Genomic DNA, 114,770 nt, shown 5'->3' with positions numbered 1-114,770 from the left:
TCACCATGAGAGGGGAGCCTCACCCTGCTCGGGCGAGGCTCCCCTGTCGAGACGTATTCGATCAGGCCGCGACGCGGGGCTTCGCAGCCTTGTCGACCTGGCGCTTCGGCTTGGTCATGACATGCGTGGCGTAGAGCGTCATGCCGGTGAAGGCGAGGCCGCCGACGAGGTTGCCGAGCACGGTCGGGATCTCGTTCCAGATCAGATAGTCCATGATCGAGAACTTCGCATGGAGCATCAGGCCCGACGGGAACAGGAACATGTTCACGACGGAATGCTCGAACACCATGTAGAAGAACACCAGGATCGGCATCCACATCGCGATGACCTTGCCGGGGACCGACGTCGAGATCATGGCGCCGACGACGCCGGTGGAGACCATCCAGTTGCAGAGCATGCCGCGCATGAACAGCGTCGCCATGCCGGCCGCGCCGTGCGCGGCGTAGCCGAGCGTTCGGCCCTCGCCGATGTTGCCGATCGCCGCGCCGACCTTGTCGGGCGCCTGCGTGAATCCGAAGGTGGTGACGAAGGCCATCATGAAGGCCACGGTGAAGGCGCCGGCGAAATTGCCGACGAAGACCAGACCCCAGTTGCGCAGCACGCCGCCAAAGGTGACGCCCGGGCGCTTGTCGATCAGGGCGAGCGGCGAGAGCACGAACACGCCGGTCAAGAGGTCGAAGCCCAGCAGATAAAGCATCACGAAGCCGACCGGAAACAGCAATGCGCCGATGATCGGCTGGCCGGTGTTGACGTTGATCGTGACGGCGAACCAAGCCGCCAAGGCCAGGATGGCGCCGGCCATATAGGCGCGGATGATGGTATCCCGGGTGGACATGAAGATCTTGGACTCGCCCGCATCCACCATCTTGGTGACGAATTCCGAAGGCGCGAGATACGACATCAATGGTTCCTTTGCTTCGTAAGTGAGATCGACACACCCTCTGGGAGAGCGCGGCTGAACGTCGTTGGTCGTGCGGGGCTGGCGTGCCGCACGAGGGCTATGGGTGTCTGGAAGCCTTGGGAATCGCGTCACGAGGACTTAGCCGGCGAGGGCCGCGAAGCAGTTGAGCTTCCGGAAATGCAGCCGCCAGAGGCTGCAACAATGCGGCGAGGCCGCAGTCTTCGTTGACGCCAAGGGAAATGCAAGTTGCGTGCCGCGTGACGGCGTCGAAAAGACGGGGTGATATCAATGCGATATGCCTTGCCCGACTGGATCCTGGGGTAACCCTGGGGCCTCTTGCATGAGCTGCTGCACAAGCTTTGTGCGGCGCACAAGTATTAAGCAGGCAGCGAATTTCGCAAGCGGAACATGCCTGCGGCAGCCTGGCGCAGCTTCGTCAACATTCTGATTTTTCGATAGTTTCCCCGATGCCGGCCTTGGCATGAAGCTTGAATAGTTCCAGGCCGACGCCATTGAAGCCGTCCCGCGAGACTTCTCATCCGACTTGCCGACGCCACCAGACGGGGGTCTCCCCCGTCGCGCGTTCGCATGCGCCAAAGACGGCGCCGCCGGACGGACGGGCTGCTCGTGTGCACTGACGCCAATCAATTCTGCAACGATGCAAAGGACGACACTGCCTATGACCAAGCGCACCCGCCGGCCCTCGGAGACGGGCCTCAGCCGCCGTCGATTGTTGAAAGCCGCCGGCTCCACCGCCGCACTTCTCGCCGCAGCAAAACTGAATTTCCCCGCCGGCGCCTTCGCGCAGGATGCAGGCCCTGAGGTCAAGGGCGCCAAGCTCGGCTTCATCGCGCTCTCCGATGCCGGGCCGCTCTTCGTCGCCAAGGACAAGGGCCTGTTCGCCAAATACGGCATGCCCGACACCGACGTGCAGAAGCAGGCCTCCTGGGGCACCACGCGCGACAATCTCGTGCTCGGCTCGGAAGGCAACGGCATCGACGGTGCGCATATCCTCACGCCGATGCCGTATCTGATCTCGGCCGGCAAGGTGACGCAGAACAACCAGCCGACGCCGATGTACATCCTGGCGCGGCTCAATCTCGACAGCCAGTGTATCTCGGTCGCCAATGAGTATGCCGACCTCAAGCTCGGCGTCGACGCATCACCCTTCAAGGCAGCGCTGGAGAAGAAGAAGGCTTCCGGCAAGGCCGTGAAAGCTGCGATGACCTTCCCCGGCGGCACCCACGATCTCTGGATCCGCTATTGGCTCGCCGCCGGCGGCATCGATCCCGACAAGGACATCGAGACCATCGTGGTGCCGCCGCCGCAGATGGTGGCCAACATGAAGGTCGGCACCATGGACTGCTTCTGCGTCGGCGAGCCTTGGAACCTGCAGCTGATCAACCAGAAGATCGGCTATACCGCTGTCACGACCGGCGAGCTCTGGAACAAACATCCGGAAAAATCCTTCGGCATGCGCGCCGCCTTCGTCGACAAGTACCCGAAGGCCGCCAAGGCGCTGCTGATGGCGGTGATGGAAGCCCAGCAATGGGCCGACAAGGCCGAGAACAAGGCGGAGCTTGCCGCCATCATGGGCAAGCGGCAGTGGATGAACTGCCCGGTCGAGGACGTGCTCGACCGCAGCGCAGGCAAGTTCGACTACGGCATCCCCGGCAAGGTGGTCGAGAACTCGCCGCACATCATGAAGTACTGGCGCGATCACGCCTCCTATCCGTTCCAGAGCCACGACCTCTGGTTCCTCACCGAGGACATCCGCTGGGGCAAGTACGAGCCTGGCTTCGACACCAAGGCGCTGATCGCCAAGGTCAATCGCGAGGACCTCTGGAAGGAGGCCGCCAAGACGCTCGGTGTCGCCGCCGCCGACATCCCAACCTCCACCTCGCGTGGCAAGGAGACCTTCTTCGACGGCAAGGTGTTCGATCCCGAAAATCCGGCTGCCTATCTGAAGTCGCTCGCGATCAAGCGCGTCGAAGTCTGATGGAGCCAGCGGCCGCCCTCGGGCGGCCGCATCGTCTTTTGCAGCCGGAGAAATATTGCGATGAATATGCCTGCCGCCAAAATCGAGATCGAGGCCGCGACGCCCGCGGTCAGTGCCGCGCCGGTCGTTGCGCTGACGCCCAAGCGTCCCCCGCGCACGGAAGCCTATGCACGCATGGCGAGGGAAACCGCCGTGCGCGTGATCCCGCCGCTGGTCGTGATCGCTCTCTTGACCCTGGTGTGGGAGCTGGTCTGCCGCCGCGCCGGCTCTGCGCTGCCGCCACCGTCGAAAGTGTTCAAGGACACCAAGGAGCTGATCCTCGATCCGTTCTTCGATCATGGCGGCATCGACAAGGGCCTGTTCTGGCATCTCTCCGCCAGCCTGCAGCGCGTCGCCTTTGGCTACTCGCTGTCCGCGATCGCCGGCATCGCGCTCGGCGTGCTGGTCGGCCAGTCGGTCTGGGCCATGCGCGGGCTCGATCCGCTGTTCCAGGTGCTGCGCACCATCCCGCCGCTGGCCTGGCTGCCGCTGTCGCTCGCAGCGTTCCGCGACGGCCAGCCCTCGGCGATCTTCGTCATCTTCATTACTTCGATCTGGCCGATCATCATCAACACTGCGGTCGGCATCCGCAATATCCCGCAGGACTATCGCAACGTTGCCGCGGTGGTGCAGCTCAACCCGCTCGAGTTCTTCTCCAAGATCATGATCCCGGCGGCCGCGCCCTACATCTTCACGGGCCTGCGCATCGGCATCGGCCTGTCGTGGCTCGCGATCGTCGCGGCGGAAATGCTGATCGGCGGCGTCGGCATCGGCTTCTTCATCTGGGACGCCTGGAACTCCTCGCATATCAGCGAGATCATCCTGGCGCTGTTCTATGTCGGCGTCGTCGGCTTCGTGCTGGACCGCCTGATCGCGGGTCTCGGCAAGGTCGTCACCCGCGGCACCGCGCTGAACTGAGAGGAGAGGGGCCCATGACCGCCTATCTGAAGCTCGACCACATCGACAAGATCTTCACCCGCGGCGCCACCTCGACGGAGGTGCTGAAGGAAATCAATCTCACGATCGAGAAGGGCGAATACGTCTCGATCATCGGCCATTCCGGCTGCGGCAAGTCGACCCTGCTCAACATCATTGCAGGTCTGACCGGCGCCACCACGGGCGGCGTGCTGCTGGAGAATCGCGAGGTCAACTCGCCGGGGCCCGACCGCGCCGTGGTGTTCCAGAACCACAGCCTGTTGCCGTGGCTCACGGTCTACGAGAATGTCAGGCTCGGCGTCGACAAGGTCTTCGCCAGGACCAAGTCCCGCGCCGAGCGCGACGCCTGGGTCATGCACAATCTCAACCTCGTGCAGATGGCCCATGCCAGGGACAAGCGCCCGTCCGAAATCTCCGGCGGCATGAAGCAGCGCGTCGGCATCGCCCGGGCGCTGGCCATGGAGCCGAAAGTGCTGCTGCTCGATGAGCCCTTCGGCGCGCTCGACGCGCTGACCCGGGCTCATTTGCAGGACTCGGTGATGGCGCTGCATCAGAAGCTCGGCAACACCATCCTGATGATCACCCACGACGTCGACGAGGCCGTGCTGCTGTCCGACCGCATCGTGATGATGACGAACGGGCCGAGCGCGCGCATCGGCGAGGTGCTGGAGGTGCCGCTGGCACGGCCGCGCAAGCGGCTCGAGCTGGCCACCAACACCACCTATTTGAAGTGCCGCCAGCGCGTGCTCGAATTCCTCTACGAACGTCATCGTTTCGTCGAGGCCGCGTAAAACAGAAGTTAACGCGAACGATGCGTGCGCCCAAATAATCAACATCAAGCTCAATCCTTGTGCGTCGCACAAGGATTGAGCGAATCGCAAATTTAGCGTGCGGAAAGGCCCTGCGAAAAATTCGGGCAACGCGAATAACGTTCTGAATTCCCTGTATTTCCAGCGTGCGCGCAACTGGCACGGAAATTGAAACGTCTTTGCGCGACGCCAACGACGACGTCCCTCAACATCATCAATCAGCATCGTAACTCGCCACCGGGGTGAAGCCTCGGAGCGTGCCTCCGTGGCCGGAGGCTGAGCCTGCAACGACGCAGCGGTGAGCCTGGAAGGGATACTCAATGACGAAGAATCCGACTTGGATTTCAGACTGGCGCCCCGAAGATGAGGCGTTCTGGAATGCGACTGGCAAGACTATCGCGCGACGCAACCTGATCTGGTCGATCGTGGCCGAGCATATCGGCTTCTCGGTCTGGCTGATCTGGAGCATCGTCACCACCAAGCTGCCGCAGGCCGGCTTCCACTACACCACCGACCAGCTGTTCCAGCTTGTCGCGGTGCCGGGCCTGATCGGCGCATTGATGCGCTTTCCCTATACATTCGCAGTGACGACGTTCGGCGGCCGCAACTGGACCATCTTCAGTGCGGCGATCCTGTTCATTCCGACCTTGTCGCTGGCCTATTTCGTGAGCCAGCCCGACACGCCGTTCTGGCTGATGCTGCTGGTTGCCTCGACCGCGGGCCTTGGCGGCGGCAACTTCGCCTCCAGCATGACCAATATCTCCTTCTTCTTCCCCGACCGGATGAAGGGCTGGGCGCTCGGCCTGAACGCGGCTGGCGGAAATATCGGCGTCTCCAGCGTGCAGCTGCTGACCCCGATCCTGATGACGCTCGCCGTCTTCAACCTGTTCCAGGCAACGCCCGTCGACGGCATCTTCCTGCAGAATGCCGGCCTGATGTGGGTGCTGCCGATCGCGATCGCGGTGTTCGGCGCGGTGTTCTTCATGAACAACCTCACCACGGCGAAATCGTCGGTGAAGAACCAGCTTGCCATCGTCAAGCGCAAGCACACCTGGATCATGGCGTATCTCTATATCGGCACGTTCGGATCCTTCATCGGCTACTCCGCCGCGTTTCCGCTGCTGATCAAGACTCAGTTTCCGCAAGTCACGATTGCGATCGCGTTCCTGGGGCCGCTGGTCGGCTCGCTGTCGCGTCCGCTCGGCGGCTGGCTTGCCGACAGGATCGGCGGCTCGATCATCACGTTCTGGAATTTCATCGTGATGGCGGGCGCGACGGTCGGCGTGCTCTACTTCGTCGGGCAGAAGGATTTCATCGGCTTCCTGTCGATGTTCCTGATCCTGTTCGTGACGACGGGCATCGGCAACGGCTCGACCTACCGCATGATCCCCTCGATCTTCCGCGAGGAGAACCTGTTCAAGGTGCGCGGCAAGGGCGATGCGGCGCGCGCGATGGCGCTCAAGACGGCGAGCATCGAGAGCGGCGCAGCAGTCGGTTTCATCGGCGCCATCGGCGCGGTCGGTGGCTATCTGATCCCGACCGGCTTCGGCAAGTCGATCGCCATGACCGGTGGGCCGCAACTCGCGCTCGTGATCTATCTCGCCTTCTACGCCACCTGCCTCGCGTTGACCTGGTGGTTCTACCTGCGTCGCAGCCCGCAGGGCGAAGGCGCCTCAGGCCTCGCCCAAGCCAGGGTCTGATACTTGGTACGAATCTCGCTTCTCCCCGTACGCGGGGAGAAGTCCCTCTGATGACGTTTGACCCATGAACTTTTTCCGCAACGGCGCGGACGAAGGCAGACCGAAACAGACAGGAGAACATCATGACGCCAGAACAGATCGCCCTCATCCAGCAGAGCTTCGCCAAGGTCGCGCCGATATCGGAGCAGGCCGCGGTGCTGTTCTACGATCGTCTTTTCAAGGTGGCGCCGTCGGTGCGCGCGATGTTCCCCGAAGACATGACCGAGCAGCGCAAGAAGCTGATGGGTATGCTCGCGGCCGTCGTCGGCGGCCTGTCGAACCTCGAGACGATTCTTCCCGCGGCCTCCGCGCTGGCCAAGCGCCACGTCGCCTACGGCGCGGTGGCCGAGCACTATCCCGTGGTCGGCGAGACCTTGCTGTGGACCCTGGAGAAGGGTCTTGGCGAAGCCTGGACGCCCGAACTGGCAAAGGCCTGGACCGACGCCTACGGCGTGCTGTCCGGCTACATGATGTCCGAAGCCTACGGCGCACAGCCGCAGGCCGCTGAATAGGAGATGCCTCGTGAGTGAACCGCTGGTCATCGTCGGTAACGGTATGGCGGCCGCGCGTCTGGTCGACGAGCTCGCCAAGACCTCACTCGGCCGCTACGCGGTCGCCGTGATCGGCGAGGAGCCGCGGCTCGCTTACAATCGCGTGCTGCTCTCATCCGTGCTGGCCGGCGAGACCGGCTCGCACGAGATCGAGCTCCGGCCGGCGGACTGGTGGCGCCATCGCGGCGTCACCGTGCGCTACGGCTATCGCGTCAGCGAGATCGACGTCGGCCGCCGCGAGTTGAAGATCGACGGCGAAGAGAGCATGGAATATTCCAAGCTGGTGCTCGCCACCGGCTCGACGCCGCTGCGGCTGAACGTGCCGGGCGCCGATCTCGCCGGCGTGCACACGTTTCGCGATACGCGCGACGTCGACCTTTTGCTGACGCTGGCCGCGGCCAAGAAGCGCGTCGTCGTCGTCGGCGGCGGCCTGCTCGGGCTTGAAGCAGCCTATGGCCTTGCCAAGGCCGGCGCGCCGGTGACGCTGCTGCATCTGATGGACCGGCTGATGGAGCGCCAGCTCGACGGGCCGGCTGCCGATCTGCTCAAGACGCTGGTCGAGCGCAAGGGCATCCGCATCCTGCTCAACGCTTCGACCGCCCGGATTCATGGCGATGGACATGTCGAGGCCGTCGAGCTTGCCGATGGCAGCCGTATCGAGGCCGACGCCGTGATCTTCGCTGCCGGCATCAAGCCGAACGTCGCGCTGGCCAAAGAGGCGGGGATCGCCGTCAACCGCGGCGTCGTCGTCAACGACGTGATGCAGACCTCCTCGTCCGACATTTTCGCACTCGGCGAGTGCGCCGAGCATCGCGGCACCTGCTACGGCCTGGTCGAGCCCGCTTATGAGCAGGCGCGGGTGCTGGCGCGGCACCTGGCCGACCGGCCCGCCGCCTATCAGGCCAGCGTGGTCTCGACCAATCTGAAGGTGTCCGGAGTCAGCGTGTTCTCCGCCGGCGACTTCATGGGTGGGGAGGGCAGCGAGAGCCTCGTGCTGACCGACCGCAGGCGTGGCACCTACAAGAAGCTCGTGATCGCGGACGGCCGGCTCACCGGTGCGGTGCTGATCGGCGATACCGTCGATGCGCTCTGGTATCTCGAGCTGATCCGCAATCGCGACAAGGTCGCGGCGATCCGCACCGACATGATGTTCGGCCGCGCGCTCGCGCTTCCTTCGAAAGCGGCTTGATATGACGGCGATCGATCCCACGCTCCGCGCCACCAAGACGACCTGTCCCTATTGCGGCGTCGGTTGCGGCGTGCTGGCGACGCCCGACGGCAGGGGCGGGGCGGCAATCGCCGGCGATCCCGATCATCCTGCCAATTTCGGCCGGCTCTGCTCCAAGGGCTCCGCGCTCGGCGAGACCGTCGGGCTGGAAGGCCGTCTGCTCTATCCGATGATCCGCTGCAAGGGCCTATTGGAACGCGTCGCCTGGAGCGATGCGCTCGATCATGTCGCCCATCGCATGCAGCACATCGTGGCCCGCGACGGCGCCGACGCGGTCGCGTTCTATCTCTCCGGCCAGCTGCTGACCGAGGACTATTACGTCGCCAACAAGCTGATGAAGGGTTTTGTCGGCACGGCGAATGTCGACACCAATTCGCGGCTCTGCATGTCGTCGTCGGTTGCCGGCCATCGCCGCGCCTTCGGCGCTGACACCGTGCCCGGCTGCTACGAGGATCTCGACCAGGCCGATCTGCTCGTCTTCGTCGGCTCGAACGCGGCCTGGTGTCACCCGGTGCTGTTCCAGCGCATGCTGAAGAACCGCGGGGAGCGCGGCGCGCGCATGATCGTGATCGACCCGCGCCGCACCGACACGGCTGATGACGTCGATCTGTTCCTGGGGCTCAAGCCCGGCACCGACACCGCGCTGTTCTCCGGCCTGTTCGTCCATCTCGCCGACAATGGCGCGCTCGATCAAGACTATATCGCGCAGAACACGTGCGGTTTTGACGACGCACTGGCGCGCGCGCGGAGCATTGCCGGCAGCGTCACCGCGACTGCGCTTGCCACGGGCCTCTCCGAGCAGGACGTCGCGACCTTCTTCAAGATGTTCCGCGACACCGAGAAGGTCGTCACGCTCTATTCGCAGGGCGTCAACCAGTCGGCGCAGGGCACCGACAAGGTCAACGCGATTCTGAACTGCCACCTCGCCACCGGACGCATCGGCAAGCCGGGCGCCTCGCCGTTCTCGCTCACCGGCCAGCCCAATGCGATGGGCGGCCGCGAGGTCGGCGGCCTCGCCAATATGCTGGCCGCTCATATGGGCTTCACGCCGCCCGACATCGACCGCGTCAGGCGGTTCTGGAAGGCACCCCGCATCGCCACCCATGAGGGGCTGAAGGCGGTGCAATTGTTCGAGGCCATCAATCGCGGCGAGGTCAAGGCGCTCTGGGTGATGGGCACCAATCCCGCGGTGTCGCTGCCGGATGCGGACTTCGTGCGCGAGGCGTTGAAGAAGCTCGAGCTGTTCGTGGTCTCCGAGAACGTGCTGTCCAACGACACGGTCGAGGCCGGTCCGCATGTGCTGCTGCCGGCGCTGGCCTGGGGCGAGAAGTCGGGCACGGTGACCAACTCCGAACGCCGCATCTCGCGACAGCGCTCGTTCCTGCCGGCGCCGGGCGAGGCGCGCCCCGACTGGTGGATCCTGAGCGAGACCGCAAAGCGTCTCGGCTTCGGCGACAGTTTCAACTACAAATCCGCCGCCGATATTTTCCGCGAGCATGCCGCGCTCTCGGCGTTCGAGAACGAGGGCGGCCGCGATTTCGACATTGGCGCGCTGACCTCACTCTCCGACGAAGCCTTCGACGCGTTGAAGCCGGTGCAGTGGCCGGTGCGCGAAGGCGGGGCGCCCGGCGAACGCTTCTTCGCGAGCGGTGGCTTCTTCACCAATGACGGCAAGGGTCGCTTCGTCGCGCCGGAAGTGCCGGCGCTGCGCAGCGAGACCGGACCATCGCGTCCGCTGCGACTGAACACCGGACGCATCCGCGACCAGTGGCACACCATGACGCGCACGGGCCTCAGCCAGCGGCTCGGTGCGCATCTGCCCGAGCCGTTCGTCGAGATCCATCCCGATGACGCCAGCAAATATGGCATCGTCCATGACGGCTACGCCCGCATCACCACCGACTATGGCCAATGTATCCTGAAAGCGGTTGTGAGCGATCGCCAGCAGCGCGGCGCTCTGTTCGTGCCGATCCACTGGAGCGCGATGAATGCCTCGCACGGCCGCGTCGGGGCGCTGGTGCAGTCGTTCACCGATCCGTTCTCGGGGCAGCCGGAATCGAAGGCGACGCCGGCCGCGATCGCGCCCTATGAATACGTCTTCCGCGGTTTTGCGCTGTCGCGACAGCAGCTCGATCTGCCGCCGAACCTGATGTGGACACGTGTCACGGTTGCCGGCGGTTTCGGCTATCTGTTCGCCGACAATGCGGACCTGTCGCGCTGGCCGGCCTGGCTCGACGGCGTCGCCGGCGAGGATGTCGCCGAATATCGCGATTTCGGCGGCGGTATCTATCGTGCGGCCTCTTTCACCGGCGATCGGATCGAGGCTTGTCTGTTCGTCGGTCCCGGGCATGACGCCGGTGACTGGGAGGTGGTCAGAACCGCCTTTGCGGCCGATCACGTCACCGACGAGCAGCGCCGTATGTTGCTGTCGGGCAAGTCGACGGAGGGGGCAGCCTCGACCGGACCGATCGTCTGCGCCTGCTTCGGCGTCGGCCGCGGCACCATCTGCGACACCATCGCCGCTGGCGCGCGCACGGCGGCCGAGATCGGTGCGAAGCTCAAGGCCGGCACCAATTGCGGCTCCTGCATCCCCGAGTTGAAGCGCCTGATCGCGACGACGGACGTGCCAGCGAAAGAGGCCAAGCTCGCGCGGGCCGTGGGGTCGGTTTCCTAGGGCGGTTTAGCGCAGCGTAACCCACCGCTCTTCCTCTGCCGAAATGACGGTCTCGTGCCCCGGACGCAGCGCAGCGTCCCCTTGACGGTGCGCTGCAGAGCCGGGGCCCATGTTGCCTCGAGTGCTGGGCTTTTCCGGGTCCCGGCTCTGCGCCGCAACGCTGACGCGTTGCAGCGCGTCCGGGACAGGAGAGTGAGCGGCGATTCCGCCGCGCCTTCGCCCCATTCGACGCGCGCTCGATTGTGCCTTATGGTGCCGCGCGCTCCCCTCAACAATCACAACAACAATGATGTACCTGGAAACGCCGCCGCGTCTGATCGAGACGAAACTCTTCTCCGCCATGCCCGAACAATTCCGCCGCAAGGGCGTGCGGACCGATTGGGCTGACGCCAACCGGCCGGGCATTGCCACGGACAGCTTCATCGAAGGGCCATCCTTCGATAAGGACGGCAACCTTTACGTCGTCGACATTCCCTTCGGCCGCATCTTCCGTATCGCGCCTGACGGCGAATGGTCGCAAATCGCTGAATATGAGGGATGGCCGAACGGGCTGAAGATCGCGGCCGACGGCCGCGTCCTGGTGGCCGACTACATGCACGGCATCATGGAGCTCGACGTCAAAGCCGGCCGCATGACGCCGGTCCTGACCGCGCGCAACTCGGAATCCTTTCGCGGCTGCAACGATCTGCATCTCGCCTCCAACGGGGACATCTATTTCACCGATCAGGGCCAGACCGGATTGCATGATCCAAGCGGCCGGGTCTATCGGTTGGCGTCGAACGGCCGGCTCGATTGCCTGATCAACACCGGCATCAGCCCGAACGGCCTGGTTCTCGACGCAACCGAAACCGTGCTGTTCGTCGCGATGACGCGCGACAATGCGGTGTGGCGGTTGCCGTTCATGAAGGATGGCAGCGTGTCCAAGGTCGGCCGCTTCTGCTCGCTGTTCGGCACCAGCGGTCCCGATGGGCTGACCATGGACGCCAAGGGCCGCCTGTTCGTCGGCCATGCCTCGCTCGGCCACGTCTTCGTGTTCGCGCCGAACGGTGAACTGATCGCGCGGATCAAGTCATGCGCGGGGCCGAACTGCACCAACGTCGCGATCGGTGGCGCCGGCAAAGATCGTCTCTATATCACGGAGTCGTCGACCGGCAGCGTGCTGGTGGCGGATATCAGTGGACTGTGAGCTCTGACATGAACACCAAGTCCTTCGGCAAAACCGGCGCCGATGTTTCCGTGATCGGGCAGGGCACCTGGTATCTCGACCACGGCGACCGCAACCGCGCGATTGCAGCGCTTCAGCGCGGGCTCGATCTCGGCATGACGCATATCGACACCGCCGAGATGTATGGCGATGCGGAGCTCGTCATTGCCGATGCCATCGCGGGACGTCGCGATGAGGTGTTCCTGGTCTCCAAGGTGTTGCCGAGCAACGCCTCGCGCCGCGGAACCGTCACGGCTTGCGAGCGCTCGCTGAAGCGGCTGAAGACCGACCGTCTCGATTGCTATCTGCTGCATTGGCGCGGTTCCTATCCGCTCGAGGATACCGTCGCCGCGTTCGAGGAACTGGTGAAGGCTGGCAAGATCGGGTCTTGGGGCGTTTCCAATTTCGACGCCGACGATCTCGACGAGATTCTCGCCGTCGCCGGCAAGGGGCGCATCGCCTGCAATCAGGTGCTCTATCATTTGAAGGAGCGCGCGATCGAGCACGCGGTGATCCCGTGGTGCGAGCAGCATGGCGTCGCGGTGGTCGCCTATTCGCCGCTCGGGCACGACGACTTCCCGGACGCGCGCAGCAAGGGCGGTGCGGTGCTGGCGAAGATTGCGGAAGCGCGTCGCGCGACGCCGCGTCAGGTCGCGCTGAGCTTCCTGACCCGTGCAACTACGGTGTTCGCGATTCCGAAGGCCTCGTCCGCGGAACATGCCGCCGAGAATGCGGCGGCCGGCGACCTCGTGCTGACGAAAGACGAGATTGCGGCGCTCGATGCGGCGTTTCCGCGCGGCCCGAAGCCACGCAGCCTGCCCATGCTGTAACGCACAAACGCCCATTGTTAACGGAGCATTGACGCGCGCGGCGGCTCGCGCATATCGGCATCCTGTTTTCGGAAGTTGTGAACTCGGCGCATTTGTCGTTTTTTACAACCGCTCTCGATTCGCATTTTGCCCGGGTTCCAGCCGTGACACCGCCGCCCGCCGTAGCCGCAAGGCTCGACAGTATTCCCATGCCCGCCCCGGAGAAGAAGCAGGAGGCTCGCCGTGCGCCCGCGCGCGTCGATCATCCCTTCAAGGGCATTGCGCTGGTGCTGCTGTCGACGGTGTTTCTCGGCACCTCCGACGTCACCGCGAAATACCTCTCGACCAGCCTGCCGTCGATCGAGATCACCTGGATCCGCTTCGTCACCTTCGCGCTGATGTTTACGCCGGGGATGCTGCCGGGCTCGCCGCTCCACGCGATGCGCACCGATCGCCTCGGCCTGCAATTGATGCGCGGCGCCGCGCTGCTCGGCTCGTCGCTGTTCTTCATCACGGGCTTGCGCTTCTTGCCCATTGCCGAAGCCTCCGCCACCGGTTTCGTCTCGCCGCTTTTCGTCACTGCGCTGTCGATCATCTTTCTCAGCGAGAAGGTCGGCATGCGGCGCTGGATCGCCACTGCGATCGGCCTGACCGGCGTGCTGATCATCCTGCGCCCGGGCACGAGCGCGTTTCACGCCGCCGCGTTCTTCCCGATCATCTCGGCATTCTGCTGGGCTGCCGCGCTGATCCTGACGCGCATGATGAGCGGCCGCGAAGCCGTGCTCACCACCATGGCCTATTCCGCGCTGACCGGCGTTGCGATCCTGTCCGTGATGGTGCCGTTCGTCTGGGTCACGCCGAGTTGGACCGCGATCGGTCTCGGCATCGTGATCGGCGTTGCCTCCACCGTCGGCCAGTGGATCATCGTGCTGGCCTATCGCTACGGCGATGCCTCGGTGCTGGCGCCGTTCTCCTACACACAACTGCTCTGGGTCAGTATTCTGGGCTTCTTCATCTTCGGTGAGGTGCCTGACGTCTGGACCGTCGTCGGCGCCGCCTTCATCGTCGCCAGCGGCCTCTACATCGCGCATCGCGAGCGGGTCCGACGGGCCCAGCTGCTGGTGCTCGAAGAGCGTTCCCCGAATCCCTGACGCAAGTCGCCCCGCCTGCTTCGTGCTATCAATGCCTCCAACGAAAAGGGGAGGAGCCGGATGCGCGCTGCGATTTTCAGGAACGGTGAGATTGTCGTCGGCGAGATGGCCGAACCCAAGCCCGGGCCCGGCCAGGTGCTGGTCAAGACGCTCGCCTGCGGCATCTGCGGCTCCGACCTGCACGCGCGCCAGCACGCCCATCGCATGGTGGAGATGGCGCGGAAGACCGGGCGCAAGCCGATGGACCTCACCCGCGACGTCGTGTTCGGCCACGAATTCTGCTGCGAGATCGTCGACCATGGTCCCGGCACCGCGCGCAAGCTCAAACCGGGCACCCGCGTCTGCTCGCTGCCGGCGCTGGTGACGCCCGGTGGTATCGAAGGCATCGGCTATTCCAACGACAATATCGGCGGCTATGCCGAGGCGATGCTGCTGAGCGAAGCGCTGCTGCTCGAGGTGCCGAACGGTCTGGCGCCGGAACACGCGGCGCTGACCGAGCCGCTCGCGGTCGGGGTCCATGCCGTGGCGAAAGCCAATATCCGCGGCGGCGAGGTGCCGCTCGTGATCGGCTGCGGCCCGGTCGGGCTTGCGGTGATCGCCGCGCTGAAGCTGAGGGGACTGCATCCAATCGTTGCGGCCGACTATTCACCGGCACGGCGCGCGCTGGCAGCCAAGCTCGGCGCCGACATCGTCGTCGATCCCAGCGTGTCGCAGCCCTATGCGACCTGGGCCGAGCACGCCCAGATGTCGGAAGCCGAGAAGGCGGCGCGGCCGCCGTTCCAGGCCATGCTGCCGGCGCTGAAGCCTGCGATCATCTTCGAATGCGTCGGCGTGCCCGGCCTGCTGCAGCAGGTGTTCGAGGGCGCGCCGCGCGACGCGCGTATCGTCGTTGTCGGGGTCTGCATGGAGAGCGACAGAAACGAGCCGATGCTCGGCATCATGAAGGAGCTCAACGTCCAATACGTGCTCGGCTACACGCCGGAGGAATTCGCCGCATCGCTGCGCCTGATCGCGGAAGGGCAGGTGGACGCGGCTGCGATGGTGACGGCGGAGGTGGGCCTGGACGGCGTCGCCAGGGCCTTCGCGGATCTCGCCAATCCCGAGGCGCACACCAAGATCATCGTGCAGCCGTGGCGGTGAGGGGCTACACCGGCAGCGCGATCGAATACTTCACCTGGCTGAGCGCGAAGCTCGATTCGATCGAGGCGATGCCGTCGAGCCTGGTGAGCTTGGTCTTCAGGAACGTCTCGTAGGAGGCGAGGTCGGCCGCGACGACGCGCAAGAGATAGTCGCGGTTGCCGGTCATCAGATAGCATTCCAGCACCTCGTCCCATTTCGAGATCGCGCGGGCGAAGCGGTTGAGATCCTCTTCCTTCTGCCGCGCCAGCTTGATCGAGATGAAGACGCTGACATGCAGGCCGAGCGCCTTCTGGTCCACCGTCGCGACATAGCGCGAGATGACGCCGCGCTCCTCCAGCAGCTTGACCCGGCGATGGCAGGGCGAGACCGATAGCCCGACCTTGTCGGCGAGCTCCTGCATGGTCAGCCGGCTGTCAGCCTGGAGATGGCTGAGGATCTTGCGGTCGATGGCGTCGAGCTCGGGCATTGGGATGAAACCTGTCATTTGGGCATTCGGTTGGTAAAATATCCCAATATCGTCAGGTATGGCGCGAAAAATTGAGAAGTTTGGCCCCGCTCGCGGGCGTATCATCGCGCCACCTGTTTTCCGGGAGCATTGCCATGCCCGTTGATTCCGCCCGTCTGGACACATTGACAGCGCTGGCCCGCAAGGCGCTCTGGCTGTCGTCCTGGACCATCCACCACGCCAACCACATCCGTCCCAGCGCGGACGGACTCAAGGTCGGCGGACATCAGGCCTCCTCAGCCTCGCTCGCCACCATCATGTCGGCGCTATATTTCCATGTGCTGCGCCCTGAGGACCGCGTCGCGGTGAAGCCGCATGCGAGCCCGGTGTTCCATGCCATCCAATATCTGTTCGGCCGGCAGAGCCGCGAGAAGCTGGAGAACTTTCGCGGCTTCAAGGGCGCGCAGTCCTATCCCTCGCGCACCAAAGATGTCGATGACGTCGATTTCTCCACCGGCTCGGTCGGCCTCGGCGTCGCCCAGACGCTGTTCGCCTCGCTGGTTCAGGACTACGTGAAGGCGCATGGCTGGATGAAGGATCGCCGCGAAGGGCGGATGATTGCCCTCGTCGGCGACGCCGAGATGGACGAAGGCAACATCTTCGAGGCGCTCGCCGAGGGCTGGAAGCACGGCCTGCGCAACACCTGGTGGGTGGTCGACTATAACCGCCAGTCGCTCGACGCCGTCGTGCGCGAGGGGCTCTGGGAAAAGTTCGAGACCATGTTCCGCAATTTCGGCTGGGACGTCGTCATCGTCAAATACGGCCGTCTGATGCGCGAGGCGTTCGCGGAAGCGGGCGGCGAGGCACTGAAGCGCTGGATCGACAATTGCCCGAACGCGCTCTACGCCGCGCTGTGCTTCCAGGGCGGCGCTGCGTTCCGCAAGCATCTGCACGACGAGATCGGCGATCAGGGCCCGATCACTAGGCTGATCGACAAGCGCAGCGACGACGAACTGCTGGCGCTGATGTCGAACCTCGGCGGCCACGACATGGCGAGCATGCTGGAGGCGTTCGAGTCGATCGACCACGACCGCCCCGTCTGCTTCATCGCCTACACCATCAAGGGCGTCGGCCTGCCGTTCCAGGGCCACAAGGACAACCACGCCGGCCTGATGACGGTCGCGCAGATGGAGAAATATCGCGACAGCCAGAACATCCGGCCCGGCCACGAATGGGACAAATACGAGGGCCTCGCACAATCCGCCGCCGAGCTTGACGCGTTCCTTGCAAGCGTGCCGTTCAACCAGGACGGCCGCCGCCTGACCGCGCCCGTCATCGAGGTCCCCCAGCAACTTGCGTTCAAACCGACGCCGCAGATGTCGACCCAGCAGGGCTTTGGCCTCGTGCTGAACGAGATCGCCCGCGGCGACAGCGAGCTGGCGAGGCGCATCGTCACGACCTCGCCCGACGTCACCGTCTCGACCAATCTCGGTCCCTGGGTGAACCGGCGCGGCCTGTTCGCCAGCGCCGAGAAGGCGGACTTATTCCGCAGCGAGAAAATTCCATCCACCTACAATTGGGACGCTTCGCCAAAAGGCCAGCACCTCGAGCTCGGCATCGCCGAGATGAACCTGTTCATCATGCTCTCGGCGCTCGGCCTATCGCACCAGATCAACGGCGAGCGGCTGCTGCCGGTCGGCACGCTCTATGATCCCTTCATCGAGCGCGGCCTCGATGCGCTGAATTACGCCTGCTATCAGGATGCGCGTTTCATGGTGGCGGCGACGCCGTCGGGCATCACGCTCGCGCCCGAAGGCGGCGCGCACCAGTCGATCGCAACGCCACTGATCGGCATGGCACAGGACGGGCTCGCCTCGTTCGAGCCGGCCTTCGTCGACGAGCTCGCCGTGATCATGGGCTGGGGCTTTGAGCACATGCAGCGCGATCCGGGCGAGGGCGGCTCGCTCTATTTGCGGCTCTCGACGCGCAGCATCGAGCAGGCGCAGCGCATCATGACACCGGAATTGCAGCAGGGCATTACCGACGGCGCGTACTGGCTGCGCAGGCCGGGGCCGAATGCCGAACTCGTGATCGCCTATACCGGCGCGGTCGCGCCCGAAGCGATCGAGGCCACCGGATTCATCGGCGAGAGCCGCCGCGACATTGGCCTGCTTGCAATTACCTCCGCGGATCGCCTTCACGCAGGCTGGACCGCCGCGCGAAAATTGCGGCGGGACCGCCGCGGCGTGCAGCATCTCAGCCATATCGAAAAGTTGCTGGCGCCGTTGCCGCGCGACTGCGGCATCGTGACCGTGATCGATGGCCACCCGTCCGCGCTCGGCTGGCTCGGCAGCGTCCGCGGCCACCGCGTCGAGGCGCTCGGCGTCGAGCAGTTCGGCCAGACCGGCAGCATCGCCGACCTTTATCGGCACTACGGCATCGATGCGAATGCCATCATCGACGCGGCCGAAAGCCTCACCACCGGCGCCCCGGTGCTGCATCGGAAGATGGCGGTGTAGTCGAGGTACCCGGCTGCATGGGCCCCGGCTCAGCAGGCGCATCACTGAAGAAGTGCTGCCATAGCGCGTCAAAGACGCGCGTAACCGCGCTAATGGCGTCCGGGGCACGAGAGTATTTGCACGCGTTCTAATTTCGTGTCCCGGGCGCACTGCGGCGCGAAGTGCCGCGGTGCTGAACCGGGACCCATGGCCGCGCTTGCCTCGGTTCAAACCAAGTCCCATATTCCGCCCGTCCGCCGCAACGCTGGCCCCGCATATGGCGGGTTCAATTGCTGGCGCTTTCGTGCAAGGATGCCTGCCGAAACGCCCCCACCATGCCCCCCAAGAAGAGGTTAACGATGGTCAATCGCATGCAATTCTACATCGACGGCGCCTGGGTCGATCCCGCCGTCAAGAAGTCGACCGCCGTGGTCAATCCCGCGACGGAAGAGGCGATGTACGAGGTTGCGCTAGGCTCCAAGGCCGACGTGGACAAGGCGGTTGCCGCCGCCAAGCGCGCCTTCGCGACCTTCTCCCAGACCAGCCGTGACGAGCGCGTCGCGCTGCTTTCGAAAGTCATCGAGGTCTACAAGGGCCGTCTCAAGGAGATCGGCGCCGCCGTCTCCGACGAGATGGGCGCGCCGCTGCCGATGGCGGAGAAGCTGCAGGCCGGCGCCGGCCTCGGCCATCTCATGACCACGCTCGACGTGCTCAAGAACTATCATTTCGAGGAGCCGGTCGGCACCGCCATGGTGCTGCGCGAGCCGATCGGTGTGGTCGGCATGATCACGCCCTGGAACTGGCCGCTGAACCAGATCGCCTGCAAGGTCGCGCCCGCGCTTGCCGCCGGCTGCACCATGATCCTGAAGCCATCCGAGTTCACGCCAACCTCGGCGCTGATCTTCGCGGAAATCCTCCATGAAGCCGGCGTGCCCAAGGGCGTGTTCAACCTCGTCAACGGCCTCGGCCCCGAGGTCGGCGCCGCCATGAGCGAGCACCCCGACATCGACATGATCTCCTTCACCGGCTCGACCCGCGCCGGAATCGATGTGGCGAAGCGCGCTGCTCCCACCGTGAAGCGCGTCAGCCAGGAGCTCGGCGGCAAGTCGCCGAACGTCATCCTCGAAGGTGCCGACCTCACCAAGGCGGTGACCGGCGGCGTGATGCACATGTTCAACAATTCCGGCCAGTCCTGCAACGCGCCCTCGCGCATGATCGTGCCGGCCGCGAAGATGAAGGAAGTCGCTGCGATCGCGAAGGCCGTCGCCGACAAGACCAAGGCCGGTGATCCCCGCGCCGAAGGCACCACCATCGGCCCCGTCGTCAACCGCGGCCAGTGGGACAAGATCCAGGGCCTGATCAAGAAGGGCATCGACGAGGGCGCAACGCTCGTCGCCGGTGGTCCGGGCCTGCCCGAAGGCGTCAACAAGGGCTTCTATGTCCGCCCGACCATCTTCGCGGACGTCACGCCCGACATGACGATCGCCCGCGAAGAGATCTTCGGACCGGTGCTGACCATCATCGGCGCCAAGGACGAAGCCGAGGCGGTGCAGATCGCCAACGACACGCCCTATGGCCTCGCTGGCTACGTCACGGGTGCGACGGTCGAGGACGCCAAGCGCGTCGGCCGGCAGATCCGCGCCGGCAACGTCAACCTGCAGGGCGTGCCCAACGACCGCACCGCGCCGTTCGGCGGCTACAAGCAGTCCGGCAACGGCCGCGAGTGGGGCAAGTACGGCCTCGAGGACTTCCTCGAAGTGAAGGCGGTTGCCGGCTTCAACGCGGCGTAAGCGCACGCGACTGACGGACATGACGCCGGAGCGGGCAACCGCTCCGGCGTTTTTTGTTGACCTCTCTCTCGTCATTCCGGGGCGTCGCGTAGCGACGAGCCCGGAATCCATTTGTCCGCAGCCTCTGCTGCACAACGGATTCTCAGGTGCGCAATTGCGCACCATGGTTCGCGCCGAAGACGGCGCGTCCCACGGTGGAGAGAACGAGACTTATCCCCCCAACGCTCCCTGCGTGTTCACATACAGCGCGTAGATCGACTGGCTCGCCGCCATGAACAGGCGGTTGCGCTTGACGCCGCCGAAGCAGAGATTGGCGCAGCGCTCGGGTAGCGCGATGCGGCCGATCATGACGCCGTCGGGCGCGAATACCACGACGCCGTCGAGCTCGGGATCGCCCATGCCCCAGCCGCACCAGAGATTGCCGTCGATGTCGCAGCGCATGCCGTCGGGCGTGCCCGGGCCCGCGTCGATATGGACGCGCTTGTTGGAGATCGTCGTGCCGTCAGCCGAGACGTCGTAAGCGAGGATCTTGCGGTTGGGCACACCGCGGGATTCCACGACGTACAGGATCTTCTCGTCCGGCGAGAAGCACAGCCCGTTCGGCCCGAGCACGCCCTCGGCGACGATGGTTGCCTTGTTCGTCGCGGGATCGAACCGGTAGACATTCGGCTCGATCTCCGGCTCGGCCTTGTAGCCCTCGTAATTGCCGAGCAGGCCGAAGGTCGGATCGGTGAACCAGATCGAGCCGTCCGATTTAACAACGACATCGTTCGGCGAGTTCAACCGCTTGCCGTTGAATTGATCCATCAGCACGGTGATGCTGCCGTCATATTCGGTGCGCACCACGCGCCGACCGCCATGCTCGCAGGTGACGAGCCGGCCCTGCCGGTCGCGCGTGTTGCCGTTGGCGAAATTGGAGGGTTTGCGGAACACGCTGACCGCGCCGGTCTCCTCCTCCCATTTGATGATGCGCTGGTTCGGAATGTCGCTGCAGAGCAGATAGCGCCCGTCGCCGAACCACACGGGACCCTCGGCCCAGCGCAGGCCGGTCGCGAGCCGCTCCACCGCCGACAGCTTCAGCCAGTATTTTTCGAAGCGGGGATCCAATGCCCTGATCGCGGGGTCGGGGTAATAGGTCGCTGGCCGCCAGCCTTGGCCGAAATCCGGGGAGTGGGACGATGCCTCATTCATGTCGGTTCTCTCGTTTCGTTCCCTCTGGACAATTCTGCTATCATTAGAGACACGTGACCGCAAATTGGTCACTAACGGCGAGGGACGACAATGCCGCGTATCTTGATGACGGGAGCTTCGGGCGGAATCGGCACGAGCCTGCGAAAACTGCTGCCGCCGATCTATCCGGATCTCCTGCTCTCCGACATCAAGCCGCCGGCCGATCTCGGCGCGAATGAAAAATTCAAGGCGGCGGACCTCGCCGACCTCGCGCAATGCGAGGCGATCTGCGAGGGCGTCGACGGCATCATCCATTTCGGCGGCTATTCGGTCGAAGGCACCTGGGATCAGATCCTCCAGGCCAACATCATCGGTGGCTACAACCTGTTCGAGGCCGCCTACCGCAAGGGCGTCAAGCGCGTGGTGTTCGCCTCGTCGAACCACGCCGTCGGTTTCTATCCGCGCCACCACAAGATCGGCACCGACGTGACCCCGCGCCCCGACGGGCGCTACGGCGTCAGCAAGGTGTTCGGCGAGGCCGTCGGTGCGCTCTACGCCGACAAGCATGGGCTGAAGGTGACGTGCCTGCGCATCGGCAATTTCGGCGACATGCCGCTCGACCAGCGCCGGCTCTCGATCTGGCTCAAGCCAGACGACCTCGTGCAGCTCTGCCGCATCGGGCTCGAGCATCCCGACATCCATTTCGAAGTGTTCTACGGCGCCTCCCTCAACGAGCGCGCCTGGTGGGACAACCACCGCGCCTACGAGTTCGGCTACCGCCCCACGGGCCGTGCCGAAGATTTCCGCGAGCACGCCATGGCCGAGCAAGCCAAGCTGAAGCCGGATCCGGTCGGCGATTATTTCCAGGGCGGCACGTTCTGCAGCATGGAGTTCGACGCTGATCCGAGCCGGATCATTGATTGGACCAAGCGGTAGGGAGCGCGCTCGACATGGTGAGAGCGGCCAAAGCTCTGCCTGGCCGCTCTCACCGGACGTTCGCGCGGGATCAGAACAGGCCGGGGATCAACATCGCCACCTTCTGCCTGTAGTGCCGGTACTGATCTCCGAACAGGGTGACCAGGTCGCGCTCCTCCAGCCAGATGCCGACGAAGATGTAGGCCGTCGTCACCGTCGCGAACAGCATGTGCCCAAGGGTCATGGTGGGCGTCGACCAGAACGCGATGATGAAGCCGAGATAGATCGGATGCCGGATCAGGCGGTAGAGGCCCGGGGTCCTGAATTTCATCGGCTCGGCAAGCCGGCCTGCAAAGTGGCTGACGACTTGCGTTAGCCCGAACAATTCGAAATGGCTGATCAGGAATGTGCTGTACAGCACGATCAGCCAGCCGGCGAAGCTGCCAGCGACCGCGGCGTAAGCTGCCATCGGCGTCTCGATCTCCCAGACGATGGCCGTGATCGGCCGCCATTGCCAGAACAGCAGGACCAGGCTCAGGCTTGCCAGCAGCACATAGGTGCTGCGCTCGAGCGCGGGCGAGGCGAAGGCGGCGAACAGCTTCTTGAAGCCCTGGCGCGCCATGCCGCTGTGCTGAACGGCAAACAGGGACATCAGCGCGAGGTTGATCAAGAGGGCCTGTCCGGTCGAGCCTGTCGCGCCGCTGTTGATCGTCTTGGGCACGACGAGCTGCGCAATGAAGCCGACAGCGTAAAGAAAAGTCCCGAAGAAGATGAGATAAGCGAGCACGCCGTAGCCAAGCACGAAGCTTCGTGCCGCCAGCGAGCTTGTGGTCTGAGCTGGTCCGTTATGCAGAGTGATGGACATGATAAGGTTCCGATCTTGTGGTGGACATTGAATGGCCGAGTTGGGGGCGTGCCACTGTTGCTTTCGTCACATTGCAAGGACTGTCGGGACCATGGGCGCCTTGCATTTGCCGGCGCTTTTCCGGGCGTTTGCGGCACTCGCCGCCTCGGGCCGAAGGTCGTCTGACGTCGTTGCGGTCGAAGCCAGAACCAGCGACATCATGATGGCGCCGATTGTCCCGATCGCCAGCGCGGCGGTTCTCAACTTGAAATTTCCGAGCATGGAAATCTTGAAATCGGAGGTCCTGGCTTCGGCCTCGGGGTGGATGAAGGAATTCATGACTATGTCCTCGAAATGAAATCGTTGTGGGGAATGCAAATGCTCTGCAGTGTGTCTCGAGCCGTGCTGTGGTCGTTGGCTGTGGTGCTGCACCCCTTCGCGAACTGCATTGCGGCCTTCTCGCGGTTCGCCAACATGCTGGCGACAGACCGATTGATGAGCCGGCGAAGCCGCAGCAGGATGGCGGCGAGATGTCGCTGCAGAGGGCTTGGCGCGGGCGGCGCCTGAGACTGAACGGACATTTCCTTATCCTTTCGTGGACTCACGAGACGATGACGGCGCCCGCGCTGATTGCTATTCGGCGGCAGCCGTCTGCGGTGTGGGATCGTCGCGGACGACCACGGTCGTGGCGACCTTGTAGAATTCCTCGCCCGGCATGCCGACGCGCCGCGCATGCTCGCGGATCGACTCCCCGTCGCGCGCTTCGTAGATGCAGAAGGTGCCGATGCGCCCGTCGGCCTCATGGACCACGTAGCTGCGGATCCAACGGACGCGGTCGGACATCTGTTCGTTGCCGATCCGCGCGGACTTCGCGCCGGCGGCTTCCAGTTCGTTCAGGTTCGCCCAGGCGCTCGGGCGGCGAATGACATAGAGTTCCATCAAACATCTCCTCAGGGGTTGTCGCCTGCGGGTCGGGAGCGACCCAGGCCGTGAGGAGCTATAGGCGCGGCTAGCGCTGACCGTCCTTACCGTGGGCTGATCATTGCCTGATCCTTGTCTGAACCTTTTCGACCTTGCCTGGACTTAACGATATGACCCTCAGGTTTGGACCCTTCGAGCTCGATGAAGAGAGCCGTGCGCTCATCCATGCGCAGCGGGAAGTCCCGTTGCAGCCGCGTGTGTTCGATCTGCTGGTCTACCTGACCCGCAACCGCGACCGGGTCGTCACCAAGGCAGAGCTGCTTGATACCCTGTGGCCTGATGTCACCGTCACCGACAATTCCTTGCAACGGGCGGTGAGCATGCTGCGTGGCGTGCTGCGCAAGGGTGGCATGGATGGCGCCGTCCGGAATATGCCGGGCAGGGGTTATCGTTTCTGTATCGAAGGCGTATCGGAGCTGCAGGTCGCCGCTCCCGGGGCAGGGGATGAGCAAGTTCCGGACATGCGGGCGCAAGCGCAGCGTGCCGCTGCCGCGCAAGCCTGGGACGAAGCCGCAGCACTGTTCGAGGCGGCCGATGCCGTTCAACCGCTCGAGGGCGCGGACTTGCATCAATGGGCGCTGGCCCTGCAGTGCACCGGCAAGGCCGATGCAGCCCTTCCGCTCCTAGCTCGCGCAGTTGCCGCCCATACCAGAGCCGGCAACGTTCCGCTGGCTGTCGTCGATGCCGTCACACTCTCCGGCTTGCACTTCGAGCGCGGCCAGGCGGCGATTGCCAAGGGCTGGCTGGCACGGGCGGAGGATTGGGCCTGCGAAGTCGAGGATCCCGCCACGACTGCGCTTATTCTCTGGATGAAGTCGAAGGTCGCGGCGTTCGAAGGCGAGCCCGAACAGGCGCTTTCGCTTGCCGATGTCGCGTACAGCACGGTCCGGCACAAGAACGCTCTTGGCATCGAGGCCCTGAGTCTTGCTTATCGCGGGTTCTACCGGCTGTGTCTGGGCGATACACGCGCAGGACTGGCGGATCAGGACCTCGCCGCTGCGATGGCACTCTCCAGCGGCGATATCGATCCAATCATTGGAGGCATCCTCTACTGCAACATCCTGTGGGCGGCGCGGATGTTCGGAGATTGGGCGAGGGCCGACCAGTGGACGCTGGGCTATCAGAAATATTGCACCGAGAGCGGGATGGAATTAACCGGCTCCTGCCAGCTTCATCGGTCAGAAGTCCTTGGCGTCAGGGGCTCGCTCGGCGAAGCCCTGTCGCGCATTCAAGATTCGCTGGCACGGCTGACCAGTGATGCACCATGGGCGACCGGCGATGCCAATCGCGTGCTCGCTGACATTCAGGCTGCGATCGGGAATGACGACGCCGCGCTCGAGGCCTACGAAAAGGCCTATGCCCTCGGTTGGTGTCCCGAGCCCGGCCGCGCCATGCTCTTGCTGGAACGTGGCGAAGCCGAAGCCGCCTACAGCAGTCTCGAGCGTAGCTTGATCGGAAAATCCTGGTGGACCCTGCAGCGGCGAGGAATATTGTTCGCGCATCTGGCGCTCGCCGCCGCGCACACAGGCCGCCATGAGCAGGCCCGGGAGCTGATCGAAGAGCTTTCCGGAAGTCCGGACCGATGGCCGATGCCGTCGATCCGGGCATTGACGAATGAAGCGCAGTCGGTGCTCGCGCACGCGCGCGATGACTATGAGGCAGCGCTGCGACATCTGCATCTCGCCCGGCAATTGTGGTCGAGCATCGACGGGCGAGTGCAGGCCGTCAGGTTGAGATTGCGGATCGCAAAGCTGCAATTGGCTCATGATGACGTGCGAGGCGCATCGGCGGAGATTCACGCAGCCCAGCTCGCGGCTGGCGAACTCGGTTCGCGGAAGTTCGAGGCTGCGTGTGCGGCTTTGCGACGCGAGGCCGATACGCGAGCGACGGGACGAGCTGCCTAGCGACGGTCCGCGGTCCGCGCCCCGCCTGTTCAGCGTTACGTGATGTTTTCTCCTGTTCAACTGGCCGCCGCCTGCTCTGGCGTCCTGCCTGTTGATATGGATCAACGGTGCTCCAGCCTTCCGGCTTTCGATCTGTGTGACCGTCACCAGCACCCGTTGCGTTACTGGCGGCGCGACGGCAGCAGCGAAAGCCCCGACAATGAAAATCAAATTGTCAGCAGTCGCGATCCTCGCGATGATCCTTTCCGAACCTTCGCAAGCCGGAACGCTCTCCGACGCCGAGGCGACGTTCCTCGACCAGATGGTCATCGCATCCGTGGTGCTCGAGCAGCGATGCGACGGTTACGAGGTGGATGGCAGCGGCAGCGTTCAGCTCGGCGCCCGGCTGCTCGGCAGTCCTGATGCGGCGATGGCCATGATCGACGCCTATGCCGCGGCCATCAAGGCCCGCGATGGCGAGAGCTACGATCCCGCTAAATTCCGTCCCGAGGTGTCCGATGCGGCCAGCAGAACGTTCAGGCATGTTCGGACGGACTTGATCAGGAACCCGAAAAGGGCCTGCGCCGAATATGGCGAGGCGGGCGTGGATCGCGGGCTGTTGAGGCGGTATTGAAGGGGTCTTCGGCGTCATTCTAACCACAGCTCGACCGATCTACGCGCGAACTCCTCCAATCCTCCCCAGATAATCCCTCTTGCTGAACTGCATGTGGTCCACGCACAGCTGCGCCAGCGCCCAGCTGTCGCGGCCCCGCAGGAGCTCGATCATCATCTCGTGCTGACGACGTGATTGTGCGAGGCCGTCGCGATCGGCGAGGTTCTTCGCCCGCATCGGTAGTGTCAGGTTCATGTAGTCCTGCAGCGAGCGCACCAGATAGGGATTGCCGCAGGCGGTGAACAGCGCGAGGTGAAAGGCATCGTTGGCTTCATGGATGCCGCGCAGGTCCTGCGCATCCGCCTTGGCGCAATATTGCCGTTGCAGCGCGGTCAGCTCGTCGATCAGGCCCTGCGGCGCGGGCAGGGGGATCATCAGCGCGGCCTGCCGGGTCAGCATCTCCCGGACCTCGTAGATCTGCCGGACCTCCTCGGCCGAGTAGAACCGCACGGTGGCGCCGACGTTCTTCTCGCGACGGACGATGCCGCGTCGTTCCGCGTCCACCAGCGCCTGGCGCACGAAATGGCGTGAGGTGCCGTAACGCGACATCAGCGCGTCCTCGGTCAGGCGCGCGCCCGGTGCGAGACGGCCGAAGATGATGTCTTCCTCCAGCCGCGCGACGACGTTGTCCGGATCGTCGCGCCGGACGGGCTTGCTGTCTGCGGTATGAATGTCGGACATGCCCTCGGCCTCCGGCTGCGGCCGGTCTGCCCTGTGGAGCAGGGACAAGGCAGATTGTCAATAATCCAAGTCCGTGGCGGTGTCCCAGGCGCGAAAATGCGACAATATGGACCAATCTTATTGACAATCAGGACGCAGGCTGTACCACAATGGCAAATTGAGGAGTGGCATGATGACGAGTGGGTTGCGCAAGGGTCTGACGAGCTATGGCGACGCCGGCTTCTCGCTGTTCCTGCGCAAGGCGTTCATCAAGGCCATGGGCTATTCCGACGACGCGCTGGAGCGCCCCATCGTCGGCATCACCAACACCTATAGCGACTACAATCCCTGCCATGGCAACGTTCCGCAGATCATCGAAGCCGCCAAGCGCGGCGTGATGCTGTCGGGCGCGATGCCGTTCGTGTTCCCGACCATCTCGATCGCCGAGAGCTTTGCGCATCCGACCTCGATGTACCTGCGCAATCTGATGGCGATGGACACCGAGGAGATGATCCGCGCCCAGCCGATGGATTCGGTCATCGTGATCGGCGGCTGTGACAAGACGCTGCCGGCGCAGGTCATGGCCGCCATCAGCGCCGACCTGCCGACCGTAGTCATTCCGGTCGGCCCCATGGTGGTCGGCCATCACAAGGGCGAAGTGCTGGGGGCCTGCACCGACTGCCGCCGTCTCTGGGCCAAATACCGCGCCGGCGAAATGGACGATTCCGAGATCGAGGCGGTGAACGGGCGTCTGGCGCCGTCGGTCGGCACCTGCATGGTGATGGGCACCGCCTCGACCATGGCCTGCATGATCGAAGCCATGGGCCTGTCGCTGCCGATGAGCGCGACGATTCCCGCGCCGCATGCCGAGCGTTTCCGTCTTGCCGAGGCCAGCGGCAAGGTCGCCGCCGAGATGGCCAAGACCAAGGGGCCGAAGCCGAGCGAGCTGCTGACACCGGCGTCTTTCAAGAACGCGCAGGTGGTGCTTCAGGCCATCGGCGGCTCGACCAACGGCCTGATCCATCTCACCGCGATGGCGCATCGCTCGCCGCACCGGCTCGATCTCGGAGTGTTCGACCAGATCGGCCGCGAGGTGCCGGTGCTGGTCGATCTCAAGCCGTCGGGCGAGCACTACATGGAGCATTTCCATCACGCCGGCGGCGTACCAAAACTGCTGGCGCAGCTCGGCGACCTCGTCGATCTCGATGCCAGGACGATCTCGGGCCAGACGCTGCGCGATGTCGTCGCCAATGCCGAGGACGTGCCGGGACAGGACGCCATCCGCTCGCGCGACAATCCGATCAAAAAGGAAGGCGGCCTCGCCGTGTTGCACGGCAACCTTGCGCCGCGCGGCGCCGTCATCAAGCAATCGGCTGCAAGCCCCAAGCTGCTCAAGCATACCGGCCGCGCGGTGGTGTTCGAATCCGTCGAGGACATGACCTTGCGCGTCGACGATCCCGATCTCGATGTCACCGCCGACGACGTGCTGGTGCTGCGCAATGCCGGCCCGAAGGGCGCGCCTGGCATGCCGGAGGCGGGCTATCTGCCGATCCCGAAGAAGCTCGCGCGCGGCGGCACCAAGGACATGGTGCGCATTTCGGACGCGCGCATGAGCGGCACGGCGTTCGGCACCATCGTGCTGCACATCACCCCGGAATCCGCCGTAGGCGGGCCGCTGGCACTGGTGCAGAACGGCGACATGATCAGCCTGGACGTGGCCAAGCGCAGCATCGAGCTGCTGGTCGACGCGGCCGAGCTGGAGCGGCGCCGTGCTGCGCTAAAGCCGGCTGCGGCGCCGGAGGAAGCACGCCGCGGCTACGCCTGGCTGTTCAACGAGACCATCATGCAGGCCGACGAGGGCTGCGATTTCGATTTCATGCAGAGGACTGGGAAGACCGAGACGAGCTGACCGAACGACGAACGCTCAGACCGCTTAAAGCGGCGGGCGATACAACAGGGGGAAACGATGATTGCACGATCCATGCCGAGATTCTTCCATGGGTTGACGGCCGCGGCCGCCATGCTTGTCGTCACCGGAGCGGGGGCACAGGAGGTGAAGCATTATCGCTTCGCCTATGACCAGCCGCGCAATACCGGCTATTCCATCGCGGGTGACCTGTTTGCCGAGAAGCTCAAGGAATTGAGCAAGGGCACCATGATCATCGATCAATATCCCGGTGCACAGCTCGGGCAGGAGCCACAAGTGCTCCAGCTCGTGAAAGCCGGCGACGTCGAATTCTCGATCATCTCCTCCGCCAACACGGCAACGATCTCGCCGCAGGCGGGCGTGATGTCGCTGCATTATCTGTTCCGTGACGAGAACCACGTCGTCAAGGGGCTGGCCGATCCCCGCGTGTTCGAAGCGCTCAAGACCATGATCGACGAGACCACGCAGGGCCTGCATGTGATCGCGACCGGCTCGCAGGGCGTGCGCCACATGTACGCCAGGAAAGAGATCCGCAACGTGGGCGACATCAAGGGCGCGAAGATCCGCGTGCAGGCGACCGCAACCGAGGACACCATGTTCCCGGCCTATGGCGCCCAGACCGTGCACATGCCGTTCGGCAGCGTCTACACCAGCTTGCAGACCGGTGTCGTCGACGTCGCCGAGAACAGCATCAACGTCTATCTCGTCAACAAGCACTACGAAGTTGCGCCGGTCCTCAACATCACCGAGCACGAGGCCAACAACGCGCTGGTGTTCATCTCCGACAAGCTCTGGCAGAGCCTGTCTGCCGAGCAGAAGGGTTGGGTGCAGGCCGCGGCCAACGAGGTCAGCACCAAGGAGCCGCAGAAGGCGTTCGACCTCGAGCGCAGCGCGGCCGAGAAGCTGAAGAAGATGGGCGTGAAGATCGTCGACAACGTCGACAAGAAGAGCTTCACGGCGATCGCCGATCCCTATCTCGACCAGCTCGCCAAGGAGCTCGGCCCGCACGCCGAGAAGATCAAGGATTTGATCCGGTCGATCAACTGACCGCCCAGAAGGTCGTCATGCCCGGGCAGAAGCGCGAAGCGCGTCTTCGCGCCAGGTGTCCCGGGCATCCACGTTCTTCCTTCGAGTCCGCGCCGAGTGCGTGGATGGCCGGGACAAGCCCGGCCATGACGGAAAGCCGCAGCCGGGAACAATCATGGCCATCGCCGACAAACTGCTCGTGCAACGCCAACGCCATCTCAAATGGCGCGCGCTCGACTGGCTCGAGCTTGCGCTGATGATCCTCTGCGGCGTGCTGTGCTTCGGCTTCTCGCTGTCGGTCACCGCCGACATCGTCACCCGCACCATCGGTCATCCCTGGCTTTGGCTGCAGGAGGTGACCTCGACGCTGTTCATCTATGCGATCTTCGTCGGCGCGGCCGCGGCGACGCGCCGCAACGACCATCTCTATCTCACCGCGATCTCCGAGGCGATGCACGGTACCTCGCGGCTGATCGTCGAGGTGATCATCCGCATCGTGGTGCTCGGCGTCGCCTTCTGCCTCGTCTGGTACGGCTATCAGAATTATCTGCGCGGCTTCGGCAGCTTTCGGCTGCCGTCGGGCACGCCGATCGCCTCGCTCTATGCGATCATTCCGTTGTCGGGCGTGCTGATCGGCTTGTTCACCATCGAGCAGCTCGTCAACGGCCTGCGCAACGGCTTTGACCATCCCGAGCCGCCCGAGGAGGACGGAACGCCTATCGTCACCGACGCGCAGGCGAGGGCTCAGCTATGAGCGCACCTGTTGTCCTGACCTTGATGACGTTCTGCTTCCTGTTCTTCGGCTATCTGGGCGTGCCCGTGCCGTTCTCGCTGATGGCGGGCGTCTTCGTCGGCGCGCTGCTGTCGGATGTTTCGCTCGCCGCGATCATCCAGAAGATCTTCGACGGCGTGGACTCCGAAGCGCTGCTGGCAATCCCGTTCTTCCTGTTGGTCGGCGAGCTCATGAGCTCCGCCAACGTCGTTGTGCGAATAGCCAATCTCTCGGTATCGCTGGTCGGCCATATCAGGGGCGGGCTGTCGCAAGTCGTGGTCGTCTTCAGCATGTTCTTCTCGGAGATGTCGGGCTCGACCACCGCCGACGTCGCCGTGATGAGCCGCGCGCTGGGCGGCCCGATGAAGCGCGAGGGCTATGAGCCCGCCTTCATCGCCGCCATCATTGCCTCGGCCTCGACGATTGCCGCTTTGGTGCCGCCGAGCATCACCGCCGTCGTCTATGGCGCCGTCGGCAATGTCTCGATCGCCGGCCTGTTCATGGCCGGCGTCGTGCCCGGCCTGATGATCGGCTTCGGTCTGATGATCTATTGCTATTTCTTCGGCCCCTCGGGCCTGCGCAAGCCCCGCGCGCCGCTGCGACAGGTGGTGTTCGCGGCTGGCGATGCGGCGCTGCCGCTGATGATCCCGGTGATCCTGCTCGGCGGCATCCTGACGGGCTGGTTCACCCCGACGGAGGCCGGCGTCGTTGCCGTCGTCTGGATCATTCTGGTGGTCATCCCCGCGCTCAACCGCGGACACATCAAGAAGATCCCTTACGATTTCTGCCTGGCCGGCCTGATCTTCTCGCTGCCGCTGATCACCATCGGCGCCGCCAATGCCTTCGGCTGGATGCTCGCGTATCTGCGCGGGGCGACCTATATCGCCGAGTGGATCACCTCGATCGCCGGCACCGACCCGCACCTGATCATGCTTTTGATGGTGCTGCTGTTCACCATCGTCGGCGACTTCATCGAGCCGGTGCCCACCATCATCATCTTCATGCCGCTGGTCAACGCGCTGACGGAAGCGGGCGACATCAACGCCGTGCACATGGGCGTAGTGCTGATCGCGACGCTCGCCTTCGGCCTGATCACGCCGCCTTACGGGCTGGTGCTGCTGATGGGCTCGAAATTCGTCGGCGTCAGCTTCGCCAAGGCGCTGCGCGCGGCATTGCCGATCTATGTCGTGTTCCTGGCGACGATCGCGTTCGCGATCTATTTCCCGAGCGTGGTGTTGTGGCTGCCGCGGCACGTGCTGCCGGAGTCGGTCGGCTGCTTCAAGTCGCCGGCGGGGACGGGCTATATCTGTCCGCAATAGGCGCTACTTGCCCTTGCTGGTGAACTTCTTCACGGCGGTGCGGAAGTCTTCCGTGTTCATCGCCATGATGATCTTGTGCTCCTCGGCATCGAGCTGCTGTTTCACCGGTGTGGTGGCGGCCTGATACACCAGGGACTTGGTGCCTGATATCGCGGCCGGCGGGTTCTGCGCGAGCCGCTCGGCGAGCTGCCGCGTCGCCGCCTTCAATTCCCCGGCGGGAACGACCTTGGCCACCAGGCCCCATTCATGGGCCTGCCGTGCGGTAAAATTGTCCTCGGCAAGGAAGATCTGCAGCGCCCGGCGCGAGCCGACCGTGCCGACGATTCCGACCGTCGAGCCGCCGTCCGGCGATACCCCGATCTTGGCATAGGCCGGCGTGAACTTGGCATCGTCGGCGGCGATGCAGAGATCGGTGACGAAGGCGAGGCCCATGCCGGCACCGGCGGCCGAGCCGTGCACGCTCGACACCGAGATTTTCGGCATGCGCCTGATGATCTCGATGAAGGCATGATAGTGCTTCAACAGCTCGCCGACGACCGGTGTCACGGTGCCGGCCTCGGCGGCCGCACCGATCGTCTGCAGATCGCCGCCGGCCGAGAAGGCGCGGCCTTCGCCCTCGATCACCAGGACCTTGATGGCGTCGTCGCCTTCGATATAGGCGGCGAGCTGCTCGAGCTTCTGCGCAATCGCAAGGTTGATCGAGTTGAACGCGGCGGGGCGGTTGAGCGTGATGGTCGCGATCGGGCCGTCGACCTTGAGCAAGGCGGGATCGTCGGGCTGGGAGATGGGAGCTGGCATCTGGATATCCCCGGCATGAGGTGGCTGGCAGCGACTAAATCGCAGATGGGCGGGGGAGACAATCCCCGCGCTGCGCCCTTGCACTGGGCGGAACGATAGGCTCAAATGGACCCGCCTTTTCCAAGGGACGGACACGAGCGCCGGCTCCTCGTAAGGTCAGCAACCAAAATCAGCGAGAGAGGAGACGGCATGGGTCACGCTCGTGTCTTCCGGAAATGGGCTGTCCGATGAGCGACGGTCCGGTGATCATCGTCGGTGCCGGCCATGGCGGCTACCAGGTCGCGGCATCCCTGCGGCAGGCGGGCTTTGCAGGCCGCATCTGCCTGATCAACGACGAGGCGCATCTGCCCTATCAGCGGCCGCCTTTGTCCAAGGCCTACATCAAGGGCTCGGCCGGTCCCGAGAGCCTGATGTTCCGGCCCGAAAAATTCTACCAGGACCAGAAGATCGAGCTGATCGCCGGCCGGGCGGCGTCGATCGACCGCGCGGCGCGGAAAGTTCATCTCGCTTCGGGCGAGACGCTTGGCTACGGCCACCTCGTGCTGGCGACGGGCGCGCGCAACCGGCTGCTCGATCTGCCCAATGCCAATCTGCCCGACGTGAAATATCTGCGCATCCTCGACGAGAGCGAGGCGTTGCGGGCGATCATGCCGTCGAAGACGCGCGCCGTGATCATCGGTGCCGGCTTCATCGGCCTCGAATTCGCGGCGACCGCGCGGATCAAGGGCCTCGAGGTCGACGTGCTCGAGCTCGCGCCGCGCGTGATGGCGCGCGCGGTGACGCCGGAGGTGTCGGAGTATTTCCAGGAGCGGCATCGCGCGGCAGGCATCCGCATCCATCTCGGCGTGCAGGCGACCTCGATTGAGGCCGAGAACGGCAAGGTCACCGGCGTGTCCTTGAGCGACGGACGGCATCTGCCGGCCGACCTCGTCGTGGTCGGCGTCGGCGTGCTGCCGAACATCGAGCTCGCGGCGGAGGCGGGCTTGCCGGTCGCAGCCGGCATCATCGTCGACGAATATCTTGCAACGGCCGATCCTGACATCTCCGCGATCGGCGATTGCGCGCTGTTCGCGAGTCCCAGATTCGGCGGATCGCTGCGGCTGGAATCGGTGCAGAACGCTACCGATCACGCCCGCTGTCTCGCCGCGCGGCTGACCGGCGACAAGAAACCGTATGACGGCCATCCCTGGTTCTGGAGCGACCAGGGCGACGACAAGCTGCAGATCGCAGGCCTCACCACCGGCTACGACCACGTCGTGCTGCGCGGCAGCCCTGCCAACAAGGCGTTCTCGGCGTTCTGCTACAAGGGCGACAGGCTGCTCGGCATCGAATCGATCAACCGCGCCGGCGATCACATGTTCGGCCGCCGCTTGCAGGCCATGGACCGCTCGATCACGCCGGAGCAGGCAGCGAACGAAAGTTTTGATCTGAAGAGCGCGCTGGCGTGATCAACCAGCGGCGAGAACAGCTTCAACCTCCGCGGCCGTCGGCATCGACGGCCCCGCGCCCATGCGCTGCACGCTGATCGACGCCGCTGCGTTGGCGAAGGCGAGGGCGGCGCGCAGAGGCACGCTGTCAGCCAGTTGCGCCGCCAGCGCGCCGACAAAGCAGTCGCCGGCGCCGGTGGTGTCGACCGCCTTCACGACGCGCCCGGGCACCGAAAACTCTTCGCGCCCGGCCAGCGCGAGCACGCCGCGCTTGCCGAGCGTGATGCAGATGGTCTGGTCCTCGCGCGCCTGAAGTTGTCGTGCGACGTCGATGATCCGTTTGGCAGTATCGTCTTCGGACAGCTCCATGCCGGCGAGGAAGCCGAGCTCGGTCTCGTTCAGCACGAGGATGTCGACCAGCGCGAGCAGCTCATCGGACATTTTTTGCGCCGGCGCCGGGTTGAGCACGGTGACGACGCCGGCCTCGCGCGCCCGGTGGAAGAACGCGGCGATCGTCGGCAGCGGAATCTCGAACTGGCTGACCGCGACATCGCCCTTCAGGAGCGGCACGACGCTGACGTCTTCAGCGCTCACCAGCGCGTTGGCGCCGGGAATGACGACGATCGTGTTGTCGGCCTCGGCGACCGTGATGATCGCGGTGCCGCTGTGGGCCTCCGCATTCTCCTTGAGATAGCCGAGGTCGATGCCCTGGTCGCCGAGGAAGGCTTTCAGCTCGGCCCCGAAGGCATCCTTGCCCAGCCGGCCGATCAGCGTGGTCCCGGCGCCGAGCCGAGACGCCGCCACCGCCTGGTTCGCGCCCTTGCCGCCCGGAAAATATAGCACCTGCCGGCCGGCGACGGTCTCGCCGACGCGGGGATGGCGATCGGCCGTCGCCACCACATCCATGTTGATGCTGCCGGCGACAAAGACGCGCCCCATGGGAAACCTCGGCGAACGCTAGACTCTGACCTCGAACTCGTGCCTGACCTTGGCGATGTCGACCAGTGTCGGCAGACCGGCCTCGTTGCCGAGGCGCTGGATCTTGTAGGTCGAGGCGGCACGCGCGAAATCGAAATGCTCGCGCCAGCTTTTGCCGGGGTGGGCGAGGTAGGAATAGACATAGGCGCCGTGGAAGACGTCGCCAGCACCGTTGGTGTCGATCACCCGCTCGCGCGGGATCGGCATCGCCGGCATCACCTGCACCGTTCCGGTTTCGTCGAACCAGAGCAGGCCCTTCTCGCCCATGGTGACGCCACCGATCTTGCAACCGCGGCTCTTGAGATAGTCGAGCATTTTCTCCGGCGTCAGGTCCATCTGTTCGCACAGGCGCTCGGCGACGATCGCGACGTCGATGAATTCCAGCAGCTCATGGGTGTTGGTGCGCAGGCCGCCGCCGTCGAGCGAGGTCAGGATGCCGGCCTCGCGGCACACCTTGGCATAATGGATCGCGGCGTCCGGCTGGTGGCCGTCGACATGCAGCGCGCGGCAGCCGCCGAGATTGAGCATCGGGAAGGGATGGATGTGCTCGTCGTCGCGGCAGCGCACGATGGCGCGCTTGCCGTCCTTGGGCATGATGAAGGACAGCGAGGACTGGTTGACCTTCCGCCCGTGCAGCGAGATCGCGTATTTCGCACACATGTCCTGGAACATGCGTCCCAGCCAGTCATTGGCCGCGGTGGCGATGAGATCGGGGACGATGCCGAGCTTGGCGCAGCAGAACGCCGCCGTCACCGCATTGCCGCCGAAGGAGACGGCGTAGTCCGAGGCTACGTGCTTCTCGTCGCCGGTCGGCATGTGGTCGGTGATGAAGACGACGTCGATATAGGTCTGTCCGATGAAGAGAGCCTGCATTGCTTGTCCGTCATGCGCTTGTGGTCCCGGCCGGTACGCCTACTGTAGCACCGGTTCCGCTCCGGCGGGACGCTGAAATTATTCGCAAATCTGCCGCCCGAAGCGCTTGAGGTCAGCATGGTCAGGGAATACGACCATCACCGGGCAATGCCAAGCCCGGACAAACGCCGTGTTTCTGCCCGGGGGTTCCAGAGCCCTGAACGGGGCGATCAAGAGGGGGAAAGATGATCACCGGCCTCGATCATGTCGTCGTTCTAGTGAGGGACATCGGGGCGGCAAAGGCGGCCTACCAGACGCTGCTGGCCCGTGCGCCGTCTTGGCAGAATTCGGGTGAGGGCGCCGACCGCGTGCTGTTCACCCTCGCAAACATGACGATCGAGTTGATGGCGCCCAGCGGCTTCAGCGTGACGGCGGATCGCATGCGCGCGCTGCTGGACGACCAGGAGGGCGTGCTCGCCAGCCTGTGCTTTCGTGTCGCGGACATGAGCCGGATGCACCGGCGGCTGGAGCGGGTGGCCTTGAATCCGGATCCGGTCGCCGAGGTCGAAAGCAGCGATACGGAAACAGGCAATGTCCTGCATTGGAAGCGTACACGCGCCGCCACGGAACTCACGCGCGGTGTGCGCATGTTCTTCCTCGAGCTCGCCGACGAGCGGCCGCTCTCCCTCGCGACCGACATCGCGCCGATCGACGCGCTCGACCACGTCGTGGTCACCACCGAGGATTCCGAACGTGCCGCCGCGCTCTACGGCGCGCGGCTCGGCCTCGATCTGGCGCTCGACCGCTCGCACCAGGATTGGGGCCAGCTGATGTTCTTCCGCTGCGGCGACCTCATCGTCGAGGTGGTTCGCCGGCCCGTCGCCGGCAGCGACCTCGCGCATGACCGTCTCTGGGGCCTGAGCTGGCGCGTCTCCGACATCGACGCCACCCGCGCCCGCCTGATCGCCGCCGGCCTCGACGTCACCGAAGTCCGCAAAGGCCGCAAGCCGGGGACGCGGATCATGACGGTGCGGAACGGCACTTGCGGGATACAGACGGTGCTGCTCGAGCGCTCGCCAAAGCCGGTCGAGTGAGGGACCTCACTCTCGTGTCCCGGACGCGCTGCAACGCTCTTGGCGTTGCTGCGCAGAGCCGGGACCCATCTCTCCACGAATCCGCTGCAACATGGGCCCCGGCTCTGCAGCGCACCGCTGAAGAAGCGCTGCGCTGCGTCCGGGGCACGAGATCGTTCTCAAACGCTCGCCCGCGTGTTACAGCTGACGAGAGACCACCCAGCGAGCACACGGTTTGGCGAAGGCAAAGCGAACTCTGAAATGGCAGCGTGACCCCGAGGGGATGCGGCTGCGCATTCTCGAAGCCGCCAAGCAGGAGTTCTCCGCCCATGGTCTCGCCGGTGCGCGGGTCGACCGCATTGCGGCCAAGGCCGGCGCCAACAAGCGCATGCTGTACTATCACGTCGGCAACAAGGACGAGCTCTATCTCGCGGTGCTCGAAGGCGCCTACGACAAGATCCGCAGCGAGGAGCGCGGGCTCGATCTCGAACATCTCGATCCGCCCGAAGCGATCAGGCGCCTGATCGAGTTCACCTGGAATTACTTCCTGCGCAATCCCGAATTCCTGTCGCTGCTCCAGACCGAAAACCTCGCGCGCGCCAAGCATCTGAAGAAGTCGACCAAGGTCAAGTCGATGCACTCGCCCTTCGTCGAGATGATCCGCACCGTGGTGCGGCGCGGCGTCGACAGCGGCGACTTCCAGGTCGCGGTCGACCCGGTGCAGCTCTACATCTCGATCGCCGGGCTCTGTTTCTTCTATCTCTCCAACTCGGCGACGCTCAGCGTGATCTTCGGCCGGGATCTCCTGGACAAGAAGGCCAAGGACGAGCGGCTGGCGCACATGGTGGGCCTGGTGCTGGCCGCGCTGACCGGGCAGTCCGTCGCCCTGTTCGAGATCGCGAAGGCGCCGAAGTCGCGCACCGCGGTGGCGCAGACGGTCTAGCGACGTTCCGTTGCCACTCTCTCCGCGCTCATCGCCCGACTTGATCGGGCGATCCAGTATTCCAGAGGCGGTTGTGATTGAGCCGAGAAGCCGGGCGTACTGGATTCCCCGCCTTCGCGGGGAATGACGCCGAGGGTGGGGCGCTCTCATGCCCCGGACGCAGCGCAGCACGCTAGTGATGCGCTGCAGAGCCGTGGCCCATTCATCCACGGAGCGTGACCGCTGGGTCCCGGCTCTGCCCAGCAGCGTGTCACGCTGCTGCGCGTCCGGGACATAGGCGCGACCGTCCCGCCACCCCAACGGAACCCGCCGCAAAACGTCACGGGGAAAGCGCTGGACAGTATTTATCCAACGGGTTAATTTCTCCCCACAACGAAGAAGACTGCCGGGAGTGAAAATTGGCCGAGCCGAAGCCGCAAAACGCTGTTTCCAAGATGCTGAATGCAGCCTGGGTTCGGCCGTTCTTGTTCCTGGTCTTCATCGTCGTTGCCTGGGATCTCGCGATCCGTCTGTTCAGGATCCCTGCCTACCAGATCCCGTCGCCGCTCGATGTCGTCGCCGTGCTGCGGACCGAATGGCCGGAGCTGCTGCGCCAGTCCTGGCCGACCACCTACGCGACCGTCTGCGGCTTCCTGCTGTCGGCGCTGTTCGGCATTCCCGTCGCGATGCTGATCGCGGGTTCGAAGACGGTGGAGAGCTACGTCTATCCGCTGCTGGTGTTCTCGCAATCCGTGCCGAAGATTGCGATCGCGCCGCTGTTCGTGGTCTGGTTCGGCTTCGGCATCATTCCCAAGGTGATTTCGGCGTTCCTGCTCGGCTTCTTCCCGGTGGTCGTCTCCGCCGTGCAAGGCTTCAAATCGGTCGACCCTGACATGGTCGATCTCGCCCGCGCCATGCAGGGCAGCCGCTTCCAGGTGTTTTGCGCGGTGAACCTGCCGCACGCGCTGCCGGCGATCTTCTCAGGGCTGAAAGTGTCGGTGACGCTCGCCGTGGTCGGTGCCGTCGTCGGCGAGTTCGTCGGCTCCAATTCCGGCATCGGCTACGTCATGCAGCGCTCGATCGGCACGTTCGACCTGCCGACGATGTTCGCAGCGCTCGTGATCCTCGCTCTGCTCGGCGTGGTCCTGTTCTGGATCGTCGACCGCATCGAGAAGCTGGTGATTCCTTGGCATGTCAGCCAGCGCGAGGACGTGATTTTCGCCTCTTAACTTAAGCAACGGCTGTCAACGGCTGAAACATAACGACAAGGGAGAGTGACGATGAAGCGTTTGATTGGGGCTGCGTCAGCGGCGCTGATGCTGTTCGCGGCCATGCCCGCGCAGGCAGCCGACAAGGTCGTGCTGATGCTGAACTGGTACGTCTATGGCGAGCACGCGCCGTTCTATTACGGCAAGGCCAAGGGCATCTATGCCGCCGAGGGCATCGACCTCGAGATCCAGGAAGGCCGCGGCTCGGCTGCGACCACGCAGGCCGTCGCGGCGAAGACCGCCGATTTCGGCTATGTCGACGTGCCCACCATGATGCGCGCGGCGATCAAGGGCGCGCCCGTGGTCGCGACCGGTGTGCTGCTGCAGACCTCACCGATGTCCGCCATGGGCTTCGTCGACAAGAACATCAGGACGCCCGAGGACATCAAGGGTAAGACGGTGGCGATCACGCCCGCGGATTCCATGACCCAGATCTGGCCGCTGTTCCTGAAGAAGACCGGCCTGAAGGAGAGCGACTTCCAGACGGTTGCCGGCGACGGCCAGACCAAGCTCAATGCCGTCATCAACGGCCAGGCTGATCTGCTGCTCGGCTATGTCATGGATCAGTCCATGAAGATCAAGGACGCCACCGGCAAGGACGTTTATCCGATCAAGTTCGCCGACTACGGCATCAACATGGTTTCCTCCGGAATCATCGCCAACACCGATTACGTGAAGGCCAATGCCGACCTCGTCCGCCGCTTCATGTCGGCGACGACCAAGGCTGTCGAGGCCGCCGAGAAGGAGCCGAAGGCGGCAGCGCAATCGATCCTCGATGCCAACCCCAAGGGCGGCAAGATCGACACGCTGACGCAAGGTTTCGAACTGACCATCCCGCTCTACCGGACTGCGGAGACCAAGACCAAGCGGCCTTTCCAGGTCACCGATCAGAACATGACGGAAACGGTCAATCTGCTGGTTGAATATGGCGGGCTGGATGCCAAGGCCAAGGACAACCCGAAGGCCTTCTACACCAATGATTACCTGCCGAAGAGCGGCTCGTGAGCGATGATTTTCCGCTGTCGTCCCTGCGTTCGCAGGGACGACAATTGGAGAGAGGTGAGATGAACCCAGCGACCAAGCCAATCGATATGCAACCGTCCGCCCATCTGCGCCTGGTGTCAGACCGTGCGGGCGATGCCTCGGGCATCAAACTATCAGGCGTGTCCAAGACCTACCGGACGCGCGACGGCGACGTGCCGTCGCTGCGGCCGCTCGACTTCCACATCAATGACGGTGAGTTCTTCGTCGTGGTCGGCCCCTCCGGCTGCGGCAAGTCCACGCTGCTCAAGCTGATCTCGGGATTGCTGCCGCCGACGTCGGGCGAGATCCTGGTCGAAGGCGAGAAGGTGACGACGCCGCACGGCAACGTCGGCATCGTCTTCCAGAACGCGTTGCTGCTGCCCTGGCGCAACATCCTGAGCAACGTGATGTTGCCGATCGACATGAAGCGACTGCCGCGGCAGGAATACCTCGATCGCGCCAAGTCACTGTTGAAGCTGGTCGGGCTCGAAGGCTTCGAGAAGAAGCTGCCCTGGCAGCTCTCCGGCGGCATGCAGCAGCGCGCTTCGATCTGCCGAGCGCTGGTGCACGATCCCAGGATCATGCTGATGGACGAGCCATTCGGCGCGCTCGATGCGCTGACGCGCGAGCGCATGAACGTCGAGCTAATGCGAATCCAGCGCGAGACGAAGAAGACCGTGCTGCTGATCACGCATTCGATTCCGGAAGCCGTGTTCCTCGCCGACCGCGTGCTGGTCATGACCGAGCGCCCCGGCGCAATCGCCGCGATCTACGACGTGCCGCTGCCGCGCCCGCGCTCGCTCGACGTGATGGCCGACCCTGTGTTCACCGAACTCGTGCAGCGCATTCGCAAGCATTTCTTCTCGCAAGGGGCGTTGGATTAGAGTGGTCATCGGATTCTCATTGATCGCCTCAAGCGCGGTGCGCTCCCTCCCCCGCCTGCGGGGGAGAGTTGGGGAGAGGGTGTCTCCACTCGCGAGAACCCCCCGGAAGAGAAAGCCCTCACCCGGCGCTTTGCGCCGACCTCTCCCGCAAGCGGGAGAGGTGCACTGCCGCCTGAGCTGCATCTCGGGAAAGAACTAACACCATGGCGCCGCGCCTGAAGCTGCGAGACATCGCCTTCTTCGAACGTCCCGTGCATCTCGCGCGGCCGTTCCGCTTCGGCGCCATCACGCTTCACGCGACGCCGCAGCTGTTCGTGCGGGTCGAGATCGAGGTCGAGGGCAGGGGCGTTGAGGTCGGCGCCAGCGCCGAGTTGCTGGTGCCGAAATGGTTCGACAAGCGGCCGGAGTTGTCTCCGGCGGAGACGGTCGATGGCTTGCGGCGGTCGCTGGACATCGCGCGCGGTCTCTATCTGGCGCGGACCGGGTTCCATACCGCGTTCGATCTGCATGCCTCATGCATCGGTGCCCAAGTCGCGACCTGCGCGAAGAAGAACATTCCAGCGCTCGCTGCGGCTTATGGTCCCGCGGAAATCGACAAGGCGATCCTCGATGCGCTCTTGCGCGCCGTCGGGACGAGCTTCTTCGACGGGATGGCTGGCAACATCGCAGCCATCGACGCGCGGCTTTCGCCTGATCTGAACGATGCGGATCTCACGGCTTTTCTCACCGGCCGCAAGCCGCTGCCGCGCGTTGCCATCAGGCATACCGTCGGCCTCGACGATACCGTCGAAGGCGAGGGTGGTGTTGCCGACGCCCGCGAGAACGGCGGTGCGAATTATTTCAAGCTGAAGCTGTCGGGCGATCCCACAGCGGATGCGGTGCGGCTGGCGCGGATCGGCAAGGAGCTCGATACGCTCGGGCGCGACTGCAAGGTGACGCTCGACGCGAACGAGCAGTACGCCGATCTCGCCGCGCTGGGCGCGCTGATGGGCCGGCTCGATCACGACGTCGACCTTCGATCGATTGCATCGCGGCTGCTCTATGTCGAGCAGCCGATGCCGCGCGATATCACGCGGCAATCCCCGCTCGGCGCTCTAGCCGCCCGCGGTTTCATCGTCGACGAAGCGGACGATTCCTACGATGCCTTCCCGGCGGCGCGGGCGCTCGGCTATCGCGGCATCTCCTCGAAGTCCTGCAAGGGCCTCTACAAATCCATCGTCAATGCAACGCGCGCAGCGAAGTGGAGCGGGAAAGGCGAGCAGTTCTTCGTCTCCGGCGAGGATCTCACATGCCAGGCCGGCCTTGCCGTGCAGCAGGACCTCGCGCTCGGCGCGTTTATCGGCGTCACCCACGCCGAGCGCAACGGCCATCATTATGTCGATGGCTTCGGTGAAACGCCTCTCGCCGAAGCCCAGGCCTTTGTCACCTCGCATCCCGATCTCTACGCCGATGCCGGGCAGGGCATCCGCCTCTCCATTCACGACGGCGATCTCCTGACGGGATCGCTCCATGCTGCGGGCTTTGCGACGTCGGTCCATCCGGACTGGTCGGCGCTCAGCCCGCTCGAACAGCCAAAATCACCTAGGGAGCAATTGGCATGACCACCCAACGCCTCGGTCTCATCATGAACGGCGTCACCGGCCGCATGGGGCTCAACCAGCATTTGATCCGCTCGATCGTCGCGATCCGCGAGCAGGGCGGGGTGCGCCTGAAGAACGGCGACCGCGTCATGCCGGATCCGATCCTGGTTGGCCGCAGCGCCGAGAAGGTCGAGGCGCTTGCCAAGCGTTACAACATCACGCGCTGGACCACCGACCTCGATGCCGCGCTCGCCGACAAGAACGACACCATGTTCTTTGACGCCGCGACCACGCAGGCGCGGCCGGGACTGCTGACCCAGGCCATCAATGCCGGCAAGCACGTCTATTGCGAGAAGCCGATCGCGACGAATTTCGACGAGGCGCTCGAGGTCGTGAAGCTTGCGAACGCCAAGGGCGTCAAGCACGGCACGGTGCAGGACAAGCTGTTCCTGCCCGGCCTGAAGAAGATCGCTTTCCTGCGCGACTCCGGCTTCTTCGGCCGCATCCTCTCGGTGCGCGGCGAGTTCGGCTATTGGGTGTTCGAAGGCGGCTGGCAGGAGGCGCAGCGGCCGTCCTGGAACTACCGCGACGAGGACGGCGGCGGCATCATTCTCGACATGGTCTGCCACTGGCGCTATGTGCTCGACAATCTGTTCGGCAATGTCCAGAGCGTAAGCTGCATCGGCAATACCGACATTCCCGAGCGCTATGACGAACAGGGCAAGAAGTACAAGGCGACCGCGGACGATTCCGCCTACGCGACGTTCCAGCTCGAAGGCGGCATCATCGCCCACATCAACATGTCCTGGGTGACGCGCGTCTATCGCGACGACCTCGTCACCTTCCAGGTTGACGGCACGCTCGGCTCGGCGGTCGCGGGCCTCTCCGACTGCATGATCCAGGCGCGGCAGGCGACCCCGAGGCCGGTGTGGAATCCCGACGAGAAGCGGCTGCATGATTTCTACGGCGACTGGCAGAAGCTGCCCGACAATGTCGCCTACGACAACGGCTTCAAGGAGCAGTGGGAGATGTTCATCCGCCACGTCTACGAGGATGCCCCCTACAAGTTCACGCTGCTCGAAGGCGTCAAGGGCGTGCAACTCGCCGAATGCGCGCTGAAGAGCTGGAAGGAGCGGCGCTGGATCGACGTCGCGCCAATCAAGGCCTGAGGAGGGACACATGAACAAGCCCGTCCAACCCATGTCGTCGTTGTCTCTGAAGCTGCCGAAGGCCGATCGCTCGATCGAGACCTACCGGTTAGCTGCCTCGCGCACGTTTCCCGCAAAGCTCGAGGGGCCGCTGAACCGTATCGCGTTCTCCGCGGTGCATACCGTGGCCGATCCCTTCGCGGACAATGATCCCTGGCTGTCGGTTGCCGTCGACTGGGACAAGACCATCGCCTTTCGCGAACACGTCTGGGACCTCGGCCTCGGCGTCGCCGAAGCGATGGACACCGCGCAGCGCGGCATGGGGCTGGATTGGCCGACCTCGCTGGAGCTGATCACGCGCTCGGTCGGCGCCGCCAAGCGGCGCAACGCGCTGGTGTTCTCGGGCGCCGGCACCGATCATCTCGCGGTCGAGGACGCCAGGAGCCTCGATGATGTGATCCGCGCCTATGAGGAGCAGATTTCGGCCGTCGAGAAGGTCGGTGGCCGCATCATCCTGATGGCGTCGCGCGCGCTGGCGAAGCTCGGCCGCAACGCCGACGACTACGCCAAGGTCTATGACCGCGTGCTGTCGCAAGTCCGCGAGCCCGTGATCATCCATTGGCTCGGCGACATGTTCGATCCCGCGCTGTCAGGATATTGGGGTACCAAAGACCTCGACAAGGCGATGGACACGGCCGTCGCCATCATCAACGGCAACGCCGCCAAGGTTGACGGCGTCAAGGTCTCGCTGCTCGACAAGCAGCGCGAGATCGACATGCGCCGTCGTCTCGACAAGCGCATCAAGATGTATACCGGCGATGACTTCAACTATGCTGAGCTGATCGCCGGCGACAGCGAAGGCTTTTCGCACGCGCTGCTCGGCATCTTCGATGCCATCGCGCCGGCGGCGTCCTATGCGCTGTCGCGGTTAGCTGCTGGCGACGAGGCCGGCTTCCACGACGTGCTGGGGCCGACCGTGCCCCTGTCGCGCCACATCTTCAAGGCGCCGACGCGCTTCTACAAGACCGGCGTCGTGTTCATGGCGTATCTCAACGGCCACCAGGATCACTTCACCATGGTCGGGGGACAGGAGAGCACGCGCTCCACGCTGCATCTCGCCGAGCTGTTCCGTCTGGCCGACAAGGCCGGCCTGCTCGCCAATCCTGAACTCGCGACGCAGCGGATGAAGACCGTGCTCGCTACCCACGGTATCGAATCCTGATGCGCGATTTCTCGTCCGACCATCGCTGGCTGTCGCTGAACACGGCGACCGTCCGCAAGCAGGGTGACCTCGTCGAGATCATCGAGGCCTGTGCCAGGCACGGCATCCGCGCCATCGATCCCTGGCGCGACCAGGTTGCATCCGTCGGTCTGGAGCGGGCCGCGCGCGCGGTGCGGGATGCCGGTCTCGAATTGTCAGGCTATTGCCGCGGCGGCATGTTCACCTCGGATGCATCGCGCCGGAGCGAAGTGCGCGACGACAACAGGCGCTGCGTCGACGAAGCCAAGGCGCTGGGTGCGCCCTGCATCGTTCTCGTCGTCGGCGGCCTGCCGCAATATTCGCGGCCGGGCAGCGAGGCGTCGAAGGATATCGCGGCAGCGCGCGGGCAGGTCGAGGAGGCGCTGGCCGACATGCTCGACTATGCCAAACAGGCAAAGCTGCCGCTGGCGATCGAGCCGCTGCATCCGGCCTACGCGGCCGACCGTGCTTGCGTGAACACGACAAAGCAGGCGCTCGATATCTGCGACCGGCTCGACCCCGGCCGCACCGGCATGCTCGGCGTCGCGCTCGACGTCTATCACATCTGGTGGGACCCCGAGCTGATGAGCCAGATCGCGCGCGCCGGCCAGGATCGCCTGCTCGCCTTCCACGTCTGCGACTGGCTGGTGCCGACCAGGGACATCCTCAACGACCGCGGCATGATGGGTGACGGCGTCATCGACATCAAATCAGTGCGTGCTGCGGTCGAGGCGCAGGGCTTTGCCGGCTATTCCGAGATCGAGATCTTCTCCAACGACTGGTGGGGCAAGCCGATGGACGAGGTGCTCAGCACCTGCATCACCAGGCACAAGACGGTGGTGTAGGTAATTCGACACCGTGCGCCTGCTCGTCTGATTGACGAGATGAATCAGAGGGTTGGCTACTTTGCATGGGGTTGTTTTCGCAATTTTTGTTTTGGCGCCTCAGCCGATCGAGCAGGGCACGCTCAAAAAGCCGCGAAACCGCACCCGGCCGCCGCGCACTGGCTGTCCGCTCACGGCATAGTTCGGGAAGCGCGCCAGGAAGCGTGAGATCGCGATCGCGCCTTCCAGCCGCGCCAGCGCCATGCCCGCGCATTGATGCGCGCCGGTGGCAAAGGCGAGGTGCCGGTTTGGCGTGCGCGCGATGTCGAAGCGCTCAGGATCGGGGAACTGCGCGGGATCGCGGTTGGCCGCGCCGATGCACAGCGTCACCGAGGTGCCGGCTTCGAGCATGACGCCGCCGAGCTCGACGCGCTCGGTTGTCATGCGGTTGCCGAGCTGGTTCGAGCTCTCGTAGCGCAGCATCTCCTCGACGGCCGTCTTGATCAGGTCCGGCTGGTTGATCAGGCGCTGCTTCTGGTCGGGATTGCGGTCCAGCGCGACGAGGCCGTTGCCGATCAGGTTGGTCGTGGTCTCGTGGCCGGCATTGAGCAGGAAGATGCAATTGTGCAGCAACTCCTTCTCGGTCAGCCGCTCGCCATTCTCCTCGCCCTGGATGAGCCGCGTCAGCACGTCACGCTCGGCATTGCCCGGCTTCGCACGCCGGCGCGCCACCAGCGTTTCGAGATAGGCCAGGAAATCCGTCACCGCCTTGTTGCCGCGCGCGGCGGCTTCAGGCGAGACCACAGGTTCGAGCGCCCCGAGGATCGCCAGCGACCAGTCGCGCAGCGGCCCGCGTTCCTCATGAGGCACGTCGAGCAGATTGCCGATCACCTCGATCGGAATCGAGGCTGCGAAGTCCTCGATCAGCTCGCACGCGCCCTTGGTTGCGATGGCGTCGAGCAGGCCGTCGACCAGCTTGATGAGATCGCCCTCCATCCCAGCAATCGCACGCGGTGACAGCGCCCCCATGATGAGGCGCCGCACGCGCGTGTGCGCCGGCGGATCGTTGAAGACGAGGCTGGTGGTGTGGTGCTCGTAGAGCGGGGTGTCGCCGTATTTCGGGGCGAACTCGCGCTTCTTGTCCGAGCTGAACGACTTCGTGTTCTTGTAGGTCGTGACGAGATCGTCGTAGCGGGTCAGAAACACGGTGCCATTCGGCAGGCGCTTGACCGGCTCGTTCTCCCGCAGTGCACGATAGGTCGGATAGGGGTTGTCGTAGAACTCGGGCGTCAGCTTCTCGAGGTCGAAGCTTGCCGCCAGCTCCTTCGCATCTGCGTTCATCCCGTTATACTCGCCGGTTAAAGCCGATATGCCATTTTTGTTGTTCGGTCGACGCGAGCATGCGTCTACAGTCTTCGAACACTGCTAGCCGACCGGACAGGAAAATGCACGCGCGCGCTGACGCTCCCGACACGGCCCCAGAATCAAGCGTTCTTTGGCCCGATGATATCTTTGCAACCCTGCAACGCTTCGACGTCCGCCAGGTGCCTTATGTGCCTGACGCAGGCCATTCGAAGCTGATCAACCGCGTGCTGGCCTCACCGACGATGCGCGGCATTCCCCTGACGACGGAGGAGGAGGGTGTTGCGCTCCTCGCCGGCGCCTGGACCGGCGGGCAGCGCGGCGTGCTGCTGATGCAGTCGAGCGGCGTCGGCAATTGCATCAACATGCTGTCGCTGATCCCGATCTTGCGCTTTCCGCTCCTCACCCTCGTGACCATGCGCGGCGAGTGGGGCGAGTTCAATCCGTGGCAGGTGCCGATGGGATCGACCACCCAGGGCGTGTTCGAGCTCTCGGGCGTCCAGGTGCTGCGCGCCTCGCACGCGGCCGAGGTGCCGGCCGTGTTGGAGGCTGCTGCATCGCAGGCCTACAACGCGCTGACGCCCACCGCTGTCCTCCTGTCGCAGCGCCTGATCGGCGCCAAGGTTTTCACCAAATGAGCAAGGCCAATCTCCTCGACCGCCGGCAGGTGGTCTCCACGCTGCTTGCGAACCGCAAGGACGTCGTCGCGATCGGCGGCCTCGGGGCCTCCACCAACGACATGTGCGCGGCCGGCGACCACGCCCGTAACTTCTACCTCTGGGGCGGCATGGGCGGCGCTGCGATGATCGGGCTCGGCCTCGCACTGGCGCAGCCGAAGCTGCCGGTCTTGGTCATCACCGGCGACGGCGAGATGCTGATGGGCCTGGGCAGCTTTGCCACCATCGGCCTGCAGAAGCCGTCCAACCTGTCGATCGCGGTGCTCGATAACGAGGCCTATGGCGAGACGGGCGGGCAGACCAGCCACACTTCGGCGGCCGCCGATCTCGTCGGCGTCGCCCGCGCCTGCGGCATCAATGACAGCCGTTCTGTCACGACCATGGCCGAGGTCGAGGCCTTCGCCGAAGCCGTCCATGACGTCTCGGCCGGGCCGCGCTTTGCCAATATCAAGATCGGCAGCGCCGAGCTGGAGCGGATTTTGCCAAGCCGGGACGGGACTTACATCCTCAACCGGATCCGCGGCGACCTCGGCTTCCAGCCGATCTAGGGCGGGCCTGTCCCTTCCGGTGGCGCCTAGGGCCTGCATGCGACCCGAGCGGGCGGGATCAATTTCCACTGAATTTACAACGCACTTAGGTTGCGATGCAACATAATGCTTGACTTCTGCGTGGGTGAGTGCTTACTCACCCAGCATGAGCTCATTGCGTATGACGAGCGACCTGAGGCGTCAATTGATCCTCGGTGCCGCGAAGCGCTGCTTTGCCCGACATGGCTATACCGGCACCACGACGAAGAGCGTGGCGGCCGCCGCTGCCATTTCCGAGGCGCTGCTGTTCAAGCATTTCCCGTCCAAGGCGGCGCTCTACGCCGAAATCCTCAGCGACGAATGCGAGGCCGATCCGGCGCTCACCGAACTTCTCGAACGGGAGCCTTCGACCGCCACACTGGTCGAGGTGATCCGCGGCATGGTCCAGCATTTCCTCCACATCGCCGATGGTCCCGATCAAGAAGAGGCGCAGCGGTTGCGACTGATGGCCACGAGCCATTTGGATGATGGCGAATTCGCCCGGTTGCTGTATGCCAAGATCGAGACGCTGATCGGGGCGATCTTCGTCGCCTCGCTCGAACGTGCCGTTGTCGCCGGGGACGCGCGGCCATGCAGCGGCGATCCGCTCAACCTGTTCTGGTTTGCGCATCACACGGTGATGACCACGGCGCTGACCAGACTTTCGGCCACGCCTTGCCTGGTCTACGGCAAGGCTGACGACCTCGAGCGGCAGCTGTGTGAGTTTCTCCTGAGGGGTATCGGACTTAACGACGCCGCAATTGCTTCGCATCTGGGCCACGATCAGGCCGCGGATGCCGGCAGGACGGCGATTGCAGAAAGTGCATGACATGAACATCGTAACCGAACACAAGATTTCGGGCGAACCGATCGACAACAAGGCTCCCAAGCGTCCGGTCCGGCCGGTGCTCTGGTTCATCATCGTCGGCACGCTGCTGGCCGCGCTCGTCGGCGGCCTCGTCTGGTTCAATTATTTCCGCGGCCAGATGATCAAGCAGTTCTTCGCCAACAACAAGCCGCCGCCGACCGCGGTCAGCGCGGCGGAGGCGAAGTCCGAGGTGGTGCCGAACCTGCTCACCGCGGTCGGCGGCCTCGTCGCCGTGCACCAGGTCGACGTCAGCGCCGACGTCAACGGCCGCGTCACCGAGATCAAGTTCGAGCCGGGCACGCGTGTCGAGGCCGGCACGCCGCTTGTGCAACTGTTCGACGCCCCGGAGCAGGGTGACCTCGCCAACTACAAGGCCCAGGCAACCGTCGCGCAGCTGTCGCTCGATCGCGCCAAGCAGCTCGCCTCGCGCCAGTTCGGGCCGCAGGCCACCGTCGATTCCGCGCAGGCTGCCTATGACCAGGCGCAGGCCGGCATCGCCAAGACTGAAGCGCTGATCTCGCAGAAGCTGGTGCGCGCACCCTTCGCCGGTGATCTCGGCGTCCGCAAGGTCGAGGTCGGTCAATATCTGACGGCAGGCACGGCGATCGTGTCGCTGACCGACCTTTCCGAACTGTGGGCCAACTTCACGGTGACCGAAAAGGATTCCGGCAGCCTCAAGGTCGGCCAGACCGTCCGCCTCAAGGTCGATGCCTATCCGGGCCGGATCTTTGAGGGCAAGATCACCACGATCGAGCCGCAGATCTCGGCCGACACCCGCAACATCCGCGTGCAGGCGACCGTTGCCAATCCGGAGAAGATCCTGAAGCCCGGCATGTTCGTGAACACCACGGTGGTGCTGCCGGACAAGCCGGCCGTGATCACCGTGCCGGAGACGGCGGTCGACTACACGCTGTACGGCGACTCCGTGTTCGTGATCACCGAGAAGAAAGGAGAGGATGGCAAGACCAGTCTCTCCGCGGTGCGCACCTTCGTGCAGACCGGCAGCCGGGTCGAAGGTCGCGTCGAGATCATCAAGGGTCTGAAGGCGGGCGACAAGGTCGTCGCCGTCGGCCAGCTCAAGCTGCAATCGGGCGCTGCGGTGTCGATTTCGACCGACCCGGTTCCGCAGATCCCGGCGCAGCCGCCGCGCTACTGATCCATGACATTCGAGTGATCCGGCCTCGCCGGATCACTTCTCTTGAGACAAAGAAATCGAGATCGCCGCGATGGCCATTACCGATATTTTCATCAAGCGCCCGGTTCTGTCGGTCGTCGTCAGCCTGCTGATTCTGTTGATCGGCCTGCGTGCGGCGATGGTGCTGCCGATCCGGCAATATCCCAAGCTGTCGAACACGGTCATCAACATCACGACCGTCTATCCGGGCGCATCTGCGGACCTGATCCAGGGCTTCATCACGACGCCGATCGAGCAGGCGGTCGCGTCCGCCGAGGGCGTCGACTACATCACGTCGTCCTCGGTGCTCGGCACCTCGACGATCCAGGTCTACATCAAGCTGAACTTCGATCCGAACCAGGCGCTCACCGAGGTGTTGGCGAAGACGAATTCGGTCAAATATCTGATCCCGAAGGAATCCAACGACCCGATCGTCACCAAGACCACGGGCCAGACCACGGCCGTGATGTATCTCGGCTTCTCGTCCGAGGAGCTCTCGGGCTCGGCGATCTCGGATTATCTGACGCGCGTGGTTCAGCCGGTGCTGTCGACCGTCGATGGCGTGGCTTCCGCCGACATCCTCGGCGGCCAGACCTTCGCGATGCGGCTGTGGCTCGACCCCGAGAAGATGGCCGGCCGCAACGTGTCGCCGGCGGACGTGGCGTCGGCGATCCAGGCCAACAACTTCCAGTCCGCGGCCGGACAGGCCAAGGGCTATCTGATCGTCTCGAACGTCTCGACGAATACGGGCCTGACCAACGTCGACCAGTTCAAGAAGATGATCGTCAAGGCGAAGGACGGCGGCTTCGTGCGGATGGAGGACATCGCCACCGTCGAGCTCGCCGCCCAAAGCACCGATGCGAGCGTCGCCTTCAACGGCGAGCACGCGATCTTCATCGGTGTGCAGGCCACCCCACAGGGTAACCCCTTGACGCTGGTCAAGGGCGTGCGCGCGCTGTTCCCCGAGCTCGAACGCAATCTGCCGCCGTCGATGAAGATGAAGGTCGCCTACGACTCGACCAAGTTCATCCAGTCCTCGATCGACGAGGTGGAGAAGACGCTGGGCGAAGCCGTGATCATCGTGATCGTGGTCATCTTCCTGTTTCTGGCCTCGCTGCGGTCGGTCATCATCCCGGTCGTCACGATTCCCTTGTCGATGATCGGCGTCTGCACCCTGATGCTGGCGCTGGGATTCAGCTTCAACCTTCTGACGCTGCTCGCGATGGTGCTGGCGATCGGTCTCGTGGTCGATGACGCCATCGTCGTGGTGGAGAACATCCATCGCCATCTGGAGGAGGGCAAGACGCCGGTCCAGGCGTCGTTGCAAGGCGCGCGCGAGATCGTCGGTCCCGTCATCTCGATGACCATCACGCTGGCCGCCGTGTACGCGCCGATCGGCTTCCTCGGCGGCCTCACCGGTTCACTGTTCCGCGAGTTTGCGTTTACGCTGGCGGGTTCGGTGATCGTGTCGGGCGTGATCGCGCTGACCTTGTCGCCGATGATGTGCTCGGTGCTGCTGAAGAACACCGAAGAGGGCCGCTTCGCCAAGCTCGTCAACCGGGTGTTCGGCGCGCTGACGCGCTGGTATGGCCGCAAGCTCGACCGCTCGCTCGACTACAAGGCGATCACGGGCCTGTTCGCGATCACCATCCTCGGGCTCGTCGGCTTCCTCTACATGCACACCTCGAAGGAGCTGGCGCCGGAGGAAGACCAGGGCATCGTGTTCGCGGTCACCAAGGCACCGAAATACGCCAATATCGACTATGTCGATTTCTACGGCGAGAAACTCGACGAGAAATTCCAGCAATTCCCCGAGACCGATCTGCGCTTCGTGCTGAACGGCATCAACGGTCCGCAGGGCGGCATCGCCGGCATGCTGCTCAAGCCCTGGGACGAGCGCAAGCGCTCGTCGATCGCGCTGAAGCCGCTGGTGCAGGCCGAACTCTCCAAGATCGAGGGCGTGCAAGCGTTCGCCTTCAACCTGCCGCCCCTGCCTGGCGGGCCCGGCGGCCTGCCGGTTCAGATGGTGATCAACTCCACCGCGGGGTTCCAGACGGTCTATGAGCAGATGGAGAAGCTGAAGGACGCAGCCCGCAAGAGCGGCATGTTCATCGTCTCCGATAGCGATCTCAACTTCAACCAGCCCAACGTGAAGGTGACGATCGATCGCAGCAAGGCGCAGGATCTCGGCGTCAACATGCAGAACCTCGGTGCGACGCTCGCCGTGCTGCTCGGCGGTAACTACGTCAACCGTTTCAATCTCGAGGGGCGGTCCTATCAGGTGATCCCGCAGGTGCCGCGCGCCAAGCGGCTGTCGCCGGAATCGCTCGGCGGTTACTACGTGACGACCAATACCGGCCAGCAGCTTCCGCTGTCGACGGTGGTGTCGATCCAGACCAAGACCGATCCAAATTCGCTGACGCACTACAATCAGCTCAATTCGGCGACGTTCTCTGCGGTGCCGATGCCCGGCGTGACGGTCGGCGCGGCGGTCGACTTCCTCGAAAGCGAGGCCAAGAAGCTGCCGCAGGGCTTCAGCCATGACTATCTGGCGGACTCCCGGCAATATGTTCAGGAAGGCAACCAGCTCGCGATCACCTTCGGCTTCGCGCTGATCATCATCTTCCTGGTGCTCGCGGCGCAGTTCGAGAGCCTGCGCGACCCGCTGGTGATCATGATCTCGGTGCCGATGGCGATCGTCGGCGCGCTGATCCCGCTGTTCTTCGGCGTCGCGACCATGAACATCTACACCCAGGTCGGGCTGCTGACCCTGGTCGGCCTGATCACCAAGCACGGCATCCTGATGGTGGAGTTCGCCAACGAGCTCCAGGTCAACGAGCGGCTCGACCGCCGCTCGGCCATCGAGATGTCGGCTCGCATCCGCCTGCGGCCGATCCTGATGACGACGGCCGCGATGGTCACCGGCCTGATCCCGCTCCTGACCGCGACCGGCGCGGGCGCGGCCAGCCGCTTCTCGATCGGTCTGGTCGTCGTCGCCGGCATGTCGATCGGCACCCTGTTCACGCTGTTCGTGCTGCCGGCGGTGTATGTGGTGCTGGCGACCGACCACCGCGCCGCGGCCGATTCCGAGCGGAACAAGCAGGTTGCCGAGCTCGATCTCGACGCCAAGGCCCTGCGGCCGACCTGAAGCTGTCAGCAAGCGAACCAGGGGGCGGCAGCGGTCCATCCGCTGCCGCCCTTTTTCGTTGCGCCACCGCATCCGCAGTCGACGCCGCAGCCCTGGGGGCGCGGCCTCCTGCGCTCGCAAGAGACAAGGTCCGCGCTTCTTGCTAGTTTCGCGGGATGAGCCTTTCCCTCCATCCTGACACCCCGCAAGCGAGGACGCTGCCGAGCGCGGCTCCGGCTGGGGCCGCCTCCGGCGCGGTCGCGGGACGGGGGATCCGGACGCGGCTGTTCACCAAATACGTTGCGCTGTTCGTGGCCGTCGTCGCCATCGCGCTGCTGGCCAACGGCCTGTTTGAGGTCTTCTTCTATTATCGTGAGCACAAGGCCTCGCTGATCCAGGTCCAGCATGAGCAGGCCGAAGCAGCTGCGGCCAAGATCGGCCAGTTCGTCAAGGAGATCGAGAGCCAGCTCGGCTGGACCACGCAACTGCCGTGGTCGGCGAGCTCGATCGAGCAGCGCCGGTTCGACGCGCTGCGGCTGCTGCGTCAGGTACCTGCCATCACTGAGCTTGCCCAGGTGGATTCGACCGGCAAGGAACGGTTGCGGGTCTCGCGGCTGGCGATGGACGCGATCGAGAGCGGGACCGACCTGTCCGGTGACCCCAAGTTCATCGAGGCGGTCGCCCACAAGGTCTATTACGGGCCGGTCTATTTCCGCCGGGAGTCCGAGCCCTACATGACGCTGGCGCTGGCCGGCGCGCGCAAGGATGCCGGTGTCAGCATCGCCGAGGTCAATCTCAAGCTGATCTGGGACGTGGTTTCGCAGATCAAGGTCGGCCAGCGCGGGCACGCCTATGTGGTTGGCCCGGAAGGCCGCCTGATCGCCCACCCCGACATCAGTCTCGTGCTGCGCAACACCGACATGTCCGGCCTCGCACAGGTGCGCGCCGCGCAGGCTGCCGGCGGCACGATGCCGAATGCGCTCGAGGAAGCGCGCAATATCCAGGGGCAGAAGGTCTTGACGGCATCGGCCCCCATCGAGCCGCTGCACTGGACCATGTTCGTCGAGCTGCCGGTCGAGGAGGCCTATGCCTCGCTCTACGCCTCGCTGCAGCGGCTCGCGATCGTGCTGCTGGCGGCGTCGATCTTCGCAGTGCTTGCCGGGATATTCCTCGCGCGCCGCATGGTCGGGCCGATCCAGGCGCTGCGCAGCGGCGCCGAAAGGATCGGCGGCGGCGATTTCTCGCAGCGCATCTCGATCCGGACGGGTGACGAGCTCGAAGGGCTCGCCGACCAGTTCAACGACATGGGCGCGCGCTTGCAGGAATCCTATGCCGACCTCGAAAAGAAGGTCGAGCAGCGGACCTCCGAACTACGGCAATCCCTCAACGAGCTTCGGACCGCGCAGGACCGCCTTGTGCAGACCGAAAAGCTCGCGTCCCTCGGCCAGCTCACAGCCGGCATCGCGCACGAGATCAAGAACCCGCTCAACTTCGTCAACAATTTCTCAGCTCTCTCGACCGAGCTAATCGACGAGCTCAACGAAGTGCTCGAAGCGGCAGGCCTCGACGGCAAGACCAAACAAGAGGTCGACGAGCTCACCCGCATGCTCAAGGGCAACCTCGAGAAGGTGGTGCAGCACGGCAAGCGAGCCGATTCCATCGTCAGGAACATGCTGTTGCATTCGCGCGAGGGCTCCGGCGAGCATCGCGCCGTCGATATCAATGCGGTCGTGGAGGAGAGCCTCAACCTCGCCTATCACGGCGCGCGCGCCGAACGACCGTCCTTCAACGTCGCACTTCAGCGCGCCCTCGATCCCGCCGCCGGCATGGTCGACATCTATCCGCAGGAGATCACGCGCGTCCTCCTCAATTTGATCTCCAACGGATTCTATGCCGCCGCCAAGCGCAAGGAGAGCGCGGGCGAAGCGTTCGAGCCCACCTTGAGCGCCGCGACCAAGGACCTCGGCGCCAGGGTCGAAATCCGGATCCGTGACAACGGCACCGGCATTCCGTCCGACGTGATGGAGAAGATGTTCAATCCCTTCTTCACCACCAAGCCGGCCGGCGAGGGCACCGGCCTCGGCCTGTCCATGAGCCATGATATCGTCGTGAAACAGCACGGCGGCACCATCGACGTGAACTCCACACCCGGTGTATTCACCGAATTCGTCATCACCCTGCCGCGCACGATGACGGCAGGCGACACTTCCGGAGGCAAGTCTTGAACGTTTACATCCTGGTCGTCGACGATGAGCCCGACGTCGAGGCGCTGTTCCGGCAGCAATTCCGCCGCGAGCTGCGCGCCGGCCGCTTCCAGATGGAGTTCGCCTCTTCAGCGCCCGATGCGCTCAAGCGCGCTGCGGAGGTTCGCGACCCCTCGTTGATCCTGATCCTGTCCGACATCAATATGCCCGGCATGAGCGGGCTGGACATGCTGCCAAAAGTTCGCGCCGCACACCCGGACGTTCCCGTGATCATGATCACGGCCTATGGCGACGCCGAGACCCGGCGGAAGGCGATCGAGCGCGGCGCCGTCGGGCTTCTCACCAAGCCGATCGATTTCGCGCTGCTGCGGCAGGAGATCGACACGAGGCTCGAGCAAGCCGCATGAGCGCGACCATCCTCTTCGTCGATGACGAGCCGGATCTCGAGGCGCTGGTCCTGCAAAAGTTCCGCAGGCAGATTCGCGGCGGAGAGGTCACGATCATGTTCGCTCGCGACGGTATCGAGGCGCTGGCCTCACTCGAGCAGAATCCGCAAGTCGACATGGTGGTCTCCGACATCAACATGCCCCGGATGGACGGGCTGTCGCTGCTGGCAAAGCTCCAGGAGGCCGAGGACAAGAAGTCGACCATCATCGTCTCCGCCTATGGCGACATGAGCAACATCCGAACCGCGATGAACCGGGGCGCGTTCGACTTCCTGACCAAGCCGATCGACTTTGCCGATCTGGAAGCCACGATCGGGAAGACCATCCGTCATATCGAGATGCTGCGCGAGGTGAGGCGCCGCCAGATGGAAGCCGAGCGCGCCCACGCCGCGCTGTCGCGTCATTTCTCGCCTGAGCTCGCCAGGCGTCTGGCCGCCAGCGGTGAGGGCGAGGGCATCGAAGTGCAGTGGCGCGACGTCGCCACCATCTTCACCGACATCACCGGCTTCACCTCGTTGGTCGAGACCGCGCCGCCCGAGACGTTAGGCAAGCTGCTCAACGAGTATGTCGGCGGCATGACCGAGGTCATCTTTGCGCATGAGGGCACGGTCGCCAAAATCATCGGCGACGCGATCCAGGTGCTCTTCAACGCGCCTGGGGATCAACCGGATTATGCCACGCGCGCGGTCGCCTGCGCCCACGAGCTCGATGCCTGGGCGCAGGATTTTCGCGCGCGCCAGAGTGCCATGGGTGTTGCCTTTGGCGCCACCCGCATCGGCATTCACGCCGGCCCGGCGCTGGTCGGTAATTTCGGCGGCAACCGCTTCTTCGACTACACCGCCTATGGCGATACCATCAACATCGCCGCGCGGCTGGAGGCCGCCAACAAGCATCTGGGCACCCGCCTTTGCGTCAGCGCTGGCGTCGCCGAGGCGACTGGGAATTTTCAAGGCCGCCCCGTGGGCGAGCTGATGCTGCGTGGGCGCAGCGAGCCGCTACGCGCGTTCGAGCCGCTGCCCCCGGGCAAATTCGAAGCGCCGGAAACGGCGCTGTACTCTGAGGCTTTCGCCAAGATGGAAGCCGGCGATGCCGCGGCCATGCCGGCCTTTGCCGCGCTGGTCGGCATGCATGCCGACGATTCCCTGGCCGGCTTTCACCTGAAGCGCCTGCTCAACGGCGCCAAGGGCATTCGCATGCAGCTTGAATAGGAGTGCGTCATGGTTCCTGATTTCTCTGCCGGCAATTACCGCTTCATTCCGTCCGTGTTTCAATATTCTGCGGGCGCAGCCGCGGATGAGGGCTATGAGATCGAGCGCGTCCGCTTCGATCGCCTGGTGCCGCTCGCGGAAGGCTTTGCGATGGCGGCAAAGTTCATCCAGGAGGCGGGTCGTCCCCTGACGGCGTTCTGCGCCTGCGAACTGCGTTCGCCGGCGGCCTTCAGCGAGGAAGGCTTTCGCGCGTTCAACCTGCATTATGTGAAGACGCTGTCGGAATGGGGCATCTTCGACGGCACCACCAACCCGGTGGCACGCAGCAATGTCTGCCCTGAGATCGATCCGCCGGCCGAGCCGTCGTTCTATGCGTTCTCCTTCACCCGCCCCACGCGCTCCAAGGCACCGTCTTTCGTGATCGCCGGCGGCGCCGAGGCGCGCGAGGGCAGCGGGACCTATGTCGAGCGCACCGTGCGCTACCGTGATCTCAGCCCGGAGGGGCTGCGGGAAAAGGTGCGCTTCACCACGACGTCGCAGATGGAGAACCGGATGGCGGCGTTCGGTTTCGGCTGGAAGGACACGACCGGCGTGCAGGCCTATTCCGTCCACGACTTCCACCACGCGCTCGTCGATGAACTGGTCCGCCGCGGCGCGCTGCGCTCCGGCCTGACCTGGCATTTCGCACGGCCGCCTGTGGTCGATCTCGAATACGAGATGGATTGCCGCCGCGTGATGCGGGAGGTGGTGATTTGAGGTCCTTGTGCTGAGGAGGGAAGGCCCTTTCGTCGGAGCGCCAAGCGAGGCTCGTTCCTTCAGCGTCAGCGCTGCCTGGGATCCAGCGCATCGCGCAGGCCGTCGCCGAGCAGGTTCAGCGACAGCACCACGAGGAAAATCGCAAGCCCCGGCCAGATCGCCATCCACGGCGCCTGCGTCAGGAAGCGCTGCGCCGCGTTGAGCATGCTGCCCCAGGACGGTGCCGGCGGCTGCTGGCCGAGGCCGAGGAACGAGAGCGCGGCCTCGGCGATGATGGCGGCGGCGATCGAGAGCGTCGCCTGCACCAGCAGCGCGGGCAGGATGTTCGGCAGGATATGCGAGAGCGCGATCCGCCACGGCGGATTGCCGAGCGCGCGCGCAGCCTCGACATAATCCTCAGCCTTGACGACGAGCACCTGGCCGCGGGTCAGGCGGACGAAGATCGGCGTTGCCGAGATGCCGATCGCGATCATGGCATTGCCGAGGCTCGGCCCGAGGAACGCGGCGAGCGCGATCGCCAGGATCAGGAACGGGCAGGCCAGCATCGCGTCCGTGATCCGGCTGATCAGCGCATCGAGGAAGCCGCCGCGATAACCGGCGAGAAGGCCGAGCGGCACGCCGATCCCGAGCGCGATCGCGACCGAGATGAGGCCCGCGAGCAGCGAGGCGCGTGCGCCGTAGACGACGCGGCTGAGGATGTCGCGGCCGAGCTCGTCGGTGCCGAACCAGTGCGCTGTGGTCGGCGGCTTGCGCACCAGGCTCCAGCTCGTCGCGATGGGATCATAGGGCACGATGAGCGGGGCCAGCACGGCGAGCGCGATGACCAGCACGAGCACGACGAGCCCGAACACCGCCGCCTTGCGCTTGAACAGCCGCCGGCGCGCGCGGCGGGCCGGGCTATCCAGCTCGTCGGCGTGGGTGAGAGGGCTCGGCAGCGCGGCGTCGGTCATTGATCTAGCCTCGAAGCCGCGGATTGACGAGGATGTAGGCGATATCGGCAACGAGGTTCAGCGTGATGTAGACGGTCGCCGTCACCAGCACGACGCCCTGCACCACGGCGTAGTCGCGGTTGAAGACGGCATCCACGATCAGCTTGCCGAAGCCGGGAATGGAGAAGATCTGCTCGGTCAGGACGGCGCCGGACAACAGCGTGCCGAGCTCCAGCGCGCCGAGCGTGATAACGGGCGTCAGCGCATTGCGCATGGCGTGCTTGAGGATCACCGAGCGCTCCAACAATCCCTTGGCGCGCGCGGTGCGGACGTAGTCGCTTTCCAGCACTTGAAGCATGGCGCTGCGCGTATGCCGCATCAGCACCGCGGCAATCGCATTGCCGAGCACGAAAGCCGGCATGATGGTGGCAGCCAGGCTGGCGCGCCAGTTCTCGGTGAGCGGCACGTAGCCGGACGCCGGCAGCCAACCGAGCTCGATCGAGAACAGGAAGATCAGCATGATCCCGAGCCAGAAGTTCGGCGTCGAGATGCCCCATAGCGCAAACAGGTTTGCGCCATAGTCCCAGGCCGAGCCTTTCTTCACGGCCGCGACGATGCCTGCGGGAATGCCGATCAGGAACGCGATCACGATCGCCATCGAGCCGAGCTGCAGCGTCACCGGCAGCTTCTGTGCGATCAGCTCGCGCACCGGCATCTTGTTGCGCAGCGACTCGCCGAAATCGCCCGACAGCACGCCCTTGATCCAGTAGGCATACTGCACCGGGACGGGCTGATCGAGCTTGTACTGGCGGCGTATCTGCTCGATCACCGCGGGGTCGCGCTCTTCGCCCGCCATCACCAGGGCGGGATCGCCCGGCAGCAATTGCTGCAGCGAGAAGATCAGCACCGACACGAAGAACAGCGTCGGCACGATCTGCGCAAGGCGGCGGGCGAGGAAGTTCAGCATCCTCTCGTCGTCACTTCAGCTTGAGGCCGACCACGCGCACGAGGCCGTCGGGCATCTGCTTGTAGCCTTCGAGTTTGGTCGTGTGCGCGATGATGATGCGGCGGTGGTAGAGGTAGAGGAGCGGCTCTTCGTCCTGTACGAGCTTGGCGAGCATCTCATAGCTGGCCTTGCGCTTGGCGGGGTCGGTCACCAGCCGGGCATCTTCCAACGCCTTGTCGGCCTGCGGATTGTTCCACGCGCCGTAGTTCTGCGGCGCGCCGCTATGCAGGAACACGAAGGTGTTGCCGTCGGGGTCGACGCGGCCGCTCCAGGCGAGCATGTAGGCCTGGTAGTCGCCGGCCTCGGCCTGCTTCAGTCCGGTTGCGAACTCGGTGAGGCGGATCTTCATGTCGAACCCGGCTTCCGCCGCCATCGACTGGATCACCTGCGCCGGCGTCTCGGTCTCCGCGCCCTTCGGCACCAGGAAGTCGACGCTCACCGGCGGCGTCACACCGGCTTCCTTCAGCAGCGCCTTGGCCTTCTCGACGTTGCGCGGACGGACCGGGAGCGATTTCTGATAGTAGGGATGGTCTGGATTGACCCATTGATTGCCGACCTGGAACTCTCCGTTGAACACGACCTGGTTGAGCGCCTCGCGGTCGATGGCCAGGTCGAGTGCCTGCCGCACCTTGGCGGACTGGCTGAGCGGTCCCTTGGCCTTGTCCTTGCCGATGTTGAGCGTGATGCCCTGATAGCCGAGCTCGATGGCGGTCGCGACCTTCAGCCGCGAATCCGCGCGCACGTCCTTCAGATCGGTGGCGAGTACACGCTCGATCAGGTCGAGCCCGCCGGACTTCAGGTTCGCGAGCCGCACGGTGGCATCGACGATCGGCTGAAACACGATCTTGTCGATGAAGATATTGTCCTTGTTCCAGTAGTCCGCGAACTTCTCGAACACGATGCGGTCCTGCTGCACCCGCTCGATGAATTTGTAGGGGCCGGCGCAGACCGGGCGCAGGCCGAACTTGTCGCCGGCTTCCTTCGCCGCCTTCGGCGACACCATCATCCCGGCGCGGTCGGTGAGCTGGGCTAAGAGCGGCGAGAACGGCGACTTCAGCACCAGCTTGATTGTGAGGGGATCGACGACCTCGATATGATCGACCGAGGCCAGCTCCGGTTTGCGGAACGAGCCGGGGAAGGTCAGATGCCGCTCCAGCGAGAACTTTGCGGCTTCCGCGTCGAACGGCTCGCCGTCGTGGAATTTCACGCCGGGCCGGAGCTTGATGACCAGCGCCTTGCCGTCGTTGGCGGTCTCGCTCGATAGCGCGAGCTGCGGCACGATGTTGAGCTTCTCGTCGATGTCGAACAGCTTGTCGCAGAAGGCGGAGAACACGATGCGGCCGACATAGGTTCGCGCCATCGTGGGATCGAGGATATCCGGGTCCTCCGCGAGGCCGATGCGCAACGTACTCTGGGCCTGCGCGGCTCCGATCGACAACAGGATGGCGGCGGCCGTTGCGGCCAGGCGAAACATCTTCATCGGTCAATCCCCATTGCTTCGGCTATGTCGTTGTGGACGCGGCGCCTTGTATACCAACCCCGGCGAGGCTTCCGCCTTCCGTCTTTTGGCTGAAGGCCGCGACCAATTTTGCAAGAGTTGGCGAAAACCCGCCGGCGGCCGGCAGGATGGCGTCGGCGGGCGGCAGCTCCGCGATGCGATGGCAGGCGGTGGCATGGCCGGTGCCGTCGGCCAAGAGCTTCGGCGCTTCGCTGCGGCAGCGCTCGATCACGAAGGGGCAGCGGGTGTGAAAGCGGCAGCCCGCGGGCGGATTGAGCGCGCTCGGGATCTCGCCCTGCAGCAGGACCGTCGCTCGTTTCGCCTTCGGTTGCGGCAGCGGGATCGCGGACAGCAGCGCCCGGCTATAGGGATGGCGCGGCGATGCGAACAGCGCGTCGGCTTCCGCGGTCTCGACGATCTGGCCGAGATTCATCACCGCCACGTGGTCGGCGATGTGCTTGACCACGGCGAGGTCGTGCGAGACGAAGATGTAGGCGAGACCGAGCCGGTCCTGCAGCTCGCGCAACAGGTTGAGGATCTGCGAGCGGATCGAGACGTCGAGCGCCGAGACCGGCTCGTCGCAGATGATCAGCTTCGGCTCGACCGCGAGCGCGCGGGCGATGGCGATGCGCTGGCGCTGGCCGCCGGAGAATTCGTGCGGATAACGCCGCGCCAGTCTTGGTTCCAACCCGACCAGCCGCAGGATCTCCGCGACGCGCTCGCGCCGCTGTGCCGGCGGCACGAGATCGTGCAGCGCCAGCGGCTCGGTCAGGATCTGGCCGACGGTCATGCGCGGATTGAGCGAGGCGTAGGGATCCTGAAAGATGATCTGCGCCTCGCGACGGAATCTTCGCAAGCCGTCGGCATCCAGCGCGAGCAGGTCGCGGCCATTGAAGCGCACAGTGCCTGCATCCGGCTCGATCAGCCGCAGCACGAGGCGGCTGACGGTGGATTTGCCGCAACCGGATTCGCCGACCAGGGCCAGCGTCTTTCCGGCATCGAGCGAGAAGGACACGCCATCGACCGCCTTGACGTGCGCCAGCGGCCGGCCGAACAGCGAGCGCTGGGCGACGAAATGCTTGACCAGGCCGGTCACCTCGAGCAGCGCCATCACGACACCAGGCGTTCGAGCGGCGCGCGGATGCAGCGCGAGAGGTGGCCGGGACTGACTTCGATCAAGGGCGGCGGCGCCTTGGTGCAGGCCTCCAGCACGAACGGGCAGCGCGCGGCGAAGCGGCAGCCGGCCGGCGGCTGCGCCATGTTCGGCACCATGCCTTGGATCGTGGCGAGCTGCTCGGCGCGATGGTCGAGCCGTGGGATCGAGCCGAGCAGGCCGACGGTGTAGGGGTGCTGCGGCGCGGAGAACAGCTCATCGACGGCGGCGCGCTCGACGATCTCGCCGGCATACATCACCGCGACCTCGTCGCAGACTTCGGCGACGACGCCGAGATCGTGGGTGATCAGGATGATGGCGGCGCCGCTCGCGGCCTTCAGCTCGCGCATCAGTTCCAGGATCTGGGCCTGCAGGGTGACGTCGAGCGCGGTGGTCGGCTCGTCGGCGATCAGGAGGCGCGGATCGCAGGCCAGCGCCATCGCGATCATCACGCGCTGGCGCATGCCGCCGGAGAGCTTGTGCGGATATTCGTCGATCCGCCGCTCCGGCGAGGGGATGTGGACGCGGCGCAACAGTTCGACGGCCCGCTCGCGCGCGCTCTTCCGCGAACCGCCGCGGTGACGCAAAATGGTCTCGATGATCTGGTCGCCGATGGTGAAGCTCGGATTGAGCGAGGTCATCGGCTCCTGGAAGATCATCGCGAGCCGGTTGCCGCGCAGGTCGCGCAGGGTCTGGTCCGGCGTCCGCAGGAGGTCGATGCCGTCGAAGCGGATCGCGCCTGATATTTCCGCGCTTTGTTTCGGCAACAGCCCCATGATCGCCAGCGACGTCACGCTCTTGCCGCAGCCGGATTCACCGACGAGGCCCAGCGTCGCCCCGTTGGCGACGCTGAGATCGACGCTGTCGACGGCATGGGTGACGCGGCCGTCGTCGCCATGGAAGCGGATGCGCAGCTCGGTGATCTCGATGAGGGGGCTCGCGCTCATGATCGCCTTGCGCGCGCTGCTTGGATGCTGGCGTCGATGACGCTGCGATCGGTGTTGCCGGCCGGGTTCTGCCGCGTCGGCATCGAGGGCCGAAAGTGCACCCACAGCTCATGGCTGACCGCTTCGAGCCGTTCGAGCTCGCCGAGTGGATCGGGATGATCGTCGGCGCGTATGTCCAGCGCCGGCCATTCCTCCTCGCCGTGGATCAGCAGCGCCGCGGACTGCTTGCCGCGTTTGTCGCCGCCGGCAGCTTCTCCTGCGCGCATCGCCGCGAGCAGGCGGCGCGGGAAGGGCAGGCTGTCGTTGGCGAGGTAGGTCTTTGCCGTCTCGGCAAGTACGTCGGCGCCCGCGAGCATGTTGCCGGCGATCGAGAAGCCGCTGCCCGCGGTGTGACCGCACCAGTCGACGCAGTCGCGCCCGGTATGTGCAGCGACCTCGCCGCTCGCATCCATGATGTGGACCTGCCGGCTCTCGCGGCCGTCGTCCGCCGCGAGCAGGGCGGCGAGCACGTCGTGAGCGTTGAGGCCCTCGCGCAGGAGCTTGACGCCGTCGATGCCGTAATAGGGATTGACGAAGGCCTGCGTCGCGATGGCGCCGAGGCCGGCCTCAATATACGGCACGCGCGCGCCGACGGCGAAGAACCGGGTCGCGACGGCGATGCCGAACTGGCCGGTGGCAGGATCTTTCGCGATGATCGACCAGGTCATGTGCTGCCTATCAGCGTCCCGCGGCGTAACCCTGCATGCCGCGCGGATTGGCGGCGGCGCGCCGGCGGACGCCGACACGCGAGGCCGCGGTGAGGCGGCCTTCGGACCAGTCGGGGCCGACCTCGACGATATGCCCGCGCTCGCGAAGGTTTTCGATCGTCGCCTTCGGCACACGGTTCTCGACCACGAGCACGCCGGGACGCGCGGTGCGCGGCCAGAACGAGATCGGGAAATGCTCGGAATGCCAGGCCGGCGCGTCGATGGCTTCCTGCAGATTGAGATTGCAATGGACGTGGCGCAGGAAGAATTGGGTGATCCACTGATCCTGCTGGTCGCCGCCGGGCGAGCCCCAGGCGAGATAGGGCTCGCCATCCCGCAGCGCCATGCTCGGCGACAGCGTGGTGCGCGGGCGCTTGCCCGGCGCGAGCGAACTAGGTTGGTTCTCCTCCAGATCGAACATTTGTGCGCGGCTGCCGAGGCAGAAACCGAGTTCGGGAATGACGGGCGAGGATTGCAGCCAGCCCCCTGAAGGCGTCGAGGACACCATGTTGCCGGCCTTGTCGATGATGTCGAAATGCACGGTGTCGCCGCGCACCTCGCCGAAGCGCCCCACGGTCGGTTCACCGGCGCCTAAAGCACCAACGGCTTCGCGTTGGCCTTCAGCGCGGCGCAGCTTGACCACGCCGCCAAGGCCCTCGACCGCCCCGGGCCGCAGATCGAGCGAAGCCTTCTCGGTGACGAGCTTGCGGCGTTCGTCATTATAGGCATCCGATAGCAGCGTCGCGATCGGGATCTCGCTGAATTTCGGATCGCCGTAGAATTTTTCGCGATCGGCAAAGGCGAGTTTTGCGCATTCGATCTGGAGATGGATGAACTCGGGCCCGGTCGGATCCAGGCCGTCGAGGGCAAAGCCCTTCAGCAGTGCGAGCTGCTGCAGGGTGACCGGACCCTGGCTCCAGACGCCGGCCTTGCAAACGGTGTAGCGGCCATAATCGTAGGTGAGCGGCGCTTCGATCGTCGGCTGCCAGCGCGCCATGTCGTCGGCGGACAACACGCCGCGATGTGGCGAGCCGCTGACGTCCATCACTTCTTGCGTGCGGCAGAACTTGTCGATGGCCTCGGCGACGAAACCCTGCGACCAGGCCTTGCGCGCCCGTTCGATCTCGGCATCGCGGCCACCGCCGCCGCTTTCGGCTTCGCTCAGGATCCGCGCGTAGGTTGCGGCCAGCGTCTTGTTGGTGAAGAGCGTGCCGGGCTTCGGCACCTCGCCGTTCGGCAAGTATACCGCGGCGGAGGTTGGCCAGTGCTTGCGGAACAATTGCTCGACGGTCTGGATGGTGGCGCATGCGCGCTCCACGAGCGGATAGCCATCGCGGGCGTAGGAGATCGCGGGCTCCAGCACGTCGCGCACGCGCATCGTGCCGTAGTCGCGCAGCAGCATCATCCAGGATTCGAAGGTGCCGGGGACGCAGGCGGCGAGCAGGCCGGTGCCCGGCACCATGTCGAGGCCCTCGCTCTTGTAATGCGCGATCGTGGCACGCGCCGGGGCCGGGCCCTGGCCGCAGATCACTTCGGTGCGGCCGCGTTTCACGTCGTGCACGATGACGGGCACGTCGCCGCCGGGGCCGTTCAGATGCGGCTCAACCACCTGCAGCGTGAAGGCGGTGGCGACGCCGGCGTCGAAGGCGTTGCCGCCCTTTTCCAGGATGGCCATGCCGACGGCTGTCGCGATCCAGTGCGTGGTGGCGACGACCCCGAAGGTGCCCTCGATTTCGGGGCGTGTCGTGAACGGATCGGGATTGACGTTGCTGGCCATGGGCTACCTCATTTGCGGCGCGCGCAATTGATCACAGCCGATGCTGGGATGCCAAATGCGCAGGCCGCATGGCACGCGCGCGTCACGCTGGGACCGGCGCGGTGTTAACAGCGTGGCAGGCGACGCCGTTGATCAGTTCCGGCGTTTCCTTGCGGCAGAGATCGAACGCCAGCGGGCAGCGCGGATTGAAGGCGCAGCCGGGGGGCGGATTGATCGGGTTCGGGATTTCGCCCTTCACCGGAATGCGCTGGCGGCCGCTCATGGCAAGGTCAGGCACGGCGCCCAGCAGCATTTTGGTGTAGGGCATGCGAGGATTGGCGAACAGCTCGCGTCCCTCCGCGATCTCGACGATGCGGCCGAGATACATCACGCCGACGCGGCTCGCCATGTGGCGGACCACGGCGAGGTTGTGGCTGATGAACATGTAGGTCAGGCCGAACTTGTCCTGGAGGTCGCGCATCAGGTTGAGGATCTGCGCCTGCACCGAGACGTCGAGCGCCGAGGTCGGCTCGTCGCAGACGATGAACTCGGCATCCGAGGCGAGCGCCCTGGCAATCGCGATGCGCTGGCGCTGGCCGCCGGAGAATTCGTGTGGAAATTTCAGCCGGTCGTCGGGATGCAGGCCGACCAGGGTGAGCAATTCGCCGACGCGGGCCTGGATGTCGCGCTCGCCCTGGATCAGGTCGAACGCGCGGATCGGCTCGGAGATGATGGCGTCGACGCGGAAGCGCGGGTTCAGGCTGGCATAGGGATCCTGGAAGATCATCTGGATGCGGCGGCGCAGCTTGCGGCGCGCAGGCGCCTGCCGCGGATCGGTCATCGAGACGCCGTCGATCAGCACGTCGCCCGCGCTCGGCGGCAAGAGGCCGACGACCATCCGAGCGACCGTTGTCTTGCCCGAGCCGGACTCGCCGACCAGCGCAAACGTCTCGCCCTTCCTGATGTCGAAGGTGACGTGATCGACCGCCTTCAGAAATTCGAGGTGGCCGCCTTCGAGCACGCGGTTGAGCCAGGGTTTTGAGACGTCGAACACCCGGCGCAAATTTGTCGCCTGGACGAAGGGAGTGCTCATGCCGCGCTCTCCGCCGGCACGCTGTCATAGAGATGGCAGGCGACCGATTGCGCGCCCCGCGGCAACGGCTCCGGCCGCTCGACCCGGCAGCGGTCGAACGCGAAGGCGCAGCGCGGATTGAAGGAGCAGCCGCGCGGGATCGCCGAGAGGCGCGGCATAGATCCGGGAATCTGCTGCAGGCGCTTGTCGTCGCCGGCCAGCGTCGGGATCGCGCCCATCAGGCCCTTGGCGTAAGGGTGCAGCGGATTTCGCACGACATCCTGGACCGGACCGATCTCGGCGACACGGCCGGCATACATCACCGCGACGCGGTCCGAGGTCTCCGCGATCACGCCCATGTCGTGCGTCACCAGCATCACAGCGGTGCCGTGGTCGCGGCCGAGCCGCTTGATCAGCGAGATGATCTGCGCCTGCACGGAGACGTCGAGCGCGGTGGTCGGCTCGTCGGCGATGATCAGTTCGGGCTCGGCGCAGATCGCGAGCGCGATCACGACGCGCTGGCGCATGCCGCCGGAGAATTCGTGCGGATAGCCGTCGATGCGCTTGTCCGGCGCGGGAATACCGACCTCGGCGAGCAGGTCGATGGCGCGGCGGCGCGCGGCGGATTCGGACAGGTTGAGGTGAGTCCTGATCGTCTCGACGATCTGGTCGCCGACCCGGTAGAGCGGATTGAGTGAGGTGAGGGGATCCTGGAAGATCATGCCGATCCGCTTGCCACGGATGCGCCGCATCTCCTCCGGCGGCAGATTGTCGATGCGCTGGCCGGCAAGGCGAATCTCGCCGCCGGCGATGCGGCCGGGCGGATCGATCAGGCCGATCACGGCAAGGCCCGTGACGGACTTGCCGGCGCCGGATTCGCCGACCACGCCCAGCACCTCGCCCTTGGCGATGTCGAAGGAGACGCCGTCGATGGCGCGCAGCGTGCCGCGGCGGGAGGCGAACTCCACCTGAAGGTTACGCACGGAGAGAATGGGTTCGGTCATGAGCGAGGCGTACTCATCGAAGGATTGCTCATCGAAGGATTGCTCATCAAAGTGTTGCTCATCGGAGTTTCGGATTGAGCGCGTCGCGCAACCAGTCGCCGAGCAGATTGATCGACAGAATCAGCCCGGCCAGCGCGAGGCCCGGGAAGGCGACGATCCACCATTCGCCGGCGAACAGGTAGTTATTGCCGATGCGGATCAGCGTGCCGAGCGAGGGCATCGTGTCGGGCAGGCCGACGCCGAGGAAGGACAATGTCGCCTCGGTGATGATGGCGAGCGCCAGGTTGATGGTGGCGATGACCAGGATCGGACCCATCGTGTTGGGCAGCACGTGCCGCAGCATGATCTTCGGCGCCGGCAGGCCGATCAGCTGCGCGGCCGCCACGTAGTCCTTGTTCTTCTCGACCATCACGGAGCCGCGCACCGTCCGGGCATACCCCACCCAGAAACTCAGGCCGATCGAGATCACCAGCACCACCAGCATGCTGGTGGCATCCAGCCGGTTGCCGAAGATCGATTTGGCGATGCCGTTGACGAGCAGCGCGATCAGAATGGCGGGGAAGGTGAGCTGCACGTCCGCGATCCGCATGATCACGCCATCGACCGCACCGCCGAAATAGCCGGCGATCAGGCCGAGTGCGATGCCGAGCGCACCCGCGAAGATCACGCCGGCGACGCCGACGGCAAGCGAGATGCGCATCCCGTAGAGGATGGCCGAGAACACGTCGCGGCCCTGCTCGTCGGTGCCGAGCAGGAACGGGCTCTGGCCGTCGGCGGTCCAGAGCGGCGAGATGCGCGAGTTCATCAACTGGAGCTGCGCCGGATCGAACGGATTCTGAACCGCGAGCGCGGATGCAAAGATCGCGAGCAGGAAGAACAGCACGGTGATGGCCGCCGCCACCATGGTCAGCTTGGAGCGGCGGAACGAATAGAAGATGTCGCTGTCGAGCGCGCGGCTCAGCCAGCTGCGGCCGGCATGCGCAGGCGGTGCGCTCGGCTTGTCGGGACTGGAGGCGACTGCGTCGGACATGCAGGATTGCCTTATGTGGCGCGGCCGACCGTCGCGCGCAGGCGCGGGTCGACCACGGTGTAGAGGATGTCGACCACCAGATTGATGGTGACGAATATCAGCGAAACCATCAGCAGATAGGCGGCCATGATCGGGATGTCGACGTTTTGCACGGCTTGCACGAAGAGCAGCCCCATGCCCGGCCATTGGAACACGGTCTCGGTGATGATGGAAAATGCAATAACCGAGCCAAACTGGAGCCCGGCCACCGTGATCACGGGAATCAGCGTGTTCTTCAGCGCGTGGCCGAAATGGATGGCGCGGGTGGTGAGGCCCCGGGCGCGGGCAAAGCGGATGTAGTCGGTCCGCAGCACTTCCAGCATCTCCGCGCGCACCAGCCGCATGATCAAGGTCATCTGGAACAGGCCGAGGGTGATCGAGGGCATGATCAAGGCCTTCAGTCCCGACAGCGTGAGCAGGCCCGTGCTCCACCAACCGAGCTTGACCACCTCGCCGCGGCCGAACGAGGGCAACCAGCCCAACGTCACCGCAAACAGATAGATCAGCAGAATGCCGATGAGGAAAGTCGGCAACGAGATGCCTATCAACGAAACCGCCTGCAATAGTTTGGCCAACATGGTATCGCGCCTGAGCGCCGAATAGACGCCCATCAGAATGCCGAACACCATGGCAAAGACGGTGGCGCAGATCGCAAGTTCCAGCGTGGCGGGCATACGCTCCATCAACAGCGTTGAGACCGGCTGGCGGAACTGATAGGAGACGCCGAACTTGAACTGCGCGGCATCGGCGAAATAGCGTACGAACTGCACCGGCACGGGGTCGTCGAGGCCGAGCGATTTGCGCACGATTTCGCGTTCGGCCGCCGACGTGTCGATCGAGACGATCTGGTTGACGGGATCGCCGGCGAAACGGAACATCGAGAAGGCGATGATGCCGACGGCGAACATGACGCCGATGGCCTGAAGGGCGCGGCGAAGAGTGAAAGCGAGCATGCCTTCCACTGTCCTTGTGAGCCTGCGGCCGACGACTTTGTCAGCCGGAAAAAGGAAAGGTCCCGGAAGCCTCGCGCTGCCGGGACCTTGTGATCAATCGACTTCTATTCCTTCTTGGTCGCCCAGTGGAACATCACCAGATTGTCGGCGCGCTGCGGCAGGTTGACCTTTTTCGATACGCCCCAGGCCAGCGCCTGCTGGTGCAGCGGAATGTAGGCCCAGTCCTTGATGCTGATTTCGTAGGCCTGCTTGATCAGCTGGTTGCGCTTGGCGGTGTCGGTTTCGACCAGCACCTTGTCGGTGATGGCGTCGAACTCCTTGTTGCAATAGCCGCCGAGGTTGGCCTCGCCGCGCGAGGATTTCGCATCGTCGCGGCAGCCCATGATGTCGTAGAGCACGTTGTGCGAGTCCATCGTGCTCGGCGTCCAGCCCAGCAGGTAGAACGAGGTCTGATAGCCGCCCTGCTTGAGCACCTTGGCGAAGTACTGCGCCTTCGGCTGCGCCAAAAGGTTGATCTTGACGCCAATGCGGGCGAGCATGCCGACGACGGCCTGGCAGATTGCGGCGTCGTTGACGTAGCGATCGTTCGGGCAATCCATCGTGACCTCGAAGCCATCGGGGTAACCGGCCTCGGTCAGGAGCTTCTTGGCGCCGTCAGGATCGAATTTCGGCCGCGTGAACTCCTTGGACAGCACGAACAGCTCGGGCGCGATCATCAGGGCTGACGGCGTTGACAACCCGCGCATCACGCGCGTCTTGATCAGCTCGATGTCGATCGCCTTGTAGAAGGCTTCGCGGACACGAGCGTCCTTGAACGGGTTCTTGCCCTTGATGTTGGAGTAGAGCAGCTCATCGCGCGTCTGGTCGAAGCCGATGAAGATCGTGCGCAGCTCCGGCCCCTTCAGTACTTGGGCGTTCGGGCTGGAATCGACGCGGGAGATGTCCTGGATCGGCACCGGCTCGATGACGTCGACCTCGCCGGAGAGCAGCGCGGCGACACGGGTGGCGTCGGAGGAGATCGGGGTGAAGATGATCTCCTTCAGATTACCTTCCATCTTGCCCCAGTAATTGGGGTTGGCCTTGAAGACCGTCTTCACGCCGGGCTGATGGCTTTCGATGATGAAGGGGCCAGTGCCGTTCTCGTGCAGCGAGGCGTAGCTCGGCGTGGTCGCCGCCACCGGCGTCGGATCGACGACGTTGTTCTCCTCGGCCCATTTCTTGTCCATGATGTACCAGACATCCCACGAATTATGCAGGATGGGATTGGGCGAAGGCAGGACGAAATCGACGGTGTAGTCGTCGACCTTGACGACCTTGACGTCGGGCGCAAGGCGGGTCTGCATATTGGACCCCTTCTTGCGGACGCGATCGGCGGAGAACACGACGTCGTCGGCGGTGAAGGGGTCGCCGTTGTGGAATTTCACGCCCTTGCGCAAATGAAAGCGCCAGCGGGTCGGCTCGGGGGTTTCCCAGCTCTCCGCCAGCGCCGGAATGATCTTGAGCTCCTTGTCGCGCGCGGTGAGGCCTTGATAGACGTGACCGAGATGGGCGTGTGTCGTGCTCTCGTTGAGCGTGTAGGGATCAAGGGACTTCAGGTCGCCCTGGTTGGCATAGCGTAGCGTCTGGCTGGTTGCCGGCGAGACCGTCAACGCAAATGCACCGGCGAGCGTCGCCGCAAACAGACTTCGACATACAGACATTCTTGACCCTCTCCACGCCGCCGTGCCGGTGGTTTTTGATTGTTCGGCCGGCCGATTAATCCATGTTGCCCAGAGTTCTCGACCGGTGCAAGCGCCATTCCAGCAAGGAACGCGCCAAGTTGCACCGCTGTGCAGCAATGCTGGCCAGCGATTTGGGGTGGAGGCCCGTGGGAGATATTCGACTTTCGACCTGTGCATTCCCCGGGGCAGTGCGGTGACGCCTCTGCCGCGGGACGGCGCTAAGGGGGTTGATTGACCATACCCCTGGATTGCGGAAGCCGGCGCCTTGCCGTCCGCCTCAGGTCGCTTGCGTTGCACACCGTGTCGCGGCGATACTCCCGCCAAGCCGCTCGAATCTCATCTGGAGGGGACATGAAAGTTAACATCGAAATCGACTGCACCCCCCTCGAGGCCCGCCAGTTCTTCGGTCTGCCCGACGTCGGGCCGATGCAAACGGCGGTGATGGACAAGTTGCAGCAGCAGGTGCTCAGCAACATCGAGAAGGTCTCGCCGGAATCGCTGATCCAGAGCTGGTTCACGTTCGATCCGAAGATCGCCGAGCGGTTTCAGGACATGTTCGTCACGATGGCGGGCCTCGGCGGCACGCGCAGCAGCGACAAGAAGAAATAGTGTCGCCCGGGCAGGAGGAGGGGCAGGAGAGAGGCCGGCTTCGTCCGCCGGGTCTCGGTCTGTTGCTCGCCGAAGCCCGCGGCCTGTTCGAGCTCAATGCGAGCCTGCTGCTGTCGCCGATCCTGATGCGGGCGCCGAGGGGCGACGGCCATCCGGTGCTTGCACTGCCGGGCTTTCTGGCCAGCGACCTCTCAATGGTGCCGATGCGGCGCTATCTCAGCGAGCTCGGCTATGAGGCACAGGCCTGGCGGATGGGCCGCAATCTCGGCGGTCTCGGCCGGATGCGGGACGCTTTGCGTGCCCGTCTCACCGAGATTCATGCTGCGAGCGGACGCAAGGTCAGCCTGGTCGGATGGAGTCTCGGCGGCGTCTATGCCCGCGATCTCGCGCTGTGGGCACCCGACATGGTCCGCTACGTCGTCACGCTCGGCAGCCCCTTTGCCAATGACGTGCGGGCGACCAACGCCACGCGGCTCTACGAAGCGCTATCCGGTGAGCGGGTCGAGGATCTTGCGGAAGCGCGCGAGGCGATCGCCGGCGATCTGCCCGTGCCGACAACCTCGATCTATTCGCGTGCCGACGGTGTGGTGAACTGGCGGACCTGCTTGCTGCGTCCCTCCGACCGTGCCGAGAACATCGAGGTGCACCTGGCGAGCCATATCGGCCTCGGGGTCAATCCCGCGGCGCTGTGGGCCGTGGCCGATCGTCTGGCCCAGCCGGAGGGGGAATTCTCGCCATTTGACCGGGCAGGGCCGTTTGCCATTGCATATGCCCCGCCGGAACAGGCAATATCGGCCTGACGAGAAGCGCCGGCCAAAGGCGCCCGTCAAATCTTGCGGGAGGGAACTATGGCTGACGGTAAGAAGCTGTCGTCGCTGGACGCGTCGTTTCTCTATCTGGAAACGCCTGAGATGCCGATGCATGTCGGGAGCATGGCGATCTTTCGCCTGCCCGACGACTACAAGGGCGACTTCTTCGAAGACTTCAAGGCGATGATCGTCTCGCGCCTGCACATCGCGCCGATCCTGAAGGCGCGACTGGAGAAGGCGCCGCTCGACATCGACCATCCCTCCTGGGTCGAGGACGATCAGTTCGACATCGATCGTCACATCTTCCGCGCCAGCCTGCCGCAACCACGCGACCGCGCCACGCTCGAGCGCATCGTCGGCTGGATGCATGCCAAGCTCTTGAACCGTGCCCGCCCGCTCTGGGAGTTCTACGTATTCGAGGGCATGAAGGACAACGAGGTCGGGCTCTATTCCAAGATGCACCATGCCGCGATCGACGGCGGCGCCGGCGCGGCGCTGACCAACATGATCTACGATATCTCGCCGATCCCGCGGCAGGTCGAGCCGCCGACGGCCGGAAGCAAGCCTGGGCAGGAGCCGCGCGACATCGCGGCGAACCTGCTGGATTCCTACCAGCAGCTGTTCAACCAGCCCCTCGATGCCGGCAAGGCCGCCCAGAACCTGCAACTGCCGCGCACCGGCAAGAGCGACATCGGCTCGATCCTGTTCGACAACGCGATGTACCAGATCGAGAGCGCAGTGCGCTTCGCGGGCAATATCCCGACCATGGTCAAGAGCGTCTCCGAGGTGCTGGGCAAGGTCTCCGATCCGAAATCGCGCGAGAGCCTTGCCAGCATGGTGTCGCCGCCGACCATGCTGAACAAGACCATCTCCTCGGAGCGCAGCTTTGCCGGCGTGTCGATCTCGCTGTCGCGCTCCAAGGCGCTGGCCAAGCGGGCGGGCGGCAAGCTCAACGACGTCGTGCTGGCGCTCGCCTCCGGCGTGGTCCGCCGCTATCTTCTGCAATACGGCACGCTGCCTGCGAAATCGCTGACGGCGGCCGTGCCGATCTCGCTACGTGAGGAGGGAAACACCGAGGCCAACAACCAGGTGTTCGGCATGATCTGCGCGATTGCGACCAATATCGACGATCCCAAGGCGAGGCTCGAGGCCATCATCGCGCAGTCGACCAAATCCAAGGAGATGTCGCATCCGCTGCGTGCCTTGATGCCGCAGGTCTCCAACATCTCGATGCTGGGCGCACCGATCATGGTGCAGATCCTGGCGCTGCTCTACAGCCGTTCGAACCTCTCGGACGTTCTGCCGCCGGCCGCAAACATCACGGTGTCCAACGTGCCGGGGCCGCGGCAGACGCTCTATGCCGCGGGCGCCGAGCTGCTGCACATCTTCCCGGTGTCGATCTCGACGCACGGGCAGGCACTCAACATCACCGTGCAGAGCTACCGCGACCAGCTCGATTTCGGCTTCATCGTCGGCGCCAACATCATTCCGCATGTGCAGGTGATGTGCGACATGCTGCCGGAGGAGTTCGCCGCGCTGGAGGCGGCCTACGCGCCACCGGCGGCCGAGATCAAGGGCGCCGCGGAATAGGAAGTTTGTGATGATTGAAATGCCGCCGCTCCAGTTCGCGCAGACGAACGGAATCCGCATGGGCTATTACGAGGCGGGCCCGGCCGACGACAAGCCGCCGATCGTGCTGTGTCACGGCTGGCCCGAGCTCGCCTTCTCCTGGCGTCACCAGATCAAGGCGCTGAGCGAGGCCGGCATCCGGGTGATCGCCCCGGACCAGCGCGGTTATGGCGCGACCGACCGGCCCGAGCCGGTCGAGGACTATGACATGGAGCATCTGACCGGCGATCTCGTCGGTCTGCTCGATCATCTCAATATCGACGAGGCGATCTTCGTCGGTCACGATTGGGGCGGCTTCGTCGTCTGGCAGATGCCGTTGCGTCACCCTTCGCGCGTCGCCGGTGTGGTTGGCGTCAACACCCCGCATTGGGACCGCACGCCGATCGACCCCATCGCCCTGTTTCGCCAGCGCTTCGGCGATCAGATGTATATCGTCCAGTTCCAGGATCCCGCGCGCGGGCCGGACAGGATCTTCGGCAGCCGCGTCGAGCAGACGTTCGACGCCTTCATGCGCAAACCGCTGGCGCGCCCGCCGGCAAAGCCTGATGAGCCGCCCATCGCGGGTGTCGGCGCCTCGTCGAAGACCAATCTGGCGTTTCCGCAAATGATCGCAGCCTACGATGCCAAAGTCGATCCGCGCGCACCGATCCTGTCGGCCGACGAGAAGAAGGTGTTCGTCGACACCTTCACGAAAACTGGTTTCACCGGCGGTATCAACTGGTATCGCAACTTCTCCCGTAACTGGGAGCGGTCGAAGGGCCTGGATCACAACGTCCATGTGCCCTCGCTGATGATCATGGCGGAGAACGATGCCGTGCTGCCGCCGTCCGCGGCCGACGGCATGGAGAAGCTGATCGGCGATCTCGAGAAATATCTGGTGAAGGATAGCGGCCATTGGACGCAGCAGGAGAAGCCGGAAGAGGTCAGTGCCAAGCTGATCGAATGGCGTAGAAGGCGGTTTGGTTGACGACGCGGTCGTCCAGGTAAGTGGCACCGTCGTTCCGGGATGGTCCGAAGGGATCGCGAGGCGACCCAGAGGACCAGACCCGGAACCTCGACAGTCCGGGTTCGATGCTGCGCATCGCCCGGAATGACGGCAAGAGGGGGAAGCGAAGTTAAATGTCATCCAAGAACCGTCTGGACCCGATCCCGCATCCGCCGACCAAGCCCGTGGTCGGCAACATGCTGTCGCTGGATTCGGCCGCTCCCGTGCAGCACCTGACGCGGCTCGCCAAGGAGCTCGGCCCGATCTTCTGGCTCGACATGATGGGCTCGCCGATCGTCGTCGTGTCAGGCCACGACCTCGTCGACGAGCTCTCCGACGAGAAGCGGTTCGACAAGACAGTGCGCGGCGCGCTGCGGCGCGTGCGCGCGGTCGGCGGCGACGGGCTGTTCACGGCCGACACCAAGGAGCCGAACTGGAGCAAGGCGCACAACATCCTGCTCCAGCCCTTCGGCAACCGCGCCATGCAGTCTTACCATTCGAGCATGGTCGACATCGCCGAGCAGCTCGTCCAGAAATGGGAACGGCTCAACGCCGACGACGAGATCGATGTCGTCCACGACATGACCGCGCTGACGCTTGATACGATCGGCCTGTGCGGCTTCGACTATCGCTTCAATTCGTTCTACCGGCGGGACTACCATCCCTTCGTCGAGTCGCTGGTGCGCTCGCTCGAAACCATCATGATGACGCGCGGTCTGCCGTTCGAGCAGATCTGGATGCAGAAGCGGCGCAAGACGCTGGCCGAAGACGTCGCCTTCATGAACAAGATGGTCGACGAGATCATCGCCGAGCGGCGCAAGAGCGCGGAGGGGATCGACGACAAGAAGGACATGCTGGCCGCGATGATGACCGGCGTCGATCGCTCGACCGGCGAGCAGCTCGACGACGTCAACATCCGCTATCAGATCAACACGTTCCTAATCGCGGGCCACGAGACCACCAGCGGGCTGTTGTCCTACACGCTCTATGCGCTGCTCAAGCATCCGGACATTCTCAAGAAGGCCTATGACGAGGTCGACCGCGTCTTCGGTCCCGACGTCAACGCGAAGCCGACCTATCAGCAGGTGACGCAGCTCACCTACATCACGCAGATCCTGAAAGAAGCGCTGCGACTGTGGCCGCCGGCGCCGGCCTACGGCATCTCCCCGCTGAACGACGAGACCATCGGAGACGGCAAGTACAAGCTTCGGAAAGGCACCTTCACCACGATCCTGGTGACCGCGCTGCATCGCGATCCCTCCGTCTGGGGGCCGAATCCCGATGCCTTCGATCCCGAGAATTTCAGCCGCGAGGCGGAGGCGAAGCGGCCGATCAATGCCTGGAAGCCGTTCGGAAACGGCCAGCGCGCCTGCATCGGCCGCGGCTTTGCGATGCACGAGGCCGCGCTGGCGCTCGGCATGATCCTGCAGCGCTTCAAGCTGATCGACCACCAGCGCTACCAGATGCATCTGAAGGAAACGCTGACGATGAAGCCGGAAGGCTTCAAGATCAAGGTACGTCCGCGCGCCGATCGCGAGCGGGGGGCCTATGGAGGGCCCGTTGCGGCTACCGGTTCAGCGCCGAAGGCGCCGCGTCAGCCGACGGCCCGACCCGGCCATAACACGCCGATGCTGGTGCTGTACGGATCCAACCTCGGCACCGCCGAGGAGCTCGCGACGCGCATGGCCGACCTTGCCGAGATCAACGGCTTTGCCGTGCATCTCGGCCCGCTCGACGATTATGTCGGCAAGCTGCCGCGGGAGGGTGGCGTGCTCATCATCTGCGCCTCCTATAATGGTGCGCCACCCGACAACGCGACGCAGTTCGTCAAATGGCTCGGCGACGATCTGCCGAAGGATGCCTTTGCAGGTGTGCGCTATGCCGTGTTCGGCTGCGGCAACAGCGACTGGGCTGCGACCTATCAATCGGTGCCGCGCCTGATCGACGAGCAATTGTCGAAGCACGGCGCACGTGCGGTCTATCCGCGTGGCGAGGGCGATGCGCGCAGCGATCTCGACGGCCAGTTCCAGAAGTGGTTCCCGGCCGCCGCCCAGGTCGCGACCAAGGAATTCGGCATCGACTGGAATTTCACCCGCACCGCCGAGGACGATCCGCTCTACGCGATCGAGCCTGTGGCGGTGACCGCCGTCAACACCATCGTCGCCCAGGGCGGCGCTGTGGCGATGAAGGTGCTCGCCAACGACGAGCTTCAGAACAAGAGCGGGGCCAATCCGTCGGAGCGCTCGACGCGCCATATCGAGGTGCAGCTGCCGTCCAACGTCAGCTACCGCGTCGGCGATCACCTCAGCGTCGTCCCGCGCAACGATCCGACCCTGGTGGATTCGGTCGCCCGTCGCTTCGGCTTCCTGCCGGCGGACCAGATCAGGCTCCAGGTCGCCGAAGGCCGCCGCGCGCAATTGCCGGTGGGAGATGCCGTGTCGGTCGGGCGCCTGCTGAGCGAGTTCGTCGAGCTGCAGCAGGTCGCGACGCGCAAGCAGATCCAGATCATGGCGGAGCACACCCGCTGTCCCGTCACCAAGCCGAAGTTGCTGGCCTTCGTCGGCGAGGAGACGGAGCCGCTCGAGCGCTATCGCGCCGAGATCCTGGCCAGGCGCAAATCGGTGTTCGATCTGTTGCTCGAATATCCCGCCTGCGAATTGCCGTTCCACGTCTATCTGGAAATGCTCTCGCTGCTGGCGCCGCGCTATTACTCGATCTCGTCCTCGCCGTCGGTGGACCCGGCGCGCTGCAGCGTCACGGTCGGCGTGGTCGAAGGTCCCGCCGCCTCCGGCCGCGGGGTCTACAAGGGAATCTGCTCGAACTATCTGGCCAACCGCCGCGTGGGCGACACGGTCTATGCCACCGTGCGTGAGACCAAGGCTGGCTTCCGCCTGCCGGACGATCCATCCGTGCCGATCATCATGATCGGCCCGGGCACCGGCCTTGCGCCGTTCCGCGGCTTCCTGCAGGAGCGCGCCGCGCGCAAGGCGAAGGGGGCCAGCCTCGGGCCATCCATGCTGTTTTTCGGCTGCCGCCATCCGGATCAGGATTTTCTCTACGCGGAGGAGCTGAAGGCGCTGGCGGCCAGCGGCATCACGGAGCTGTTCACGGCGTTCTCGCGTGCCGACGGACCGAAGACCTATGTGCAGCACGTACTGGCCGCGCAAAAGGACAAGGTCTGGCCGCTGATCGAGCAGGGCGCGATCATCTATGTCTGCGGCGACGGCAGCAAGATGGAGCCGGACGTGAAGGCGGCGCTGGTTGCGATCCATCGCGAGAAGAGCGGCAGCGATGCCGCCGCCAGTGCGCGCTGGATCGAGGAGATGGGGACGCAGAACCGCTATGTGCTCGACGTCTGGGCGGGCGGGTGATTATGCGTCCGATCGTGCTAAACGTCGCCCATGATTCCCTGGGAAAAAATCGACACCGCCAAGATCCCCGGCTCCGACGAAGAGCTTCGCCTGATGCGACGGGGCAAGGAGTTCTCCATCAAGCTCGGCACCAACGAGCTGATGAACAATCGCCTGTCCGGGTCGGAAGCCGCCCTCGCGACGCTTGCCGCAAAGCAGATCGAGAAAGTCGCAAAACCCGTCGTTCTGATCGGCGGCCTCGGCATGGGTTTTACCTTGCGCGCGGCGCTCGCCGTGCTTGGCCCCAAGGCGAAGATCGTGGTCTCCGAGCTCGTGCCGGCGGTGGTGAGCTGGGCGAAAGGCCCGATGGCGGAGGTCTTCGGCGACAGCCTCGATGATCCCAGGGTGGACATAAGGGAAATCGACGTCGGCGAGATCATCCGTGCGAAGAGCGCAGCCTACGACGCCATTCTCCTGGACGTCGACAACGGGCCCGAGGGGTTGACCCGAAGGGGCAACGACGCGCTCTACAATGCGAGCGGGCTAACGGCGGCGAAGACGGCCCTGCGGCCGGGCGGCGTGCTGGCGGTGTGGTCGTCCGGACCCAACCCCGCATTCACCAAGCGTCTCAAGCGCGTCGGCTTGTACGTCAACGAAGTCGCTGTCCGCGCAACCGGCAGAGGCGGCGGCGCGCGCCACGTGATCTGGATCGCGAGGAAGAGTTAAGCGGCCTGTGCCGCCGCGCCATGCGCGTGCTTGTCGATGGCGCCGATGATCTCCGGCCAGAACCGCATCGGCAGCGCGTGGCCCATGCCCTCGATCATCAGCAGCTTTGCATTCGGGATCGACGCCGCCGTGTCCTTGCCGCCTTCGGGGCGCACCAGCGGATCGACGGTGCCGTGAATGACGAGTGTCGGCGTCTGCACGGCGTGCAACCTTTCCTTGCGACTGCCGGATGCCAGCACGGCGCGGAGCTGACGGCCGACGCCGGCCGGATTGAGCCCGCGGGCGAACACGCGCTCGGCGCGACCCGGGTCCAGCGCTTCCTCCTCCGGAAAATGTCCAGCTCGCAGCACTTTCCAGGTCTGGCCGTAGCGGACCATGAATTCTTCCTTGCTGCGCGGCGGTGGCGCCATCAGCATCGCGGCAGCCTCGCGCGACGGCGGCGGGATGCGCGGATTGCCTGTCGTCGACATGATCGATGTCAGCGAACGGACGCGGTGCGGAAACGACAAAGTCACCTCCTGCGCGATCATGCCGCCCATGGATGCCCCGACCAGATGCGCCGACTTGATGCCGAGCGCATCCATCAGCCCGACCGTGTCCTTCGCCATGTCGATCAGTCTGTAGGTCGCGGCGACGGGAATCCTGAGGAACCGCAGCTTCAATAGCTCGAGCGGCGTCAGGCGCTTGCCGCCGGTGAGATGGCTGGACTTGCCGATATCGCGGTTGTCGAAGCGGATCACGCGGAAACCGCGCGCGGCAAGCTGCTCGCAGAACGCATCGTCCCAGTGGATCATCTGCGCTCCGAGCCCCATGATCAGCAGCAGCGGCTCGGAATTGTCGTTGCCAAAGATCTCGTAGCAGATGTCGATGCCGTTGGCGCGGACGGTGTCGGGCGGCTGATGGCTGGTCACGGGTCCCTCCTGCTGATCGATGCTGTATCGCACGGTTTCCCGTCTCAAAGAAGCGGCGTGCCAAGTGGCGGGCGTGCTTGCCGGTTGACCGGCATCGCGCAACGGTGTGGTATGGCGAGAAAAGAAGGGCATCGCAGCTCTCGATTTCAGGAGGACGCCGATGACCGACAAGACCAACGACCCCGTTGCCATGTGGCAGAAGATGGTTGGTGAGATGGAGAAAGGGTTCAACTCTTTCGCCAATCAGGCCATGTCGTCGCCGGAATTTTCGCAAGCGATGAACCGTGCGGGCGGAGTTGCTGCAGGTGCTCAGAAGCAGCTCGGCGAGCTCATGGAGAAATACCTCGTCACGATGAACCTGCCGAGCCGGGAGCAGGTCACGGGTCTTGCGGAGCGGTTGCAGTCGATCGAGGCCCAGATCGGCGAGATGAAGTCGATGCTGAACCAGATGGCGGCGAGTTCCGGCATCGCGCAAGGCTTGGATGGCACGCCGCGGCCGCCGCGCACCAAGCGTCCGCCCTCCGAGAACGGAGAGCCGACATGAACGCGCCGACGGGACTCGATTTCGCATCCATCCCGGAGCGCATCCAGTCCGAGGTGCAGCGCGCCATCCAGCGCAGCATCAAGGGCGTTGAATATTTCTCGACCTCGGGCCCTTCGCTCGGCTCGACACCGAAGGACGTGCTGCATTCGCGCGGCACGATGAGCCTCTATCACTACCGGCCGATGTCGGACGAGATCTACCGCGTACCGGTGCTGATCGTGATGGCCACCACCAACCGCGGCTACATTCTCGATCTCGTCCCCGGCCAGAGCTTCATCGAGTTCCTGCTCAAGCGCGGCTACGACGTCTATATGCTCGACTGGAGCGCGCCGCGGCCGGAGGAGAAGAGCCTGCGGATGGAGGACTATGTCCTCGACTTCATCCCGGATTGCGTTCGCCGCGTGCAGGCGGACTCCGGCGAGCAGGACGTCTCCGTCATCGGCTATTGCTTCGGCGGCGTGTTGTCGCTGCTCTATGGCTCGATCCACGCGGACGGGCCGATGAAGAACCTGATCTGCTTCACCACGCCGATCGACTTCCGCGAGATGAAGCTGTTCTCGAACTTCTCCGACCGTCGCTATTTCGACGTCGACCATCTCGTCGACAGTGTCGGCAACGTGCCGCCGGAGATGATCCTGTCCTCGTTCGAGATGCTGCGCCCGGCCTCGCGTACCGTGAGCCAGATCCAGCTCTGGGAGAACATCTGGAACGACGAGTTCGTCAAATCCTACCGGATGTTCGACCGCTGGGCGACCGATACGCTGCCATTGGCCGGCGAGTATTTCCGCACCATCACCAAGGACCTGATGTGGGACAACAAGCTGTTCAACGACACCATGTCGGTCGGTGGCCGCGCGGCGAAGCTCGAGAATATCAAGGTGCCGATCCTGCATGCGGTGGCGGAGCACGACCACATCGTGCCGTATGAGGCCGCCAAGCACCTGATTACGAAGATTGGATCTGCGGACAAGGAAGAGGTGATGCTGAAAGGCGGTCACGTCTCGCTGGTCGCGGGCGCCAACGCCGTGAAGCGGCTGTGGCCGAAACTGGATTCCTGGCTGGGAAAGAGATCGATATGAGCGAGCAGCGTTCCTATCCGCGTCACGTCAAGACCGACGCCGGCGATATCGAGATTCGCCTGATGGCACCTTCAGACGAAGCCGCGGTGCTCGCCTTCGGCAAGGGCCTGCCGACGCACGATTTGCTGTTCCTGCCGCGCAACATCAGCGAGCCGAAGGTGCTGTCGGCCTGGGTCAAGGAGATCGAGCGCGGCGCGATCACAAGCCTGCTCGCGGTCAGGGACGGCAAGGTCGTCGGCTGCGGCACGCTGGTGCGCGATCCTCATTCATGGTCGCCCCATGTCGGCGAGATCCGGATGGTGGTCTCGCTCGATGTGCGGGGCAAGGGAGTGGGGCGGGCGCTGTCGCAGGAGACCTTTGCACTCGCACTTGGCGCGGGCCTGGAAAAGCTCTCGGTCCAGATGACGGTCGACCAGCAGGCCGCCATCGCCCTGTTCGAGAGCCTCGGCTTCAAGGCCGAAGCGTTGCTGCGCGACCACGTCCGGGACGTCGAGGGCAAGACCCATGATATCGTGGTGCTCGGCCACAACATCGCGCAGGTTCAGGCCCAAATGGAGGCCTATGGGCTGCCGGGGGCGGTGCAGCACTAAGGGCCGGGCAGCCGGCGCCGGAAGCTCCGCTGAGAACCCGTTGGCCAGGGAGGCATCGAAGTGCCTCCCATTAAGGCTGTTCACGAATTCGTGATATCGCACTGCAATATGGATATTGCATTGCACAATTAACTATGCCATATAGGACGTGCCCCGGGCCGATACGGACGGGGTGAGCCCATAGCTCAACCCAATGAGGATGGAGAGAACCCCATGACCACTGAAACCAACACCGCTTTCGAGGGCTTCAAGGACGCTTTCAAGAACATCCAGAACCTGGAAGTTCCCGAGGCCGCCCGCGAGTTCGTCAAGAAGACCGCCAACACCGCCAAGGACCGTGCTGCCGAGGCTTTCGCCGGTTCCGAGCGCGTGACCGCCGCCGTCGAGAACGCGGTGACCGAATCCGTCACTGAAGCCGGCAAGATCAGCCGCAATATCCAGCAGGCGATCTACGAGGACGCCGAGGCGTTCTTCTCCAGCATCGACAAGCTCGCTTCCGCCAAGTCGTTCAGCGAGGCCGTCGAGATCCAGTCGGGCCTGCTCCGTTCGCGCGGCGAAGTGTTCGTCTCGCGTGCCAAGGCGACCGCCGACTATTTCGGCAAGCTCGCCGCCAACGGTGCGAAGTCCGCTCAGGACAATTTCGCCAAGGTCTACAACAAGACCGCCTGATCCGGCGCCCTGAGTGCAAACTGAAATTTGAGGCCCGCTTCGGCGGGCCTTTTGTTTTTGTCTGCTGCGTTCCCCGGATGCAGTGCAGCGCGCCCCTGGCGATGCGATGCATCGTCCAGGTGGCGTGGTGCACTGCTGATCCCGGGGGCCATGCTGGGTCCCGGCTCTGCCTCGCAGCGCTGCGCGTTGCGCCTTGTCCGGGACACGAAGAGACCGACGCGCTAAGTATCCCTCATGACTCCGCCTATCACCTTCTCCTTCAACACTCCCGGCGATGCCGAACGTGCGGCCGAGTTGCGCCGCGTCAAGGCGCTGGCGACGCTGGTGCTGGCGTCCACGCTTGGGCTCTTCATAGTCGCCAAGATCTTCTTGAACGTGCATCCCGTCTTCGGCTTCATCGCCGCCTTCGCGGAAGCCGCGACCATCGGCGGGCTCGCCGACTGGTATGCCGTGGTTGCCCTGTTCAAGCGGCCGCTCGGCCTGCCGATCCCGCACACCGCGATCATCCAGAGCAATCAGGCCCGCATCGCCGACAAGCTCGGCGAGTTCATCCAGGTGCATTTCCTCGAGGCCGGCCCGGTCGAGGCCAAGCTGAAGGAGATCGATTTCGGCTCCTTCGTCGCCGACTGGCTGCGTGATCGCAAGCGCAGTGACGATCTGGCGCGCTTTGCGCTACGCCTGTTGCCCGAGGCCGTCTCTGCGACGGAGAGCTCGGGCCTGATGACCTTCATCATCCGCCGCATGTCGTCGCAGCTCCAGGCGATCGACCTTGCGCCGCTCGCGGCCGGCACGCTGCGCGGCTTCGTGGCGGAAGGGCGCCACCAGATCCTGTTCGACGATCTCCTGCGCGTGATGCATGAGACGCTGAACCAGAAAGAGACGATGGGGATGATCCGCGAGAAGGTGCGCGCGGAGTTGCCGACCCTGCTCCGGCTCTATCGCGCCGACAAGTTTCTGGTGAACAAGATCGTGGCGTCCGCCACCGCGTTCTTCAACGAGGTGCGCAATGATCCCAAGCATCCGTTCCGCGGCGAGTTCGACCGCATGGTGCTGAGCTTCGTCGACCGGCTCGGCACCGATCAGGCCTATATCGACCGCATCGACGGCTTGAAGCGCGATCTCTTGGCGCGGCCCGAGCTCGCGGATCTTGCCCGCACCGTCTGGTCCAATACGCGCTCCTTCATCGAGCGCAGCGCGAGCGGCGAGACGCAGGTGCTGCAGCATCATCTCGCCGGCATGTTCGTCGCGGCCGGCGAAGCGCTCGCGGGCGATGCCGAACTGCGCGGCGAGATCAACAAGGGCTTGGTGACGGTGTTGCGCAGCTTCGTCGCCGACCAGAAGAGCGGCGTTTCGATCTTCATCTCCGACCAGGTCAAGGCGTGGGATATGGCGCAGCTGATTTCGCTGATCGAAATCAACATCGGGCGCGACCTGCAATACATCCGCTTCAACGGCTCGCTGATCGGCGGCCTCGCCGGGCTCGCGCTCTACTCCGTAGAATCCCTGCTCAGATGGCTGTGACTTTTGCGTCACGGCCGGTGGCATTCACACGCGGGCCTATTGTCGCCCCGCATCTCTCCCGCTTGAATGTCGGGAACCGGCCGCCTAGCTGATTCATGTTGCGCTGCGGAACGATCAAGAAGCCGGCGAGTTGGAATCTCCATGCATTTGCCGGCCTCGTCCGGCCACCTTTTCAGCAATTCTTCCAGGGGACCATTGATGACCGCTACTGCCCAGACGCTGCGTCCGCCGTCCCGTACTCTGATGTTTCTGGAAGGGCGCGCGATCCACGAGTTCGGCGCATTCCTCGGCGCGCTGCCGCTGCTGAGCCTCGCGCCGCGCGGCGATGGGCATCCGGTGCTGGTGCTGCCGGGCCTCGTCGCCTCCGACGCGTCCACGCGCGCGCTGCGCACCTTCCTGACCGGCAAGGGCTATGCGGTGAGCGGCTGGCGCCAGGGCCGCAATTACGGCCTGCGCGATGGCGTGCAGCACGCGATGGTCGATCTGGTCCAGGAGCTCAGCGACAATCACAGCCGCAAGATCAGTCTTGTGGGCTGGAGCCTCGGTGGTCTCTATGCACGCCAGCTCGCCAAGATGATGCCGGAGCGTGTGCGCCAGGTGATTACGCTCGGCAGCCCCTTCGCCGGCAATCCCCGCTCCACCAACGCCTGGCGCGTCTATGAATGGGCGAGCGGACGGAAGTCCGACGAGGTCGATCCGCAGTTCGGAGGCGAGCTTGCCGTCCCGCCGCCGGTGCCGACCACCGCCATCTTCAGCCGCACCGACGGCGTCTGCGCCTGGCAAGGCTGCATGGAGAAATCGGGCGCGCAGACCGAGAGCATCGAGATCGAGAGCAGCCATTGCGGCATGGGCCATCATCCGGCCGCGGTCTATGCGGTGGCCGACCGCCTCGCACAGAGGGAAGGCCAGTGGCGTCCGTTCGACCGCAGCGGCTGGCGCAGCGTGGTGTATCCCGATCCGCACAGGTGATTTCTCGCCTCTCCCCGCTCGCGGGGAGAGGCCGCAATTTGCGAAAAGCAGATTCCGGGTGAGGGAGACTCTCCACGAGTCCAATTCTCGCCGACTCCGCGGAGACTCCCCCTCATCCCGACCTTCTCAGCGCGAGCGAAGCTCGTCGCGGCCCCCCAAACGGGGAGAAGGAGTGGAGGCATTGTCGCTTCCATCCATTGTCGCGCCCGCACCAAACGCGCTATGCCATGCCGCATGGCGCATCCGCTTTCCCGCATCATCGACCAGCTCAAGCGTGAACCGTCGCGCACCGGCTCCATCGTCATCACCGTGTTCGGCGATGCCATCGTGCCGCGCGGCGGATCCGTGTGGCTGGGCACGCTGCTGGAATTCTTCCAACGCCTGGATATCGACAGCGGCGTCGTCCGCACCGCAATGTCGCGCCTTGCCGCCGATGGCTGGCTGACGCGCGAAAAGGTCGGCCGCAACAGTTTCTACCGGCTTGCCGGCAAGGGACGCCAGACGTTTGAAGCTGCCACGCGCCACATCTACGATCCGCCGCCGTCGGACTGGACCGGACGCTTCGAGCTGCTCCTGATCGGCAACGGCGAGGACCGTGACGTCTCCCGCGAGGCGCTTCGCAACGCCGGCTTCGGCAGTCCGCTGCCGGGCGTCTGGGTCGCGCCGTCGGGTGTGCCGGTGCCGGACGAAGCCGCGGGCGCCATCCGTCTGGAAGTCTCCGCCGAAGACGATAGCGGCCGCCGTCTGCTCAGCGCGAGCTGGCCGCTGCAGCGCACCGCGGACGCTTATCTGAAATTCATGAAAACGTTCGAGCCGCTCCGCGCCGCGATCGCGCGCGGCACGGATCTGTCCGAGGCCGACGCCTTCGCCGCGCGCATCCTCTTGATCCACCATTATCGCCGTGTCGTGCTGCGTGATCCCTTGCTGCCGGGCGAATTGCTGCCGGCGGACTGGCCGGGCAGGGCGGCCCGTGACCTTTGCGGCGACATCTATCGCGCCCTGCTCGCTCCCTCCGAGCAATGGCTCGATGATCATGGAACCAACGAAAAGGGGCCATTGCCGCCGGCGCGAAAGCTGCTGGAACGGAGGTTTGGCGCTTGAGATTTATGTTACAGAAATATCTTGCATGAAGTAATTCTTGTTATATATTCTCTCCCAATCAATCGGGAGGATGCGCATGTATACCCAGGCGCTGAACACGGCCGAGACCGACGACCGCGGTCTGGAGGACGCCGGCAGGGCCGCGCAGTTTCAGGCCCGTATCGATGCCGAGGAGCGCATCGAGCCGAACGACTGGATGCCGGCGGCCTATCGCAAGACGCTCACTCGCCAGATCTCCCAGCACGCCCATTCCGAGATCGTCGGCATGCTGCCCGAAGGCAATTGGATCACGCGCGCGCCGACGCTGCGCCGCAAGGCCGCGCTGCTCGCCAAGGTGCAGGACGAGTGCGGCCACGGCCTCTATCTCTACGCCGCTGCCGAGACGCTCGGCACCTCGCGCGAAGAGCTGGTCGACGCGATGCTCGCAGGCAAAGCCAAATATTCCTCGATCTTCAACTATCCGACGCTGACATGGGCCGACATCGGCACCATCGGCTGGCTGGTCGATGGCGCCGCGATCATGAATCAGATCCCGCTGTGCCGCTGCTCCTACGGCCCCTATGCGCGCGCGATGATCCGGGTCTGTAAGGAGGAATCGTTCCACCAGCGCCAGGGTTACGAGATCATGCTGACGCTGTGCCGCGGCTCGGACGAGCAGAAGGCGATGGCGCAGGACGCGCTGAACAGATGGTGGTGGCCGGTGCTGATGATGTTCGGTCCGCCCGATGCGACGAGCCAGCACAGCGACACTTCGACGAAATGGAAGATCAAGCGCTTCTCCAATGACGAGCTGCGCCAGAAGTTCGTCGATGCCACCGTGCCGCAGGCGCAATATCTCGGCCTCACCATTCCCGATCCCGGCATGATTCAGGATGCCGACGGGCACTGGCGCTACAGCGAGATCGACTGGACCGAGTTCAAGCAGGTGCTCGCCGGCAACGGCCCTTGCAATCGCGACCGCATGGCCGCGCGCCGCAAGGCCCACGAAGAGGGCGCCTGGGTGCGCGAGGCGGCCGCAGCCTATGCCGCCAAGCGCGCACAGCGCCAGACCGCGCAAGCCGCCGAATAGGGAGATCGATATGGCCACGCCGAACACGCCGCTGTGGGAAGTCTTCATTCGCAGCCGCAACGGGCTCGCCCACAAGCATGTGGGATCGCTGCACGCGAGCGATGCCACCATGGCTCTGCAGGCCGCTCGCGACATCTACACAAGGCGTGGCGAGGGCCTGTCGATCTGGGTGGTGCCGTCGACCGCGATCACCGCGAGCGATCCCGCCGAGAAGGGCATGATGTTCGAGCCGGCGGAATCCAAGATCTACCGGCATCCGACGTTCTACGAGGTGCCCGAGGAAGTGGGGCACATGTGATGGCGACCGCCAACATCGAGGTCTCCGAAACGCCTTCGGTGCTCTACGCGCTGCGCCGCGCCGACGATGCGCTGATCCTTGGCCATCGGTTGTCGGAATGGTGCGGGCATGCGCCGATGCTGGAAGAGGACATGGCGCTCTCCAACATCGCGCTCGATCTGATCGGCCAGGCGCGAGAGCTCTACAGCTACGCCGCCAAGGTCGAAGGCAGGGATAACGACGAGGACAAGCTCGCCTACTTGCGCGACGTCAGGCAGTACCGCAATTTGCTGCTGGTCGAGCAGCCCAACGGCGATTTCGCGCACACCCTGGTGCGGCAGTTCTTCTATTCGGCGTTCGCCGACCTCTACTGGCGCGCGATGATGAGCTCGCGTGATGCGACGCTGGCTGCGATTGCCGCCAAGTCGGAGAAGGAGAGTGCCTATCATCTGCGCCACGCCTCGGAGTGGATCATCCGGCTCGGCGACGGCACCGACGAGAGCCACGCACGCGCGCAGGCCGCGGTCGATCACCTCTGGGCCTTCACCGGCGAGATGTTTGCCGTCGACGAGGCCGAACGCGCTTTGATCCATGCCGGTCTCGCCGCCGATCCCGGCACCTTGCGCGGTCGCTGGCTGCAGACGCTTTCCGATGTCGTCAGCGAGGCCACCTTGGTGCTGCCGCAGAACGACTGGATGCAGCAGGGCGGCCGCACGGGCCGGCACAGCGAACATCTCGGCCATCTCCTGTCCGAGCTGCAATCGATGCAGCGCACCTTCCCGGGGCAGACATGGTGAGCGTGCTGGAGCGCGATAGCGAGCTGCGCCAGCGCGCCTGGGACGCTGCGGCGAGCGTGGTCGATCCGGAGATCCCGGTCTTGACCATCGCCGATCTCGGTGTGCTCCGCGAGGTTGCGTTGGCCGGCGATCATGTCGAGGTCGCGATCACGCCGACCTATTCTGGCTGTCCGGCGATGAACATGATCGCGCTGGAGATCGAGCTGGCGCTGGAGCGCGCCGGCTTTAGCCGTCCGAAGGTGCACACGGTGCTGTCGCCCGCCTGGACCACCGACTGGATGAGCGAGGAGGGACGCGAGAAGCTGCGCGCCTATGGTATTGCGCCGCCGCAAGCCTCGAACTCGCGCCGCGCGCTGTTCGGCGAGCAGACCATCACGTGCCCGCAATGCGGCTCGGACAAGACCGAGCTTTTATCCGAATTCGGCTCGACCTCCTGCAAGGCGCTGTGGCGCTGCAAGTCCTGCCGCGAACCGTTCGATTACTTCAAGTGTCATTGAGCATGTCAGCAGCAGCCGCACCGCGCTTTCATCGCCTGGCCGTCAACGATCTCCGCCGCGAGGCTTCCGACGCCATCTCCATGACCTTCGCCATCCCGGGCGAACTCGCCGGCGACTACGCCTTCACGCCCGGACAGTACCTGACGCTCCGCACCACGCTGAATGGAGAAGAGGTGCGCCGCTCCTATTCGATCTGTTCCGGCCCTGACGACGGTGAGATCCGCATCGCCGTAAAGAAGGTCGACGGCGGTGCGTTTTCGAATTGGGCAGCCGAAGATCTCAAATGCGGCGACGAGCTCGACGTGATGACACCGACGGGCCGCTTCGGCGTGGTCCCGCCGGCAGAAAGCGCGCGTGTTCATGTCGGCTTCGCCGCGGGCTCCGGCATCACGCCGATCCTGTCGATCGTGAAGGGCGTGCTCGCGCGCGAGCCGGGCAGCCGCTTCTTCCTGTTCTACGGCAACCGCAGCACCGACAACATCATGTTCCTCGAAGCGCTCGAGGAGCTGAAGGACCGCTTCATCGACCGCCTCTCGATCTTCCACGTCATCTCCGGCGAGGAGCAGGATATCCCGATCCTGCATGGCCGGCTCGACGGCGACAAGGTGAGGGTGCTGCTGCGCTCGCTGGTGCCGGCGGGAAGCGTCGATCACGCCTATGTCTGCGGTCCCCTTGGCATGAGCGAGGATATCGAGGCAACGTGCCGCGAGCTCGGCATCGTGCAGGACCGTATCCACGTCGAGCGCTTCGTCTCCGAATTCGGCGGCAAGCCCGGGCCAAAGAAGCTGGTTGCGCCCGACGCGCCGCCGAAGGCGATCGCATCGCTGATCATCGACGGCAAGCGGCGCGACGTGCCGGTGGCCGAGGACGAGGCGATCCTCGATGCCGCGCTGCGCGCCGGCGTCGATCTGCCCTTCGCCTGCAAGGGCGGCATGTGCTCGACCTGCCGCGCCAAGCTGGTCGAAGGCGAAGCGCCGATGGACATCAACTATTCGCTGGAGCCGTGGGAGCTGAAGGCGGGCTTCATCCTGACCTGCCAGGCCAAGCCATCGTCGGAGCGCGTCGTGGTCGATTATGACCATGTCTGAGCGGGCGTATCAGTGCCTGACGTTGCAAATGCGTCGCATTATTTGACAGTCCTGGCCAACCAGCAGAACATTATATGCAAGCATTTGACCGGGAGAGGCGCGTGAACCTCAAAGCCGCTGTGTCGCCTGACGATGTTGCCCGCGCCTGCGCCGACGCAATGTGGGCGGAGGACGATGCCTCCAAGGGACTCGGCATGGAGATCGTGGAGATCGGTCCGGGCTTCGCGACGCTGGCGATGACGGTGCGGCCGGACATGGTCAACGGCCAGCGCATCGCCCATGGCGGCTTCATCTTCACGCTCGCCGATTCCGCCTTCGCCTTTGCGTGCAACTCGCACAACGACCGCGTCGTTGCCGCGCAGGGCCAGATCACCTTCATCAAGCCGGGCAAGCTCGGCGATCGCCTCGTTGCCAGGGCGCGCGAGATCACGCGCGGCGGACGCTCCGGCATCTATGACGTGCGCGTCACTGCAGGCGACACCGTGATCGCGGAATTCCGCGGACACTCGCGCGTCATTCCCGGCACGTGGCTGCCGACACAAGAGCAATAACCAACCAAGAAAAGAACAAATCAATGTTGTGGGGAAGCGAGGATGGCTTTGACGAGGTTGAAAGACGGCGGCGGCTATAGCGCCGAGATGGACGCGCATGAGCGCGCCTCGCGCGACGAGATCATGGCGCTGCAGAAGCAGCGGCTCGCCTGGTCGCTCAAGCACGCCTATGACAATGTTGCACATTATCGCAAGGCGTTCGATGAAGCCGGCGTGCATCCGTCCGACTTTCGCGAGCTGTCCGACCTTGCGAAATATCCGTTCACGGTGAAGACGGATCTGCGCGACAATTATCCGTTCAACATGTTCGCCGTGCCGCGCGAAAAGCTGGTGCGCGTGCATGCCTCCTCCGGCACGACCGGCAAGCCGATCGTGGTCGGCTATACGCAGGCCGATATCGACACATGGTCGGACGTGATGGCGCGATCGATCCGCGCCGCCGGCGGCCGGACCGGCATGATCATTCACAATGCCTATGGCTACGGTCTCTTCACCGGTGGGCTCGGTGTCCACTACGGTGCGGAAAAGCTCGGCTGCACCGTGGTGCCGATCTCCGGCGGCATGACCGAGCGGCAGGTGCAGCTCATCAATGATTTCCGCCCTGATATCATCACGGTGACGCCGAGCTACATGCTGGCGATCCTCGACGAGTTCAAGCGCCAGAGGCTCGATCCGCGCCAATGCTCGCTCAAGGTCGGCATCTTCGGTGCCGAGCCCTGGACCAATGCGATGCGCGGCGAGATCGAGGACGCCTTCGACATGGACGCGACCGACATCTATGGCCTCTCCGAAGTGATCGGCCCAGGCGTCGCGCAGGAATGCATCGAGACCAAGGATGGCCTGCACATCTGGGAGGATCATTTCTACCCCGAGGTGATCGACCCCGAGACCGGCGCGGTGCTGCCCGACGGTGAGAAGGGCGAGCTGGTCTTCACCTCGCTCACCAAGGAAGCGTTCCCGGTGATCCGCTATCGCACCCGCGATTTGACGCGGCTTCTCCCCGGCACCGCTCGACCCGGCATGCGGCGCATGGAGAAGGTCACGGGACGCTCGGACGACATGATCATCCTGCGCGGCGTCAATCTGTTCCCGACCCAGATCGAGGAGGTGCTGCTCGCGACCGATTGGTGCGGCGGCCATTTCATCCTGGAGCTGACCCGCGAAGGCCGCATGGACGAGCTCACCATCATCGCCGAGGCGCGGTCCGAAAGCTGGGACGGACGAGGCCTCGTCGACCACGCCGACCGGATCTCGACCCACATCAAGAACACGATCGGGATCAGCTCCAGGGTGAGGGTGGTCGCGCCGGATACGCTGGAACGCTCGCTCGGCAAGGCCAAGCGGCTCTACGACAAGCGGCCCAAGGACTGATTGGAAGGACCGACTTGGCGGATTGACTTGACGGATCGACTTGGCGGATTGACTTGACCGGTCCCAGAGGCGACAAGGCCCGCGAGAAATCGCGGGTCTTTTCATGTCGCCAGCCGATGCCAAAACCGTCGAAGCGCGCTGCGTGCGCCTCAATGCCAAAGCCGAGAACGCCGCCGCGCTTGCGCCGGTGGTCGAGCATCAAATGCTGACGCGCGGTCCGAACGATCTCCTGATCGAGGTGAAGGCCGCCGCCGTCAATCCGTCCGACGTCAAGGCCGCGACCGGGCTGATGCCCTATGCCGTGTTCCCACGCACGCCGGGCCGCGATTATGCCGGCATCGTCATCGACGGGCCGGCAGGCACCGCCGGCCGCGAGGTGTTCGGCTCTTCCGGCGATCTCGGGATCCGCCGCGACGGCACCCATGCCAGCCATCTCGTGGTCGAGGCCGAGGCGGTCGTCGAGAAGCCGAAGACGTTGTCGTGGGAGGAGGCCGCCGGCATCGGCGTGCCCTTCGTCACCGCGATGGAAGGTTTTCGCCGCGCCGGCGTGCCGAAGAGCGGCGAGACCGTGCTGGTGTTCGGCGTCAATGGCAAGGTCGGTCAGGCTGCGGTGCAGATCGCGACCTGGCAGGGCGCGCGCGTCATCGGCGTGGTGCGCAAGGCGGAAGCCTATGAAGGCCACAGCAACGCCCCGATCGAGGTGGTCGATGCCTCCACGACCGACGTTGCCGCGCGCGTGCGCGAATTGACCGACGGCAAAGGCGCCGACATCGTCTTCAATACGGTGGGCGATCCCTATTTCCAGGCGGCACACAAGTCGCTCGCCTTGCGCGGTCGCCAGATCCTGATTGCCGCGATCGACCGCATCGTGCAGTTCAACATCCTCGAATTCTATCGGGGCCAGCACACCTATGTTGGCATCGACACGCTCGGCCTGTCTTCGGCCGCGACCGGTGCGGTGCTGCGCGATCTCGGCCCGGGCTTTGCCGGCGGCCAACTGGAGCCGTTCCCGATCAAAGCGAGCGCCGTCTATCCGCTCGATCGCGCCAAGGAGGCCTATGTGGCGGTCGCCGGCTCCTCGCGCGACCGGGTGATTTTGAAGCCGTAATCATGGAATCGTCCTCCCTGCTCGTCATCCTCGCCGGCCTCGGCATCGGTCTCGTCTACGGCGCCGTCGGCCTGCTCAGCGGCTTCTGCCTGATGAGCAGCATGCGCGGCTGGCTGGCCGACGGCGACGGGCGGCTGGTGCGGACCTATGCGCTGGCGATCGCGGTCGCAATCGCCGCGAGCCAATTCCTCGCCGGCAACGGCATGGTCGATCTCGGCAAGACGATCTACCTGCAACCGTCGTTCTCGGTGCCGGTGCTGTTCATCGGCGGCCTGCTGTTCGGTTACGGCATGGTGCTGTCGAACGGCTGCGGCTCGCGCGCGCTGGTGCTGCTCGGCCGCGGCAATCTCCGCTCCTTCGTCGTCGTGGTCGTGCTGGCCATCGCCGCGCAGATGACGCTCAAGGGCCTGATCGCGCCGGCGCGCATCGCGCTGGTCCAGGCTTCGCAAACCACGGTCAACGCGAATTCGCTGCCGTCCTTGCTGGCGACGCTCGGTCTCACGGAGGCGCTTTCGCGCGCGCTCGCAACCGTCACGATCGTCGTCGCGTTGATGCTGTTTGCTTTCGCGCATCCGGCGTTCCGCCGTTCGCCCGGCCAGATCGTCGCGGGCATCATCGTGGGCCTCCTCGTTGCCGGCGGCTGGTACGTGACCGGCTGGCTCGGTGCCGACGACTTCAATCCCATCCCGGTGACCTCGCTCACCTTCATCGCGCCGATCGCCGACAGCCTGCAATACGCCATGCTCTCGACCGGCCTGACGCTCAACTTCGGCATCGCGACGGTTGCCGGCGTCTTCGTCGGCAGCCTGGCGACGGCGCTCGCCACCGGCCGCTTCAAGCTCGAAGGCTATTCATCGCCACGCCACATGCTGCGCTCGGGCACCGGCGCTGCGCTGATGGGGATCGGCGGCGTGATGGCGTTCGGCTGCTCGATCGGGCAGGGCCTCACGGGCGTCTCGACCCTCGCGCTGGGCTCGTTCGTCGCGATCGCCGGCATCCTGCTCGGGACTGCGGCAGGCCTGCGCGGCGGGCTGCGGGTTCAGCCTCTCGCTACAGCCTGACTTCGCAGGAACCGGTCGCCTAGCGTCGCAAGACCGATGCCGCTGACGATCAGCCCGGCCGCGACGGCGAGACTCACATCGACGGGCTCACCGAGCAGGATGGCGGCGCTGGCAATGCCGACGAGCGGCGTTCCCGTGGTGCCGAGCGCCGTCGTCAGGGCCGAGATGCTCTTGTTGACCATCGACATCGCCCAATAGGCCAGCGCCGTCCCGATCAGGCCGGCGTACAGAAACAGCAGGACGAGCCGCCACGACCATTCGGCGTGCGGCAGGCCGTCCGTGACCACCGCCGATCCCGTCAACACGATCGTCGCCACGAGCACTTGCCAGATCAGGAGCTGGAGCGGTGAGGCGATCCAGCGGTGCGCACGGATGTAGATGATGTTCGCGGCCCAGGAAATCGCGGCCAGGATGACCATGCCGGCGCCGAGCACGACGCTGCTATTGGTCCAGTCGATCGAGGTGGGATTCAGGATCACGGCAAGGCCGGCCAGTCCGAGCAAGGCGCCGGCGACTTTTGGCGCAGTCAGCGTGTCCTTTCCGAGCAAGGGCGCGGCGATCGCGACCCAGAGCGGCGTGGTGTAGCCGAGCACGATGGCCTTGCTCGCGGGCAGGAAGCGCACGCCGGCCGCGACCAGGACTGAGAAGATCGTCATGTGCAGCAGTGCGACGCTGAGGACCACCGGAATGTCGCGCCGCTCCGGAATCACCAGATTGTTGCTGAGCCCCAGGATCACGAACAAGCCAGCCAGCGCAATCCAGCTCCGGATCGCCGATGTCCACAGCGGCGGAAGGAACTGGACGAGCTGTTTCGTCACCGACCAATTTACGCCCCATGCCAGCACGACGATGAGGAACAGGCCGACGGCGGTGCGCGGGGACAGGGCGTTCATTTCGATGGTCCTTGAAACAGTCCAGTGCGGCGGATAGCATTCTGCTTGGCACCTGAAAAAGTGCCAGATTGGAGAAGAATGAGGTGCCAGTGTCCGAGGCCATGATCGCGGGCCTGATCGACCTCGATCGCGCCGACGACGAGGGGTTGACGGCGCGGCTGACGGGGCAGCTCCGAAGCCTGATTGCGAGTGGTCGACTTGGTAAGGGCCATGAGCTGCCGTCGAGCCGCCGGCTCGCGAGCGATCTCGGCGTGTCCCGCAACACCGTCACCTACGCGTTCGAGCAGCTCGCCGCGGAGGGTTATCTGGCTGCGTCGCAAGGGCGGCGCGCGGTCGTGACCGTGGACGGTGCTGGGCGGTTGGATGCGGCAGGGGCAGCGGCATCGCGCCCGCGCTCCGGTAAGCCGCGGCTCTCCCCTTGGGCCTCAAAGCTCGAGCAGACGGACTGGCCGATGTCTTATCTGGCGCCGCTAAAGCCCTTGCGTCCGGGGCATGGCGACGCCAGAGAGTTTCCGAACGAAATCTGGGGGCGCTGCCTGCGCCGGAGTGCCGTGGGGGCAACCAGGCGTGAGCCCGGTCCGGTCAACCGGCCGCGCTTGCGCGCGGCGCTGGCGCATTACCTCGCGACCGGTAGAGGTGTTCGCGCCGACGCGGAGCAGATCCTGATCCTGCCGAGCGCGCAGGCTGCGCTCACCCTGATTGCGGCTGCCGTCATCACGCCCGGCGACGAGGTCTGGGTCGAGGATCCCGGCTATCCCGGTGCCGCGGCCGCCTTTCGTGCGTCCGGCGCGCGCGTGACCGGCATCGGTCTGGACGAACAGGGGATGCAGCGGATGGCGGGCCTGGCGCCTCCAACACTGATCTTCATGACGCCGTCGCACCAGCATCCGACCGGGCGGCTGATGTCACTGGCCCGCCGCACCGAGTTTCTGAAGCTGAGTAGGCCCGGCAAGACCTGGATCGTGGAGGACGACTATGACGGCGAATTCCACTATGACAGCCGGCCGGTACCGGCGTTGCAGGGGTTGGACGCCCACGGCCGCGTGTTCTATGTCGGCACCTTCTCCAAGGCGATGACGTCGGACATCCGGCTCGGCTATCTCGTCGCGCCGCCGGCGCTGGTCTCTACGCTGGAGATCGTGCAGCGGCATATCGGGCTGATCGCCGCCAGCGCCGTCCAGGACGCGCTGGCCGAGTTCATTGCGGACGGGCATTTCCTCGCACATCTGCGGCGGATGCGCCGGCTCTATCACGCGCGGCGCGATCATCTCGTCGAGGGGCTGCAGCGCTATCTCGGCGAGGTGCTCACGGTCGAGGTGCCCTCGGGCGGCATCCAGCTCGTGGCGCGCCTCAAGCGCGGCCGCGCCGATCAGGCAGCAGTCAAACGACTGGTCGAGGCAGGGGTCGAAACGCGCGCCTTGTCGAGCCTGACGCTCGGACGGCCGCGAGATCACGGCCTGCTGCTGGGCTTTGCGGCGTGGCGCGAGAGCGAGATCAGCGCCGCCGTGCGGACGATGGCCTCGTGCTTCTAGAGCATGATCCGGAAAAGTGCGCAGCGGTTTTCCGACAAGATCATACTCAAACAATGGCCTGGCGCGTTAACCCACCGCCTTCGTCACGATACGAATCTCCGACGTCAGCGTGCGGTGCACCGGACACTTGTCTGCAATCTCCATCAGCTTCTTGCGCTGCTCGGCATTGAGCGCGCCGTCGATGGTGATGTCGCGCTCGATCTGGTCCAGCATGCCCTCGCGCGTGTCGCACTCCGCGCAATCCTTGGCGTAGATCTTGGAGTGCTTCAAAGTGACTGTGACGCGGTCGAGCGGCAGCGACTTGCGGTCGGCATAGAGGCGCATGGTCATGGACGTGCAGGCCCCGAGGCCAGCGAGCAGGAAGTCATACGGGCCGGGCCCGGCATCTGCGCCGCCGGCCGCAACGGGCTCGTCCGCCACCAGATGATGCGGACCGACGGTGATGGCCTGGTTGAACTTGCTTTTGCGGGTCTCCTGCACCACGACCTTCCGTGGTTCCTCCGGGAGATCCATCGCTCTCGCGGGTTTTGTCGTGTCGACGTAGCGGCTGGCCCAGGCGGCGATCACGTCGGCCGCGTAAAGCGCGTCAGCCGGCCTGCTCAGCAGGTGATCGGCGTGGTCGAGCGAGACGAAACTCTTGGGGTGCTTCGCTGCCACAAAGATCTTGGTCGCATTGTCAATCCCGACGGTGTCGTCGACCGGCGAGTGCATCACCAGCAGCGCCTTGTGCAGGCCGGTGATATCCCTCATCAGTTCGTGCTCGGCGATGTCCTCGAGGAATTCGCGCTTGATCCGGAACGGGCGTCCCGCAAGCGAGACCTCGACCTCGCCTTGCGCGCGGATGTCGTCGAGATGCTCTTTGAACAGGCCGGTCACATGCGCGGGATCGGAGGGGGCCGCGATGGTCACGACCGCCCTGGCTTCCGAAATCTTCCCAGCGGCCGCAAGGATCGCGGCGCCGCCGAGGCTGTGCCCGATCAGGATCGACGGCGCCTTGCTGACGCTGCGCAGATGATCGGCAGCGCGGACGAGATCGGCGACGTTGGACGAAAATGTCGAATTGGCAAAATCGCCCTCACTGGAGCCGAGCCCGGTGAAGTCGAAGCGCAGCACCGCGATACCCTTGGCCGCGAGCGCGACGGCGATGCGCTTGGCGGCAAGCGTATCCTTGCCGCAGGTGAAGCAATGCGCGAACAGCGCGTAGGCCGCGGGCTCGCCGTCCGGCAATTCCAGCGCGGCCGCAAGCTGATGGCCGCCTTCGCCGGTGAATTGAAAACGTTCCGTCGGCATGGGCTTTCCCCGATTCTTGCTTGAATGCTAATCGTTCGAATAGCGCTGCTCGGCCCAGGGATCGCCGCGGTTATGATAGCCGCGGACCTCCCAGAAGCCCGGCGCGTCCTCGGTCAGGAATTCGATGGCCTGGAGCCACTTCGCGCTCTTCCAGAAATAGAGATGCGGCACGACCAGCCGCACCGGCCCGCCATGCTCCTTCGTCAGCGGCTGGCCGGACCAGCTATGGGCGAGCAGCGCGTCCTCCGCGGCGAAGTCTTCCAGCGCGAGGTTGGTGGTATAGCCGTCGTAGGAATGCAGCGTCACGAAGCGCGCGTCCTCGCGCGGCTGGCAGGCGGCCAGCAGCTCGCGCGTGGCAAGCCCTTCCCACTCGTTGTCATAGCGCGACCAGGTGGTGACGCAATGGATGTCGGAGGTGAAGCGGGCCTGCTTCTGCGCCGCGAACTCCGCAAAGGTCCAGAACACCGGCGTTTCGACCGCGCCGTAGACGTCGAGGCGCCAGCGCTCGCGCGACACCGGCGGCACGACGCCGAGGTCGAGCACCGGCCAATCCTTGGTGAGGTGCTGGCCCGGCGGCAGGCGTTGCTCCTCCGGACGCGTGATCTTGCCGGTGAGGAAGCGGCCCTCGCGCGCCCATTTCTCCTTGGTGCGGGTCAGCTTGGTGTCGGGCGGCTCGTTGTCGTCGGACATGGGCTACTCGTGGCGGTGCATTGCGGAAGCATGCTTGGTGTCGCGCATGGTGGAATAGATGATCAGCGACACGCAAATGATGGCGCTGAGATAGAAGTAGAACCAGTCTTCGTGCCCGATGCTCTTGAAGTAGAGCGCGATCGCCGGCGCCGTGCCACCGAAGATCGAGACCGTGATCGCATAGGGCAGGCCGACGCCGAGCGCGCGGACATTGGTCGGGAACAGCTCGGCCTTCACCACCGCATTGATCGAGGTGTAGCCGGCGACGAACAGCCAGGCGCAGCAGATCAGGATGAAGGCGACGAAGGGTGACTTGGTCTCCTTCAGCGTCATCAACAGCGGAACGGTCGCAAGCGTGCCGGCGACGCCGAAGAAGATCAGAAGCGGCTTGCGTCCGATCCTGTCGGAGATCGCGCCATAGATCGGCTGCAGGATGGTCGCGAAGATCAGGGTGCCGAAGATCACCAGCGTGGTCTGGTCCTCGGTCAAGCCGACCGACAGCTTGACGAAAGTCTGCATGTAGGTGGTGAAGGTGTAGAACGCCGCGGTGCCGCCCGCGGTGAGGCCGACGACCAGCAGGAGCTCGCGCGGATAGCGCAGGAGATTGGTGATCGAGCCGGTGGGCTTCACCACCTTCTTGGCTTCCTCGAACGCCTCGGTTTCATGTAGGCCGCGCCGCATCACCGCGGCAAAGATCGCGAGCGCCGCACCGATCGCGAACGGGATGCGCCAGCCCCAGGCTTTCAGCTCCTCCGGCGTGAGGAAGACCTTTTGCAGGAGCAGCAGCACGATGATCGCGGTGAGCTGGCCGCCGATCAGCGTCACGTACTGAAAGCTGGAATAGAAGCCGCGATGCCTGGGATCGGCGACCTCGCTGAGATAGGTGGCGCTGGCGCCATATTCGCCGCCGAGGCTGAGGCCCTCGATCACGCGGGCGAGCGCCAGGATCACCGGCGCGGCGAAGCCGATCGTGGCATAGGTCGGTGTCAGCGCGATGATCAGCGAGCCGAAGCACATGAAGACGACCGAGAGGGTCAGCGAGATGCGCCGGCCGAAATGGTCGGCAAGATAGCCGAAGAACCAGCCGCCGAGCGGGCGCATCAGGAAGGTCGCCGCGAACACGACGGCGACGTTCAACTGCTGCACGACAGGGTCGTTGCCGGGAAAGAAGGCCGGCGCGAAATAGAGCGCGAACGCCGTGTAGGCGTAGAAATCATACCACTCGACGAGATTGCCGATCGAGCCGATGAAGATCGCCTTGATCCGCCGCCTGGCATCGGCGAGGTCGATGTGGTCAGAGGCCGGTTGGGTTGCTTGCTCCGTCACGTCCGGCCTCTCCGCTGTCTAGAAAGGCTTTACATCGCCTTTCCGAGCAAAAATGGCAACTGGCGAGGCCCACGCACCGTGCCTTGCGACCAGGTCACCGTGCCTGCCGGATCAAGGGCGAAGTCCGGAATGCGGTTCAGCCATTCCTCCAGCGCAACCTGCATCTCCATGCGGGCGAGATTGGAACCGACGCAGCGGTGGATGCCGAGGCCGAAGGCGGCGTGGCGATTTTCGCGGCGATCGATCACGACTTTGTCAGCATCCGGAAACATCTTGGGATCGCGATTGGCGGCGGGGAAGGACAACAGCACCATGTTGCCCGCCTTGACCGGGCAGCCCGAAATGGTGGTGTCCTTGACGACCTCGCGGGCCATCGTCACCGGGGAATAAGCGCGCAGCAGTTCCTCCACCGCGGTCGGGATCAATGCGGGCTCGGCGATCAGCCGCTCGCGATCGGCCGGCACCCTCGCCAAATGCCACAGCGAAGATCCGATCGCACTCCAGGTGGTGTCGATGCCGGCGATCAGAAGCAGGCGCAGCGAGCCCAGCACGTGGGACTCTTCCAGCGGCTGGCCTTCCTTGTCCTTGGCGTTCATCAGGTAGGAGATGAGGTCGTCGGTCGGCCTCGATTTGCGGTCTTCGATATGCGTCCTGAAATAGGCGCTCATCTCCTGCACAGCCTGGAGCAGCTTGGTCTCGTCCCTGATGCCGAGCTCGAGGATCATGTGGATCCAGTTGATGAAGAGGTCGCTGTCGCTCTCGGGGATGCCCAGCATGTGCGCGATCGCCCGAACCGGGATGTATTTGCTGTAGCGAGCGGCGGCGTCGACCTTGCCGTCGGCGATGAACCCGTCGATCAGCTCGTTGCAGATCGCGCGCATCCGCGGTTCCAGCTTCTTCATCGCATCCGGCGTGAAGGGCGGCAGCAGCAATTGCTTGGCCGGCTTGTGCACGGGCGGATCCGAGGTGATCGGAGGGGCTGCGTTCCTGGCGATCTCCGGCCGCACGTCGCGGACGATGATACGGCGTGAGGAAAAATGCTCGGTGTCGTTGGCGATCTCGCGCACGGCCTCATAGGTCGTCGGCATGTAGCAGCCGAGGAAGCGGTCGGTGTGCACGACCGGACTTGCGGCACGCAGCTCATCCCAGATCGGAAACGGGTCTTCCGTCCACTGCGGATCGGTGTGGTCGAAATCGTTGACCCAGTCGATGACGGGCGGATGGGCGACAGGCTGGCTGACGTCGGACATGGCAGGAAATCCTTGGCTCGTGGTCGCTGACAGGACGCAAGCGGCGAGGCCGCGCTACTCCTCGATCACATCGATTGCGATTTCCGGGCAATTGGATTTGGCGAGCCAGGCCTTGTCTTCGAGCCCGGGCGGGACCGTGCCGTCGCCGGCTTCATGCGCGTTGCCGAATTCGTCGAGCTCGAAAAGTTCCGGCGCGAGTGCCTTGCAGCGTGCGTGGCCCTGGCATTTGTCGGGGTCGACGTGAACCCTCAATCGCTCTGTCATGGCGGCATCCTTGGTCGTATGCGCGTGGCCCGGGAGGGCGGCGCGTTCCTCGTGTCGATTTTATCCGCGGCATCTGCCGCAGGGTTTAAGTTATATGCTATTACATTCGCGACCGGCTTTCCCTGTCAAGCGCAAACTTGTAGGCTTGGCCACAACATGCGCTCTCAACTCGCCCGCAAGCCCGAAAACACCTATCATCATGGGGATCTCCGCGACGCCCTGATCAAGGCCGCGCTACGCGAGGCGGAGCAGGGCGGCGCCGAGGCGATCAGCATCAAGGCGCTGGCAAAGCAGCTCGGGGTCTCGCAGCCGGCGCCGTACCGGCATTTTGCCGATCGCGAGGCGCTGCTTGCGGCGGTGACGGCGGAGGCGTTCCGGCAGCTCAGCGCAACCTTTCGGACGGCGATGGCGAAACCGTCGAAGCAGTCGAAGCTGTCGCGGCTGGCGCAGGCCATGCTGGATTTCGGATTGCGCCGCAACGGCATCTATCGCCTGATGTTCGCGTCTCGTACCGTGTCGTGTGCGGCCAAGGGCAGCGAGCTGCACGAGGCCACGCGCGAAACGTTTGCGCTCGTGATCGAGGCCCTGGAGGTACCTGCCGTCGGCTATTTGCGCGAACGGCAGGCTCTCAAGATCTGGGCGGCGCTGCACGGCGTGGTGATGCTGGCCGAGCAGGGCCTGTTCACCGGCGAGGCTGCACAGACCACGCGCGAGGAACTGGTCGAGGATTTCGTCAACGAGACGAAGGCGGCCCTCGCCGTGGCGATCAAGGACGCGCGGCGTCGGAAGAAGACCGGCGCTTAGGCTTTCGCCTTCAGCATGTTCATCAATTTGTCGACCGCGCTGTCGGGCGTGGTCACGACGGGACGGCCGGTGGCTTCCGCGACCCCTGGAGCAGTGGCGGCGATGCTGAATTGCGCCAGCGCGATGACGTCGCAATCGCGCAGGTCCCTTGACGCTTCGACGATCAGCCGATCGTGCGTGGCGCGATCGCCGCGGTCGAGCGCCGCCAGCGCGCCCTCGGCGAGTTTCGGAACGACCTGGACCGAGGCCGGAAACTCCGGCGGCATCGAGACCAGGGTCGGCGGGAAGGTCGAGAGCAGGCCGATGCGCCTGCCCATCGTCACCGCACGCTCGATCATCGCTTCGTTCGGCTTGAGCACCGGCATCGGCGCCTGCGCGCGCGCGACCGCCTCGATACAGGGGCCGAAGGCAGAGCAGGTGAACAGGATCCCATTCGCCCCGGTCGCCGCGGCATAGTCGCCGAGCGCGAGGAAGCGCTCGGTCATGGCATCGTCGAGCTTGCCGTCGCGGGCGAGATCCGCCGACAGGCTGTCGTCCAGCAGGTTCATCAGCCGCGCCGCCGGCCACGCCTTTGCGAACGCCGCCTCGACCGGAGCGATGGAGTGCTTGAGGGCATGGATCAGGGCGATGCGTGGGGGCGTCGTCATTGAAGGTGGCTACCTGGGTGGTCTTGTGCCCCGGACGCAGCGCAATGCGATGTATTGCGCTGCAGAGCCGGGGCCCATCCTTTTTGGCGTTAAAAGTCGTGGCTTCCTGGGTCCGGCTCTGCGCAGCAGCGTTGCACGCTGCGGCGCGTCCGGGACACGGGAGACATTTACTTGAACGGCACCGCGTACATCAAGCCGCCCTTGCTCCAGAGGCCGTTGAGGCCGCGATCGAGCTTGAGCGGGCTCGCCTTGCCGACATTGCGCTCGTAGATCTCGCCGTAATTGCCGGTGGCCTTGATCGCGGTGACCAGCCATTTGTTGTCGAGCCCGAGCCGGGAGCCGAGATCCCCGGAGGCACCTAACAGACGCTGGATCGCGGGCGTCTGCGACTTCGTCATCTCCTCGACATTGCCTTGGGTGACGCCGAGCTCTTCGGCCTCGATCAGGCCGTAATGCAGCCAGGTGATGATGTCGCTCCAGACCTCGTCGCCGTTGCGGGTGAAGGGGCCGAGCGGCTCCTTGCTGATGGTCTGCGGCAGCACGACGTAATCGGCCGGGTTCGGCGCGGCGGTGGTCACGGCGCCGGCGAGCGCGGAGGCGTCCTGGGTCATCGCATCGCAGCGGCCGCCGAAGAAGGTCTGATACATGGTGTCGACGCGGTCGAACACCAGCGGCTTCCAGTCGATGCCGTTGGCACGGCCGTAATCGCCGAGCGTGACTTCGTGCGTGGTGCCCTGAGCGACGCAAACGGTGGCGCCCTTGAGGTCCTTGATCTCCTTGACGCCGAGGTCCTTCTTCACGACAAAACCCTGGCCATCGTAGAAGTTGATCGGTCCCTGGCGCAGGCCGAGCGTGACGCCGCGCAAGTACGTCTGCGTCGAGTTGCGGTAGAGCACGTCGATCTCGCCCGATTGCAGGGCGGTGAAGCGGTTCTGTGCGGTCAGCGAAACGTAGCGCACCTTGCTGGCATCGCCGAGCACGCCGGCTGCGAGCGCGCGGCAATAGTCGACGTCGAGACCCCGGTAATTACCTTGCGAGTCCGGCGCGGAGAAGCCGGCAAAGCCGGCGCTGACGCCGCAAACCAGCGTGCCGCGGCTCTTCACCGTGTCCAACGTTGCGGCGGATGCGACAATTGTCGATGCAGCGAGCACGCCCGCCGCGATAACCACTTTCCTCATCATGCTACTCCCCTCAGTGATTGACACTACGCAACACTTTGTCGACAGCCGTGCCGAGCTTGTCGACGATCAGGTCGATCTCGTCGGCGGAAGCGATATAGGGCGGCGCCAGCAACACGTGGTCGCCGCGCACGCCGTCCACGGTGCCGCCGCCCGGATAGCAGCCGAGCCCACCAGCGAAAGCTTCCGCCTTGATCTTCTGATTGAGCTTGAGCGCGGGGTCGAACGGGGTGCGGCTGGCGCGATCAGCGACCAGCTCGATCGCCCAGAACAGGCCGCGGCCCCTGATATCGCCGACATGGCGGTGATTGCCAAAGCGCTCGGTCAGCCGCTGCTCGAGCTGCTTGCCGCGCTCCTTGACGCGGTCGAGCAGGCGATCCTCGCGGATCACATCCTGCACCGCGAGTGCGGCCGCGCAGGCGAGGGGATGTGCGAGATAAGTATGACCGTGCTGAAAAGAGCCTGAGCCTGCGCGGATGGTGTCGATGATCTTGCCACTGGCGAGCATGGCCCCGATCGGCTGGTAGCCGCCGCCGAGCCCCTTTGCGATCGCCTGGATGTCGGGGGTCACGCCTTCCTGCTCCCAGGCGTGCGTGGTGCCGGTACGGCCCATGCCGCACATGACCTCGTCGAGGATGAGCAGCGCGCCGTGGCGGTCGCAGATCTCGCGCACCGCCCTGAAATAGCCGTCTGGTGCCGCCACGGCGCCGGCGGTGGCGCCGACCACCGGCTCCGCCAGGAACGCCGCCACGGTCTCAGGGCCAAGCCGCTGGAACTCGGCTTCCAGCTCGGCCGCCAGCCGCGCCACGAACTGCGCATCCGACTCGCCGTCGTGCTTCTCGTGATAGGCGAAGGCCGGTGTCACGTGGCTGAAGGCTCCGGAGAGCAGGGGTGCGTAGGGCGCGCGGCGCCAGGCATTGCCGCCGGCGGCGAGCGCGCCGAGCGTGTTGCCGTGGTAGCTCTGTCGCCGTGCGATGAAATGCTGCCGCTGTGGCTCGCCGCGCTCGATGAAATATTGTCGCGCCAGCTTGATGCTGGCTTCGATCGCCTCGGATCCGCCGCTGACGAAATACGCATAAGCGAGACCGCCGGGCTCGTATCCGACCAGCGCCTCGGCGAGGGCTTCGGCGGGCTCGGACGAGAAGAAGGCGGTGTGCGCATAGGCCAGCGTCGAGGCCTGCTTGGCCATCGCCGCGATCACGCGGGGATGCTGGTGGCCGAGGCATGAGACCGCTGCGCCGCCGGAGGCGTCGATCACGCGTCGTCCGTCCTCGGCAAAGAGATAGACGCCTTCGCCGCCGACCGCCTTGGGCGGCGTTTCGCGGAGCGAACGGTGCAGCACGCGGCTGGTGCGAGTGCTCATGGATCAACCTTTCTCCGAGACGTAGGTGGCGGCAGCAGTGAGACGCGCCTCGGTATTTTCCAGACGCTTCTTCGCGGCGACACCGCCGAGCGAGAATGTGACCGCCGCAAGCGACTGCGCGATCGCGATCGCGCCGGTGAGGCTGGGGAAGAAGCCGGGAGAGGAGGCCGCCTCGAACAGCAGCACGTGGTCGGCGCCCTCGGCCATCGGCGCCGAGAGGCTGTCCGCAATCGCGATCAGCGTTGCGCCGCTGCGATAGGCGGCCTGTGCGACACCGACGCTCGCATGGGTATAGGGCAGGAAGCCGATGACGATGACGGCCTCGCCGGGCCTGAACGCACCGAGGTCGAGATCGTCGGGGCCCGAGACGCCAACGAGCTGCACCTGCTCCGGGCGGAACAGCCGCAGCTCGTAGTTCAAGAGCTCTGCAACGCTGCGGCAGCTGCGATAGCCAGCGATCCAGATGCGCTTGGCCTCGTGCAACGCGCGGGCCGCCTCCGCAATGGGCTGGGCCGGGATCCGTGGCAGGCCGGCGGCCTCCGCCTCGAGCTTGTCGGTGACGAGCGCGACATCGGCGTTCGGGCCAGGCCTGCGGCCTCTGGCGCGGCCGGAGAACGGCGAGGTCTGCGACGGTCGCCGCGCCTCGGTCAGCGCCGCGCGCAATTCATCCCAGCCCGAATAGCCGATCGCCTTGGCGAGGCGCGTGAACGCGGCGGGATCGGCGCCGGCTTCCGCCGCGAGGTCGCGCATCGAACGGGTGGTGGCGTCGTAATCGTTGGCGGCGACGAAGCGACCGACCTCCTGTAGCCGCATCGGGAGCGATGGCAATGCAATGCGCAGTTCGCTCAACGGCGAGGATTTCGCGGGCTCGGCCATGAAACATTTGTTGCATGAATTTTATATCAGTGCAACAGTTGACGTGCGCTGCCGGAAATCGTCCCTGTCGAGAAGGATTTTTGCGCTGTGACCACCGATGCTCGAAGACCGCCGCCGCGCCGCCTGTTCGGCGCATGGGGACGCCGCGAGCTGCAAGGCCTGTTCTGGCAGGTGCTGGTGGTCGGGATCGCGCTCGCGGTGATCGGCTTCCTCTGGTCCAACACCGTCACCAACCTCTCGGCTCGCCGCATCACGACCGGCTTTGCCTTCCTCGGCCGCGAGGCCGGCATGCCCATTGCCGATAGTTTGCTGGCCTATAATCCGAGAGACACCTATCTCTGGGCCTTCGTCGTCGGTGTCGGCAACACGCTGCGCGTTGCCGTCATCGGGATCGTGCTCGCGACCGTCCTCGGCACGGTGATCGGTATCTCGCGGCTATCGGCCAACTGGCTGCTGTCGCGGCTTGCCGCCGTCTATGTCGAGACGCTCCGCGATATCCCGCTGCTGCTCCAGCTGCTGTTCTGGTACGTGCTGATGCAGGCGCTGCCGGCCGCACGTGCGGCATGGCGGCCGATCGAGGGCGTGTTCCTGTCCAATCGCGGCCTGATCCTGCCGGCCATTCCGATTGGCCCGCTGCAGCTTTGGGTCCTCGGCGCCGCCGTGCTCGGAGCTGCCGTATTCTATCTCGTCAGGCGGCGGCTGATCGCGCAGCAGATGCGCGACGGCAAGCCGCGACCGGCCTGGCCGGTTGCGCTCGGCCTCATCATCGGGCCGCCGGCGGCCGTCTCGTTGGTGCTTGGCGTGCCCTGGACGATCGAGTGGCCCCAATTGCGCGGCTTCAATTTCGTCGGCGGGTTGACGCTCGCTCCGGAATATTTCGCGCTGCTGATCGCGCTCGTGACCTACACCTCGGCCTTCATTGCCGAGATCGTCCGCAGCGGCATCCAGTCCGTGCCGCGCGGGCAATGGGACGCCGCCAACGCGCTCGGCCTGCGCCGCAGCTTCATGCTGCGGCAGATCATCTTGCCGCAGGCGCTCCGCGTCATCGTGCCACCGATGACGAGCCAGTATCTCAACCTGACCAAGAATTCCTCGCTCGCGGTCGCGATCGGCTATCAGGACGTGGTCTCGATCGCCAACACCACGCTGAATCAGACCGGCCAGGCGATCGAGGCGATCGCGCTGATCATGGCGGTGTTCCTGACCATCAGCCTTTCCATCAGCTTCTTCATGAATTGGTACAATGCGCGCATTGCGCTGGTGGAGCGCTGATCATGACGGTGATCGCCGATATCCCCGATGCGCCGCGCCGCGCCCGCCGTCCGCAGATTGGAAATCCCGTGCTGCGCTGGCTGCGCGCCAATCTGTTCTCGTCGATCCCGAACGGCATCTTATCTGTCGTGCTGCTGGCGATTCTTGCCAAGGGCGTTTTCAGCTTCGTGCAGTGGGGTGTCGCGAACGCCGTGTGGCTGACGCCCGCGAACGATTCCAGCGCCTGCCGCGCGGTGCGAGGCGTCGGTGCCTGCTGGGCCATCATTCCCGAAAAGTACCGCTTCATCCTGTTCGGCACCTATCCGTTCGACGAGCAATGGCGGCCGGCACTGTCGGTGCTGCTGTTCGTCGCCCTGTTCTATCTCTCGAGCCGCCGCGCCCTGTGGCGGCGCGAATTGGTCTATCTCTGGATCGGCGTATTGGCGCTGATCAGCGTGCTGATGTGGGGCGGGGTGCTCGGGCTCTCCTTTGTCTCGCAGGACCGCTGGGGCGGATTGCCGGTCACGCTGATCCTCGCGACCTTTGGGCTCGCATTCGGCTTTCCGCTCGGCATCCTCGTCGCGCTCGGCCGGCGCTCGAAGCTGCCGGCGATCCGCTCGCTCAGCGTGCTCTATGTCGAGCTGATCCGCGGCGTGCCGCTGGTCAGCCTATTGTTCATGGCGAGCGTGATGTTCCCGCTGTTCATGCCAAGCGGGTTCAACATCGACAAGCTGCTGCGCGCGCAGATCGCCATCATCCTGTTCGCGGGCGCCTATCTCGCCGAGGTGATCCGCGGCGGCCTCCAGGCCGTGCCGCGCGGACAATACGAGGCGGCCGATGCGCTCGGGCTGTCCTACTGGCGCAAGAACCGGCTGATCATCCTGCCGCAGGCGATCCGCCACGTCATCCCGCCGCTGGTCAACACCTTCATCGCCTTCTTCAAGGACACCAGCCTCGTCCTCATCATCGGCATCTTCGACCTGCTGACGACGGCGAAGACCGCGATCATCGATCCGGCCTGGCAGCAGTTCTCGGTCGAGGTCTACATCTTCGTCGCCGCGATCTATTTTGTCTTTTGCTTTGCGATGTCGCGGTACAGCCGCGGCTTGGAGGCGACGAGCAGGAGATGATCTTCCTTCTCCCCTTGTGGGAGAAGGTGGCGCGAAGCGCCGGATGAGGGGTTCTGTCGCCGTATTCAGACGGTGAGAGAGTTCCTCGTGGAGAGAACCCCTCACCCGGCTCGCCGCTTTGCGGCGAGCCACCCTCTCCCGCAAGGGGAGAGGGTACTGCGGAGTTCGTCGTGCGAAGAAGTGTTACGTCTTAACCCTTCGGATCGATCGGCGTCGTTCCGCGCAGGCCCAAAATATCCTCAAGCACCTTGGCGCCCGCGAGCACCTCCGCGTCGCCCCTGGACGCCCCGACCACCTGCACGCCGACCGGCAGGCCCGAGGCCGTGAAGCCGCAGGGCAGCGAGAGCGAGGGGCAGCAGGCCAGCGTGATGGCGTAGACGATGCCGAGCCACTCGACGTAGTTCTCGAATCTCTTGCCGGCACATTCGGCGACGTAGCGGTGCTCGATCGGGAAGGGCGGCACGATCGTGGTGGGTGTCAGCAGCAGATCATAGGTCTTGAAGAACTCGACCGCCCGCGCGGTCATGCCGACGCGCTGGGCCTCGGCACGCGCGAGCTGCTCCACGGTGAGCTTGAGGCCTTCCTCGATGTTCCAGATCACCTCGGGCTTGAGCAGGTCGCGCTTGGTGCGCAGCAGCTCCGCCTTGCTGATCGCGAAATCGAAGGCGCGCAGCACGTGGAAGCACTCATGCGCCTCGCGCCAGTCCGGATGCGCTTCCTCGACGATGACACCGGCCTCGGCAAAGCGTTCCGCCGCCTTCCGCGTGATCGCCTTCACCTCGGGATCGACAGGGGTGATGCCGAGGTCAGCTGAATAGGCGATGCGCTTCGGCTTCTTGCCGGACCGCGCGGATGTTAGGAACGAGGTCGCCGGCGCCGGCAGCGACAGCGGATCGTCGGCATAATCGCCGCTCATGGCATCGAGCAGCAGCGCGAGATCCTCGACATTGCGTGCCATCGGGCCCTGCACGCCGAGATTGCGATCGATCGCCACTTTCGGCGTATGCGCGACGCGGCCGATGCTCGGCCGCATGCCGACGATGCCGCAGAAGGCTGCCGGGCTGCGCAAGGATCCGCCCATGTCCGAGCCCTGCGCCAGCCAGGCCATGCCGGTGGCCAGCGCCACCGCGGCGCCGCCGGAGGAGCCGGCTGCGGACTTCGTCATATCCCAGGGATTGAGCGTCGCGCCGAACACCTCGTTGAAGGTGTTGGCGCCGGCGCCGAACTCCGGCGTGTTGGACTTGGCGTAGACGAGCGCGCCGTTGGCCTCGAGGTTCTCGACCATGAGGTCGGACTTGGCGGGAATGTTGTCCTTGAAGATCGGCGAGCCCTGCGTGTTCAGGACGCCCGCAACGTCGGTCAGATCCTTGATCGGCACCGGCAGGCCCGCGAGCAGCCCCCGCGCGCTGGCGGGTTTGCGCATCAAGGCCTTGGCGCTGTCCCGCGCGCGATCGAAGCAGAGCGTCGGCAGCGCATTGACCTTGCCGTCGACCTCCTTGACGCGCTTCTCGACCACATCCAGCAGTTCGAGCGGTGAGACGTCGCCGGAGCGCAGCTTCTCGACGACGGCGCAGGCGGTTTGTTGGATCAGGTCTTGAGACAATTATTTTACTCCTACCTAGATTGTCATTCCGGGACGCCCGGAGGCGAACCCGAAATCTCGAAGTTCTCAGGTGCACAATTGTTCACTGTAGTTCGATGCTTTGCATCGCCCCGGAGCGACGGTGTCAAAAAGGACGAGGCAGCTAACCCCAGCCTGCGCTGATGCCGCCGTCCACGGTGTAAATCACACCCGACGTATAGCCCGCGCGGTCCGAGGCCAGGAACGCCATGAGGTCGCCGATCTCGCGCGCATGCGCAGGGCGGCCGAGCGGCAGACTCTTCTGGAATTCCTTGTAGCGGCTCTCGTCGCCGAACTGGTGCTTGGCCCGCGTCTTCAGCAGCGTGACGTGACGATCGGTGCCGACGGGGCCCGGATTGATGCCGACCACGCGGATGTTGTCGGCGAGGCTTTTGCCGCCGAGCGCGCGGGTGAAGGCCATCAGCGCGGCATTGCCGGCGCTGCCGCAGATGTAATTGGCGTCGAACTTCTCGCCGGCGGCCCCGATGTCGTTGACGATGACGCCGCCGCCTTTGGCCTTCATCTGCGCGTAGATCTGCCGCGTGAGGTTGATGTAGCCGAACACCTTCAATTCCCAGGCGTGGCGCCAGGTCGCTTCGTCGATCTTGTCGATCGAGCCGCCGGGAATGTCGCCGGCATTGTTGACGAGCACGTCGATGTCGGCGGCTTCTTTCGCCAGCCGTGCCACGTCCTCCGCCCTGCGCAGGTCGACGATGCTTGTCGCGGCATCGATTTGATGCGCCGAGCGTAGGCGCTCGGCCAGCGCCTTGAGCTGATCGCCGCTGCGGGCGGCGAGCAGGAGATGCGCGCCTTCCTCGGCAAATGCCTCGGCCGCGGCAGCGCCGATGCCCTTCGACGCGCCCGTGATCAGGACGCGCTTGCCACGCAGATGCAGATCCATTGGGGGTACTCTCGGAATTGGAACAGGATCAAACCAGTAGGCGCTCGGCCGCGCCACGGTCAACATTGCAGTGCAGCGTTGCACTGCCGCCGCGTTTGGTCCATTGCAGTGCGGTCAAAAAGGCGGCGGCTGCCGGACCAAAAAGGGACGTTCTCGATGAGCAAGAAACAATACCGGATCGCGGTCATTCCCGGCGACGGCATCGGCAAGGAAGTCATGCCCGAGGGCCTGCGCGTCATGGAGGCGGCGGCGAAGAAGCACGGCGTCACCCTGCATTTCGACCATTTCGATTTCTCGTCCTGGGACTATTACGAGAAGCACGGCCAGATGATGCCGGATGACTGGAAGGAGAAGATCGGCAAGCACGACGCGATCTATTTCGGCGCGGTCGGCTGGCCGGCCAAGATTCCGGACCACGTCTCCCTCTGGGGCTCACTGATCAAATTCCGCAGGGAGTTCGACCAATACGTGAATTTGCGCCCGGTGCGGCTGATGCCCGGCGTGCCGTCGCCGCTGGCGGGCCGCAAGCCCGGTGACATTGATTTCTGGGTGGTGCGCGAGAACACCGAAGGCGAATATTCCTCCGTCGGCGGCCGCATGTTCCCCGACACCGACCGCGAGTTCGTGACGCAGCAGACGGTGATGACCCGCACCGGCGTTGACCGCATCCTGAAGTTCGCCTTCGAGCTCGCGCAGTCGCGGCCGAAGAAGCACCTGACCTCCGCGACGAAGTCGAACGGCATCTCCATCACCATGCCCTATTGGGATGAGCGCGTGGAGGCGATGGCGAAGAAGTTTCCCGGCGTGAAGTGGGACAAGTACCACATCGACATCCTGACTGCGAACTTCGTGCTGCATCCTGATTGGTTCGACGTCGTGGTCGGCTCCAACCTGTTCGGCGACATCCTGTCCGACCTCGGCCCGGCCTGCACCGGCACGATCGGCATCGCGCCGTCGGGCAACATCAATCCCGAAGGCGACTTCCCCTCGGTGTTCGAGCCGGTGCACGGCTCGGCGCCCGACATTGCGGGACAGGGCATTGCCAACCCGATCGGCATGATCTGGTCGGGGGCGATGATGCTGGAGCATCTCGGCCAAAAGGAAGCCGGCCGTTCGATCGTCGAGGCGATCGAGCGCACACTGGCCGAACGCACGCTGCGCACCAAGGACCTTGGCGGCAACGCCGACACCACGGCCTGCGGCAAGGCGGTTGCAGATATGGTGGATTGAGGCGGGGCTTCCCCTCTCCCCTTGTGGGGAGAGGGTGGCTCGCCGCGCAGCGACGACGTGCTACACATACGACGTCCGCGCCGGATCGAAGATCGGCGGATATTCGTTGTCGTCGAGCAGGTCGAGAAACTCATTGAGCCCGCCGGCCTTGATCAACGCGAGCTCCCGATCCGAGATCAGGTTCACGGTCAAAATCTCGACCGGATCGCCCGCGATTTCCAGCGCCTCGGCGATCTGCTTGTCGGGGCCGATGATCGGCGTGAGGAACAGAAATGTCTGAAAGTCCGTTCCTGCAACCGGTGGCCACGGCAACGCGACGCGGTGACCGAACCCGAACCAGGTCGTGTCGACAAACGGCAGATTGGCCAGCCAGCGCAGATTGTCGCGGACATCCGGTGTCGGCTCGCGAACATACCACATCAGCTCGGCGCGCGGCTTCGCGTCGCCCTGCACGCCGTGCATCCGCTGCTGGCTCATGCCGTTGGTCAAGAGGACATAGCCTTCGTCGGAGCCTTCCCGGCATTCAGGAACGAAATCGCGGCCAAACGCATGGATGTCGATGCGACGTTCGGCGTCGTCCGTGAAGCTGTGCTCGGGCTCGCCTAGCTCGCTTTCATAGACGTCGAGCCGATGCCGGTAGAGGTCGATTGCGGGAGACGGCTCGCTGGAGCCGGACATGAGCTTTGCGAGACGGGAGAGCATGTGAACCTCGAGCGGATGTGGGCCGGGATATCCCCGTTGTCGCAGCACGATGGGGGCCGGTTCATCTCCGCTCCGCAAGCTTCGCCCTAGTCCAGATTTCCTTGCGCAATTGTCCAGAAGCCCGGGCTCGTGCCGAGCGATTTCGCGCGACTAGCTCACGATCTTCTCG

104 protein-coding genes (1 of these 104 only partly in view) are annotated in these 114,770 nt (G+C 64.8%); 66 read left to right on the top strand and 38 right to left on the bottom strand.

Features of this window, described 5'->3' with window-relative positions:
• Positions 1-61 precede the first annotated feature (61 nt).
• Positions 62-901 carry a formate/nitrite transporter family protein gene (locus RPS27_RS36095; RefSeq protein WP_211417845.1) on the bottom strand — a complete coding sequence of 280 codons (840 nt, stop codon included), beginning with the start codon at positions 899-901 and terminating at the stop codon, positions 62-64.
• Between the two features lie 679 nt (positions 902-1,580).
• On the opposite strand from RPS27_RS36095, the gene RPS27_RS36090 reads away from it, so the two are divergent.
• From RPS27_RS36090 to RPS27_RS36040, 11 genes are all read left to right on the top strand, one after another.
• Positions 1,581-2,900, top strand: coding sequence for a CmpA/NrtA family ABC transporter substrate-binding protein (locus tag RPS27_RS36090; protein ID WP_211417844.1), 1,320 nt, complete (start codon positions 1,581-1,583; stop codon positions 2,898-2,900).
• A gap of 60 nt (positions 2,901-2,960) precedes the next feature.
• On the top strand, positions 2,961-3,857 hold the full coding sequence (ntrB, locus tag RPS27_RS36085) for a nitrate ABC transporter permease (RefSeq protein ID WP_212065359.1): 897 nt from the start codon (positions 2,961-2,963) through the stop codon (positions 3,855-3,857).
• A 14-nt stretch (positions 3,858-3,871) separates the two neighbouring features.
• Positions 3,872-4,666 (top strand): ABC transporter ATP-binding protein, encoded by a 795-nt coding sequence (locus tag RPS27_RS36080; protein WP_211417842.1) that lies wholly within the window; start codon positions 3,872-3,874, stop codon positions 4,664-4,666.
• Between the two features lie 338 nt (positions 4,667-5,004).
• Positions 5,005-6,384: an MFS transporter gene (locus tag RPS27_RS36075; protein ID WP_212065358.1), complete on the top strand. Its 1,380-nt coding sequence runs from the start codon at positions 5,005-5,007 to the stop codon at positions 6,382-6,384.
• Between the two features lie 122 nt (positions 6,385-6,506).
• Positions 6,507-6,935, top strand: coding sequence for a globin family protein (locus RPS27_RS36070; protein WP_212065357.1), 429 nt, complete (start codon positions 6,507-6,509; stop codon positions 6,933-6,935).
• Positions 6,936-6,945: 10 nt separating this feature from the next.
• Positions 6,946-8,163, top strand: coding sequence for an FAD-dependent oxidoreductase (locus RPS27_RS36065; protein WP_212065356.1), 1,218 nt, complete (start codon positions 6,946-6,948; stop codon positions 8,161-8,163).
• 1 nt (position 8,164) lies between these two features.
• A complete protein-coding gene (locus RPS27_RS36060) occupies positions 8,165-10,876 on the top strand; it encodes a nitrate reductase (RefSeq protein WP_212065355.1) in 2,712 nt (903 codons plus the stop codon).
• A 289-nt stretch (positions 10,877-11,165) separates the two neighbouring features.
• Positions 11,166-12,062, top strand: coding sequence for an SMP-30/gluconolactonase/LRE family protein (locus RPS27_RS36055; RefSeq protein WP_211418304.1), 897 nt, complete (start codon positions 11,166-11,168; stop codon positions 12,060-12,062).
• A gap of 8 nt (positions 12,063-12,070) precedes the next feature.
• A complete protein-coding gene (locus tag RPS27_RS36050; RefSeq protein WP_212065354.1) occupies positions 12,071-12,910 on the top strand; it encodes an aldo/keto reductase in 840 nt (279 codons plus the stop codon).
• A 188-nt stretch (positions 12,911-13,098) separates the two neighbouring features.
• The gene (locus RPS27_RS36045; RefSeq protein WP_212065696.1) at positions 13,099-14,040 is read left to right on the top strand and encodes a DMT family transporter; all 942 of its coding nucleotides are present in this window, start codon (positions 13,099-13,101) and stop codon (positions 14,038-14,040) included.
• Between the two features lie 60 nt (positions 14,041-14,100).
• On the top strand, positions 14,101-15,180 hold the full coding sequence (locus RPS27_RS36040; protein WP_194406925.1) for a zinc-binding dehydrogenase: 1,080 nt from the start codon (positions 14,101-14,103) through the stop codon (positions 15,178-15,180).
• Positions 15,181-15,184: 4 nt separating this feature from the next.
• On the opposite strand, the gene RPS27_RS36035 is transcribed toward RPS27_RS36040, so the two are convergent.
• The gene (locus RPS27_RS36035; RefSeq protein ID WP_097659511.1) at positions 15,185-15,646 is read right to left on the bottom strand and encodes an Lrp/AsnC family transcriptional regulator; all 462 of its coding nucleotides are present in this window, start codon (positions 15,644-15,646) and stop codon (positions 15,185-15,187) included.
• 134 nt (positions 15,647-15,780) lie between these two features.
• Between RPS27_RS36035 and RPS27_RS36030 the strand changes: the two genes are divergently transcribed.
• Both RPS27_RS36030 and RPS27_RS36025 read left to right on the top strand, forming a co-directional pair.
• Positions 15,781-18,144, top strand: a complete 2,364-nt coding sequence (locus RPS27_RS36030; RefSeq protein ID WP_212065353.1) for a transketolase — start codon at positions 15,781-15,783, stop codon at positions 18,142-18,144.
• 338 nt (positions 18,145-18,482) lie between these two features.
• Entirely contained in the window at positions 18,483-19,913 is a 1,431-nt protein-coding gene (locus tag RPS27_RS36025) for an aldehyde dehydrogenase family protein (RefSeq protein ID WP_194406927.1), read from the top strand.
• A 210-nt stretch (positions 19,914-20,123) separates the two neighbouring features.
• Here the strand turns inward: RPS27_RS36025 and RPS27_RS36020 are convergent, their stop codons facing one another.
• Complete coding sequence (locus RPS27_RS36020) at positions 20,124-21,104, bottom strand: SMP-30/gluconolactonase/LRE family protein (RefSeq protein WP_212065352.1); 981 nt, start codon at positions 21,102-21,104, stop codon at positions 20,124-20,126.
• 90 nt (positions 21,105-21,194) lie between these two features.
• On the opposite strand from RPS27_RS36020, the gene RPS27_RS36015 reads away from it, so the two are divergent.
• Positions 21,195-22,019, top strand: a complete 825-nt coding sequence (locus tag RPS27_RS36015) for an NAD(P)-dependent oxidoreductase (protein ID WP_212065351.1) — start codon at positions 21,195-21,197, stop codon at positions 22,017-22,019.
• A gap of 70 nt (positions 22,020-22,089) precedes the next feature.
• On the opposite strand, the gene mddA is transcribed toward RPS27_RS36015, so the two are convergent.
• The 3 genes from mddA to RPS27_RS36000 form a co-directional block, all read right to left on the bottom strand.
• The gene (mddA, locus tag RPS27_RS36010; RefSeq protein WP_211417834.1) at positions 22,090-22,863 is read right to left on the bottom strand and encodes a methanethiol S-methyltransferase; all 774 of its coding nucleotides are present in this window, start codon (positions 22,861-22,863) and stop codon (positions 22,090-22,092) included.
• 66 nt (positions 22,864-22,929) lie between these two features.
• On the bottom strand, positions 22,930-23,181 hold the full coding sequence (locus RPS27_RS36005; protein WP_313755006.1) for a hypothetical protein: 252 nt from the start codon (positions 23,179-23,181) through the stop codon (positions 22,930-22,932).
• 294 nt (positions 23,182-23,475) lie between these two features.
• Entirely contained in the window at positions 23,476-23,781 is a 306-nt protein-coding gene (locus tag RPS27_RS36000; protein ID WP_194406933.1) for a nickel-binding protein, read from the bottom strand.
• A 152-nt stretch (positions 23,782-23,933) separates the two neighbouring features.
• Here RPS27_RS36000 and RPS27_RS35995 point away from each other — a divergent pair, with 152 nt between their 5' ends.
• Both RPS27_RS35995 and RPS27_RS35990 read left to right on the top strand, forming a co-directional pair.
• On the top strand, positions 23,934-25,727 hold the full coding sequence (locus tag RPS27_RS35995; RefSeq protein WP_212065348.1) for a winged helix-turn-helix domain-containing protein: 1,794 nt from the start codon (positions 23,934-23,936) through the stop codon (positions 25,725-25,727).
• A gap of 91 nt (positions 25,728-25,818) precedes the next feature.
• On the top strand, positions 25,819-26,340 hold the full coding sequence (locus RPS27_RS35990) for a hypothetical protein (RefSeq protein WP_249131469.1): 522 nt from the start codon (positions 25,819-25,821) through the stop codon (positions 26,338-26,340).
• Positions 26,341-26,379: 39 nt separating this feature from the next.
• Here the strand turns inward: RPS27_RS35990 and RPS27_RS35985 are convergent, their stop codons facing one another.
• Positions 26,380-27,060 carry a GntR family transcriptional regulator gene (locus RPS27_RS35985; RefSeq protein ID WP_212065347.1) on the bottom strand — a complete coding sequence of 227 codons (681 nt, stop codon included), beginning with the start codon at positions 27,058-27,060 and terminating at the stop codon, positions 26,380-26,382.
• 172 nt (positions 27,061-27,232) lie between these two features.
• On the opposite strand from RPS27_RS35985, the gene RPS27_RS35980 reads away from it, so the two are divergent.
• The 4 genes from RPS27_RS35980 (at position 27,233) to RPS27_RS35965 (ending at position 32,083) form a co-directional block, all read left to right on the top strand.
• Positions 27,233-28,948: an IlvD/Edd family dehydratase gene (locus RPS27_RS35980; RefSeq protein ID WP_194406937.1), complete on the top strand. Its 1,716-nt coding sequence runs from the start codon at positions 27,233-27,235 to the stop codon at positions 28,946-28,948.
• Positions 28,949-29,005: 57 nt separating this feature from the next.
• Positions 29,006-30,013 carry a TRAP transporter substrate-binding protein gene (locus RPS27_RS35975; protein WP_212065346.1) on the top strand — a complete coding sequence of 336 codons (1,008 nt, stop codon included), beginning with the start codon at positions 29,006-29,008 and terminating at the stop codon, positions 30,011-30,013.
• A 154-nt stretch (positions 30,014-30,167) separates the two neighbouring features.
• On the top strand, positions 30,168-30,746 hold the full coding sequence (locus tag RPS27_RS35970; protein WP_212065345.1) for a TRAP transporter small permease: 579 nt from the start codon (positions 30,168-30,170) through the stop codon (positions 30,744-30,746).
• The gene (locus RPS27_RS35965) at positions 30,743-32,083 is read left to right on the top strand and encodes a TRAP transporter large permease (protein ID WP_194406940.1); all 1,341 of its coding nucleotides are present in this window, start codon (positions 30,743-30,745) and stop codon (positions 32,081-32,083) included. The genes RPS27_RS35970 and RPS27_RS35965 overlap by 4 nt, the downstream gene beginning before the upstream one ends.
• Positions 32,084-32,086: 3 nt before the next feature.
• On the opposite strand, the gene RPS27_RS35960 is transcribed toward RPS27_RS35965, so the two are convergent.
• Entirely contained in the window at positions 32,087-32,881 is a 795-nt protein-coding gene (locus tag RPS27_RS35960) for an enoyl-CoA hydratase/isomerase family protein (protein WP_212065344.1), read from the bottom strand.
• 227 nt (positions 32,882-33,108) lie between these two features.
• On the opposite strand from RPS27_RS35960, the gene RPS27_RS35955 reads away from it, so the two are divergent.
• Entirely contained in the window at positions 33,109-34,329 is a 1,221-nt protein-coding gene (locus tag RPS27_RS35955) for an NAD(P)/FAD-dependent oxidoreductase (protein ID WP_313755005.1), read from the top strand.
• On the opposite strand, the gene rbsK is transcribed toward RPS27_RS35955, so the two are convergent.
• Together rbsK and RPS27_RS35945 are read right to left on the bottom strand one after the other, a co-directional pair.
• Positions 34,330-35,247, bottom strand: coding sequence for a ribokinase (gene rbsK / locus RPS27_RS35950; RefSeq protein ID WP_212065342.1), 918 nt, complete (start codon positions 35,245-35,247; stop codon positions 34,330-34,332).
• Between the two features lie 18 nt (positions 35,248-35,265).
• Positions 35,266-36,159, bottom strand: coding sequence for a sugar kinase (locus RPS27_RS35945; RefSeq protein ID WP_211417825.1), 894 nt, complete (start codon positions 36,157-36,159; stop codon positions 35,266-35,268).
• A gap of 224 nt (positions 36,160-36,383) precedes the next feature.
• On the opposite strand from RPS27_RS35945, the gene RPS27_RS35940 reads away from it, so the two are divergent.
• From RPS27_RS35940 to RPS27_RS35900, 9 genes are all read left to right on the top strand, one after another.
• Positions 36,384-37,232 (top strand): VOC family protein, encoded by an 849-nt coding sequence (locus RPS27_RS35940; protein ID WP_313755004.1) that lies wholly within the window; start codon positions 36,384-36,386, stop codon positions 37,230-37,232.
• 214 nt (positions 37,233-37,446) lie between these two features.
• On the top strand, positions 37,447-38,154 hold the full coding sequence (locus tag RPS27_RS35935; RefSeq protein WP_211417823.1) for a TetR/AcrR family transcriptional regulator: 708 nt from the start codon (positions 37,447-37,449) through the stop codon (positions 38,152-38,154).
• Between the two features lie 398 nt (positions 38,155-38,552).
• Positions 38,553-39,362: an ABC transporter permease gene (locus RPS27_RS35930; protein WP_194406947.1), complete on the top strand. Its 810-nt coding sequence runs from the start codon at positions 38,553-38,555 to the stop codon at positions 39,360-39,362.
• Between the two features lie 51 nt (positions 39,363-39,413).
• Positions 39,414-40,406 (top strand): ABC transporter substrate-binding protein, encoded by a 993-nt coding sequence (locus RPS27_RS35925; RefSeq protein WP_212065340.1) that lies wholly within the window; start codon positions 39,414-39,416, stop codon positions 40,404-40,406.
• A 59-nt stretch (positions 40,407-40,465) separates the two neighbouring features.
• Positions 40,466-41,308 carry an ABC transporter ATP-binding protein gene (locus RPS27_RS35920; RefSeq protein ID WP_211417821.1) on the top strand — a complete coding sequence of 281 codons (843 nt, stop codon included), beginning with the start codon at positions 40,466-40,468 and terminating at the stop codon, positions 41,306-41,308.
• 203 nt (positions 41,309-41,511) lie between these two features.
• Positions 41,512-42,909, top strand: a complete 1,398-nt coding sequence (locus RPS27_RS35915) for a hypothetical protein (RefSeq protein ID WP_212065339.1) — start codon at positions 41,512-41,514, stop codon at positions 42,907-42,909.
• The gene (locus RPS27_RS35910; RefSeq protein ID WP_313755003.1) at positions 42,906-44,057 is read left to right on the top strand and encodes a Gfo/Idh/MocA family oxidoreductase; all 1,152 of its coding nucleotides are present in this window, start codon (positions 42,906-42,908) and stop codon (positions 44,055-44,057) included. Before RPS27_RS35915 ends, RPS27_RS35910 begins: the two co-directional genes overlap by 4 nt.
• A gap of 10 nt (positions 44,058-44,067) precedes the next feature.
• Complete coding sequence (locus RPS27_RS35905; RefSeq protein ID WP_212065337.1) at positions 44,068-45,258, top strand: dihydrodipicolinate synthase family protein; 1,191 nt, start codon at positions 44,068-44,070, stop codon at positions 45,256-45,258.
• Positions 45,258-46,121: a sugar phosphate isomerase/epimerase gene (locus RPS27_RS35900; RefSeq protein ID WP_212065336.1), complete on the top strand. Its 864-nt coding sequence runs from the start codon at positions 45,258-45,260 to the stop codon at positions 46,119-46,121. Before RPS27_RS35905 ends, RPS27_RS35900 begins: the two co-directional genes overlap by 1 nt.
• Positions 46,122-46,220: 99 nt before the next feature.
• Here RPS27_RS35900 and RPS27_RS35895 read toward each other — a convergent pair whose 3' ends face one another.
• Positions 46,221-47,441 carry a cytochrome P450 gene (locus RPS27_RS35895; RefSeq protein WP_212065335.1) on the bottom strand — a complete coding sequence of 407 codons (1,221 nt, stop codon included), beginning with the start codon at positions 47,439-47,441 and terminating at the stop codon, positions 46,221-46,223.
• Positions 47,442-47,545: 104 nt separating this feature from the next.
• Between RPS27_RS35895 and RPS27_RS35890 the strand changes: the two genes are divergently transcribed.
• From RPS27_RS35890 to RPS27_RS35850, 9 genes are all read left to right on the top strand, one after another.
• Positions 47,546-48,100: a thiamine pyrophosphate-binding protein gene (locus RPS27_RS35890; RefSeq protein ID WP_212065334.1), complete on the top strand. Its 555-nt coding sequence runs from the start codon at positions 47,546-47,548 to the stop codon at positions 48,098-48,100.
• Positions 48,097-48,687, top strand: a complete 591-nt coding sequence (locus tag RPS27_RS35885) for a thiamine pyrophosphate-dependent enzyme (protein WP_212065333.1) — start codon at positions 48,097-48,099, stop codon at positions 48,685-48,687. The genes RPS27_RS35890 and RPS27_RS35885 overlap by 4 nt, the downstream gene beginning before the upstream one ends.
• A 145-nt stretch (positions 48,688-48,832) precedes the next feature.
• Positions 48,833-49,534 (top strand): TetR/AcrR family transcriptional regulator, encoded by a 702-nt coding sequence (locus RPS27_RS35880; RefSeq protein ID WP_194408225.1) that lies wholly within the window; start codon positions 48,833-48,835, stop codon positions 49,532-49,534.
• Position 49,535: 1 nt separating this feature from the next.
• Positions 49,536-50,729, top strand: coding sequence for an efflux RND transporter periplasmic adaptor subunit (locus tag RPS27_RS35875; protein WP_194406957.1), 1,194 nt, complete (start codon positions 49,536-49,538; stop codon positions 50,727-50,729).
• 70 nt (positions 50,730-50,799) lie between these two features.
• Complete coding sequence (locus RPS27_RS35870; RefSeq protein ID WP_212065332.1) at positions 50,800-53,895, top strand: MexW/MexI family multidrug efflux RND transporter permease subunit; 3,096 nt, start codon at positions 50,800-50,802, stop codon at positions 53,893-53,895.
• Between the two features lie 155 nt (positions 53,896-54,050).
• A complete protein-coding gene (locus RPS27_RS35865; protein ID WP_212065331.1) occupies positions 54,051-56,099 on the top strand; it encodes an ATP-binding protein in 2,049 nt (682 codons plus the stop codon).
• A complete protein-coding gene (locus RPS27_RS35860) occupies positions 56,096-56,485 on the top strand; it encodes a response regulator (RefSeq protein WP_018315558.1) in 390 nt (129 codons plus the stop codon). Before RPS27_RS35865 ends, RPS27_RS35860 begins: the two co-directional genes overlap by 4 nt.
• Positions 56,482-57,732: an adenylate/guanylate cyclase domain-containing protein gene (locus RPS27_RS35855; RefSeq protein ID WP_212065330.1), complete on the top strand. Its 1,251-nt coding sequence runs from the start codon at positions 56,482-56,484 to the stop codon at positions 57,730-57,732. Before RPS27_RS35860 ends, RPS27_RS35855 begins: the two co-directional genes overlap by 4 nt.
• A 9-nt stretch (positions 57,733-57,741) precedes the next feature.
• The gene (locus RPS27_RS35850; protein ID WP_313755002.1) at positions 57,742-58,488 is read left to right on the top strand and encodes a hypothetical protein; all 747 of its coding nucleotides are present in this window, start codon (positions 57,742-57,744) and stop codon (positions 58,486-58,488) included.
• Between the two features lie 65 nt (positions 58,489-58,553).
• Here the strand turns inward: RPS27_RS35850 and RPS27_RS35845 are convergent, their stop codons facing one another.
• The 12 genes from RPS27_RS35845 to RPS27_RS35790 form a co-directional block, all read right to left on the bottom strand.
• Entirely contained in the window at positions 58,554-59,438 is an 885-nt protein-coding gene (locus RPS27_RS35845; protein WP_211417809.1) for an ABC transporter permease, read from the bottom strand.
• Positions 59,439-59,442: 4 nt separating this feature from the next.
• Positions 59,443-60,384, bottom strand: a complete 942-nt coding sequence (locus tag RPS27_RS35840; RefSeq protein ID WP_194406963.1) for an ABC transporter permease — start codon at positions 60,382-60,384, stop codon at positions 59,443-59,445.
• A 10-nt stretch (positions 60,385-60,394) separates the two neighbouring features.
• Positions 60,395-61,903, bottom strand: a complete 1,509-nt coding sequence (locus tag RPS27_RS35835; RefSeq protein ID WP_212065328.1) for an ABC transporter substrate-binding protein — start codon at positions 61,901-61,903, stop codon at positions 60,395-60,397.
• 22 nt (positions 61,904-61,925) lie between these two features.
• Entirely contained in the window at positions 61,926-63,032 is a 1,107-nt protein-coding gene (locus tag RPS27_RS35830) for an ABC transporter ATP-binding protein (RefSeq protein WP_212065327.1), read from the bottom strand.
• Positions 63,032-64,021, bottom strand: a complete 990-nt coding sequence (locus tag RPS27_RS35825) for an ABC transporter ATP-binding protein (protein WP_212065326.1) — start codon at positions 64,019-64,021, stop codon at positions 63,032-63,034. Before RPS27_RS35825 ends, RPS27_RS35830 begins: the two co-directional genes overlap by 1 nt.
• A complete protein-coding gene (locus RPS27_RS35820; RefSeq protein WP_211417805.1) occupies positions 64,018-64,728 on the bottom strand; it encodes a DUF1028 domain-containing protein in 711 nt (236 codons plus the stop codon). Before RPS27_RS35820 ends, RPS27_RS35825 begins: the two co-directional genes overlap by 4 nt.
• 10 nt (positions 64,729-64,738) lie before the next feature.
• Entirely contained in the window at positions 64,739-66,544 is a 1,806-nt protein-coding gene (locus tag RPS27_RS35815; protein WP_212065325.1) for a gamma-glutamyltransferase family protein, read from the bottom strand.
• Between the two features lie 82 nt (positions 66,545-66,626).
• Positions 66,627-67,616 (bottom strand): ABC transporter ATP-binding protein, encoded by a 990-nt coding sequence (locus tag RPS27_RS35810; protein ID WP_194406969.1) that lies wholly within the window; start codon positions 67,614-67,616, stop codon positions 66,627-66,629.
• A complete protein-coding gene (locus tag RPS27_RS35805; protein WP_194406970.1) occupies positions 67,613-68,599 on the bottom strand; it encodes an ABC transporter ATP-binding protein in 987 nt (328 codons plus the stop codon). The genes RPS27_RS35810 and RPS27_RS35805 overlap by 4 nt, the downstream gene beginning before the upstream one ends.
• A 58-nt stretch (positions 68,600-68,657) precedes the next feature.
• Positions 68,658-69,629 carry an ABC transporter permease gene (locus RPS27_RS35800; protein ID WP_212065324.1) on the bottom strand — a complete coding sequence of 324 codons (972 nt, stop codon included), beginning with the start codon at positions 69,627-69,629 and terminating at the stop codon, positions 68,658-68,660.
• 11 nt (positions 69,630-69,640) lie between these two features.
• Positions 69,641-70,621, bottom strand: a complete 981-nt coding sequence (locus RPS27_RS35795; protein WP_211417801.1) for an ABC transporter permease — start codon at positions 70,619-70,621, stop codon at positions 69,641-69,643.
• 104 nt (positions 70,622-70,725) lie between these two features.
• Positions 70,726-72,321, bottom strand: a complete 1,596-nt coding sequence (locus RPS27_RS35790) for an ABC transporter substrate-binding protein (RefSeq protein ID WP_194406973.1) — start codon at positions 72,319-72,321, stop codon at positions 70,726-70,728.
• Positions 72,322-72,693: 372 nt separating this feature from the next.
• Here RPS27_RS35790 and RPS27_RS35785 point away from each other — a divergent pair, with 372 nt between their 5' ends.
• The 6 genes from RPS27_RS35785 to RPS27_RS35760 all read left to right on the top strand — a co-directional run bounded on the left by RPS27_RS35785 (position 72,694) and on the right by RPS27_RS35760 (position 80,450).
• Positions 72,694-72,951 (top strand): DUF6489 family protein, encoded by a 258-nt coding sequence (locus RPS27_RS35785; RefSeq protein WP_028135213.1) that lies wholly within the window; start codon positions 72,694-72,696, stop codon positions 72,949-72,951.
• Entirely contained in the window at positions 72,951-73,751 is an 801-nt protein-coding gene (locus RPS27_RS35780) for an esterase/lipase family protein (protein ID WP_194406974.1), read from the top strand. The genes RPS27_RS35785 and RPS27_RS35780 overlap by 1 nt, the downstream gene beginning before the upstream one ends.
• Before the next feature lie 48 nt (positions 73,752-73,799).
• Positions 73,800-75,350: a wax ester/triacylglycerol synthase family O-acyltransferase gene (locus RPS27_RS35775; RefSeq protein WP_211417799.1), complete on the top strand. Its 1,551-nt coding sequence runs from the start codon at positions 73,800-73,802 to the stop codon at positions 75,348-75,350.
• A gap of 10 nt (positions 75,351-75,360) precedes the next feature.
• On the top strand, positions 75,361-76,356 hold the full coding sequence (locus RPS27_RS35770) for an alpha/beta fold hydrolase (RefSeq protein ID WP_212065323.1): 996 nt from the start codon (positions 75,361-75,363) through the stop codon (positions 76,354-76,356).
• A gap of 152 nt (positions 76,357-76,508) precedes the next feature.
• Complete coding sequence (locus RPS27_RS35765) at positions 76,509-79,745, top strand: bifunctional cytochrome P450/NADPH--P450 reductase (protein ID WP_212065322.1); 3,237 nt, start codon at positions 76,509-76,511, stop codon at positions 79,743-79,745.
• A gap of 30 nt (positions 79,746-79,775) precedes the next feature.
• Positions 79,776-80,450: a spermidine synthase gene (locus RPS27_RS35760; RefSeq protein ID WP_212065321.1), complete on the top strand. Its 675-nt coding sequence runs from the start codon at positions 79,776-79,778 to the stop codon at positions 80,448-80,450.
• On the opposite strand, the gene RPS27_RS35755 is transcribed toward RPS27_RS35760, so the two are convergent.
• A complete protein-coding gene (locus RPS27_RS35755) occupies positions 80,447-81,361 on the bottom strand; it encodes an alpha/beta fold hydrolase (protein ID WP_212065320.1) in 915 nt (304 codons plus the stop codon). The genes RPS27_RS35760 and RPS27_RS35755 overlap by 4 nt on opposite strands.
• Before the next feature lie 160 nt (positions 81,362-81,521).
• On the opposite strand from RPS27_RS35755, the gene RPS27_RS35750 reads away from it, so the two are divergent.
• The 16 genes from RPS27_RS35750 to RPS27_RS35675 all read left to right on the top strand — a co-directional run bounded on the left by RPS27_RS35750 (position 81,522) and on the right by RPS27_RS35675 (position 95,653).
• Entirely contained in the window at positions 81,522-81,905 is a 384-nt protein-coding gene (locus tag RPS27_RS35750; RefSeq protein ID WP_212065319.1) for a hypothetical protein, read from the top strand.
• Positions 81,902-82,984, top strand: coding sequence for a PHA/PHB synthase family protein (locus RPS27_RS35745; protein ID WP_211417794.1), 1,083 nt, complete (start codon positions 81,902-81,904; stop codon positions 82,982-82,984). Before RPS27_RS35750 ends, RPS27_RS35745 begins: the two co-directional genes overlap by 4 nt.
• A complete protein-coding gene (locus RPS27_RS35740) occupies positions 82,981-83,574 on the top strand; it encodes a GNAT family N-acetyltransferase (protein WP_194406981.1) in 594 nt (197 codons plus the stop codon). The genes RPS27_RS35745 and RPS27_RS35740 overlap by 4 nt, the downstream gene beginning before the upstream one ends.
• 213 nt (positions 83,575-83,787) lie before the next feature.
• A complete protein-coding gene (locus RPS27_RS35735; protein ID WP_211417793.1) occupies positions 83,788-84,243 on the top strand; it encodes a phasin in 456 nt (151 codons plus the stop codon).
• Between the two features lie 234 nt (positions 84,244-84,477).
• The gene (locus RPS27_RS35730) at positions 84,478-85,764 is read left to right on the top strand and encodes a DUF445 domain-containing protein (protein WP_212065318.1); all 1,287 of its coding nucleotides are present in this window, start codon (positions 84,478-84,480) and stop codon (positions 85,762-85,764) included.
• A gap of 198 nt (positions 85,765-85,962) precedes the next feature.
• A complete protein-coding gene (locus RPS27_RS35725) occupies positions 85,963-86,733 on the top strand; it encodes an alpha/beta hydrolase (protein ID WP_212065317.1) in 771 nt (256 codons plus the stop codon).
• 234 nt (positions 86,734-86,967) lie between these two features.
• Positions 86,968-87,834 (top strand): phenylacetic acid degradation operon negative regulatory protein PaaX, encoded by an 867-nt coding sequence (gene paaX / locus RPS27_RS35720; RefSeq protein WP_212065316.1) that lies wholly within the window; start codon positions 86,968-86,970, stop codon positions 87,832-87,834.
• A 76-nt stretch (positions 87,835-87,910) separates the two neighbouring features.
• Positions 87,911-88,903: a 1,2-phenylacetyl-CoA epoxidase subunit PaaA gene (gene paaA, locus RPS27_RS35715; protein WP_211417790.1), complete on the top strand. Its 993-nt coding sequence runs from the start codon at positions 87,911-87,913 to the stop codon at positions 88,901-88,903.
• A gap of 10 nt (positions 88,904-88,913) precedes the next feature.
• On the top strand, positions 88,914-89,201 hold the full coding sequence (gene paaB, locus RPS27_RS35710) for a 1,2-phenylacetyl-CoA epoxidase subunit PaaB (protein ID WP_008136594.1): 288 nt from the start codon (positions 88,914-88,916) through the stop codon (positions 89,199-89,201).
• A complete protein-coding gene (paaC, locus tag RPS27_RS35705; protein WP_212065315.1) occupies positions 89,201-89,977 on the top strand; it encodes a 1,2-phenylacetyl-CoA epoxidase subunit PaaC in 777 nt (258 codons plus the stop codon). The genes paaB and paaC overlap by 1 nt, the downstream gene beginning before the upstream one ends.
• Positions 89,971-90,474 (top strand): 1,2-phenylacetyl-CoA epoxidase subunit PaaD, encoded by a 504-nt coding sequence (gene paaD, locus RPS27_RS35700; protein WP_194406988.1) that lies wholly within the window; start codon positions 89,971-89,973, stop codon positions 90,472-90,474. Before paaC ends, paaD begins: the two co-directional genes overlap by 7 nt.
• Positions 90,475-90,476: 2 nt before the next feature.
• On the top strand, positions 90,477-91,562 hold the full coding sequence (gene paaE, locus RPS27_RS35695; RefSeq protein WP_313755001.1) for a 1,2-phenylacetyl-CoA epoxidase subunit PaaE: 1,086 nt from the start codon (positions 90,477-90,479) through the stop codon (positions 91,560-91,562).
• Positions 91,563-91,663: 101 nt separating this feature from the next.
• Positions 91,664-92,113 carry a hydroxyphenylacetyl-CoA thioesterase PaaI gene (gene paaI, locus RPS27_RS35690; protein WP_211417785.1) on the top strand — a complete coding sequence of 150 codons (450 nt, stop codon included), beginning with the start codon at positions 91,664-91,666 and terminating at the stop codon, positions 92,111-92,113.
• A 42-nt stretch (positions 92,114-92,155) separates the two neighbouring features.
• Positions 92,156-93,484, top strand: coding sequence for a phenylacetate--CoA ligase PaaK (gene paaK, locus RPS27_RS35685; RefSeq protein ID WP_212065313.1), 1,329 nt, complete (start codon positions 92,156-92,158; stop codon positions 93,482-93,484).
• A gap of 103 nt (positions 93,485-93,587) precedes the next feature.
• On the top strand, positions 93,588-94,592 hold the full coding sequence (locus tag RPS27_RS35680; protein WP_212065312.1) for a zinc-binding alcohol dehydrogenase family protein: 1,005 nt from the start codon (positions 93,588-93,590) through the stop codon (positions 94,590-94,592).
• 2 nt (positions 94,593-94,594) lie between these two features.
• Positions 94,595-95,653: a YeeE/YedE family protein gene (locus RPS27_RS35675; RefSeq protein ID WP_212065311.1), complete on the top strand. Its 1,059-nt coding sequence runs from the start codon at positions 94,595-94,597 to the stop codon at positions 95,651-95,653.
• Here the strand turns inward: RPS27_RS35675 and RPS27_RS35670 are convergent.
• On the bottom strand, positions 95,632-96,546 hold the full coding sequence (locus tag RPS27_RS35670; protein WP_212065310.1) for a DMT family transporter: 915 nt from the start codon (positions 96,544-96,546) through the stop codon (positions 95,632-95,634). The two genes, RPS27_RS35675 and RPS27_RS35670, sit on opposite strands and share 22 nt — an antisense overlap.
• 101 nt (positions 96,547-96,647) lie before the next feature.
• Here RPS27_RS35670 and RPS27_RS35665 point away from each other — a divergent pair, with 101 nt between their 5' ends.
• Positions 96,648-98,078: a PLP-dependent aminotransferase family protein gene (locus tag RPS27_RS35665; RefSeq protein WP_211418302.1), complete on the top strand. Its 1,431-nt coding sequence runs from the start codon at positions 96,648-96,650 to the stop codon at positions 98,076-98,078.
• A 66-nt stretch (positions 98,079-98,144) separates the two neighbouring features.
• On the opposite strand, the gene RPS27_RS35660 is transcribed toward RPS27_RS35665, so the two are convergent.
• Genes RPS27_RS35660 through RPS27_RS35640 form a run of 5 tightly spaced genes read right to left on the bottom strand, consistent with a single transcriptional unit; the run spans position 98,145 to position 102,898 of the window.
• Entirely contained in the window at positions 98,145-99,368 is a 1,224-nt protein-coding gene (locus RPS27_RS35660; RefSeq protein WP_212065309.1) for an alpha/beta fold hydrolase, read from the bottom strand.
• Positions 99,369-99,395: 27 nt separating this feature from the next.
• Complete coding sequence (locus RPS27_RS35655) at positions 99,396-100,058, bottom strand: sulfite oxidase-like oxidoreductase (RefSeq protein WP_212065308.1); 663 nt, start codon at positions 100,056-100,058, stop codon at positions 99,396-99,398.
• Between the two features lie 3 nt (positions 100,059-100,061).
• On the bottom strand, positions 100,062-101,384 hold the full coding sequence (locus RPS27_RS35650) for an MFS transporter (protein WP_211417778.1): 1,323 nt from the start codon (positions 101,382-101,384) through the stop codon (positions 100,062-100,064).
• 29 nt (positions 101,385-101,413) lie between these two features.
• Complete coding sequence (locus RPS27_RS35645) at positions 101,414-102,634, bottom strand: cytochrome P450 (protein ID WP_212065307.1); 1,221 nt, start codon at positions 102,632-102,634, stop codon at positions 101,414-101,416.
• Between the two features lie 54 nt (positions 102,635-102,688).
• The gene (locus RPS27_RS35640; RefSeq protein WP_100181354.1) at positions 102,689-102,898 is read right to left on the bottom strand and encodes a ferredoxin; all 210 of its coding nucleotides are present in this window, start codon (positions 102,896-102,898) and stop codon (positions 102,689-102,691) included.
• Positions 102,899-103,054: 156 nt separating this feature from the next.
• Here RPS27_RS35640 and RPS27_RS35635 point away from each other — a divergent pair, with 156 nt between their 5' ends.
• Entirely contained in the window at positions 103,055-103,702 is a 648-nt protein-coding gene (locus tag RPS27_RS35635; protein ID WP_212065306.1) for a TetR/AcrR family transcriptional regulator, read from the top strand.
• Here the strand turns inward: RPS27_RS35635 and RPS27_RS35630 are convergent.
• The 4 genes from RPS27_RS35630 to RPS27_RS35615 all read right to left on the bottom strand — a co-directional run bounded on the left by RPS27_RS35630 (position 103,699) and on the right by RPS27_RS35615 (position 107,766).
• Complete coding sequence (locus RPS27_RS35630) at positions 103,699-104,349, bottom strand: aspartate/glutamate racemase family protein (RefSeq protein ID WP_212065305.1); 651 nt, start codon at positions 104,347-104,349, stop codon at positions 103,699-103,701. The two genes, RPS27_RS35635 and RPS27_RS35630, sit on opposite strands and share 4 nt — an antisense overlap.
• A gap of 167 nt (positions 104,350-104,516) precedes the next feature.
• On the bottom strand, positions 104,517-105,530 hold the full coding sequence (locus RPS27_RS35625) for an amino acid ABC transporter substrate-binding protein (protein WP_212065304.1): 1,014 nt from the start codon (positions 105,528-105,530) through the stop codon (positions 104,517-104,519).
• A 10-nt stretch (positions 105,531-105,540) separates the two neighbouring features.
• Positions 105,541-106,890 carry an aspartate aminotransferase family protein gene (locus RPS27_RS35620; RefSeq protein WP_212065303.1) on the bottom strand — a complete coding sequence of 450 codons (1,350 nt, stop codon included), beginning with the start codon at positions 106,888-106,890 and terminating at the stop codon, positions 105,541-105,543.
• Positions 106,891-106,893: 3 nt separating this feature from the next.
• Positions 106,894-107,766: a MurR/RpiR family transcriptional regulator gene (locus RPS27_RS35615; RefSeq protein ID WP_212065302.1), complete on the bottom strand. Its 873-nt coding sequence runs from the start codon at positions 107,764-107,766 to the stop codon at positions 106,894-106,896.
• Positions 107,767-107,853: 87 nt separating this feature from the next.
• Between RPS27_RS35615 and RPS27_RS35610 the strand changes: the two genes are divergently transcribed.
• Both RPS27_RS35610 and RPS27_RS35605 read left to right on the top strand, forming a co-directional pair.
• A complete protein-coding gene (locus RPS27_RS35610; protein ID WP_212065301.1) occupies positions 107,854-109,038 on the top strand; it encodes an amino acid ABC transporter permease in 1,185 nt (394 codons plus the stop codon).
• 2 nt (positions 109,039-109,040) lie between these two features.
• Complete coding sequence (locus tag RPS27_RS35605) at positions 109,041-110,147, top strand: amino acid ABC transporter permease (protein ID WP_212065300.1); 1,107 nt, start codon at positions 109,041-109,043, stop codon at positions 110,145-110,147.
• A gap of 190 nt (positions 110,148-110,337) precedes the next feature.
• On the opposite strand, the gene RPS27_RS35600 is transcribed toward RPS27_RS35605, so the two are convergent.
• A complete protein-coding gene (locus tag RPS27_RS35600) occupies positions 110,338-111,750 on the bottom strand; it encodes an amidase family protein (RefSeq protein ID WP_313755000.1) in 1,413 nt (470 codons plus the stop codon).
• A gap of 142 nt (positions 111,751-111,892) precedes the next feature.
• Positions 111,893-112,669 carry an SDR family oxidoreductase gene (locus tag RPS27_RS35595; RefSeq protein WP_313754999.1) on the bottom strand — a complete coding sequence of 259 codons (777 nt, stop codon included), beginning with the start codon at positions 112,667-112,669 and terminating at the stop codon, positions 111,893-111,895.
• A 156-nt stretch (positions 112,670-112,825) separates the two neighbouring features.
• Here RPS27_RS35595 and RPS27_RS35590 point away from each other — a divergent pair, with 156 nt between their 5' ends.
• Positions 112,826-113,899, top strand: coding sequence for a tartrate dehydrogenase (locus RPS27_RS35590; RefSeq protein ID WP_212065297.1), 1,074 nt, complete (start codon positions 112,826-112,828; stop codon positions 113,897-113,899).
• Positions 113,900-113,959: 60 nt separating this feature from the next.
• On the opposite strand, the gene RPS27_RS35585 is transcribed toward RPS27_RS35590, so the two are convergent.
• The gene (locus RPS27_RS35585) at positions 113,960-114,601 is read right to left on the bottom strand and encodes a suppressor of fused domain protein (protein WP_212065296.1); all 642 of its coding nucleotides are present in this window, start codon (positions 114,599-114,601) and stop codon (positions 113,960-113,962) included.
• 150 nt (positions 114,602-114,751) lie between these two features.
• On the bottom strand, positions 114,752-114,770 hold the end of the coding sequence (locus tag RPS27_RS35580) for a malate/lactate/ureidoglycolate dehydrogenase (protein ID WP_212065295.1). 1,055 nt of this gene lie beyond the right edge of the window; only the last 19 of its 1,074 coding nucleotides appear in the window; the start codon falls outside the window, past its right edge; the stop codon is at positions 114,752-114,754.

It is taken from the genome of Bradyrhizobium sp. WYCCWR 12699, assembly GCF_032144035.1.
Taxonomy (GTDB): domain Bacteria; phylum Pseudomonadota; class Alphaproteobacteria; order Rhizobiales; family Xanthobacteraceae; genus Bradyrhizobium.
This window is presented reverse-complemented; position numbering and strand designations above follow the sequence as displayed.

Bases quoted from the DNA above. Each gene is read 5' to 3' on its own strand.
- RPS27_RS36095 (WP_211417845.1), bottom strand. From the start codon at position 901: ATGTCGTATCTCGCGCCTTCGGAATTCGTCACCAAGATGGTGGATGCG.
- RPS27_RS36090 (WP_211417844.1), top strand. From the start codon at position 1,581: ATGACCAAGCGCACCCGCCGGCCCTCGGAGACGGGCCTCAGCCGCCGT.
- ntrB (WP_212065359.1), top strand. From the start codon at position 2,961: ATGAATATGCCTGCCGCCAAAATCGAGATCGAGGCCGCGACGCCCGCG.
- RPS27_RS36080 (WP_211417842.1), top strand. From the start codon at position 3,872: ATGACCGCCTATCTGAAGCTCGACCACATCGACAAGATCTTCACCCGC.
- RPS27_RS36075 (WP_212065358.1), top strand. From the start codon at position 5,005: ATGACGAAGAATCCGACTTGGATTTCAGACTGGCGCCCCGAAGATGAG.
- RPS27_RS36070 (WP_212065357.1), top strand. From the start codon at position 6,507: ATGACGCCAGAACAGATCGCCCTCATCCAGCAGAGCTTCGCCAAGGTC.
- RPS27_RS36060 (WP_212065355.1), top strand. From the start codon at position 8,165: ATGACGGCGATCGATCCCACGCTCCGCGCCACCAAGACGACCTGTCCC.
- RPS27_RS36055 (WP_211418304.1), top strand. From the start codon at position 11,166: ATGTACCTGGAAACGCCGCCGCGTCTGATCGAGACGAAACTCTTCTCC.
- RPS27_RS36050 (WP_212065354.1), top strand. From the start codon at position 12,071: ATGAACACCAAGTCCTTCGGCAAAACCGGCGCCGATGTTTCCGTGATC.
- RPS27_RS36045 (WP_212065696.1), top strand. From the start codon at position 13,099: ATGCCCGCCCCGGAGAAGAAGCAGGAGGCTCGCCGTGCGCCCGCGCGC.
- RPS27_RS36040 (WP_194406925.1), top strand. From the start codon at position 14,101: ATGCGCGCTGCGATTTTCAGGAACGGTGAGATTGTCGTCGGCGAGATG.
- RPS27_RS36035 (WP_097659511.1), bottom strand. From the start codon at position 15,646: ATGCCCGAGCTCGACGCCATCGACCGCAAGATCCTCAGCCATCTCCAG.
- RPS27_RS36030 (WP_212065353.1), top strand. From the start codon at position 15,781: ATGCCCGTTGATTCCGCCCGTCTGGACACATTGACAGCGCTGGCCCGC.
- RPS27_RS36025 (WP_194406927.1), top strand. From the start codon at position 18,483: ATGGTCAATCGCATGCAATTCTACATCGACGGCGCCTGGGTCGATCCC.
- RPS27_RS36020 (WP_212065352.1), bottom strand. From the start codon at position 21,104: ATGAATGAGGCATCGTCCCACTCCCCGGATTTCGGCCAAGGCTGGCGG.
- RPS27_RS36015 (WP_212065351.1), top strand. From the start codon at position 21,195: ATGCCGCGTATCTTGATGACGGGAGCTTCGGGCGGAATCGGCACGAGC.
- mddA (WP_211417834.1), bottom strand. From the start codon at position 22,863: ATGTCCATCACTCTGCATAACGGACCAGCTCAGACCACAAGCTCGCTG.
- RPS27_RS36005 (WP_313755006.1), bottom strand. From the start codon at position 23,181: ATGAATTCCTTCATCCACCCCGAGGCCGAAGCCAGGACCTCCGATTTC.
- RPS27_RS36000 (WP_194406933.1), bottom strand. From the start codon at position 23,781: ATGGAACTCTATGTCATTCGCCGCCCGAGCGCCTGGGCGAACCTGAAC.
- RPS27_RS35995 (WP_212065348.1), top strand. From the start codon at position 23,934: ATGACCCTCAGGTTTGGACCCTTCGAGCTCGATGAAGAGAGCCGTGCG.
- RPS27_RS35985 (WP_212065347.1), bottom strand. From the start codon at position 27,060: ATGTCCGACATTCATACCGCAGACAGCAAGCCCGTCCGGCGCGACGAT.
- RPS27_RS35980 (WP_194406937.1), top strand. From the start codon at position 27,233: ATGACGAGTGGGTTGCGCAAGGGTCTGACGAGCTATGGCGACGCCGGC.
- RPS27_RS35975 (WP_212065346.1), top strand. From the start codon at position 29,006: ATGATTGCACGATCCATGCCGAGATTCTTCCATGGGTTGACGGCCGCG.
- RPS27_RS35970 (WP_212065345.1), top strand. From the start codon at position 30,168: ATGGCCATCGCCGACAAACTGCTCGTGCAACGCCAACGCCATCTCAAA.
- RPS27_RS35965 (WP_194406940.1), top strand. From the start codon at position 30,743: ATGAGCGCACCTGTTGTCCTGACCTTGATGACGTTCTGCTTCCTGTTC.
- RPS27_RS35960 (WP_212065344.1), bottom strand. From the start codon at position 32,881: ATGCCAGCTCCCATCTCCCAGCCCGACGATCCCGCCTTGCTCAAGGTC.
- RPS27_RS35955 (WP_313755005.1), top strand. From the start codon at position 33,109: ATGAGCGACGGTCCGGTGATCATCGTCGGTGCCGGCCATGGCGGCTAC.
- rbsK (WP_212065342.1), bottom strand. From the start codon at position 35,247: ATGGGGCGCGTCTTTGTCGCCGGCAGCATCAACATGGATGTGGTGGCG.
- RPS27_RS35945 (WP_211417825.1), bottom strand. From the start codon at position 36,159: ATGCAGGCTCTCTTCATCGGACAGACCTATATCGACGTCGTCTTCATC.
- RPS27_RS35940 (WP_313755004.1), top strand. From the start codon at position 36,384: ATGATCACCGGCCTCGATCATGTCGTCGTTCTAGTGAGGGACATCGGG.
- RPS27_RS35925 (WP_212065340.1), top strand. From the start codon at position 39,414: ATGAAGCGTTTGATTGGGGCTGCGTCAGCGGCGCTGATGCTGTTCGCG.
- RPS27_RS35920 (WP_211417821.1), top strand. From the start codon at position 40,466: ATGAACCCAGCGACCAAGCCAATCGATATGCAACCGTCCGCCCATCTG.
- RPS27_RS35915 (WP_212065339.1), top strand. From the start codon at position 41,512: ATGGCGCCGCGCCTGAAGCTGCGAGACATCGCCTTCTTCGAACGTCCC.
- RPS27_RS35910 (WP_313755003.1), top strand. From the start codon at position 42,906: ATGACCACCCAACGCCTCGGTCTCATCATGAACGGCGTCACCGGCCGC.
- RPS27_RS35905 (WP_212065337.1), top strand. From the start codon at position 44,068: ATGAACAAGCCCGTCCAACCCATGTCGTCGTTGTCTCTGAAGCTGCCG.
- RPS27_RS35900 (WP_212065336.1), top strand. From the start codon at position 45,258: ATGCGCGATTTCTCGTCCGACCATCGCTGGCTGTCGCTGAACACGGCG.
- RPS27_RS35895 (WP_212065335.1), bottom strand. From the start codon at position 47,441: ATGAACGCAGATGCGAAGGAGCTGGCGGCAAGCTTCGACCTCGAGAAG.
- RPS27_RS35890 (WP_212065334.1), top strand. From the start codon at position 47,546: ATGCACGCGCGCGCTGACGCTCCCGACACGGCCCCAGAATCAAGCGTT.
- RPS27_RS35885 (WP_212065333.1), top strand. From the start codon at position 48,097: ATGAGCAAGGCCAATCTCCTCGACCGCCGGCAGGTGGTCTCCACGCTG.
- RPS27_RS35880 (WP_194408225.1), top strand. From the start codon at position 48,833: ATGAGCTCATTGCGTATGACGAGCGACCTGAGGCGTCAATTGATCCTC.
- RPS27_RS35875 (WP_194406957.1), top strand. From the start codon at position 49,536: ATGAACATCGTAACCGAACACAAGATTTCGGGCGAACCGATCGACAAC.
- RPS27_RS35870 (WP_212065332.1), top strand. From the start codon at position 50,800: ATGGCCATTACCGATATTTTCATCAAGCGCCCGGTTCTGTCGGTCGTC.
- RPS27_RS35865 (WP_212065331.1), top strand. From the start codon at position 54,051: ATGAGCCTTTCCCTCCATCCTGACACCCCGCAAGCGAGGACGCTGCCG.
- RPS27_RS35855 (WP_212065330.1), top strand. From the start codon at position 56,482: ATGAGCGCGACCATCCTCTTCGTCGATGACGAGCCGGATCTCGAGGCG.
- RPS27_RS35850 (WP_313755002.1), top strand. From the start codon at position 57,742: ATGGTTCCTGATTTCTCTGCCGGCAATTACCGCTTCATTCCGTCCGTG.
- RPS27_RS35845 (WP_211417809.1), bottom strand. From the start codon at position 59,438: ATGACCGACGCCGCGCTGCCGAGCCCTCTCACCCACGCCGACGAGCTG.
- RPS27_RS35840 (WP_194406963.1), bottom strand. From the start codon at position 60,384: ATGCTGAACTTCCTCGCCCGCCGCCTTGCGCAGATCGTGCCGACGCTG.
- RPS27_RS35835 (WP_212065328.1), bottom strand. From the start codon at position 61,903: ATGAAGATGTTTCGCCTGGCCGCAACGGCCGCCGCCATCCTGTTGTCG.
- RPS27_RS35830 (WP_212065327.1), bottom strand. From the start codon at position 63,032: ATGGCGCTGCTCGAGGTGACCGGCCTGGTCAAGCATTTCGTCGCCCAG.
- RPS27_RS35825 (WP_212065326.1), bottom strand. From the start codon at position 64,021: ATGAGCGCGAGCCCCCTCATCGAGATCACCGAGCTGCGCATCCGCTTC.
- RPS27_RS35820 (WP_211417805.1), bottom strand. From the start codon at position 64,728: ATGACCTGGTCGATCATCGCGAAAGATCCTGCCACCGGCCAGTTCGGC.
- RPS27_RS35815 (WP_212065325.1), bottom strand. From the start codon at position 66,544: ATGGCCAGCAACGTCAATCCCGATCCGTTCACGACACGCCCCGAAATC.
- RPS27_RS35810 (WP_194406969.1), bottom strand. From the start codon at position 67,616: ATGAGCACTCCCTTCGTCCAGGCGACAAATTTGCGCCGGGTGTTCGAC.
- RPS27_RS35805 (WP_194406970.1), bottom strand. From the start codon at position 68,599: ATGACCGAACCCATTCTCTCCGTGCGTAACCTTCAGGTGGAGTTCGCC.
- RPS27_RS35800 (WP_212065324.1), bottom strand. From the start codon at position 69,629: ATGTCCGACGCAGTCGCCTCCAGTCCCGACAAGCCGAGCGCACCGCCT.
- RPS27_RS35795 (WP_211417801.1), bottom strand. From the start codon at position 70,621: ATGCTCGCTTTCACTCTTCGCCGCGCCCTTCAGGCCATCGGCGTCATG.
- RPS27_RS35790 (WP_194406973.1), bottom strand. From the start codon at position 72,321: ATGTCTGTATGTCGAAGTCTGTTTGCGGCGACGCTCGCCGGTGCATTT.
- RPS27_RS35785 (WP_028135213.1), top strand. From the start codon at position 72,694: ATGAAAGTTAACATCGAAATCGACTGCACCCCCCTCGAGGCCCGCCAG.
- RPS27_RS35775 (WP_211417799.1), top strand. From the start codon at position 73,800: ATGGCTGACGGTAAGAAGCTGTCGTCGCTGGACGCGTCGTTTCTCTAT.
- RPS27_RS35770 (WP_212065323.1), top strand. From the start codon at position 75,361: ATGATTGAAATGCCGCCGCTCCAGTTCGCGCAGACGAACGGAATCCGC.
- RPS27_RS35765 (WP_212065322.1), top strand. From the start codon at position 76,509: ATGTCATCCAAGAACCGTCTGGACCCGATCCCGCATCCGCCGACCAAG.
- RPS27_RS35760 (WP_212065321.1), top strand. From the start codon at position 79,776: ATGATTCCCTGGGAAAAAATCGACACCGCCAAGATCCCCGGCTCCGAC.
- RPS27_RS35750 (WP_212065319.1), top strand. From the start codon at position 81,522: ATGACCGACAAGACCAACGACCCCGTTGCCATGTGGCAGAAGATGGTT.
- RPS27_RS35745 (WP_211417794.1), top strand. From the start codon at position 81,902: ATGAACGCGCCGACGGGACTCGATTTCGCATCCATCCCGGAGCGCATC.
- RPS27_RS35740 (WP_194406981.1), top strand. From the start codon at position 82,981: ATGAGCGAGCAGCGTTCCTATCCGCGTCACGTCAAGACCGACGCCGGC.
- RPS27_RS35735 (WP_211417793.1), top strand. From the start codon at position 83,788: ATGACCACTGAAACCAACACCGCTTTCGAGGGCTTCAAGGACGCTTTC.
- RPS27_RS35730 (WP_212065318.1), top strand. From the start codon at position 84,478: ATGACTCCGCCTATCACCTTCTCCTTCAACACTCCCGGCGATGCCGAA.
- RPS27_RS35725 (WP_212065317.1), top strand. From the start codon at position 85,963: ATGACCGCTACTGCCCAGACGCTGCGTCCGCCGTCCCGTACTCTGATG.
- paaX (WP_212065316.1), top strand. From the start codon at position 86,968: ATGGCGCATCCGCTTTCCCGCATCATCGACCAGCTCAAGCGTGAACCG.
- paaA (WP_211417790.1), top strand. From the start codon at position 87,911: ATGTATACCCAGGCGCTGAACACGGCCGAGACCGACGACCGCGGTCTG.
- paaB (WP_008136594.1), top strand. From the start codon at position 88,914: ATGGCCACGCCGAACACGCCGCTGTGGGAAGTCTTCATTCGCAGCCGC.
- paaC (WP_212065315.1), top strand. From the start codon at position 89,201: ATGGCGACCGCCAACATCGAGGTCTCCGAAACGCCTTCGGTGCTCTAC.
- paaD (WP_194406988.1), top strand. From the start codon at position 89,971: ATGGTGAGCGTGCTGGAGCGCGATAGCGAGCTGCGCCAGCGCGCCTGG.
- paaE (WP_313755001.1), top strand. From the start codon at position 90,477: ATGTCAGCAGCAGCCGCACCGCGCTTTCATCGCCTGGCCGTCAACGAT.
- paaK (WP_212065313.1), top strand. From the start codon at position 92,156: ATGGCTTTGACGAGGTTGAAAGACGGCGGCGGCTATAGCGCCGAGATG.
- RPS27_RS35680 (WP_212065312.1), top strand. From the start codon at position 93,588: ATGTCGCCAGCCGATGCCAAAACCGTCGAAGCGCGCTGCGTGCGCCTC.
- RPS27_RS35675 (WP_212065311.1), top strand. From the start codon at position 94,595: ATGGAATCGTCCTCCCTGCTCGTCATCCTCGCCGGCCTCGGCATCGGT.
- RPS27_RS35670 (WP_212065310.1), bottom strand. From the start codon at position 96,546: ATGAACGCCCTGTCCCCGCGCACCGCCGTCGGCCTGTTCCTCATCGTC.
- RPS27_RS35665 (WP_211418302.1), top strand. From the start codon at position 96,648: ATGATCGCGGGCCTGATCGACCTCGATCGCGCCGACGACGAGGGGTTG.
- RPS27_RS35660 (WP_212065309.1), bottom strand. From the start codon at position 99,368: ATGCCGACGGAACGTTTTCAATTCACCGGCGAAGGCGGCCATCAGCTT.
- RPS27_RS35655 (WP_212065308.1), bottom strand. From the start codon at position 100,058: ATGTCCGACGACAACGAGCCGCCCGACACCAAGCTGACCCGCACCAAG.
- RPS27_RS35645 (WP_212065307.1), bottom strand. From the start codon at position 102,634: ATGTCCGACGTCAGCCAGCCTGTCGCCCATCCGCCCGTCATCGACTGG.
- RPS27_RS35640 (WP_100181354.1), bottom strand. From the start codon at position 102,898: ATGACAGAGCGATTGAGGGTTCACGTCGACCCCGACAAATGCCAGGGC.
- RPS27_RS35635 (WP_212065306.1), top strand. From the start codon at position 103,055: ATGCGCTCTCAACTCGCCCGCAAGCCCGAAAACACCTATCATCATGGG.
- RPS27_RS35630 (WP_212065305.1), bottom strand. From the start codon at position 104,349: ATGACGACGCCCCCACGCATCGCCCTGATCCATGCCCTCAAGCACTCC.
- RPS27_RS35625 (WP_212065304.1), bottom strand. From the start codon at position 105,530: ATGATGAGGAAAGTGGTTATCGCGGCGGGCGTGCTCGCTGCATCGACA.
- RPS27_RS35620 (WP_212065303.1), bottom strand. From the start codon at position 106,890: ATGAGCACTCGCACCAGCCGCGTGCTGCACCGTTCGCTCCGCGAAACG.
- RPS27_RS35615 (WP_212065302.1), bottom strand. From the start codon at position 107,766: ATGGCCGAGCCCGCGAAATCCTCGCCGTTGAGCGAACTGCGCATTGCA.
- RPS27_RS35605 (WP_212065300.1), top strand. From the start codon at position 109,041: ATGACGGTGATCGCCGATATCCCCGATGCGCCGCGCCGCGCCCGCCGT.
- RPS27_RS35595 (WP_313754999.1), bottom strand. From the start codon at position 112,669: ATGGATCTGCATCTGCGTGGCAAGCGCGTCCTGATCACGGGCGCGTCG.
- RPS27_RS35590 (WP_212065297.1), top strand. From the start codon at position 112,826: ATGAGCAAGAAACAATACCGGATCGCGGTCATTCCCGGCGACGGCATC.
- RPS27_RS35585 (WP_212065296.1), bottom strand. From the start codon at position 114,601: ATGCTCTCCCGTCTCGCAAAGCTCATGTCCGGCTCCAGCGAGCCGTCT.